General features: G+C 41.7%; 106 protein-coding genes, 1 pseudogene and 2 riboswitches (1 of these 109 cut by a window edge). Of the genes and pseudogenes, 72 read left to right on the top strand and 35 right to left on the bottom strand.

Annotation, left to right across the window (positions count from 1 at the left end; genetic code table 11):
* The 3 genes from MFF31_RS22140 to MFF31_RS22130 form a co-directional block, all read right to left on the bottom strand.
* Positions 1 to 356, bottom strand: partial view of a methyl-accepting chemotaxis protein gene (locus tag MFF31_RS22140; protein WP_238191102.1) — the start only. 1426 nt of this gene lie to the left of the window's left edge; only the first 356 of its 1782 coding nucleotides appear in the window; the start codon lies at positions 354 to 356; its stop codon lies beyond the left edge, outside the window.
* 243 nt (positions 357 to 599) lie between these two features.
* Positions 600 to 1121: an NAD(P)H-dependent oxidoreductase gene (locus MFF31_RS22135; RefSeq protein WP_238191100.1), complete on the bottom strand. Its 522-nt coding sequence runs from the start codon at positions 1119 to 1121 to the stop codon at positions 600 to 602.
* A 193-nt stretch (positions 1122 to 1314) separates the two neighbouring features.
* On the bottom strand, positions 1315 to 1659 hold the full coding sequence (locus tag MFF31_RS22130) for a winged helix-turn-helix transcriptional regulator (protein WP_375541370.1): 345 nt from the start codon (positions 1657 to 1659) through the stop codon (positions 1315 to 1317).
* A 521-nt stretch (positions 1660 to 2180) separates the two neighbouring features.
* Here MFF31_RS22130 and MFF31_RS22125 point away from each other — a divergent pair.
* The 3 genes from MFF31_RS22125 to abc-f all read left to right on the top strand — a co-directional run bounded on the left by MFF31_RS22125 (position 2181) and on the right by abc-f (position 5307).
* Complete coding sequence (locus MFF31_RS22125; protein ID WP_238191098.1) at positions 2181 to 2846, top strand: hypothetical protein; 666 nt, start codon at positions 2181 to 2183, stop codon at positions 2844 to 2846.
* A gap of 252 nt (positions 2847 to 3098) precedes the next feature.
* Entirely contained in the window at positions 3099 to 3242 is a 144-nt protein-coding gene (locus tag MFF31_RS22120) for a hypothetical protein (RefSeq protein WP_238191096.1), read from the top strand.
* Between the two features lie 100 nt (positions 3243 to 3342).
* Positions 3343 to 5307: a ribosomal protection-like ABC-F family protein gene (abc-f, locus tag MFF31_RS22115; RefSeq protein WP_238191094.1), complete on the top strand. Its 1965-nt coding sequence runs from the start codon at positions 3343 to 3345 to the stop codon at positions 5305 to 5307.
* Between the two features lie 96 nt (positions 5308 to 5403).
* Here abc-f and MFF31_RS22110 read toward each other — a convergent pair whose 3' ends face one another.
* The 6 genes from MFF31_RS22110 to MFF31_RS22085 all read right to left on the bottom strand — a co-directional run bounded on the left by MFF31_RS22110 (position 5404) and on the right by MFF31_RS22085 (position 10943).
* Positions 5404 to 6270, bottom strand: coding sequence for an IS3 family transposase (locus MFF31_RS22110; RefSeq protein WP_238192193.1), 867 nt, complete (start codon positions 6268 to 6270; stop codon positions 5404 to 5406).
* 35 nt (positions 6271 to 6305) lie between these two features.
* Positions 6306 to 6737 carry an HTH domain-containing protein gene (locus tag MFF31_RS22105; protein WP_238191093.1) on the bottom strand — a complete coding sequence of 144 codons (432 nt, stop codon included), beginning with the start codon at positions 6735 to 6737 and terminating at the stop codon, positions 6306 to 6308.
* 140 nt (positions 6738 to 6877) lie between these two features.
* Complete coding sequence (locus MFF31_RS22100; protein WP_238191091.1) at positions 6878 to 8641, bottom strand: methyl-accepting chemotaxis protein; 1764 nt, start codon at positions 8639 to 8641, stop codon at positions 6878 to 6880.
* A 222-nt stretch (positions 8642 to 8863) separates the two neighbouring features.
* Positions 8864 to 9076 carry a 4-oxalocrotonate tautomerase gene (locus MFF31_RS22095; RefSeq protein ID WP_375541345.1) on the bottom strand — a complete coding sequence of 71 codons (213 nt, stop codon included), beginning with the start codon at positions 9074 to 9076 and terminating at the stop codon, positions 8864 to 8866.
* Positions 9069 to 10205 (bottom strand): alanine dehydrogenase, encoded by a 1137-nt coding sequence (ald, locus tag MFF31_RS22090; RefSeq protein ID WP_238191088.1) that lies wholly within the window; start codon positions 10203 to 10205, stop codon positions 9069 to 9071. Before ald ends, MFF31_RS22095 begins: the two co-directional genes overlap by 8 nt.
* 120 nt (positions 10206 to 10325) lie before the next feature.
* Positions 10326 to 10943: a TetR/AcrR family transcriptional regulator gene (locus tag MFF31_RS22085; RefSeq protein ID WP_238191087.1), complete on the bottom strand. Its 618-nt coding sequence runs from the start codon at positions 10941 to 10943 to the stop codon at positions 10326 to 10328.
* 251 nt (positions 10944 to 11194) lie between these two features.
* Between MFF31_RS22085 and MFF31_RS22080 the strand changes: the two genes are divergently transcribed.
* From MFF31_RS22080 to MFF31_RS22000, 18 genes and pseudogenes are all read left to right on the top strand, one after another.
* Positions 11195 to 12217, top strand: a complete 1023-nt coding sequence (locus MFF31_RS22080) for an amidohydrolase family protein (protein WP_238191086.1) — start codon at positions 11195 to 11197, stop codon at positions 12215 to 12217.
* Positions 12156 to 12920, top strand: a complete 765-nt coding sequence (locus MFF31_RS22075) for an amino acid ABC transporter ATP-binding protein (RefSeq protein WP_375541344.1) — start codon at positions 12156 to 12158, stop codon at positions 12918 to 12920. Before MFF31_RS22080 ends, MFF31_RS22075 begins: the two co-directional genes overlap by 62 nt.
* Positions 12921 to 12946: 26 nt before the next feature.
* Positions 12947 to 13750: a transporter substrate-binding domain-containing protein gene (locus MFF31_RS22070; RefSeq protein ID WP_238191084.1), complete on the top strand. Its 804-nt coding sequence runs from the start codon at positions 12947 to 12949 to the stop codon at positions 13748 to 13750.
* A gap of 76 nt (positions 13751 to 13826) precedes the next feature.
* Positions 13827 to 14480 (top strand): amino acid ABC transporter permease, encoded by a 654-nt coding sequence (locus MFF31_RS22065; protein ID WP_238191083.1) that lies wholly within the window; start codon positions 13827 to 13829, stop codon positions 14478 to 14480.
* A gap of 14 nt (positions 14481 to 14494) precedes the next feature.
* On the top strand, positions 14495 to 15148 hold the full coding sequence (locus MFF31_RS22060) for an amino acid ABC transporter permease (RefSeq protein WP_238191082.1): 654 nt from the start codon (positions 14495 to 14497) through the stop codon (positions 15146 to 15148).
* A 626-nt stretch (positions 15149 to 15774) separates the two neighbouring features.
* Positions 15775 to 17871 (top strand): copper amine oxidase N-terminal domain-containing protein, encoded by a 2097-nt coding sequence (locus tag MFF31_RS22055; protein ID WP_238191080.1) that lies wholly within the window; start codon positions 15775 to 15777, stop codon positions 17869 to 17871.
* A 239-nt stretch (positions 17872 to 18110) separates the two neighbouring features.
* Positions 18111 to 18656 carry a 3-hydroxyanthranilate 3,4-dioxygenase gene (gene nbaC / locus MFF31_RS22050; protein ID WP_238191078.1) on the top strand — a complete coding sequence of 182 codons (546 nt, stop codon included), beginning with the start codon at positions 18111 to 18113 and terminating at the stop codon, positions 18654 to 18656.
* A 13-nt stretch (positions 18657 to 18669) separates the two neighbouring features.
* Positions 18670 to 19134, top strand: coding sequence for a RidA family protein (locus tag MFF31_RS22045; RefSeq protein WP_238191076.1), 465 nt, complete (start codon positions 18670 to 18672; stop codon positions 19132 to 19134).
* Positions 19135 to 19146: 12 nt separating this feature from the next.
* Positions 19147 to 20613, top strand: a complete 1467-nt coding sequence (locus MFF31_RS22040; RefSeq protein WP_238191074.1) for an aldehyde dehydrogenase — start codon at positions 19147 to 19149, stop codon at positions 20611 to 20613.
* 64 nt (positions 20614 to 20677) lie between these two features.
* Positions 20678 to 21457 carry a 2-keto-4-pentenoate hydratase gene (locus MFF31_RS22035; protein WP_238191073.1) on the top strand — a complete coding sequence of 260 codons (780 nt, stop codon included), beginning with the start codon at positions 20678 to 20680 and terminating at the stop codon, positions 21455 to 21457.
* A 13-nt stretch (positions 21458 to 21470) separates the two neighbouring features.
* On the top strand, positions 21471 to 22364 hold the full coding sequence (locus MFF31_RS22030; RefSeq protein ID WP_238191071.1) for an acetaldehyde dehydrogenase (acetylating): 894 nt from the start codon (positions 21471 to 21473) through the stop codon (positions 22362 to 22364).
* Positions 22365 to 22368: 4 nt separating this feature from the next.
* A complete protein-coding gene (dmpG, locus tag MFF31_RS22025; protein ID WP_238191069.1) occupies positions 22369 to 23400 on the top strand; it encodes a 4-hydroxy-2-oxovalerate aldolase in 1032 nt (343 codons plus the stop codon).
* Positions 23401 to 23403: 3 nt separating this feature from the next.
* A complete protein-coding gene (locus tag MFF31_RS22020) occupies positions 23404 to 24192 on the top strand; it encodes a 2-keto-4-pentenoate hydratase (protein WP_238192191.1) in 789 nt (262 codons plus the stop codon).
* Positions 24193 to 24394: 202 nt separating this feature from the next.
* Positions 24395 to 24540, top strand: a pseudogene (locus MFF31_RS25480) (IS1595 family transposase); the annotation flags it as partial.
* A gap of 21 nt (positions 24541 to 24561) precedes the next feature.
* Entirely contained in the window at positions 24562 to 24852 is a 291-nt protein-coding gene (locus MFF31_RS22015) for a hypothetical protein (RefSeq protein WP_238191068.1), read from the top strand.
* Between the two features lie 50 nt (positions 24853 to 24902).
* On the top strand, positions 24903 to 25238 hold the full coding sequence (locus MFF31_RS22010) for a hypothetical protein (protein ID WP_238191067.1): 336 nt from the start codon (positions 24903 to 24905) through the stop codon (positions 25236 to 25238).
* A 233-nt stretch (positions 25239 to 25471) separates the two neighbouring features.
* On the top strand, positions 25472 to 25837 hold the full coding sequence (locus MFF31_RS22005; RefSeq protein ID WP_238191066.1) for a hypothetical protein: 366 nt from the start codon (positions 25472 to 25474) through the stop codon (positions 25835 to 25837).
* Between the two features lie 129 nt (positions 25838 to 25966).
* Positions 25967 to 26881: a tetratricopeptide repeat protein gene (locus MFF31_RS22000; RefSeq protein ID WP_238191065.1), complete on the top strand. Its 915-nt coding sequence runs from the start codon at positions 25967 to 25969 to the stop codon at positions 26879 to 26881.
* Between the two features lie 118 nt (positions 26882 to 26999).
* On the opposite strand, the gene kynU is transcribed toward MFF31_RS22000, so the two are convergent.
* Positions 27000 to 28286 carry a kynureninase gene (gene kynU, locus MFF31_RS21995; RefSeq protein ID WP_238191064.1) on the bottom strand — a complete coding sequence of 429 codons (1287 nt, stop codon included), beginning with the start codon at positions 28284 to 28286 and terminating at the stop codon, positions 27000 to 27002.
* 280 nt (positions 28287 to 28566) lie between these two features.
* Here kynU and gap point away from each other — a divergent pair, with 280 nt between their 5' ends.
* The 6 genes from gap to MFF31_RS21965 all read left to right on the top strand — a co-directional run bounded on the left by gap (position 28567) and on the right by MFF31_RS21965 (position 34771).
* The gene (gene gap / locus MFF31_RS21990; protein WP_375541343.1) at positions 28567 to 29622 is read left to right on the top strand and encodes a type I glyceraldehyde-3-phosphate dehydrogenase; all 1056 of its coding nucleotides are present in this window, start codon (positions 28567 to 28569) and stop codon (positions 29620 to 29622) included.
* Positions 29598 to 29771 carry a GapA-binding peptide SR1P gene (locus MFF31_RS21985; RefSeq protein WP_238191062.1) on the top strand — a complete coding sequence of 58 codons (174 nt, stop codon included), beginning with the start codon at positions 29598 to 29600 and terminating at the stop codon, positions 29769 to 29771. The genes gap and MFF31_RS21985 overlap by 25 nt, the downstream gene beginning before the upstream one ends.
* On the top strand, positions 29758 to 32421 hold the full coding sequence (gene ppdK / locus MFF31_RS21980) for a pyruvate, phosphate dikinase (RefSeq protein ID WP_238191061.1): 2664 nt from the start codon (positions 29758 to 29760) through the stop codon (positions 32419 to 32421). The genes MFF31_RS21985 and ppdK overlap by 14 nt, the downstream gene beginning before the upstream one ends.
* Positions 32415 to 33215, top strand: a complete 801-nt coding sequence (locus MFF31_RS21975) for a pyruvate, water dikinase regulatory protein (protein WP_238191059.1) — start codon at positions 32415 to 32417, stop codon at positions 33213 to 33215. The genes ppdK and MFF31_RS21975 overlap by 7 nt, the downstream gene beginning before the upstream one ends.
* Positions 33216 to 33481: 266 nt before the next feature.
* Positions 33482 to 34321 carry a helix-turn-helix domain-containing protein gene (locus MFF31_RS21970; RefSeq protein WP_238191057.1) on the top strand — a complete coding sequence of 280 codons (840 nt, stop codon included), beginning with the start codon at positions 33482 to 33484 and terminating at the stop codon, positions 34319 to 34321.
* A 90-nt stretch (positions 34322 to 34411) separates the two neighbouring features.
* Positions 34412 to 34771: a VOC family protein gene (locus MFF31_RS21965; RefSeq protein ID WP_238191055.1), complete on the top strand. Its 360-nt coding sequence runs from the start codon at positions 34412 to 34414 to the stop codon at positions 34769 to 34771.
* A 63-nt stretch (positions 34772 to 34834) separates the two neighbouring features.
* On the opposite strand, the gene shc is transcribed toward MFF31_RS21965, so the two are convergent.
* Entirely contained in the window at positions 34835 to 36772 is a 1938-nt protein-coding gene (gene shc / locus MFF31_RS21960; RefSeq protein ID WP_238191054.1) for a squalene--hopene cyclase, read from the bottom strand.
* A gap of 183 nt (positions 36773 to 36955) precedes the next feature.
* Positions 36956 to 38311, bottom strand: coding sequence for a lytic polysaccharide monooxygenase (locus tag MFF31_RS21955; RefSeq protein WP_238191052.1), 1356 nt, complete (start codon positions 38309 to 38311; stop codon positions 36956 to 36958).
* Between the two features lie 339 nt (positions 38312 to 38650).
* Between MFF31_RS21955 and MFF31_RS21950 the strand changes: the two genes are divergently transcribed.
* The 3 genes from MFF31_RS21950 to MFF31_RS21940 all read left to right on the top strand — a co-directional run bounded on the left by MFF31_RS21950 (position 38651) and on the right by MFF31_RS21940 (position 48681).
* Positions 38651 to 40462, top strand: a complete 1812-nt coding sequence (locus MFF31_RS21950) for a glycoside hydrolase family 3 protein (RefSeq protein WP_238191050.1) — start codon at positions 38651 to 38653, stop codon at positions 40460 to 40462.
* A 335-nt stretch (positions 40463 to 40797) separates the two neighbouring features.
* Positions 40798 to 42141 (top strand): S-layer homology domain-containing protein, encoded by a 1344-nt coding sequence (locus tag MFF31_RS21945; protein WP_238191048.1) that lies wholly within the window; start codon positions 40798 to 40800, stop codon positions 42139 to 42141.
* Between the two features lie 18 nt (positions 42142 to 42159).
* The gene (locus MFF31_RS21940; protein WP_238191046.1) at positions 42160 to 48681 is read left to right on the top strand and encodes a PKD domain-containing protein; all 6522 of its coding nucleotides are present in this window, start codon (positions 42160 to 42162) and stop codon (positions 48679 to 48681) included.
* Positions 48682 to 48736: 55 nt separating this feature from the next.
* On the opposite strand, the gene MFF31_RS21935 is transcribed toward MFF31_RS21940, so the two are convergent.
* From MFF31_RS21935 to MFF31_RS21920, 4 genes are all read right to left on the bottom strand, one after another.
* Positions 48737 to 54307 carry a family 10 glycosylhydrolase gene (locus MFF31_RS21935; protein WP_248565551.1) on the bottom strand — a complete coding sequence of 1857 codons (5571 nt, stop codon included), beginning with the start codon at positions 54305 to 54307 and terminating at the stop codon, positions 48737 to 48739.
* A gap of 462 nt (positions 54308 to 54769) precedes the next feature.
* The gene (locus MFF31_RS21930; RefSeq protein WP_238191043.1) at positions 54770 to 55777 is read right to left on the bottom strand and encodes a FecCD family ABC transporter permease; all 1008 of its coding nucleotides are present in this window, start codon (positions 55775 to 55777) and stop codon (positions 54770 to 54772) included.
* Positions 55774 to 56778 (bottom strand): FecCD family ABC transporter permease, encoded by a 1005-nt coding sequence (locus tag MFF31_RS21925; RefSeq protein WP_238191041.1) that lies wholly within the window; start codon positions 56776 to 56778, stop codon positions 55774 to 55776. Before MFF31_RS21925 ends, MFF31_RS21930 begins: the two co-directional genes overlap by 4 nt.
* A gap of 19 nt (positions 56779 to 56797) precedes the next feature.
* Positions 56798 to 57742 (bottom strand): iron-hydroxamate ABC transporter substrate-binding protein, encoded by a 945-nt coding sequence (locus MFF31_RS21920; protein ID WP_238191040.1) that lies wholly within the window; start codon positions 57740 to 57742, stop codon positions 56798 to 56800.
* 221 nt (positions 57743 to 57963) lie between these two features.
* Here MFF31_RS21920 and bioB point away from each other — a divergent pair, with 221 nt between their 5' ends.
* The 6 genes from bioB to MFF31_RS21890 all read left to right on the top strand — a co-directional run bounded on the left by bioB (position 57964) and on the right by MFF31_RS21890 (position 63903).
* The gene (gene bioB, locus MFF31_RS21915) at positions 57964 to 59040 is read left to right on the top strand and encodes a biotin synthase BioB (protein WP_282570562.1); all 1077 of its coding nucleotides are present in this window, start codon (positions 57964 to 57966) and stop codon (positions 59038 to 59040) included.
* A gap of 196 nt (positions 59041 to 59236) precedes the next feature.
* Positions 59237 to 59407 (top strand): TetR family transcriptional regulator C-terminal domain-containing protein, encoded by a 171-nt coding sequence (locus MFF31_RS21910; protein ID WP_238191038.1) that lies wholly within the window; start codon positions 59237 to 59239, stop codon positions 59405 to 59407.
* Between the two features lie 250 nt (positions 59408 to 59657).
* The gene (gene uvrA, locus MFF31_RS21905; protein WP_238191036.1) at positions 59658 to 62162 is read left to right on the top strand and encodes an excinuclease ABC subunit UvrA; all 2505 of its coding nucleotides are present in this window, start codon (positions 59658 to 59660) and stop codon (positions 62160 to 62162) included.
* 196 nt (positions 62163 to 62358) lie between these two features.
* A complete protein-coding gene (locus MFF31_RS21900; RefSeq protein WP_238191034.1) occupies positions 62359 to 62784 on the top strand; it encodes a VOC family protein in 426 nt (141 codons plus the stop codon).
* 15 nt (positions 62785 to 62799) lie between these two features.
* Positions 62800 to 63381, top strand: coding sequence for a TetR/AcrR family transcriptional regulator (locus MFF31_RS21895; RefSeq protein WP_238191032.1), 582 nt, complete (start codon positions 62800 to 62802; stop codon positions 63379 to 63381).
* A gap of 108 nt (positions 63382 to 63489) precedes the next feature.
* The gene (locus MFF31_RS21890) at positions 63490 to 63903 is read left to right on the top strand and encodes a VOC family protein (RefSeq protein ID WP_238191030.1); all 414 of its coding nucleotides are present in this window, start codon (positions 63490 to 63492) and stop codon (positions 63901 to 63903) included.
* A 125-nt stretch (positions 63904 to 64028) separates the two neighbouring features.
* Here the strand turns inward: MFF31_RS21890 and MFF31_RS21885 are convergent, their stop codons facing one another.
* Entirely contained in the window at positions 64029 to 64760 is a 732-nt protein-coding gene (locus MFF31_RS21885; RefSeq protein ID WP_238191028.1) for a FadR/GntR family transcriptional regulator, read from the bottom strand.
* A gap of 185 nt (positions 64761 to 64945) precedes the next feature.
* Here MFF31_RS21885 and MFF31_RS21880 point away from each other — a divergent pair, with 185 nt between their 5' ends.
* Positions 64946 to 66361: an FAD-binding oxidoreductase gene (locus tag MFF31_RS21880; RefSeq protein WP_238191026.1), complete on the top strand. Its 1416-nt coding sequence runs from the start codon at positions 64946 to 64948 to the stop codon at positions 66359 to 66361.
* Complete coding sequence (locus MFF31_RS21875) at positions 66354 to 67730, top strand: (Fe-S)-binding protein (RefSeq protein ID WP_238191025.1); 1377 nt, start codon at positions 66354 to 66356, stop codon at positions 67728 to 67730. The genes MFF31_RS21880 and MFF31_RS21875 overlap by 8 nt, the downstream gene beginning before the upstream one ends.
* A 237-nt stretch (positions 67731 to 67967) precedes the next feature.
* On the opposite strand, the gene MFF31_RS21870 is transcribed toward MFF31_RS21875, so the two are convergent.
* The gene (locus MFF31_RS21870) at positions 67968 to 68435 is read right to left on the bottom strand and encodes a GNAT family N-acetyltransferase (RefSeq protein WP_238191023.1); all 468 of its coding nucleotides are present in this window, start codon (positions 68433 to 68435) and stop codon (positions 67968 to 67970) included.
* Positions 68436 to 68870: 435 nt separating this feature from the next.
* A riboswitch (cyclic di-AMP (ydaO/yuaA leader) is annotated at positions 68871 to 69017 on the top strand.
* A 103-nt stretch (positions 69018 to 69120) separates the two neighbouring features.
* Between MFF31_RS21870 and MFF31_RS21865 the strand changes: the two genes are divergently transcribed.
* Together MFF31_RS21865 and MFF31_RS21860 are read left to right on the top strand one after the other, a co-directional pair.
* On the top strand, positions 69121 to 69783 hold the full coding sequence (locus MFF31_RS21865; protein ID WP_238191021.1) for a potassium channel family protein: 663 nt from the start codon (positions 69121 to 69123) through the stop codon (positions 69781 to 69783).
* Positions 69784 to 69795: 12 nt separating this feature from the next.
* Positions 69796 to 71136, top strand: a complete 1341-nt coding sequence (locus MFF31_RS21860; protein ID WP_238191019.1) for a TrkH family potassium uptake protein — start codon at positions 69796 to 69798, stop codon at positions 71134 to 71136.
* A 272-nt stretch (positions 71137 to 71408) separates the two neighbouring features.
* Here MFF31_RS21860 and nagZ read toward each other — a convergent pair whose 3' ends face one another.
* Positions 71409 to 72695 (bottom strand): beta-N-acetylhexosaminidase, encoded by a 1287-nt coding sequence (gene nagZ / locus MFF31_RS21855; protein WP_238191017.1) that lies wholly within the window; start codon positions 72693 to 72695, stop codon positions 71409 to 71411.
* A 170-nt stretch (positions 72696 to 72865) separates the two neighbouring features.
* Positions 72866 to 73684 carry a UTP--glucose-1-phosphate uridylyltransferase gene (locus MFF31_RS21850; protein ID WP_375541342.1) on the bottom strand — a complete coding sequence of 273 codons (819 nt, stop codon included), beginning with the start codon at positions 73682 to 73684 and terminating at the stop codon, positions 72866 to 72868.
* Between the two features lie 205 nt (positions 73685 to 73889).
* On the opposite strand from MFF31_RS21850, the gene MFF31_RS21845 reads away from it, so the two are divergent.
* Together MFF31_RS21845 and MFF31_RS21840 are read left to right on the top strand one after the other, a co-directional pair.
* Positions 73890 to 75173 (top strand): UDP-glucose dehydrogenase family protein, encoded by a 1284-nt coding sequence (locus MFF31_RS21845; protein ID WP_238191015.1) that lies wholly within the window; start codon positions 73890 to 73892, stop codon positions 75171 to 75173.
* A complete protein-coding gene (locus tag MFF31_RS21840; RefSeq protein ID WP_238191013.1) occupies positions 75170 to 76111 on the top strand; it encodes an NAD-dependent epimerase/dehydratase family protein in 942 nt (313 codons plus the stop codon). Before MFF31_RS21845 ends, MFF31_RS21840 begins: the two co-directional genes overlap by 4 nt.
* A gap of 76 nt (positions 76112 to 76187) precedes the next feature.
* Here MFF31_RS21840 and MFF31_RS21835 read toward each other — a convergent pair whose 3' ends face one another.
* The 7 genes from MFF31_RS21835 to MFF31_RS21805 form a co-directional block, all read right to left on the bottom strand.
* Positions 76188 to 77126 (bottom strand): ribose-phosphate diphosphokinase, encoded by a 939-nt coding sequence (locus MFF31_RS21835; RefSeq protein WP_238191011.1) that lies wholly within the window; start codon positions 77124 to 77126, stop codon positions 76188 to 76190.
* 27 nt (positions 77127 to 77153) lie between these two features.
* Positions 77154 to 78344: an enoyl-ACP reductase FabV gene (gene fabV, locus MFF31_RS21830; RefSeq protein WP_238191009.1), complete on the bottom strand. Its 1191-nt coding sequence runs from the start codon at positions 78342 to 78344 to the stop codon at positions 77154 to 77156.
* A gap of 246 nt (positions 78345 to 78590) precedes the next feature.
* Positions 78591 to 78800: an alpha/beta-type small acid-soluble spore protein gene (locus tag MFF31_RS21825; protein WP_238191007.1), complete on the bottom strand. Its 210-nt coding sequence runs from the start codon at positions 78798 to 78800 to the stop codon at positions 78591 to 78593.
* Between the two features lie 156 nt (positions 78801 to 78956).
* A complete protein-coding gene (locus tag MFF31_RS21820) occupies positions 78957 to 79442 on the bottom strand; it encodes a C40 family peptidase (protein WP_238191005.1) in 486 nt (161 codons plus the stop codon).
* A gap of 179 nt (positions 79443 to 79621) precedes the next feature.
* The gene (locus tag MFF31_RS21815; protein WP_238191002.1) at positions 79622 to 81760 is read right to left on the bottom strand and encodes a hypothetical protein; all 2139 of its coding nucleotides are present in this window, start codon (positions 81758 to 81760) and stop codon (positions 79622 to 79624) included.
* Positions 81761 to 81880: 120 nt separating this feature from the next.
* Positions 81881 to 82708 (bottom strand): aldo/keto reductase, encoded by an 828-nt coding sequence (locus MFF31_RS21810; RefSeq protein ID WP_238191001.1) that lies wholly within the window; start codon positions 82706 to 82708, stop codon positions 81881 to 81883.
* A 30-nt stretch (positions 82709 to 82738) separates the two neighbouring features.
* On the bottom strand, positions 82739 to 83905 hold the full coding sequence (locus tag MFF31_RS21805) for an iron-containing alcohol dehydrogenase (RefSeq protein WP_238190998.1): 1167 nt from the start codon (positions 83903 to 83905) through the stop codon (positions 82739 to 82741).
* Positions 83906 to 84087: 182 nt separating this feature from the next.
* On the opposite strand from MFF31_RS21805, the gene MFF31_RS21800 reads away from it, so the two are divergent.
* Entirely contained in the window at positions 84088 to 84993 is a 906-nt protein-coding gene (locus MFF31_RS21800; RefSeq protein ID WP_282570559.1) for an ArsR/SmtB family transcription factor, read from the top strand.
* A 128-nt stretch (positions 84994 to 85121) separates the two neighbouring features.
* Here MFF31_RS21800 and MFF31_RS21795 read toward each other — a convergent pair whose 3' ends face one another.
* The gene (locus tag MFF31_RS21795; protein ID WP_238190994.1) at positions 85122 to 86036 is read right to left on the bottom strand and encodes a J domain-containing protein; all 915 of its coding nucleotides are present in this window, start codon (positions 86034 to 86036) and stop codon (positions 85122 to 85124) included.
* A gap of 210 nt (positions 86037 to 86246) precedes the next feature.
* Between MFF31_RS21795 and MFF31_RS21790 the strand changes: the two genes are divergently transcribed.
* The 10 genes from MFF31_RS21790 (at position 86247) to MFF31_RS21745 (ending at position 93350) form a co-directional block, all read left to right on the top strand.
* Positions 86247 to 86762, top strand: a complete 516-nt coding sequence (locus MFF31_RS21790; protein WP_238190992.1) for a hypothetical protein — start codon at positions 86247 to 86249, stop codon at positions 86760 to 86762.
* Between the two features lie 103 nt (positions 86763 to 86865).
* Positions 86866 to 86909, top strand: a riboswitch (PreQ1 riboswitch).
* A 145-nt stretch (positions 86910 to 87054) separates the two neighbouring features.
* A complete protein-coding gene (gene queC, locus MFF31_RS21785; protein WP_238192187.1) occupies positions 87055 to 87726 on the top strand; it encodes a 7-cyano-7-deazaguanine synthase QueC in 672 nt (223 codons plus the stop codon).
* Positions 87726 to 88172, top strand: coding sequence for a 6-carboxytetrahydropterin synthase QueD (queD, locus tag MFF31_RS21780; RefSeq protein ID WP_238190990.1), 447 nt, complete (start codon positions 87726 to 87728; stop codon positions 88170 to 88172). The genes queC and queD overlap by 1 nt, the downstream gene beginning before the upstream one ends.
* Entirely contained in the window at positions 88165 to 88896 is a 732-nt protein-coding gene (queE, locus tag MFF31_RS21775) for a 7-carboxy-7-deazaguanine synthase QueE (protein WP_238190988.1), read from the top strand. Before queD ends, queE begins: the two co-directional genes overlap by 8 nt.
* A gap of 53 nt (positions 88897 to 88949) precedes the next feature.
* Positions 88950 to 89447, top strand: a complete 498-nt coding sequence (gene queF, locus MFF31_RS21770; protein WP_238190986.1) for a preQ(1) synthase — start codon at positions 88950 to 88952, stop codon at positions 89445 to 89447.
* A 153-nt stretch (positions 89448 to 89600) separates the two neighbouring features.
* Positions 89601 to 90185 (top strand): SLOG family protein, encoded by a 585-nt coding sequence (locus tag MFF31_RS21765; RefSeq protein WP_238190984.1) that lies wholly within the window; start codon positions 89601 to 89603, stop codon positions 90183 to 90185.
* A 101-nt stretch (positions 90186 to 90286) separates the two neighbouring features.
* On the top strand, positions 90287 to 91642 hold the full coding sequence (locus MFF31_RS21760; RefSeq protein ID WP_238190983.1) for a hypothetical protein: 1356 nt from the start codon (positions 90287 to 90289) through the stop codon (positions 91640 to 91642).
* 231 nt (positions 91643 to 91873) lie between these two features.
* Entirely contained in the window at positions 91874 to 92263 is a 390-nt protein-coding gene (locus tag MFF31_RS21755) for a phage holin family protein (protein ID WP_238190982.1), read from the top strand.
* A 161-nt stretch (positions 92264 to 92424) separates the two neighbouring features.
* Positions 92425 to 92826, top strand: a complete 402-nt coding sequence (locus MFF31_RS21750) for a YhjD family protein (protein WP_238190981.1) — start codon at positions 92425 to 92427, stop codon at positions 92824 to 92826.
* A 134-nt stretch (positions 92827 to 92960) separates the two neighbouring features.
* Entirely contained in the window at positions 92961 to 93350 is a 390-nt protein-coding gene (locus tag MFF31_RS21745) for a cupredoxin domain-containing protein (protein ID WP_238190980.1), read from the top strand.
* Between the two features lie 71 nt (positions 93351 to 93421).
* On the opposite strand, the gene MFF31_RS21740 is transcribed toward MFF31_RS21745, so the two are convergent.
* Positions 93422 to 93679, bottom strand: a complete 258-nt coding sequence (locus MFF31_RS21740; protein ID WP_238190979.1) for a hypothetical protein — start codon at positions 93677 to 93679, stop codon at positions 93422 to 93424.
* A gap of 126 nt (positions 93680 to 93805) precedes the next feature.
* Between MFF31_RS21740 and MFF31_RS21735 the strand changes: the two genes are divergently transcribed.
* The 13 genes from MFF31_RS21735 to MFF31_RS21675 all read left to right on the top strand — a co-directional run bounded on the left by MFF31_RS21735 (position 93806) and on the right by MFF31_RS21675 (position 102084).
* Positions 93806 to 94093, top strand: coding sequence for a Dabb family protein (locus MFF31_RS21735; protein WP_238190978.1), 288 nt, complete (start codon positions 93806 to 93808; stop codon positions 94091 to 94093).
* A gap of 151 nt (positions 94094 to 94244) precedes the next feature.
* The gene (locus MFF31_RS21730) at positions 94245 to 94667 is read left to right on the top strand and encodes a DUF86 domain-containing protein (protein WP_238190977.1); all 423 of its coding nucleotides are present in this window, start codon (positions 94245 to 94247) and stop codon (positions 94665 to 94667) included.
* A 43-nt stretch (positions 94668 to 94710) separates the two neighbouring features.
* Positions 94711 to 95379: a helix-turn-helix transcriptional regulator gene (locus tag MFF31_RS21725; RefSeq protein ID WP_238190975.1), complete on the top strand. Its 669-nt coding sequence runs from the start codon at positions 94711 to 94713 to the stop codon at positions 95377 to 95379.
* Between the two features lie 177 nt (positions 95380 to 95556).
* Positions 95557 to 95997 (top strand): DUF948 domain-containing protein, encoded by a 441-nt coding sequence (locus MFF31_RS21720; protein WP_238190973.1) that lies wholly within the window; start codon positions 95557 to 95559, stop codon positions 95995 to 95997.
* A gap of 76 nt (positions 95998 to 96073) precedes the next feature.
* Positions 96074 to 96598: a YtxH domain-containing protein gene (locus tag MFF31_RS21715; protein WP_238190971.1), complete on the top strand. Its 525-nt coding sequence runs from the start codon at positions 96074 to 96076 to the stop codon at positions 96596 to 96598.
* 193 nt (positions 96599 to 96791) lie between these two features.
* Entirely contained in the window at positions 96792 to 97601 is an 810-nt protein-coding gene (gene racE / locus MFF31_RS21710) for a glutamate racemase (RefSeq protein ID WP_282570557.1), read from the top strand.
* 130 nt (positions 97602 to 97731) lie between these two features.
* Positions 97732 to 98610 (top strand): M14 family metallopeptidase, encoded by an 879-nt coding sequence (locus tag MFF31_RS21705; RefSeq protein WP_238190967.1) that lies wholly within the window; start codon positions 97732 to 97734, stop codon positions 98608 to 98610.
* A gap of 114 nt (positions 98611 to 98724) precedes the next feature.
* Positions 98725 to 98958, top strand: a complete 234-nt coding sequence (locus MFF31_RS21700; RefSeq protein WP_238190965.1) for a hypothetical protein — start codon at positions 98725 to 98727, stop codon at positions 98956 to 98958.
* A gap of 42 nt (positions 98959 to 99000) precedes the next feature.
* Positions 99001 to 99303, top strand: a complete 303-nt coding sequence (locus MFF31_RS21695) for an iron-sulfur cluster assembly accessory protein (protein WP_238190963.1) — start codon at positions 99001 to 99003, stop codon at positions 99301 to 99303.
* A 37-nt stretch (positions 99304 to 99340) separates the two neighbouring features.
* Positions 99341 to 99571: a YuzB family protein gene (locus MFF31_RS21690; RefSeq protein WP_282570555.1), complete on the top strand. Its 231-nt coding sequence runs from the start codon at positions 99341 to 99343 to the stop codon at positions 99569 to 99571.
* Between the two features lie 122 nt (positions 99572 to 99693).
* Complete coding sequence (locus MFF31_RS21685; RefSeq protein WP_238190962.1) at positions 99694 to 100308, top strand: DUF3990 domain-containing protein; 615 nt, start codon at positions 99694 to 99696, stop codon at positions 100306 to 100308.
* Positions 100268 to 100573 (top strand): hypothetical protein, encoded by a 306-nt coding sequence (locus tag MFF31_RS21680; RefSeq protein ID WP_238190960.1) that lies wholly within the window; start codon positions 100268 to 100270, stop codon positions 100571 to 100573. The genes MFF31_RS21685 and MFF31_RS21680 overlap by 41 nt, the downstream gene beginning before the upstream one ends.
* Positions 100574 to 100713: 140 nt before the next feature.
* Positions 100714 to 102084, top strand: a complete 1371-nt coding sequence (locus MFF31_RS21675) for a PDZ domain-containing protein (RefSeq protein ID WP_238190958.1) — start codon at positions 100714 to 100716, stop codon at positions 102082 to 102084.
* A gap of 69 nt (positions 102085 to 102153) precedes the next feature.
* Here MFF31_RS21675 and MFF31_RS21670 read toward each other — a convergent pair whose 3' ends face one another.
* On the bottom strand, positions 102154 to 104223 hold the full coding sequence (locus tag MFF31_RS21670) for an LTA synthase family protein (protein WP_238190957.1): 2070 nt from the start codon (positions 104221 to 104223) through the stop codon (positions 102154 to 102156).
* A complete protein-coding gene (locus MFF31_RS21665) occupies positions 104216 to 105364 on the bottom strand; it encodes a THUMP domain-containing class I SAM-dependent RNA methyltransferase (RefSeq protein WP_238190954.1) in 1149 nt (382 codons plus the stop codon). The genes MFF31_RS21670 and MFF31_RS21665 overlap by 8 nt, the downstream gene beginning before the upstream one ends.
* A gap of 148 nt (positions 105365 to 105512) precedes the next feature.
* On the opposite strand from MFF31_RS21665, the gene MFF31_RS21660 reads away from it, so the two are divergent.
* Entirely contained in the window at positions 105513 to 106145 is a 633-nt protein-coding gene (locus tag MFF31_RS21660; RefSeq protein WP_238190952.1) for an O-methyltransferase, read from the top strand.
* A 144-nt stretch (positions 106146 to 106289) separates the two neighbouring features.
* Here MFF31_RS21660 and MFF31_RS21655 read toward each other — a convergent pair whose 3' ends face one another.
* Both MFF31_RS21655 and MFF31_RS21650 read right to left on the bottom strand, forming a co-directional pair.
* Positions 106290 to 107003, bottom strand: a complete 714-nt coding sequence (locus MFF31_RS21655; protein WP_238190951.1) for a polysaccharide deacetylase family protein — start codon at positions 107001 to 107003, stop codon at positions 106290 to 106292.
* A gap of 352 nt (positions 107004 to 107355) precedes the next feature.
* Entirely contained in the window at positions 107356 to 108549 is a 1194-nt protein-coding gene (locus tag MFF31_RS21650; RefSeq protein ID WP_238190949.1) for an MFS transporter, read from the bottom strand.
* 466 nt (positions 108550 to 109015) lie between these two features.
* On the opposite strand from MFF31_RS21650, the gene MFF31_RS21645 reads away from it, so the two are divergent.
* Genes MFF31_RS21645 through MFF31_RS21625 form a run of 5 tightly spaced genes read left to right on the top strand, consistent with a single transcriptional unit; the run spans position 109016 to position 114253 of the window.
* Entirely contained in the window at positions 109016 to 110692 is a 1677-nt protein-coding gene (locus tag MFF31_RS21645) for a GspE/PulE family protein (protein WP_238190947.1), read from the top strand.
* A 26-nt stretch (positions 110693 to 110718) separates the two neighbouring features.
* On the top strand, positions 110719 to 111756 hold the full coding sequence (locus MFF31_RS21640) for a type IV pilus twitching motility protein PilT (protein WP_238192184.1): 1038 nt from the start codon (positions 110719 to 110721) through the stop codon (positions 111754 to 111756).
* A 41-nt stretch (positions 111757 to 111797) separates the two neighbouring features.
* Positions 111798 to 113009 (top strand): type II secretion system F family protein, encoded by a 1212-nt coding sequence (locus MFF31_RS21635; RefSeq protein WP_238190945.1) that lies wholly within the window; start codon positions 111798 to 111800, stop codon positions 113007 to 113009.
* A 55-nt stretch (positions 113010 to 113064) separates the two neighbouring features.
* Complete coding sequence (locus tag MFF31_RS21630; protein WP_238190943.1) at positions 113065 to 113442, top strand: prepilin-type N-terminal cleavage/methylation domain-containing protein; 378 nt, start codon at positions 113065 to 113067, stop codon at positions 113440 to 113442.
* A 46-nt stretch (positions 113443 to 113488) separates the two neighbouring features.
* Complete coding sequence (locus MFF31_RS21625; protein ID WP_238190941.1) at positions 113489 to 114253, top strand: prepilin peptidase; 765 nt, start codon at positions 113489 to 113491, stop codon at positions 114251 to 114253.
* Positions 114254 to 114382: 129 nt separating this feature from the next.
* On the opposite strand, the gene MFF31_RS21620 is transcribed toward MFF31_RS21625, so the two are convergent.
* Both MFF31_RS21620 and MFF31_RS21615 read right to left on the bottom strand, forming a co-directional pair.
* Positions 114383 to 114871 carry a hypothetical protein gene (locus tag MFF31_RS21620; protein WP_238190939.1) on the bottom strand — a complete coding sequence of 163 codons (489 nt, stop codon included), beginning with the start codon at positions 114869 to 114871 and terminating at the stop codon, positions 114383 to 114385.
* Positions 114872 to 114886: 15 nt separating this feature from the next.
* On the bottom strand, positions 114887 to 115339 hold the full coding sequence (locus MFF31_RS21615) for a type IV pilus modification PilV family protein (protein WP_238190937.1): 453 nt from the start codon (positions 115337 to 115339) through the stop codon (positions 114887 to 114889).
* Between the last annotated feature and the right edge of the window lie 4 nt (positions 115340 to 115343).

The following is a 115343-nucleotide window of genomic DNA, read 5'->3' as shown; positions in this document are numbered from 1 at the left end:
CCCTTTTGATCAATTATAAAAAAGTATCCATTTGGTCCGAGATCGATCGCTCTATTTATTGGACGGGTACCATCCCCATTTTTACTTCCTAATAATAAAGTTCGAATTTGTTCTTGTGCTTCTTCCTCTGAGAGTTGACCTGCTTGAACCGAAGTTTCCATATTTTCAATTAATTCAATTGCTAGATTAACACTGGAGCTAAGTTTGCTTTCAATTAATGCATCTGTTTCTTTAACAGAAATGTGATAGGCGACTGCCCCTAATACGAGTATTGGAAGTATTAGCAGAGATAAAGACATGATGAGTAATTTCTTGCGAATGGTTAGTCTAAATGCCTTTTTTGTGACTTTTAGCATATATTCTGCTCAACCTCCATGAATTGTGAATGAAAATATACTACTATAGTACTAGAAATGGCCTCATAAATCAAAGTAAGCCTATTTGTATTTATACATAAAATTTTGTTTATTAGATAAATTTTTTTATAATCGACGCACAGAATAATGAGACATAACCTAAGATTATATACAAAAAACCGCCATTGGTTCGCTCTACAGTTTCTAAACTGTGAGATCATCAACCAATAGCGGTTTTGTTGGTTATGCTAATTCGAAATGCTTTACATAATCTTGTTTGCTTTGCTCTAGCTGTTCATCAGAAATGTGGGATGAATTGTGTAATGAAAACGGAGGTAAGTAGGAGGCATTAACAAAATTAACGAGTACTTCTACGGGTTTTACAATGTCTTGAATTGTATATAAATTGGAGCCTCCAGGCTGATAGGACTCGGTAGTTCCGTGAGTAGAAATGGCAACCCCAATACTTTTCCCATGTAAATTATCACCGTCAGGACCGTAAGCCCATCCATAATGAAGCACGGTGTCATACCATTTTTTCAATAGTGAGGGAGAACTGTACCAGTAGAGCGGGTATTGGAAAATAATTCGATCATGCGCTACTAGTAACGATTGCTCCCTTGCTATATTGATATCCTCATTGGGATATTCTTCGTACAGCTGATGAACTGTAACTTGTTCATGCTTTTGTAATTCTTCAACCCATGCTTTATTGATACGTGACGAAGATATATTCGGGTGGGCAACAATAACTATTGTTTTCATATTTTTCACTCCAGAATAGTTTGTATTTACGGTTCTAAGCATAAACAATTAACTAGATAAATGTAAGTACGCACTATTTAGGATAATACTTACTAAATGGTAAGTAATCTACATATAGTTTTATCGTAATGAAATACAAATAGCGTCCGTTCAGATGTTTAGAACGGACGCTATTTTGGCGTAATCAATACGATTATTCCCTTTTTTCGAATTGTGTACCCCATTCTCGCAATAGATAAATAGCCGAACGCAATCCTTCACCAAGTTCTGTCAATTCATATTCCACTTTTGGAGGAACCACAGGGAAAACCTCCCTCTTAATAATGCCGACTTCCTCTAACTCTCGTAATTGTTCAGCAAGCATTTTGTGATTGACGCCATCAATCAATTTTTTAAGTTCCCCATATCGCTTTTTTCCATTAAGCAGTATACATAATATTGTTATTTTCCATTTACCGGAAAACGCTGCTACGGACAGCTCAATCGGACAGAGATAGGATTTTCCATTTAGCTCATACCTTGATGTAGAGATGCTCAGGTTGACACTTCCCTTCTGGTGAGTATTGAACGAAAAAGTGCGTACTTATATTTTGCAAGTATAGTCTTTATCATTAATTTAGTAAACAATTACTAATTTGGAGGACAAGTAGTATACTCCTCTACAAAAACGTACAGCTGGTGTATGAATCTAGTAGTCTTGCAAGCTGTCATGCAAAATGGCATGTAGTACCCTTTGTTCTACAACTTTTAGCCCAAGCCTGTTGACGGAGATGGAGGTTTAACCAAATCTGATTTAGTCAAAAAAATGCTACTTGTGCTACGAGGGTCGATCACTTGGATGCTTTGGGCAGCTATGTTACCGATTAATCTCTTAAATTTAATTAGATATGCATTAAATAGATATTACTTTATTTTACTTATTTACAATCTATCGATTAATAGTATATAGTTTTTACATAAAGAAAGTTTTACTATTTTTGAGGGTTGTTACTATTTACGTAAAAATATGAAACTATTCTTTGTCGTTTCATCAAATCATAATTAGGGAGTGATAATTTTATGAAAAAATTAACTTTTTTAGTAGTATCTATTATTATGCTGTTATCTGTCTCTACAAGTGCTTTCGCTGTTGCAACTGGGGAGGGCGCAGTAAGACTAGAAACATCTACTTCTAATTACTATGGTGTTGCCGGTTATATTACTATTCCTAGTAATCTCGTTGTCTCTAACGATGGAAGTTATGTTGCTTTCTATCTAGGGCTTGATAATAAGTGTGAAGGTGGGATCTCTTATAGACCCCACACAGGGTGGAATAAATTTCTGAAGTGTGGTCAAGCTGACACAGAGCCGGAATCTACTAAAACTACTCCTCTTGCAAATCAACCAGTAGCCGGTGATCAAATTAATATTAAAGTTGTTAATAATCTAAACAATACAGCATCATTGTATATTAATGGAGTAGAAGCCTACACGCTTCCAGTCGGAAAATCAAAAGGCACTTTGTACAGTTCCACAAAAGTAAAAATGGTTCACTCTACACATGACAATCAAGATAAAAATAGTTACAAGAATGCAAAATTCACTTCTGTTCAAGTGAAAAATGCGAACGGAACGTACACTAACTTTCCGACTAATGTAAATCCAACTTATCCTTGGGGAGTCGGAGATTATACGGTGCACAGTACAAACCCAATTGCTACATCATTAAAAGCAGGTAAGAGCTAAGATACTAGATTAATAATAAGGTCATTAAAAGGTCACTCACCCCTCATGAGTGACCTTAGCTATATTCATTAAAACCGCTCAAATAACCGTTATTAATGAAACAACCGTATATGCTTAACTCTGTTTTAATCCGATAAGACGAATCTTTAAAGTTGCCCCTTGTATCTGGAAGTAACGATGCATTTCCAAGTATTGCAAGGACAATCTCTTTTGTGATATAGTGAATTGATTAAATTGAAGGAGGTGAAGTAGGTGAATCACGAAATGGTCAACAACCGTATTAGTCAGCTTCCTATAGCGATGGCTGGCATCGTTCATACGTTTTTCTCGAACGGAACCAGTCTGTCTACTAATACCTATACGTTCCAACCATTCGCGAGAAGACGCCTACTTTAACCACAACGGATTTTTATTATCCTAAAGGGTCGCGGGCTTGTTGCTGCGGCTCTTTTTGTGTATTTTAGCTAGGGTCTTCATCACATAGGAGGCTCTTTAAATGATTATTGTTAACGGTCAGGAAATTAAAAAATATTACGGTGCAAGTCTAGTACTAAATGGTGTAACACTTCAAATACAAGAAAATGATCGGATAGGTCTAATTGGTTGTAACGGCAGCGGAAAGTCTACGCTACTTCGATTGATTTCAGGGCATGACCATATAGATGAGGGTATGTTGACGATCAAGAAGGATTTGAAAATCGGTTATTTGCCGCAAATACCTCATGAGTTTGAATCGATGACTGTTTATGAGGTGTTAGCATCTGGATTCCGAGAATTGATGAACTGCAAGAAGCAATTAAGGGAAATCGAACTGCTGATGGCGAGTAGTGATGCGATTAACAATCCTGAACATATGGATAAAATGCTTAAAAACTATGCGGTCATACAAGATCAATTCGAGCTCAGCGGCGGTTATGAAATAGACACTATGATCGAGCAAGTAGCTACTGGATTGCAAATAAACGAGGATTACAATGAAACGTTGTTTAACACATTATCTGGTGGAGAAAAAACAAAAGTTGTACTGGCATCGCAGCTCGTGTTGCGTCCAGCGTTGTTGCTTCTCGATGAGCCGACGAATCATTTGGATATGAAAGGTATTGAATGGCTCGAACAGTTTCTTAATCGATATGAAGGATCAGTTGTCATCGTTTCTCATGATCGATATTTCCTTGATTCGGTAGGAACGACAATGATTGAACTTGAAGATGGAGAAGCACAAATCTATCACACGAATTATAGTGGGTATGTAAAGGAAAAGGAAGAACGACTGCTCCAGCAGTTTGCTCAGTACAAAGAAGAGCAGAAGCGAATAAAGCAGATGAAAGAATCGATCCGCCGATTCGAGGAATGGGGCAGAATTGCTGGAAATGAGAAGTATTTCAAGAGAGCAGCTTCTATTCGGAAAGCTTTGGAAAGAATGGAGAAGACGAAACGTCCTATTTTGGAACGAAAGTCGGCGCAATTTGAACTATCTTCTAGTGATCGATCAGGTAAAAATGTGTTGTCGTTTGAAAGTATTGCGAAACGATTCGGGAATAGACAAATACTGAAAGACTGTTCAGAAAACCTATATTATGGGGAGAAAGTTGTATTAATTGGTGATAATGGTTCAGGGAAGTCGACGTTATTCAAAGTACTTCTAGGAGAGGTTGCCCCTGATGTTGGTAAGGTTGAGCTTGGAGCTCGAGTGGAAATCGGTTATTTGGCTCAACAAGAACCACAAAAAGGAACCAAGGGAACGTTGCTTCAATATTTCCAATTGGAATGTGAACTTGAAGAAGGAGAAGCGCGAAATGTGCTAGCCAGCTATTTGTTCTATGGAGCAGATGTGTTTAAGCCGCTATCTATGTTATCTGGAGGGGAATGGACTCGTCTACGACTGGCGCTCCTTGTAAGACAGAAGCCGAATGTATTGTTGCTCGATGAGCCAACGAATCATTTGGATGTAGCTTCTAGAGAAGCGTTGGAGGAGTCGCTTGCAGGGTACCAAGGAACAATACTCGTCATCTCCCATGATCGCTATTTTATAAATAAACTAGTAGGGCGTGTCTGGGCGCTAGCAGATGGTGGAATTACTTCTTATCCAGGTAACTTTGATTATTATAGGCAGAAGAGAGACGAACGGGTTCGCCAGCTAGAATTGAGACAGCAATCCAGCAGCAGTACAATAAAAAAAGAGACGAGTCGAGTAAAGTCGCCGGAGCGAATCGTTAAAAATGATGATAAAAACAATGTTAAAAACAACGATAAGACCGAATCAATAAAGAAGTGGAGTTGTGAGCAACTAGAGTTGCAAATTGCTGCTATCGAAGCAGAAATTGAAAAAGTTGAGCTGGAAATGCAGCAACTTGATGGCCTAAACGATGGGGCACAGCTTGAAGAGATATGGCTTCAGCAGGAAAAACGTAAATTGCAGCTGGAGAGTTATATGCAGGAATGGATGGAGCTATCCAGCTAATATGCTAACTGAATTAGGCGCAGAAAAAAGAAGCATCAAAACCAATCGGTGAACTGTGACCCTAATTGTAGACAGTTTATATAAACAACCTCAGTCTTAACTAGCAAGGAGATGACCTCTGAATTCGTCAGGGGTCATCTTTTTTAACGACCATTGATACCGCTCGGAGTTGTAGTAGGCAATGTAATCAGTTACACGTGCCCTTACCTCATTGATAGTCTGACAATCTTTAAAATCAACCTCATCTTTCATATGCCCAAAGAATGATTCCATCGAAGCATTATCCCAGCAGTTACCTTTACGGGACATGGATTGCTTAAATCCAGCTTTCTTGATTTGAAGCTGTATCTTAGGATGCGTGTAGTGCATGCCTTGATCAGAGTGAAAGATTGCTTCGGGATGAACATTTCCATCTAGCCGTTCCAACAAGCGATGAATCGTTTGTTCGACAAGTGGTAGCTCTAATGTAGTAGCGACGTAATCGGCAAGAATTTGTCTGGTTGCACCATCCTTTACACACGAAAAATATGCCCATTGGCCGCTTCCATACCGCAGATATGTGATATCGGTGAGGAATACTTTCTCTGGCTCTCCTTGGTCAAACTGACGCTTCAAAAGATTTGAGCATGTCAAATGCTCCTGTGTTGCCTTGGCCATTCTCCGATACGGATTCGCTTGTCTGATCTCCGCAACGAGATTGAACTTGCGCATAAGACGACGAATTTTCTTGTGGTTCATGATGACACCGCTGATTTGCTCCAGACGCATCTTGATTACGAGGGCTCCAGCCCTACCCCGCAATGCTTCAAAGTGTTGCTTGATGAGTTGTATGTCCTGTTCATCATCAACTGCTCGGAGCTGTCGATATGGTTCTGCTTTAACCCACCTGTAATACCCACTTGTGCTTACCATAGCAAGTTCACACAGAAAACGCGTCATACGCTGTAGCCCATGCGTTCGGATGGAATGGTTAATAATCTCATAGCGCTCGGAAGGTGTTAACGTTTCTTTTTCTGCCGTTCGAGCGCCTCTAGCTTTTTTAGAAAGTCTACCTCAGCTTCTAATAATTTAATTTTGGCTCTCGCTCTGTGTAATTCTTCTTCTGCAGACAAGTCAGTGGTGGGCCTTGGTCCACCACTACCTTTACCTCTCCGATCTTCTTGAATCCCTAATTCCCCAAACTTCGCGTATATGTCGCGCCAGCGTTTTAAACTATTCTTGGGTTTTTTGTGACCGATGAGACTCAGGTCAAAGCCAGCCTTAAGGAATATCTCGACAGGTGTTTCCCCTTCTTGGTAGGCCCTTAACGCAGAGAGTTTAAACTCAGGCGTGTATGCAATGTTTGTCTCCGATACATGCTGTACATTCGGATTCGCTTCTAATCTTCTTCTATTCTCTTCAGTGAATAACTTACGATTCAAATTCCTCATATTTTCATTCCGCCCCTCACCATTACTCTGATTAAAACACAAAAGACCCACAAGAAGGGCACTTTTTTTAAAGTGTCTTTCTTGTGGGTCACAGTTCACGGTTTTGTGCTTCTTTTTACGTGGAATAAACGTGTGCCAGCTTACAATCTGAACTTCCCAATCAAATCTTGAAGTTGCTTGGACATGTTGTTAAGTGTAGCAGCCGAAGCGCCAACATCCTGCGTCGTTACTAGTTGTTCTTCCGCAGCCGAAGCAACATCAGTTGCTGCTTTGGATGAACTTGCTGCGATCGTTGAAAGCTCCATAACAGAGGATGCAACTTCTTCTGACCCAGCGGACATCTCTTCGGCAATAGCGGAAACTTCCTGAATTAATTGGGTAACTTGCTGTGTAGATATGTAAATGCCTTGGAATTTTTCCCCGGTTTCTTCGGCTATTAACATCCCTTGTTTTACTTCTACAGAACCGTCATCCATCGATTTGACTGTAATTTTAATTTCTTCTTGAATGTCATGGATGACTGCTCCAATCTGGGAAGCTGCTTGCTGCGATTGATCCGCTAACTTTCTTACTTCACTAGCAACAACAGCAAATCCTTTTCCTTGTTCACCAGCACGTGCAGCTTCAATCGCAGCGTTTAACGCAAGCAAATTTGTTTGCGAAGCAATTCCTGCAATAATTTCTACGAACTGTGCGATTTCTTCTGAACGTTTATTTAATGAAGACATAGATTGTGACGTTTGCTGAGCGGTATTATTGATGCCATTCATTTGAGCGATAAATTTTTCAATATAAAGATTGCCTTGAGATGCTTCGCTTGACATCTCCTCAGATGCACTTGCCATGAGTGAAGCTGATTCAGCAACTCGTTGAATTCCGCCGGCCATTTCTTCCATGGAGCGGGAGCTCTCTAGAGCAACCTGCTCTTGTGTTCTTGCACCAGAAGCAACATCGCGTATCCGAAGGGATACTTCTCCAAGCGACTTCGAGTTGTTTTCTGCATTGTTTGCTAATTCGTTGGCATGTACTGTCGTTTGCAGCGCGTTTTGCTGGACACCACTTATCATTTCGCGGAGTCCTGTTATCATTTCGTTAAAGCGGTCGCTTAGCTGACCTAGCTCATCTGTTCTTTTTGTTTCTAGTCTTACATTCAATTGACCTTCACTTACTTTATGGAAGGCAGCATTCAAATCTTTAATAGGGGAGAGCAGCTTGCGAAGCAGCACAAATTGAATGAGCAATATTATGAGCAGCGCAATGACTAACACAGATATCGTTAAAGTGAGCAACTCTTTTTTGCCATCGGAGACGATAGCAGCATTCAAATCCAATGCAAATGCTGCAATAACCTCACCTTTTTCATCCAAAACAGGATGAACAACCGTTAGCCATTCTCCATAACTGTTTTTGTAAATGCCAGTCGTTTCAGCAGTTTTGGTTACTAAAATATCTTTTAGTACTTTCATCATGACAGGGGATTGTTCGTAATCTGAGCCGGGTCCATAACCAGCATCAATGTAGTCTTGGGGAACAGCAAGCAAAATCGGATTTTTGCCATCGGAGATGTCTGTAGTGTAGAGATAGGATTGTGATACGCTTTCGTTTTTTGCTGTAAAATGAGCGATTGTCTGAATGAATTTTTGTTGCAGCGGACTTTTTACATCGTGATTGCTGAAAGCTTCTTTTACGTCGGCAAGTTCAAATTGACTTGTTGCAAGCGCAGCATAACCAATTGCTTGCTGATTTAACGTTTTGACCAGAACCCTTTCTTGAATAAAGTAGCTTGCAGTAATGAGGATGAGTGCGATTAATACGATGTTCAATGTGGATAAAAACAGATTTTTCCCAAAAAATGATACTTTGAACATTTTAGGAACAGTGGTTTTAAAAAGTTCTTTCTTCATAATTGAACCCCTCTCTATGTTGGAATAAATATGATGCACATTTCCCTCTACATGATTCGACAATATATGCTAAATTCCTTTATTTGAGAGCCGATCCAATTGTGAATGTTATATGTAGGCTAAATAATTGAAAAAAACCACATTCATTAACAGGGATAATATCACCGTAAATGAAAATGGTTAGAAAAATCTGCTGGAAATTAATATAACGTAACTCTCCGCTCAACGACTCTCTGAAGCTGGTACGCCACCAATTCCCCAATGGGTTGGTGGAATTTCAGTGACAAGGACACGAATTCGTTCCCTCGGAGCATTTAATTGTTCCGCAATCGTATCTGTCACACTGGAAATGAGTGATCGCACTTGCTCCGGTGTCCTGCCTTCCATCATTTGAATCGTAACAATTGGCATAATGGATGGTCTCCCTTTATACACTGACGTGAGTAGATGAGGACAAGTAGTCGTTAATATCTACATAGTTATAGCCATGCGCATCAGCGACTGCTTTATAAGTAACCTCGCCTTCGATAACATTAATTCCTTTTGCAATTGCCTTACTGTCTAGCGCAGCTTGCTTGAAGCCTTTATTTGCAATTTGAATACCGTATGGAATCGTTACATTTGTTAAAGCAATCGTGGATGTGCGTGCAACTGCTCCGGGCATATTTGCAACTGAATAATGAATAACGCCATGTTTTTCATAGGTAGGATTGCTATGCGTCGTTATGCGGTCAACCGTTTCAATCGAGCCACCTTGATCGATCGCAACGTCGACAATAACAGAGCCGGGCTGCATCGTTTTTACCATTTCTTCTGTAACTAAACGAGGTGCGCGTGCGCCAGGGATAAGAACAGCGCCAATTAATAAATCAGCTTTCTTAACAGCGTCTGCAATGTTGTAACTATTGGATACTAATGTTTTGATGCGGCCGCCAAACAAATCATCCAGTTGACGAAGACGATCAGGGCTTACATCGAGTACAGTGACAGATGCGCCTAAACCTACAGCCATCTTAATCGCGTTTGTCCCTACAATTCCGCCGCCGATAATGACAACTTCACCTGGCGATACACCTGGAACTCCGCCAAGTAGAACTCCTTTGCCGCCATGCGGTTTCTCTAGAAATTGTGCGCCGATTTGAATGGACATCCGACCTGCAACTTCGCTCATTGGCATAAGAAGCGGCAACGCGCCATTATCGGATTGAATCGTTTCATAGGCAATAGCAATGACTTTACGATCAACTAATGCTTTTGTTAGCTCTGCTTCTGGCGCTAAATGAAGATAAGTATAAAGGATGAGTCCTTCACGGAAGAAACCAAACTCTTCTGCAAGCGGTTCCTTAACTTTGATGACCATATCCGCAGCCCAAGCTTCTTGGGGGGAGGATACGATTGTAGCTCCTGCCACTACATAATCAGAATCTGTAAAGCCGCTTCCTGCCCCGGCATTTGTTTCTATCCAAACTTCGTGGCCATTGTTTATGAATGCAGTGACTCCAGCAGGTGCAATTCCGACACGATTTTCATTATTTTTAATTTCTTTAGGAACTCCAATTATCATAGTTTAGTTCATCCCCTTAGTCATTTAAGTGCGATAAAGTTGACTCAGCATCAATATAAAATAAATATGACGACGTGTCAATATTATTGCAAAAAGAAAACCGGGGGTTGCCCGGAGCTCTTATAAATAGAGCGCGTCTGTATACATCGTGGTAATCGAATCTGCAATTTCTTCGAGCGAACTTGTATGACGATTGTGTACAATGTCCCACTGGAACATCTCATTGGAATAAAACCATTGACACGCGACAAGTTCAGCTTTTAAATCTTTTCTTGCTAATCCCTTAGTTTGTGAATACGTGATGTCGTTCGTAATGCTTTGTATTTGCTTGTGCCGAATTTCTTCCCATTTCAAATTAATAGCAGCAGATAGCCCCATTGCTTCAGCGAATACTTTCATCATATCGCGTTCTGACTCAGCAATTTGAAAAAAGTTAAGTACTTGGCTTTTAATGACCGTACGTGCTTCTTCCTTGGACGTAGGGTGGAAGGAATAATTAGCAATCTCGAAAAACTGCTGCATGACATCTTCCATCAATACGATAAGAAGATCATCTTTACCAGTAAAATGAGTATATGCCGTTCCATAACCTGTTTTTGCTAATTTAATAATTTGATTAATGGTGCTATTTTGAAATCCATCTGTGAGAAAAACGCTTCTAGCTGCTTTAAGCAGTTTTTGTCTAGTTAGTTTCGATCTAAGATGACGACCATCAGTATCCTTAATTTCCTTTTCCATTACACATCAACCTCCCCAACACCACATTTAAACAATTGTTATTGACATGGTGTCACAATCATCATAATATGATAGATATACAGGATAAAGTTAATACAGACGAACCATTTCGACAGATTCATTTGTCATTATACCTTATTTCTGGAATGACGGTATTCTTTTTTTGGAAATCTGACAATATGTCATTTTTCGAATCGGAGTATAACACTATCATAATGAAAGTTATCCCTTTAAATAAGGAGGTTCATCTTGTGAGAATCGATACACATACACATATTATTCCTGAGGGCTTGCCGGATTTCTCTTCTAAATATGGAGGAGAGCGTTGGCCGACACTAAATAGAACGTGTACATGTGGCGCTACGATTATGGTTGCTGGCAAGTCTTTCCGTGATGTAACAGACCAGGTATGGAGTCCGGATAAAAGAATAGAGGACATGGATCGAGAAGGCGTTGATATGCAAGTACTTTCTCCTATCCCAGTTACTTTCTGTTATTGGGCTACAAAAGAAGAAGCTTTAGAAATGGCACATATACAAAATAATTTTATTGCTGCTACAGTTGCGGCTAATCCTTCACGCTTTGCTGGAATTGGAAGCGTTCCCATGCAGGATAGCGATACAGCTATTCGGGAAATGGATCGGTGTATGCATGAACTAGGCTTAAATGGAATTGAAATCGGTTCCAATATCAATGGTAAAAATTTGGATGATCCTTCGTTCATTGCGTTTTTCAAAATGGCTGAGGAGTGGAATGTTCCGATTTTCATTCATCCTTGGGAAACGTTAGGGAAAGATCGGACGCCCCGCCACAACTTTATGTATACAGTTGGTATGCCAAGTGAAACAGCATTGGCAGCAGCTACTTTTGCATGGAGTGGACTTATGGAAAGATTCCCGAACTTAAAAGTGTGTTTCGCACATGGGGGAGGATCGTTTCCTTACATATTGCCGAGACTGGATAAAGGCTGGGAAGTGTGGCCGCATCTACGATTAACAACTCATCCACCAAGCTACTACGCAAAAAAGATGTATTACGATTCCCTAGTATTTGATCCGCTGAACTTGCAGTTTATGATCGATCGATTCGGTCACGAGCAAATTATGATGGGCTCCGATTATCCGTTCCTGCTTCGAGAAGTACCACCGGGAAATGTCATTGAATCAGCATTGAACCTAACAAATGAACAGAAAGCCGCTCTCTTTGGCGGGAATGCAGCGAAATTTTTCCGTATTGGGGGAACTACATGTGATTCAATTTCGAAAAATAAATAAACATTACGGTTCGAATCATGTTCTCAAAGATATCGATCTTACGATTGAAGCAGGTGAAGTAGTCGTTATTATTGGACCGTCAGGTTCAGGGAAAAGTACATTGCTCCGTTGCATTAACAAGCTTGAACAAGTTACTTCTGGCGAGCTGGTTGTGAATGGTCATACAGTTACGGACAAAAATACGGATATTAATGTGATGCGGCAAGAGATTGGAATGGTATTTCAACATTTTAACCTATATCCCCATAAGTCTGTTATGCAAAATATCACACTTGCCCCTATGAAGGTAAGAAAAGTGTCCAAGCCTGAAGCTGAGAAACTTGCAAATTATTATCTTGAAAAGGTAGGCATCCCAGAAAAAGCTAACGCTTATCCGTCAAACTTATCTGGTGGACAGCAACAACGTGTAGCGATAGCACGCGGGCTTGCTATGAAACCTAAAGTTATGTTGTTTGATGAGCCGACCTCTGCGTTAGACCCCGAAGTAGTAGGAGAAGTTTTGGATGTTATGAAAGCGCTGACAAGAGAAGGGATGACGATGGTTGTTGTTACTCATGAAATGGGCTTCGCTCGTGAAGTAGCCGATCGCGTTATCTTTATGGACCAAGGTCAAATCGTCGAAGAAGGAACGCCAGAGAAATTCTTTTCTAATCCGAGTGAAGACAGAGCAAGACTGTTCCTTAGTCGAATTCTGGTTCATTAATAGATGCTAATGAGGGGGATTTACGTATGAAGAATTGGCACAAAAAGTTGGGATTCACAGTAATTGCAGCAATGTTGGCTCTAAGCGTAACTGGTTGTGGTAAAGACAACGCACCTGCATCTGGCTCGGCAACAGCTCCAAAAGACATGAAAAAAATTGTAGTAGGTGTTGGTGCTGATGCATTCCCATTTGGTTACATCGACACTGCGGACAGTAAAACAAAAGGGTTTGACTTAGATATCGCAGCAGCTATCGTAAAAGACATCACAGGCGCTGACGATAAAATTGAATACAAAGAAGTCAACGGAAAAACAAGAATTCCGATGCTGCAAAATGGAGAAATCGATATTATCGTTAGAACGATGACGATTACCGAAGAGAGAAAACTTGAAGTTGATTTCTCTGATCCATATTTTAGCGCAGGTCAATCCCTTCTAGTTGCAGAAAACTCCACAATTACAGGTATAGCGGATCTTAAAGGTAAAAAAGTAATAGCGGTTAAAGGTACAAGAGACGGAGAAATCATCAAACAAAAAGCACCAGAAGCTGATGTATCCGAATACGAAAATCTGGGTGAAGCTTTCACTGCACTTAGCACAGGCAAAGGCGATGTTCTAACGACTGACAATGCTATTTTAATGGGACTTTCACTAGAAAACCCTGGCTACAAGCTAGTAGGCGGCGTTATTGAAGATCAGCCTTGGGGAATCGCAGTTAGAAAAGGCGACAAAGAAATGCTTGATGCTGTAAACGCTGCACTAAAGAAACTTAAAGATAGCGGCGAGTATGCAACCATTTATGAAAAATGGTTGAAGCAAAAACCTGAATGATGAATGTAGAGGAATGAATGCGTTCATTCATTCCTCTTTCTCCATAAGCATCTAGAAGCGGAGAGGACTGAGATCGATGTTGGATTTTTCTATTTTAATCAAACATAAGGAACAATTTTTGGCTGGACTTACAACAACCGTTCAAGTCAGTCTGCTTGCGCTGCTTCTTAGTATTGTTATTGGTATTATAGTTGCTGTTATGAAGATATCTCCAATCAAGATTGTGAAAGCTTTGGCAACCGTCTATACGGAGGTCATTCAAAATACCCCATTAATTATTCAAATCTTCTTTTTCTATTTTGGCTTAGGTGCGATGGGAATTCAGTTAGACGCTTTTGTTAGCGGAGTTTTTGGTTTAGCGGTGTATTCAGGTGCGTATATTGCAGAGGCGATTCGTGCAGGTATTCAATCGATAAGTCAGGGGCAAGTGGAGGCAGGTCGTGCATCCGGACTAACGTACATTCAAACGATGAGGTATATTATTTTGCCACAAGCCATTAAAGTTGTCATTCCGCCTTTGGGCAGCCAGTTTCTGAACCTGGTGATGGGTTCGGCCATTCTTGGATCAATATCCGGCAAAGATTTGATGTATTATGCTGACATTATTTCTTCTAAAACGGCAGTTGTGTTTGATGTTTATATTTTTGTAGCTCTATTCTATCTAATACTTACGCTTCCTCTCAGTTTCTTCATTAGCTATCTAGAGCGCAAATTTTCTGCAAGTAATTAGAAGGGAGAGTTGTCATGGATTTCATAGGTGCTTATTCCAGTAATAATCTTTTGTATCTACTTAAAGGATTTCTTGTCACTATTGAAGTATCTATCCTCTCCATCGTATTTGCTTTCCTAGTGGGTACGGTTATGGGAGTAACCAGGTATGCGAAGGTGCCCGTCCTCGATAAAATGTTCGCCATTTATGTGGGCTTAATTCGTAACATTCCGTTATTACTCGTGTTTTTCTTCATTTACTTTGCGCTCCCTGAAGTTGGCATTAAATTAAGTGTATTTGCATCATCTGTTGTTGGACTTACGATTTATGCCTCAGCTATGTTGTGCGAGATTGTAAGAAGCGGACTAATTTCAATCAACAAAGGGCAGATCGAAGCTGCAAGAGCATCGGGTTTAAATTATGTACAAACCCTTTGGCATATTGTACTCCCGCAAGGTTTAAAACGTATGATCCCAGCAATTGTGAGTGAATTTACATCCATCATGAAAGGTTCCTCGCTTGCGATCGTTATTATGCTTCCAGAGATGATGCGAGCTGCTCAAGTTATTTACAATAACGATGTTAAGTTTGTTGTACCGATGTTATTGCTAGTTACCTTCATGTACTTCATCGTTAATTTTACTCTCTCCATGTTCGCTCGTAGATTGGAAAGACGTTTGGCTGTATAAGTTCATGAGTTGCTCGTAGATTAGAAAGACGTTTGGCTGTGCAAGTTCGTGAGTTTGCTCGTAGATTGTAAAGTTGTTTGGCTGTGCAAGTTCATGAGTTGCACGTCATCTATCATCAGGCTGCCGTATGCATGAAGTGGCAGTCTTTTTTGCTATTGTCTGCATCGAAATTGCTCTAACGAATCGTATGTACCTTATCCTGCTGAAAAACATACTTTTTGTGCGCTAACGAACCTCAGCAACGCTATTGCTCCATTTGGAGCTGAAACTAACTAGTTTTTAACGGAATAAGGCTTCTGGAGTTCGTTACAAATTAAAAGTGATACTTTTTGCGCAAATAAGAACTCCTGGGTTCGTTAGCCAAATGCGAGAATATCGACATTGTGTCAAAATGTGGCGTGGATTTCTATCTTTCAAGTTACATTTGTTTGTTCAAGTGCTTAAAGACGCATATGAAACGTGTCTTTACAAGAAAAATATTATATTGACATCATGTCATAATAATTATATTGTTAGGTTGATTCTGGAATTATACCTTTGAAGATGAAGGAGGTTGCCGGGGCGGTCTACTTTTGTAAACGGTTGCAAAATTGATTTAATACTTACTACATGGAGGTTATGAATCGATGGAAAAAACTGTAGGACAACGCATTGTTTCTGGTGTTCTCGTCGGGGCAGTCGTATTAGGCTCGTTCCTAGCACCAATTTTACCTGTTACTGCTGCAGACAAAACAAGTTCCGGCACCTTTGAAGCTCCGCGCACTGGAGTTAATGTCAATGCTCCAAATGCAGGCGAACCGTACCCAGTTGATGAAGATCACAAGAGGCTTCCGGGCGAGCCTGCTGAACCAGATCCGAGTAGCTGGGGCTACAATAAAGAAACAGGTGTATTCACACATCCGTCTGTCATGCCAGAAAATGAAGGACCACAGCCATTCGATGGAAGCTTGCCGTATCTAGATATGAACCAATATATTAAAAATATGAAGGTAGAAGCTTTCTATCCGTTTGTAGCTGGCTACGGCCATAGCTGGCAAACCTCGTTTGATCTAGATGGTCGTCGTTATATGTACGATTATGAGACAAACCAGTACAACTTGTTCGACATTACAGATGTTAAAGATGTAAAACATATTTCGACGAAGTGGATCGACAAAAAAGCTGGTGAACATCAGTTTGGTCCATTTAATGTGAAATACAACGCTGAGCTAGACAAAAACATTGCCGTTCAATGTTACGAAGTACCACGCTACGGCAAAATTACGAATAAATATACTAATCCTGATGAAGTAACAGCAATCCGTGATTTCCAAATGCTACGTGGCTTCCGTATTTATGAAGTAAACGGCCCGAACTGGACGGACTGGAAAGTACTTTCCGAAACGCCGCTCGATTCCAGCGTATACTCCAAAGACAAGAAACAACAAGGTTCAGGATGCCAAGATATTCCAGTTTACGATGGCGGCAAGTACTTATTTGTAGCTGGTGCTCCAGATGACAGCTATGCAAACACAGAGTACAAAACATACTTATACTCCGGCGCACATATTGCATACGACATCTCCGACCCGACTAAACCTAAAAAACTTTCCGTATGGTCTGCACCAGGTCAGAAAGTTGGCGAAGAAGCCGAATACAATAAAAATCCGCGTTCGGGTAACAAAACGAGCTGGATGGGTTCCAGAATGCCGCTGTTTATTCCTAAACCAGTTGAAGAAGGCGGTAAATACGGATATGCAGCGATGGGCGGCTTCGGCTTCTACATCGTTGATATTACCGATCCGGCTAACATGAAGACTGTATCTCATCTGGAAATGCCGATGAGCTTTGCTGGTACGGAAGGCGATAACATCGACGTAAGTAAAGTTGAAACGACAGGTATGGTTTATTACAGTGGTTATCCATTAAGTGAAGATTGCCATGAGCCGTACAAAGAAATTTATGCGATTGATGTTAGAGATCCGCTTAAACCTAAGATTGCAACAGTAATGCCACGTCCGGAAGCGCCAAAAGATGCTCCGTTCACGGACTTCTGTCAACGTCGCGGCAGCTTCGGGCCAAAACGTACAGGCTATGCTGAAGTGCAACCGGGCGAGCCAAGTCAACAGTATATGCCGTATGCATTTTACAATGCTGGTGTCCAAATGTTTGATTTGAAAGATCCAATGAAACCAACAATTGCTGCATACTTCGTTCCGAAGATGGCTGGTGAACTTACTGGTGATGACGGTAAAACGTATATGTCCGATCAATCCGATCCTGTACATGGTACGTTCGTAGAGTGGGATCGCAATTTGATTTGGGTATTCTCAGGTCACGGCATGTATGCACTTTCCACACCGCTATTAGGCGAGCCAATTAGAACACTTCCTAATGCAAGTCTTCAGATCAATGATTTCGAGAAAGAGCTGGCAACTAATGCGCAGCCGTTTTTCAAAGATGGTGTTACGCATGTGCCGTTCCGTGCTATTTTTGAAAAGTTGGGCTATGAAATTAAATGGGATCAAGCCACTAGCTCTGTTGCAGCAGTAAAAGACGGAGCAATAATTCAGCTTCAAATTGGGAATAAGGAAGTTACCATTAACGGCACGAAGCAGACATTTGATCTTCCTCCTGTAAAACAGGGTGGAACAACCTTTATTCCTCTATCATTTGTTGAACAAGCAAGCGGGGCAAAAGCAGCATGGAATCAAGTAGAAAAAGCTGTTGTTGTGAGTAGCTAATAAGATGTTTTGAAATAAGTGAAAAAAATGATTCTTTTGACTAACAAATAAGCAGTCTGGATGGAGAAAAACCGTAGTAGCCCCTTAAGGGACGCTGCGGTTTTTTGCCCATTGCAGTGAACTTTAGATAAAACCGACTTATCGTCAATATTAATATTGACACTGTGTCAATATTATCATATAGTGAGTTTATGAAAGCGTTTGATTAACCAAAAAATAGGTGAGGGTGAGGGTTTATTATGGCAACTGCGAAATCATTAACTGCGTTTAATCTTTTGGGCTGGATCGAAGAAAACAAGGAACAGCTTAAGCCTCCGGTTAACAATAAAGTGATTTGGGAAGATTCCGAATTTATCGCAATGGTTCTTGGCGGACCGAACAGACGCAGAGATTTCCACATCGATCCTTCTGATGAGTTCTTCTATCAAGTAAAAGGTTCTTGTTATGTAGAATGTATTACTGAAACTGGCGAGCGCAAAGTAGTAACAGTTAATGAAGGCGAAGTATTTATGTTGCCAGCAATGGTACCTCATTCACCTCACCGCGTAGCAGATACATTCGGAATAGTTATTGAGCGTAAGCGCGATCTTGGCGAGTTAGAAGATTTCGTATGGTTCTGCGAAAGCTGCAATAGCGAGATGCACCGTGTAAGTGTTCAGCTAGTAGATATTGAAACGCAAGTAAAAGCAGCCATCCATAGCTTTAATTCCAATCCTGAAACTCGCACATGCAAATCTTGTGGACATCAAATGTCTGAAGAAGTTAACGAATGGAAACCTGAATAAGAAGGTGAGCAGCATGGAAGATCAAGTGATGACAACACCAGAGCAAAATTTAGAGAGATTAGGTATTACGCTTGGACCTGCACGTCCATTAGTAGGCAACTACGTTACTTGTGTAAGAGCAGGTAATCTACTTTTCACGGCGGGGCAAGGTGTAGATGAATATAACGGGAAATTAGGTCGCGACCTCACAGTTGAGGAAGGATATCTTGCTTCAAGGCAGTCGATGATCAATTTATTGAAGGTCGTGAAACAAGAGCTTGGTGAGTTAAGTAAGGTGAAGCGTGTCGTAAAAATTTTAGGATTCGTCAATAGCACCGAAGACTTTATACAACAGCCCAAAGTAATGAACGGAGCTTCTGATTTGTTAGTAGAAGTGTTCGGTGAAAAGGGCAAGCATGGCCGCTCAGCGGTTGGCATGGCTCAATTGCCTAATGGAACTGCGATTGAAATTGAAATGACTCTCGAAATTGAAGAGTAGGAGGTGCTGTACGTGAATCATGGAACTATAGCGAATCCTGCTGTAAAGGATGCGAAGTTATTTATCGGCGGTGAATTCGTCGATTCCATCTCTGGCAACACGTTCGATACGATTAATCCAGCAACAAACACGAAGCTTGCAACAGTAGCAATGGCAAATGAAGCGGATACGGTAAGAGCAATTGAGGTAGCGCAGCGTACGTTTGAAAGTGGCGTGTGGAGCACGATGACGGTTGAAAAAAGAGCCGAAATTTTATGCCGCATGTCCGATATGATTATGGAGCGTCGCCAAGAAATTGCTGTTCTCGAAACGCTTGATGTTGGCAAGCCGATCAAAGAAAGCCTTGGATTCGATATTCCAAGAGCGGCGTCGAATATGCGCTTTTTCGCTGAAATGGCTCTATATCATCATGCTGAGAGTTATGAGAAACAAGGTATGATGTCTTATACAAAATATGCTCCAGCTGGTGTGACGAGCATCATTATTCCTTGGAACTTGCCTTTTATGCAAATGACATGGAAAGTGTCAGCAGCACTTGCAGCGGGCAACACCGTTGTCGTTAAACCCGCATCTTATACGCCACTAAGCGCATTTGTATTAGGTGAAATTGCCAATGATGCCGGTCTTCCTCCCGGAGTGCTCAATATTATCGCTGGATCTGGCAGCACAGTCGGTACGATTATGGCATCCCATCCGCATGTTCGCCGCATTTCCTTTGTAGGCGAGTCGGGTACTGGCAAGACGGTTATGCGCAATGCAGCAGAATCACTTATTCCAGTTTCATTGGAGCTTGGTGGCAAGTCAGCTAACATCGTGTTTGAGGATGCTGATTTGGATGAAGTGGTGAAAGGCTCGATTGATGCAATCTATCGCAATCAAGGACAAATTTGTTTGGCAGGCTCTCGTATGTTGCTTCATGAAAGCGTATACGACAAGTTTTTAGAAAAGTTTATTGCAGTGGTGAATGAGATCAAAGTCGGCATGCCGATGGATGAAAACACAGATATGGGAGCTCTTGTATCGAAGTCGCATCTTGAATCTGTTCATGAGTATGTGGAGATCGGCCTTGCCGAAGGCGCTAAGTTAGGTTGTGGGGGTACTCGTGTTGAAGGACTTGGCGAAGGCAACTTCTACAAGCCAACTGTACTTTATGATGTTGATAACAAGATGCGTGTGGCACAAGAAGAAATTTTCGGACCAGTTCTAGTCGTTATTCCGTTCAAAACAGAAGAAGAAGCAATTCACATAGCTAACGATTCGATATACGGATTGGCAGGTGTCGTTTGGACTAATGATCTGCGCCGTGCACACCGAGTAGCCGCTGCGGTTAACTCTGGACTATTCTGGATTAATTGCTGGTATTTCCGCGATTTACGGACGCCGTTTGGCGGTTCGAAGGCAAGTGGAATTGGCCGCGAAGGCGGTCGTCACAGCTTTGATTTCTACACAGAAGCAAAATCGATCACGATGAAGTTATAAATGAAGATGGTGACGAATTCGTCACCATCCGCTTTACTTTTAGGAGAAAAGAGAGGTCGATACTATGAAGCCAAACATCGATATATTAGCAACGGAGCTAATTGAAGCGGAAACGACGAAAGTCGCTATCGCCCCTTTTACAGAACGTTATTCAGATATGACTGTTACAGATGCATACAATGTGCAATTGCAAGTTGTTAAAGTAAAGCAGGCAGCAGGGCGAACAATTATCGGCAAAAAGGTTGGTCTTACAAGTAAAGCGATGCAAACGATGCTGAATGTCAATGAGCCTGATTATGGACATTTGCTTGATGATATGGAAGTTGCTGATGGAAGCGCAGTAAACGTTAGTGAATTTGTTGCACCGCGCATCGAAGCAGAAATCGGGTTTATTCTTGAGCGTGATCTTTCGGGGCCTGATGTAACTTTCCTAGATGTATTAATGGCAACCAAATATATCGTTCCTACTTTAGAAATTATCGATAGTAGAATTGTAGATTGGAAGATTAAACTGATTGATACGGTAGCTGACAATGGTTCTTCTGCTAGAGTCGTCGTTGGGGGTAAAAAAACGCCAATTGACAACATTGATCTTCGAGATCTTGGCATGATCCTTTTCAAAAATGGCGAGCAGCTTGCAACGGGAGCAGGTGCAGCAGCACTTGGGCATCCAGCACATGCGATTGCATGGCTAGCTAATAAACTTAGCGAATTCGGAATATCGCTTAAAGCTGGGGAAATTATTTTGCCGGGGGCATTGTCAGGGGCAGTAGCTGTACAAGCGGGAGATTATATCGAAGCACGCTTCGGCTCAATCGGATCGGTATCCGTTTCATTTCAGTAGGAGGGTAATGACGATGGGGAAAATAAAAGCAGCTATAATCGGCTCCGGGAACATCGGAACAGACTTAATGTATAAGCTAGAAAGAAGTCAGTGGCTAGAGATGACTGCGCTTGTCGGGATTGATCCGAACTCTGAAGGTTTGGAGCGGGCGAAACAGCGTGGTTATGCGACATTTTCGAATGGGATTCAGGCATTTGCAGACAATCCAGATCTAGCGGATATCGTCTTTGATGCAACTTCTGCTAAGGCGCATGTGAAACATAATGAAGTATTGCAAGGGCTAGGCAAACTAGTTATTGATCTAACCCCAGCAGCAGTAGGACCGTTCCTCTCACCAGTCGTAAATATGGGTCAACATCTTGATGCAACCAATGTCAATATGATTACATGCGGCGGGCAAGCGACGATTCCAATTATCCATGCGATTAATGAAGCTGCTGATGTGGAATATGCAGAAATCGTAGCGACGATCTCTAGCAAAAGCGCTGGTCCAGGCACACGCGCGAACATCGATGAATTTACGATTACGACTCGTCGTGGCATCGAAGAGGTTGGTGGAGCGGATCGAGGCAAAGCGCTGATCGTTCTTAATCCGGCTGAACCTCCATTTATGATGCGCGATACCGTTTATTGTGAAGTGAGAAATATGGATCAAGCTGCGATTAGTAAAGCGATCTACGATATGGTTGATAGAGTAAAAGATTATGTACCGGGATATCGATTGAAGCAAGAGCCTATTTTTGACGACAATCGTGTATCCGTATTTCTAGAGGTAGAAGGTGCAGGAGATTACTTCGCTCCATACGCAGGCAACTTAGATATTATGACAGCGGCGGCTGTAAGAGTTGCGGAAGATTATGCAAAAAACCGTCTAGCAGACAACAACATTGCCAAGAGCGAGGTGTAAAGTGATGATTCGAAAAAGTAATAAGCCTGTCCAAATTACAGAAGTGTCCTTGCGAGATGGCAGTCATGCGGTCGCTCATCAATTTACAGAAGCTCAAGTACGCAATGTTGTTCGTGCGCTTGATGATGCGGGCGTTCATAACATTGAGGTTAGTCATGGTGATGGTCTTGGCGGCTCGACGCTGCAATATGGACGTTCGCTCGTTGATGAGATGAAGCTTATTGAAGCGGCTGTTGATGAGAGCAAAAAATCGAAAATTGCTGTATTGCTGCTGCCGGGAATCGGGACGGTTCATGAGCTCAAGCAAGCTCGTTCATTAGGTGCAAGCCTTGTCCGTGTTGCAACTCATGTAACGGAAGCAGATGTTTCTGCGCAGCATCTTTATATGGCGAGAGAGCTTGGTATGGAAGCGTTAGGTTTTCTAATGATGTCTCATACTGCTCCGGTCGAAAAGCTTGTTGAACAAGCGAAATTAATGGAGAGTTATGGTGCTGAAGCTGTGTATGTTACGGATTCTGCCGGCGCCATGTTGCCGCATCAAGTTCGGGAACGGATAGAAGCGTTGAGAGAATCGTTATCTATTGAAATTGGTTTCCATGCGCACAACAATCTATCACTTGCAGTTGCGAATACGCTGGTAGCTATCGAAGAAGGCGCAACTCGTATTGACGGAAGTGTTCGTTGCTTAGGTGCAGGAGCGGGCAATACGCAAACAGAGGTGCTTGTTGCTGTATTGGATCGTTTAGGTCTAAATATCGGAATCGATTTATATAAAATGATGGATTTGGCTGAGCATATTGTAGGTCCCTTGCTTCAGCGCCCACAAGAAATTGTTACTGGCAGTCTCGTAATGGGGTACGCTGGAGTGTATTCAAGTTTCCTTCTTCATGCATCGCGTGCGGGGAAAAAATTCGGTATCGACTCTCGCGATATTTTAATCGAACTTGGCCGCAGAGGCATTATTGGCGGACAAGAAGATATGATTATTGACGTAGCAGCTGAACTAGCAGATAGAAGAAAAAGCGAGGTGCAATAAATGATGGAGATGACTCGTGAAATAGAAAATGAAATCGTAACGTATTTGTTCGAAGCTGAACGAGATCGCCGAGAAGTTGTTAAAGTTACAGATAAATATCCAGATTTAACGATGGAACAAGCATATGAATTGCAAGAAGAGTTGCTCAAACGTAAAATTGCTACTGGAACACGCTCTATCGGTTATAAGCTTGGACTTACGAGCAAAGCTAAGCAGCAAATGATGGGTGTTTTTGAAGCGATTTATGGAGAGCTAACGAGCGACATGCTTGCGCTAGAGTGGGAGCAGCTAGACTTTAGCACTCTGATACATCCGAAAGCTGAGCCGGAAATTGCTTTTTTTATCGGTGAAGATTTGAAAGGTACTAACGTGACAGGTGAAGATGTGTTGCGTGCTACGCAATACGTAGCTGCTGCAATCGAAGTTATCGATAGTCGCTACTTGGATTTCAAATTTACACTACCAGACGTAGTAGCAGACAACTGCTCCTCAGCTAAATTTATGATCGGCAGTAAAATGGTGCCCGTTCAGGATGTAAACTTGCCAGAAGTCGGCATCGTATTTACGAAAAACAACGAAGTTGTTGCGACAGGGGCTGGTGCTGCTGTCCTTGGTGATCCGGCTGTATCTGTCGCTTGGGCTGTCAATAAGCTTGGCGAACGTGGACTTGGATTACGCAAAGGAGATGTAATTCTAAGTGGAGCAATTACAGAAGCATTCGCATTCGAACCGGGAGATACAATTGCAGCGCAATTTTCGGGACTTGGCAGCGTGTCATTTAGCTGTAAATAATGGTAGTGGGTGATGTCGCTCACGGAGCGACTATCATGCATGCTTTTAGATCAAAAGTGTTGCCTAAGAAGGTACAAACCTTCCGTGGTAGCACTTTTATTTATTTTCTTGTCTTCTCTTCTCAGAAAGGGGAAGAAATATCTCTGAACATAAAGCCTGTAAACGAGGCGGGAAAGCTAACTGTCAAACGTTCGATTGACCATTCAATGGTGTTGTAACAAAGTATTTGCAACAATATTTGGTGTGGTTTCGTTTCTAGATAACAGGCAGCATGAGAATACAACATCGAATAAGAAAAGTATACTTTTGATATCCATCATGAAAAACAACCGTGTGAATGATTTTTGATTTCAAAAAGGGTTGTGAAGTATGTTAAATAAGAAATTTATATTAAGTTTTGGCTTAACTTTTATTTATGTAATTGTGTTTTATTTTGGCGCGTATGGTTTGATGTTAATTGATATCATTGATGATGGTGTATTTACTTATAATCATGTATTTGTTGGTTTTTATCAATGGGTGTATTTGTTGCCATTTATCATGTATTTGAAAAAGAAAAATAGGTCTTATAAAGGTTATCTTATAGGTGGTATATGTGTAAGTTGTTTAAATATCGCATTATTTGTATGGATAATAGTAGACCCTTCAACCTTTTTCTGATTTACTTCGGACTTGCGGGAGTTCAATAAATTTAAAGGAGCATATTAAATATGGATTGTTTATGTGAACAAAAAACATTTGAATTAAAAGTTGAAGGAGATGTAAGTGCCGATCCTATATGGTGTAATCATTGTAGTTGTAACTTGTGGATAGAAGAGATCCCCCTCTCAACCGATCTGAAGTCGAATTTAATGGAATGGGTATATAAATATGGTGAATGGATTGATTGGAGTAATGATGAAATATTTCCAAATGGAATCGAACTTGAAGAAGAACATAATAAACAGGGATTGGCATTAACAGAAGAAGTAAGGAAAGAACTTGTAGGGAAATATATCGTTTCATTTTCGCCATCCACTCATGCTAGAAGTCATGCGAAAAAATAGTTTTGCAGCTTTTATATCGATGATAGTTGCCTCAAAAAGTTAAAGATGGTCGCTGTACGAATGATAAGATTTCGTAAGCGGCCATTTTCTTTTTAGTATTGTTTTATTGAAATTTATTGTAATGAACAATTGCTAAAGAATAGTTTTTATATTTTTGAAGGAACATCCCCTTATCTGACGTAAGAACACGCTTAATTGGATCTTCTACTTTTCTAGTTTCTGATTTTGTTTGGATGGAATTTATTTATTTTCCACAAGGATTTAAGCGAAAACAAGATTCTGACCCAAGCTTTTTGGGAAAGTGGCATTCAGATTTTAGAAAAATGAATACGAAATTATTGTGCCATTATAACTATAGTAACCTAAGAGAATGGCTCGGAATGGATACTGTTCCTAAAGAGATTGAAGGAATTACTTCTGAAGATTTACAAATGTTTATTGAAAGTATGTACAACGATTTTGATATTATCGAACAAAATAAAGACTGTGAGCTTGAGGTATATCATTTTGAACAAATTATCGAGTACATCAACTTATCAAAAGCTAAAGCTATATCTGTTATTCAAGGAATCTTTCCTAAAGATCAGGGGTTAATTTAATTATAATCATTTTTTTACTTGTAAACGATGTGCATAATGAATAGGCTTTTAATATAGAAACATTTCAAAAGAATTGGAATAAGAGTCGAGATGGAAGTAAATATCGATCAGATTAAGGGGATACGTTATTTGAGCATAAATTTAAGGGCTATCGAGTTTTTTGAAAAAAATGAATATCAGGAAGCGTTAAAGCTCTTCCAAAAAGCTGTGGAACAATCTCGAAATATTCAATCGCTAAATAACCTTGCTTGGATTTATTTTCATGAGGAGTGCAACAGGGAAGCAGCTTTAAAATTAATCAAAGAAGCTGTCGATTTAAATCCCAAATCACATTTTCCATTTAATCTATTAGGTGAAATCTATATCGAAATGGAAATGTGGCAATTAGCTTCTGACGCATTGCATCAATCCATATCAATACAATCTTCAAATGAAGCGTATAATAATTTAGCTATAGCAAACTATCATTTAGGACACTTAAAAGTGGCATCAGATTATTTTCTCATGTGTTCAAACAAATCGGATTATGCTTTGTATAGCCATGTTAAGTGCTTGATCGAGCTTGGTAGAAACGAGCAAGCATTAAATAGATTAGCTACATTCTCTGAAGAGGATGATGAATTTGTCGGTACAGTTGAAATAGCAGAATTGTACGTTGAATTAGGTTACTTTGAGGAAGCAATCCAATGGTTCGAAAAAGGCTGGGAAAATTATTGGAAGACACCAGATTGGGTAGGTGGTTACGCTTATGCTCTAATTAAAAGTGACAAACCAAATCTTGCTCGTGATCATATAAATGAAGTCATTCAACAAAAAGTAGAAGACATTCGCGAAGCTAAAGAAGACATTTGCGATGATGACTGGACTGAAGGAGATAAAGAAGAGCATATTCGGGAGTTAATTGAGGAAAAAAGAGAATATGAGAATATGTTCGAACACATATCATCTGGCTATATCCCACAAATGAAATATAATACATCGATGAGTACAAGTTGTTATTTGTTCGAATGTGAGCGTCATAATCACTCGAAGTACCAAGAATAGGATTCTTCCACGTTTAATCAAACAGCGACAGTGAGGACTTTATTTACTTGTCCATAGCTGCCGCTGGTTTAATTAGATAGTATTACTTGATGTATGCTTTTAAATTGTAAAAAAGTTATTAAGCAACTACACCCCGTTTAGCATCAAAACCTTCGTACTGCTTCTCTACGATAATACTCTTCAAAATTTGTACGGTTTTCCATACATCTTCGTAAGTTGTGTATAGAGCTACTGGTGCTAAACGAACGACATTGGGAGCGCGGTAATCTGGAATAATATGATTTTGTTTAAGCGCTTTGCATATCCGAATCGCCTCGTCATGCTCCAAGCTAACATGACCACAGCGACGCTCATCTTCGAGCGGATTGGCTACTGAGAATCCAAGCCCCTCAAGTTCATGCTCAATTAATTGGATCATATATTTTGTAATATGCAATGATTTTGTGCGAATTGCTTCAATAGAAGTCAGTTCGAATATTTCTAATGCTCCAATTAATGGTGCGATGCTGAAAATATGCGGAGTTCCGATTTGATAAGCCCCAGCAGTATGCTCAACCGTTAATGAATGATCCATGTCGAACTGTTTGCTTTTGTTCGAGCTGTACCAGCCTGTTAAGCCTGGTGTCCGGCCAAAATGTTTTTTGTTTACATACAGAGATGCAACACTGCCGGGTCCACCGTTCAAATATTTGTAATTGCACCATAGGGCAAAATCTACATCCCATTCGCTAAAATAATGAGGGATGGAGCCGACAGAGTGGCAACCATCGAATCCGATAATGATGCCGCGAGCATGAGCTTCAGCGGTTAATCGTTTAATATCCAGAAGTTGACCGCTGCGATAAAGAACAGTAGGGAGAAGAATTAATGCAATCTCATCTGTCATTGCTGCAATAATATCATCTTCTTCAATAATTCGACCATTGCGGCTAGCTACTCGTACAAGATTTGTATCCGGGTCGTAGCCTTTTAATCGTAGTTGGCTTTGAAGTGCATAAATATCGGTTGGGAAATCAAGTTCCGTAGCCATAATTTTGGTGCGTTTTCCTTCTGGCTGGTAGAAGGTTGCTACAAGCTGATGAATGTTAGTAGAGGTGGAGCCAGTAATGCTTACTTCACCTGGTTCAGCGCCGACAAGTGCTCTCATCTTATCGGATAGAGCTTCTGGAAGGAAGAACCAAGGGCGTTCACCTTGCGTCCAGCCTTCTATTGTTTGTGTTTTCCAAGACTCTACAAGCTCGAACATTGTACGTTCTGCACGTTTGGACATTAGTCCAAGGGAGTTGCCATCCATATAAATGATGCCTTCAGGTACGATAAACTCTTCACGCAAATGGGCTATTTCATCCGCATGATCTAATTGCTTGGCGTATTCCAACGAATAATCTGGCGTAATCGCTTTCAATTATGTCACCTCTTCTTAATGAAAAGTCTACTATTGTGTAATTAACTATATTATAATTATGACATGATGTCAATATTATTGGTATTTGCATATGATCACTATACAATTAGTTGTTTTATTTATTAGATGCAAGCTGATCATTCCATCTCCCTCCACATATATGACGTACATTAAAGTATTAATGCCATTTAAATTAATTTATATGTTGCATATATTTAAATAGTGTGTCATAAATAATATATGTTATGTATTAATTAAATCTGACAAACAACAGGGGGTTATGGTTACAATGGTTGGAGTAGGAATTAGCGGCACAGGAAGAATCGGAAGATTGGTTATTCGTAGAGCCTTTTCCACAAATTCAAAAGAGATTCAAATTAAAGTGGTGAATTCCACCTATCCCGTTGAAACGATTGCTCATTTATTGAAATATGACACTATACATGGTACATGGGACGCAGAAGTAACTACTCAGGATGGAAATCTCATTATTAACGGTAACAAGGTTCACTATGTAATGGAAAGAGATCCGACAAAGCTGCCATGGAAGGAATATGGCGTAGCGATAGCGATAGATGCAACTGGCAAATTTAATGATCGTGAAGGTGCATTAAAGCATATTGCAGCTGGAGCAGAACATGTCATTTTGACAGCTCCGGGCAAACAAGTTGACCTTACAGTCGTTATGGGCGTGAACGATAAAAATTATGATCCTGCGAAACATCGCATTTTATCAGCCGCTTCATGTACAACAAATTGTGTAGCACCTGTGTTAGATGTTCTGGACCAGGCATTTGGCGTCAAACAAGGTTGGATGACTACAGTTCATGCTTATACTAGCGATCAGAATCATATGGACAATCCTCATAAAGATCTTAGAAGAGCGCGCGGGTGTGCACAGTCCATTATCCCTACTTCTACAGGTGTTGGGAAAGCTCTAAGGGATGTATTGCCGCATCTAGCAGCGGTTGTTCAAGGAATCTCGTTACGTGTACCGACACCGGACGTATCGCTTGTTGATTTGACAGTACATTTATCGAAGAAAACAACAGTAGAAGATGTTAAACAAGCATTTGTTGAAGCGGCTTCTACTTATTTAAAGGCTTGCTTAGACGTTGTTGATGCACCTCTAGTTTCATCCGATTATATTGGAAATTCACATTCAGCTATTATAGATGCACCATCTCTTATGGTGAGCGGAGATCAATTAAAAGTACTTGCTTGGTACGACAATGAATGGGGTTATTCGTGCAGAGTAATGGATTTGGCACAATTAGTGAGCAGATCTATCACTGTTGGAGGTGTAAAGGAATGGGCAACTACAGCAGCAAGATGAATTTAGGCGCTATCCTATGCAGGCATTGCAACACGGTTATTGACACATTGGATACGGAGAAAGTCATGTTCTACTACTTAAATTGCGGTCATGAAAATTGCATAGACATTGCGAATAATCAGGGGGAACCGACGGATGACACAGAGTAGAGTTATGCACTTTGAAGAAGGAAACGCTGGGCTGAAGCTTTTACTTGGAGGTAAAGGAGCCAATCTTGCTGAAATGACAAATGCAGGTCTTCCTGTTCCACCTGGATTTACTCTTACAACGGAAGCTTGCAGAGAATATTATGGCGCTGGGAAAACGTTGCCGAATGGATTAATGGACGAAGTTCAGAGCGCTTTATCTCAAGTGGAAGAAAGAAAGGGTCAACAATTCGGCGGCAGTGATAACCCGCTGCTTGTATCTGTCCGCTCTGGTTCGGTCAGTTCTATGCCTGGCATGATGGATACAATACTAAATCTTGGACTTAATGATCGTACTGTGGAAGCGCTCGCTGAACAGACGGGAAATCCACGTTTTGCTTATGATTGTTACAGAAGACTAATTCAAATGTTTGGCAACGTTGTTTTTGACATTGAAGGCATTTATTTCGAGAAGCTGCTTCACAGCAAGAAAAATAGTCTCTCTATTGAGGAAGACAAAGATTTGCCAGTGGAAGCCTGGAAAGAATTGATTGAATCCTATAAAGAACTAATCGTAAGAAAAGCTAAGCAACAGTTCCCTCAAGATGTAAACAAACAACTAGAACTTGCGGTAGAAGCAGTGTTCCGTAGTTGGAACAACCACAGGGCAATCGTTTATCGGAAAGCTTATAACATTCCAGACCATCAAGGAACAGCAGTTAATATACAATCGATGGTATTTGGCAATATGGGCGATGACTGCGGTACGGGTGTGTTGTTTACACGTAATCCTTCTACGGGAGAGAAAGTGCTATACGGGGAATACCTGATTAATGCGCAGGGAGAAGACGTTGTTGCTGGAGTGCGGACGCCACTTCCGATTGCACAGTTGGAGCGGGAAATGCCGGACATTTATAAGCAGCTCGCAGAAACAGCGGCAAGGCTGGAAGTTCACTATCGGGACATGCAAGATATCGAATTTACAGTCGAAAATGGTACATTGTTCATTTTGCAAACACGTAATGGTAAAAGAACGGCGCAAGCGGCAGTTAAACTGGCAGTTAACTTGGCTAATGAAAGTATTTTGACTCGTGAAGAAGCACTTTCCAGAATTGAAGTGGAGCATTTGGACAAGCTTCTACATCGGGCAATTGATGAGGATGCGAAGTTAGATGTACTTGCTGTAGGTTTGCCCGCATCGCCAGGTGCAGCTACAGGTCAGATTGTATTCGACGCAGATAAGGCTGAAGAATGGGCACGTGAGGGCAAGAAAGTTGTCCTCGTCAGCATGGAAACGAGTCCAGAAGATATTCATGGCGTTATTGCAGCAGAAGGTGTGTTGACAAGTCGTGGCGGTATGACGAGCCATGCAGCTGTGGTTGCGCGTGGAATGGGTAAGCCTTGTGTTTGCGGCTGTGAGGAAGTGCGTATTGATAAGGAAGCAGGATTATTTGTAGCAGGATCTGTCACCGTTAATGAAGGCGACTGGATTACTCTCGATGGATCAACTGGTCGAGTTATTTTGGGCGGAGTAACATTGAAAGAGCCTGAAATTACAGTTGAGTTAGAAGAACTGCTTGAATGGGCGGATGACATTCGTGATTTGGCCGTTCGGACAAATGCAGATACGCCAGAAGATGCTTTGAAAGCAAGGGAGTTTGGTGCGGAAGGAATTGGACTATGCCGGACGGAGCATATGTTCATGTCTGCGGATCGCTTGCCGGTCGTTCAGGCAATGATTTTGGCTGATACGAAAGAGGAGCGTGAACTAGCGTTAGAACAATTACTGCCGATGCAGCAAAGCGACTTTGAAGGTATCTTTACAGCTATGAATGGATTTCCAGTTACGATAAGGCTGCTTGATCCACCGTTGCATGAGTTTTTGCCACATTTGGAAGAGTTGATTGTGAAACAGTTAACGATGACTCATGGGGGTATTAATGAAGGAAACAGTAGAGAGAAGCAACAACTGGATATCCTCATTCGTAAAGTACGCAACCTTCATGAGATGAATCCAATGTTGGGACAACGAGGTTGTCGTCTAGGTATTCTGTTCCCTGAAATTTATGAGATGCAAGCAATCGCTATATTCCGTGCTGTCTTAAACTGCCAGAATAACGGAGTAGTCGTTATCCCTGAAATTATGATTCCTCTAGTTGGGCATGTCAATGAGTTGAAGATAATGCGTGAGTTGGTTGAGCGTGCTGCAGATACTGTATTTGGCACGAATAAGGAGGAGCAATCTTACAAGATTGGGACGATGATTGAGGTGCCTAGAGCTGCTTTAACCGCCGACAAAATTGCCGAGCATGCTGATTTCTTTTCTTTTGGTACAAATGATTTGACTCAAATGACCTTTGGCTACAGTCGTGACGATGCAGAAGGAAAGTTTCTTAGCCATTATGTAGATCATGAATTGTTGCGGAACAATCCATTCCAAGTACTTGATACCGAAGGTGTTGGATTGCTCGTAGAGATGGCGGTCGAGAAGGGCAGATCGACAAAGCCGACGCTAAAAACAGGTATTTGCGGTGAGCATGGAGGTGACAAGGAGTCAATATTTTTCTGTCACGAAACGGGATTGGATTATGTTAGCTGCTCCCCTTACAGAGTTCCACTGGCAAGAATTGCAGCTGCGCAAGCAAAGGTAAAGCTCGGAGGGCAACGATGTTAACCAAGCAACAATATTTAGTTATTTGTTCAGATTCGATAGGTGAAACAGCGGAGGCTGTTGCACAAGCGACTATTCGTCAATTTAATTCACGGGATGTTATTGTAAAGAGATATAGTAACATTCGTACGGAAGAGGAAGTTCGAGCTATTGTAAAGGAAACAGCAGCGCTAGGCGGATTGGTTGCTTACACATTAGTTCAACCTGAGCTTCGGGAAGCGATGAAGTCGGATGCGATAAGAATGGGGATACGTGCAGTAGATATTATGGGCCCGATGCTTCAAGCTTTTGTGGATACGTACGGTTATGCACCTAAGCGGCAGCCTGGTCTACTGCATGAGATGAATGAAGATTATTTCCGTAGAATAGAAGCGATTGAGTTTGCGGTAAAATTTGATGATGGCCGAGATCCTCGCGGCATGTTGCAAGCTCAAGTCGTATTGATTGGAGTGTCACGTACTTCGAAGACGCCACTTAGTATTTATTTGGCACACAAAGGGATAAAAACCGCCAATCTCCCAATTATACCCGAGGTGAAAGTACCAAACGAGCTTTACAAAATTAAGAGCGGACGTATATTCGGACTGACAATGGATGCTGAGCATATTCTCAATATTCGTGCGGAGAGATTGAAAGTGCTAGGGCTGCCAGATGGCTCGCAATATGCGACGTTTCAACGAATTATTGATGAGCTGGAATATGGTCAATCCTTAATGAAGGAGCTTGGCTGCACGGTTATTAATGTAACGAATAAGGCGATTGAAGAGACTGCTGGCATTATAATGGAGCATTTATAAGGTTAGAAATAGTTGGCGGCAAAGTGAAAGGGATCAAATATCTGTTGCTCAAGCGTTAAAATTGAAAGTTAAGTCTGATAGAACAATTGACTTTGCGGATGATACCAACATTCAAGCATGGCGGAGGTGCTCGCTGATTTTTAGCGGGTGCCTTTTTGGCATGTAAAAACAAATGAAGCAGATCACATTCCCTTATATGCTATAATCTGTATAAACATTATGTTAGTCACTGTAATTGAAGAATATGCTGTGGAAGGAGAAGTGCTGTGAATAGACCCGCGTATCAGGTTGAGCAGGAAGCAAAGGAAAATGATTGTGAAGTTAAATCTGTAGAAACTTCTCATGAATATGCAGTTAGAGAAGCTATTCGGCAGATGCTCAATCGACTGGATGACGCCTCTCTTTCTTCAGAGGAATTGGCTAGCGCTGCTTCATATAGCCCATTCCATTTTGACCGAATCTTCCGCTCAGTTACAGGTATTCCACCTCGTCTTTTCTTATCAGCCCTTCGATTTCAATGGAGTAAAAAGCTTCTATTAAAATCTAAATCGACAGCGACAGAAGTTGGCCAAACGGTCGGATATAGCAGCTTTGGAACGTTTTCTTCTAACTTTTCTCGTTTTATCGGCTTATCTCCACAACAATTTAGAGCTTTTATAGAGGATAGAATGTTGGGACTTCAAGAACTTCAACAGATACAATTAAAAACGAAAATAAATACTCGTACGAGTGTAGAGGGTCGTGTGGAAGTTCCGGGAAATTTAGAGGGAATGATATGTGTAGGTCTTTTTCCAAAACCAATACCTATGGGGAAGCCAATAGGATGCACGATAGTATTTAGTTCAGGCGATTATGCCATACCAAATGTTCCCGATGGAATCTATTACGTGTTGGCGATCGCTTTTTCATGGGATGATCCAATTGATGAGTACTTACATCCACAAAATTCGTTGCGAGGGAAAGCAAGCGGAAAAATTGTTGTGGAAAATGGAAAAATGATAGGCAATAGCAATGTGTCCCTTCGATCGCCTAGATTTTATGATCCTCCTATCCTTATTTCATTCCCCATACTGATACAAAACTTTATCGAGGATAAAATAGATTAAAGAGCAAACTAGAAGAAGTCAGCCTCCCATAATTGAGTTATTGTTAACTCAGGATCACAATAAACTACTGGATGAAGAGGAGCTGACTATATGTCACGAGTTGTTCATTTTGAAATCGAAGCAAAAGATCCAGAGAAAAAAATGGCTTTTTATCAAGAAGTTTTTGGTTGGAAGTTTCAAGAGATGATGGAGGGATATTGGTCGATTATAACTGGTTCTGCTGAGGATGAAGGAATTGATGGCGGTCTAATGAAAGCAGCTTCAGAGGATGCAGTACGGACTATAAATACGATACATGTTGCAAATCTTGATGAATATTTAAGTAAAATCGAGCAAGCAGGCGGTAAAACGACTAGTTCAAAAATGGATATTCCTGAAGTTGGAGTATTTGCTTATTGTGAAGATATAGATGGTCTAGAGTTTGGTGTAATCGAGTTTTTCGCAAAATAATTTACCAGCAAAAAAGAAGCCACTTGGCGCATTTGCCAAATGGCTTCTTTTGCATGAGTGTTGTCAGTGGGAATTCCCCTCAGTCATCTCGCTATCATTACGATACTTCTTACGGTAATTCCCTAGTGCAAGCAATGGCCAAATATATCGATAGCTGTGATAATGTATATAAAAATTGCCAGGAAGGCCTGCTCCCGTAGGGTAAGTAGTTGTCCAGTCATCCTTATGCAGCGATGCAAGTAATGCTTCAACACCTCTTTTTATTTCAACTGTTGGTCTTGGGTAAATAGCAATTAATGCATCCAAGCACCAAGCTGTTTGAGAAGGTGTACTTACCCCTAATGGCACGTAGTGTTGAAGTCGATCACTTCTACAGGATTCCCCCCAGCCGCCATCATCATTTTGTATATTTAAGATCCATTTAGCTGCGCGCTCCACGGATGCGTGGTTTGAATGAATACCAACGGCTTTTAGTCCTGTTATTGCAGCCCATGTACCATAGATGTATGAGATGCCCCACCTGCCATACCATGAGCCGTTTTTTTCTTGATTATGAAAGAGCCAATCTACACTACGCTTTATAAAGTTATGGCGTATATCAAGTCCAGCAAATTGGCCTAAATATTCTAAAGTACGCCCTGTAAGGTCGGCTTCTGAAGGGTCAATGGCAGCAGACTTAGCACCGTCGATCGAAAGCCAAGTTAACATGCGATTGTTTGTGTTTTTTTCAAAAGCTGGCCAGCCGCCATCCTTATTTTGCATAGAGATAATCCAGTTTAGACCACGGTTCCACGCTTCTTGATAAGAAGCATCGATTTGAGACATACCTTTTATAGCTCGAAGTGCAGCAGTTGTGTCATCAATGTCTGGATTAATCGTATTTGTTGCAGAAAATCCCCAGCCTCCGGGTCTAGCATGTGGGTTATGCTTGCTCCAATCACCATATTTGGTCTGTTGTCTCGAGAGCAGGTAGGCAGTTGCTTTTTGTATTGCTGTATGTTCATATGAAACACCGCTAATTTGCAAGGAATTAGCTAATAGCGCTGTATCCCAAACCGTGGATGGAGAGTTTTGTATCGTTGTTTTGTCGCTTGTTCGCCACTGCATATCGGTTAAACCCTGTACTGCATGGGTGATATGAGGATGTCCCTTTTCATAACCAAGAGCAAGCAGGGCGAATACCATTAGGATTGTACTGCTGGCATAACTGTACAAGGTTCCGTCCGCTTCGATTCGATCCAACATAAATTGTTCGGCCTTTTTTGTTGCTACTTCATGAATATATCCGGTAGCCCCGATTAGTCGGTTTAATCCTGACCGCATGTTGCCCATCATTTCTTGATATTCGTTGCTTTTCACTTCTGAGTCATTCTGTAATTCATCTTCTGTCCTCTGATTTAAAGTTAGACCACTTAGATCAGGGGTATTGTTTATTTGAATAGAAAAGTTCCGATCTGCCATAATCAACATAGGGATGAGATGTACTCTTGCATAACCGGAAAATTGAAAGATGTTAATTGGAAAAGAAGGGGGGAATAGTAGTATTTCTAGTGGAATAGATGAGATGGATAGCGGCCATTTTTTATTACCAGTAGTAGCTAATATTGTTTTAGTTAGAATGCTGGTAGCGGCTCGGATACCACCTTTAGATCGGATGAAGCGTTCGGCGCGTTGAATAGAATCATCCGTTGCCCCGCTATAACCAGAATAGAGTATTCCGTAATAAGCATCGATTGTAGTAGAAAGATTGCCTTCCTTTTCATCGTAATACAGCTTCCAACATCCATCTGCTTGCTGCTCCGCAAGTATGCGATCATGAAGTCTGCGAATCAGGTCGTCGTTTTGAACGCCTAATGTACGAAAGAGAACGATGATGTAGGCGTCTATAGATGTACCATTTTCAAAGCAAAAATGCCATGATCCATCTTGTCGTTGTTGCTCTAGCAAATTGTTCGTAATACGATTAATTTCTGTATCTATATCGCGGAGCAATTGACTCATTATGAACGTACCTCCAGCGCTGTTTCTTACTACTATATGATCAGTGTTGCACTGTAATGAGGAGAGAGTAGAAAGTTAAATACGATGGAATTAAAATTGAGCACACAGCAAAGCCACAGCGAGTTAGGACTCGTTGTGGCTTTTAATGTTAGAAAGTAATTGAGTTATGAATCATATTCCTTCTTATTTAAGAAGCCACAGAGATGCGACATTAGGTGGTTCCCATCCAACTACGGAAGTGTGCGATTGGCGGCATTCATAAACTAATCCATTATAGGAAACAAGTGTACCAGGTGCATACGACACATTGGCCGCCCATGGAATTGCAGACGTTGTTCCAGCAGTAGTAGCGCTTACAGTGCTTGCCGCTGATTGATTGCCGGCCCCATCGATTGCATGTACGTTAAAAGTATAACTAGTGCTTGCAGTAAGCCCCGTCACAGTGTAAGAAGTAGCATTAGCTGCAACGGTAGCTACTAATGTTGTGCCACGGTAGACACGATATCCTGTAACGGCAACATTATCGGTTGAAGCGTTCCACATTAGCTGTAAGCTTGTTGATGTAGGTGTCCCCATAACATGTAGTGCCCCTGGAGCAGTTGGAGCTTGAGTATCATTGCCTGTGAACGGGGAAGTTGTAACTGAAATGGAGTTGCTTGAACCCGATTCATTTCCTGCTGAATCGATAGCTTTAATCGAATACGTATAGGTTGTATTTGAGGTTAACGCCACATTATTGTAGCTGAGCGTTGTACCTGTCACAGTTGCAACTAATGTAGACCCTCTGTAAATGCGGTAGCCTGTGACGCCAACATTATCGGTAGATGCTCCCCAAGATAAGGAAACGCTTGTTGCTGTTTTGGAAGGAGAAGTAAGGGACGAAGGTGCTGTTGGTGCTTGTGTGTCAGATGGATTAGATCCACTGAAATTGACATCGATTACATTATAAAATGCGTTCGGAGTATCTGCGACTTCCCATACTGCCAAGATGACATGATAACCGGTACGAGCAGGTACATTGCAACTATTTGAATAGGAGAATGGAGGTTGTGCACCGCCATAATTAACCGAGCAAAATGGAGTTAAATCGAAGGAATTTCGAGTAAGTGCCGCATTAGAATTCCAATTTGTTTTCGTAATATAGTATTTCCAACTCGCAGTAGCATGTGCTGCAGTTAGCTTCCATGTAAAAGTTCTCTGTCCAGCAGTGATATTCACTTTAGACCAACGTGTTGCTGATTGTTCATCAAGTGTAGGGAATGCTCCATTTGCACTAGCGATTTGGCCATCTGCCGGGCCTGCGTTAGGAAATCCTTTTGCTGCTTCTAGGCTTTGCGGCTCGTATATAATAGGTCCACAATTCGTATTTTGACCAGATTTACATAGTGCAGCACGACTTGCAGGTCCTTCAACATAACCATGAGCAGAGATTTGTTGTGCAAAAAGTGTACAGGCTACTGCGGCTACTAGCAAAATACCCATGTACATTACAAATTGTTTGACGGTCGAACGTGATGAACGAATAGCTTTCGTTGTCATTAACTAACCTCCTCATAGTGGGGGAGAGCGAATGCTTCATGGAATAAAGCGTTCTCATAAAGCGTGCGACTCCAGATGAAAACTTACAAGCTTAAAAAAATTCCTCCTTCCATCTGAATTCAGTGTATTGCGCTATTGCAATTATTATGAAGACATTTTGAAGAAAAAAATCAAAAGCTTGAACCCAATGATCATTTTGAAGAAGTTATTATTCAAAATATTCTGACTATTAATTGAATACACATTCAAAATAAATGATTACATTTCTTTTTAATTACATTTACTATAAAATGTCAAATAAAAGGATTAGCTGTCACTACATATTAAAAGGAGGTAACAATGAAGAAAAGAGGCATGTTTGGGCTCGCATTTATAGTCATCATCGTTGCAGCAGTTATTTTTTATGTAAGTGATATAGGGGAATCAAACAAACCTATCGGCAATTTAAGTGCCGCCCAGCCGAGTGCTACTCCGGTCGAAAGTTCCAGTAGTGATGTAACTTCTATTGAGGATAAGGTGAAGAGTCTTATTGCAAAGATGAATGATAAAGAAAAAATAGGTCAACTCGTTATGTATACTCCAGCTTATGGGGTCAATACATTTTCTAGCGAAATGGTTAAGGAATATGGTGTTGGGAGTGTTCTATTAAACCGTAGGACGGAGTCAGCCTTGGAAACAACCCAGTTTATCAATCAATTGCAGCAGTGGTCGAGTGAGTCACGATTAGGTATTCCACTCTTTATATCTGGTGATATGGAGTACGGTGCAGCACAACGTATACCAGGAGAAGCAACCGTTCTACCGAGACAGATGGCGATAGGCGCCACACAAAATACGACGTATGCACAGCAGGTTGCAGAAATGACTGCTATCGAAGCAAAAGCAATGGGTTTTCACTGGAGTTTCTCCCCCGTTGCCGATGTTAATTCCAATAGACTGAACCCCGTAATTGGTGTACGTTCATTTGGTGAAGATCCAGAGGCAGTAAGTAGGATGGCTGTTGCCCAAGTTAAGGGGTATCAAAAGAATGGTATGCTCTCCAGCGCAAAACATTTTCCCGGCCATGGAGATACTGGCTTTGATTCGCATTCGACGTTATCAAAAGTTTCTTATAGCAAAGATGTGTTGAGGGACGTACATCTTGCACCATTTCGTGCGGTTATTGATGCAGGCATTGAATCTATAATGACAGCTCATATTATTTTGGAAGCGATCGACCCTGATTTGCCTGCGACATTGTCAAAAAAAGTATTAACCGGATTATTGCGTGAAGAGCTAGGGTTTAAAGGCATTATCGTCACGGATGCGATGGTAATGGAAGCTATTACGAACAATTGGGGAGCGGGAGAGGCGGCTGTAATGGCGATTAATGCTGGAGCGGATATCGTTATGGCTAACGGCTCTCAGTTCGACCAGACCGAAACATTGCATGCACTAAATAAGGCACTGGACAATGGAAAGTTAGCAAGAAGCCGATTAGATGAGTCAGTTACTCGAATATTAACCTATAAATTTCAGATGAAACTGTTTGAAAATAGATTAGTGGATGAAGCAAATGCGAGCGAAGTCGTTGGTAGCTCAGATCACTCGGAACTTGCGAGAAAGATCGCATTAGATTCAATAACACTTGTCAAAAATGATGGCATTCTTCCGCTTGATGCTGCAACCGATGAAACGACACTTGTTGTCAGTGCTGCCTATGCGGATGAAATTGCGGAATCAGTCAAGGCCATTAGTAAAGGGAAAGTAATTTCTTATCAAATAGCTGAAGCTCAAGGAGAGAAGCTAGATGCATCTGGGGCTGCAATAGCGGAAGCGATCAAGCAAGCAGCCAAGGCAGATCGAATTATTGTGTGCACTTATTCTGATCGTGAATTATTAGCTGGGCAAGTTCAATTAGTTAATGAGTTGCTGGCTACAGGGAAACCGGTTGTTGCAGTTTCGCTTGGAAATCCAAGTGATATTTTAGGTTATCCAGAAGTAGGGGCTTATGTTGCAACTTATGCGTTGGATAATTGGTATTGGATCACGGCAATTCCAGTATCGTGGGAAGCTGCGATTCAAGTTGTTTTCGGTGCGAAGCCTAAAGGGAAATTACCGATTACGCTTAGTGCTGAGTTCCCTCTTGGATTTGGATTGAGTTATCCTTAAGATGGTTGTTAGTTTCTCGAGTACGTGGGTTACGGAAGAAGCTTATTATTAAAGTTAAAAGAGGATAATATTGACACTGATCTAGTTGTGTAGTATTTTTTATGTTAGATCAACAAAAGCGAAGCACGCTTTTCCCATCGTTTGCTGGGAGGAAGTGTGCTTTTTTGCTATTTCTGTCGATAAAGTAATTGGCAGGATGTATAAAATCATGATACAACAAGATCACGTTATATGGGTTGAAGGGTATGTATTGAAATTGATAGGAATGATTGTTTTATTTATGAAAACGTTTACTAGATTACGCTAATTACTAATAAATTAGGGAGGGTTTTTATATGGTGTCAAAATGGAAAGGGTACTTTTTAGCTATTGTATTGTTGCTAGGATTATTGTCACTACAAACTGCTACTGGTATACAGGCGGCAAATGCAAAAATAGTAGGCTTTAAGGACATTTCTAAACATTGGGCTAAAGGGCAAATTGAAATTGCTGTAAAGAAGGGTTATGTGAATGGTTTTCCGGATGGAACATTTAGGCCCGATGCCAAAGTAACGAGAGCACAGTTTATAAAAATGATTGTAAAGGCGTTAGGTTTAGAACATGATTCGGAAGGAAGTTTGTGGTACACAACATATGTAAAAGCGGTAAAAGAAGCTGGTGTGTATAAAGGGGATGCGGATTTTGCAGAGTGGCATATGACTGCCGATATAAGTCGCCGTCACATGGCTTGGCTTGCGGTAAGAGGTGCTGATGAAACGCTTAAAACTGTGGAGTCTTCGGGAATAACAAAGGAAGTAGAGATTAATCGATGGCCACTTACTGCTACTAATAACATGGTGACTCGCACCGATGAGTTTATGAGAGAGTACTACGAGGGGTTTCTAGTATTCGAGGCTTTCAATCGAGGTGTTTTAAATGGATTTGGTGGTAATGAAATCGGATTAGAGCGTTCAACAACACGTGCACAAGCTGTAACTGTAATTGAGCGGATATTAAGCTTAAAAGAAGGTAAGAAGCTTGCTTTGGATAAATATGCAACTTCTGAGGCGGAATTGCAATGGCTAAAGACGAATGCATTTACAGTTGCACCGCACATCTTTAATGATCCAAAAGGTAGCGGTATGAAGAAAAACTATAAGCTGGAGAATCTGGTATTTAAAAATTCTCTTATTCATTCGGAAGTAAAACGAATTATTCTTATTGATCTTGACGATCCAAAAGATCCTTATCGCAAGTTGCTTCCTGCCACTTCAAAAATGACTTTTGGATATGATGGGAAACTTCCTAACGATGCATACGCAATGTACATCGAATATGAGACGTATACCAATAATGGAGGTAAGCAATACCCAGGAATCATTGATGTTACAACCCAAAGCTACAAAGCACCAAATCCGTATCCGCATCACAAACTGATAGAACCGTTCCCTATTGAAACGAAAGAAAAAGCTTTTAGACATATTAGCTCACGTAGACCATCAAATGCTGAAAAAAGAATAGGTACAGGCGTTATGGTATGGGCTATTCCTAATACTGGATATCAATTGTACGAGAACATCGGAGGAAGTAAAAACAACCCAGATCGAAATATTTCTATCAGCTTTTATTTAAGTCCATCATTCGGAGAGAACATAAGCAATACGATTTTTTTCGGTACAACAACACATTTCGGTAAGTAAATGAATGGAGGTGAGGAAATGAAGAAGTTGTTTGTCACATTGGCTATTATAGTCTTGATATATGGATGGAAAATAGGGTACGTAGAAGCCGCAACAACAACTCCTGAAACGGTCTACTCTGAAAAAGGGGAAAAGTATATTGCAACAGATAAGTACAGTTACAGAGATCAAACAAGCATGACTGTTAATTTCACAGCAGGAAAAATACAAGGACAAGTAATTACTAATATTCGTTGGGAAAATTCAGATGGAAAAAAACTCCGAGATGTACCGGGTGACTGGCTAGGAAAAGAAAGTTTTGCTGGACTGGATACGATTCAAGGAACATCTATTTTAGTAAGAACAACAAGAAGTCACACCCATGGTGGTGTGTATTATTGGGATCGTTCAAGTGGCAGTGATCTATGGAGAGCAAATACTCCTAGAAAAATAAGACATAATGATAGTGGAAAATGCCCCTCCGCTCCTGAAGATGAGTGGAAATATAAAGCATACCCAAACTGTACAGATGATCTACTTACCTTAGTTCTTAAAAAGGATAGTCCCTATTACATTGACGGAGAAGATGTAAAGCCTTCGATAGATGAAAAAGTTGTGGTTCAGAATACCGTTAAGCCTGTAAACATCGGGGTTGATCCGGCTAAAACAGTGGAAAATGATATACATAAGGAATGTGGTTTCAATAATACAACCTCGCCTTGTTCTGGAAAATATGATCGGTCAACGAAATATGATGGCAAGTTTGAAGTAATATCTAAAAACAGCATTATGGTTTATTTTGAGCAAACTTTCGGAGGAGACTCTGAAAAAAAAGGATTTTATAAAGACTGGGCAAGTCCCGGGGCGAGACAAATGTGGTGGTATTCAGCTTTTAAGTTCCAATTGGAAGCAACGACTTATCGCTACGGAGATAAAAAGATTGTAGTTGAGTGGGGACCAAAAGAAAATGAACCAACTCAGATCAATGTGCGTCACATGGTACGAACAGGACCAACTGGAAGCTTTGTAAAAGTAACAGAGTCTATGACGCCATTTGCAGATCCATTGCCACTATCTCGCATTCTAAATGCAGAGCCAACCCACGGAAAGGTACTCGGCAGAAATGTGTCTTACAGCAATTACAGCGATACAGTACAATCTGGAAATACGGTCACAGTGAGCCTGAGTAGAACTCAGACAAAGGCTTATGTGACCTTTTTTTATGAAAAGGAAGCACCACGATTTTCAGGAGACTTCGATATCATTCCAGATACGATAAACTTCCGGCAGCCATTCCGCTTTGTACCAAAAAACTTTGTAATGGCTGGTTGTACGTATCAATCACACAGGTACAAGATTGAAAGAGGTGGAACATATACCACTTCACCAATATTCGGCCAAAGCACCGATACAAGTTACACGTTTAGCAGTTATCCTTGGGTAATAGGGATAGGTTCTCACACCGTTAGCATTAACATTAAGACCAGCTGCGGAGAATCTGGCTGGACAGGGCACAAAACATTAACTGTCAATGATATGGCAGGCAACAATCCTCCTCAATTCAAAATTGGATTTGTTCATCCTCACTATAAGATACAACCCATTAGAGAGGTAGTAGAAGGTACGGTATTAGATCTGGTTTATATTGATGATCCCTCAGTACCAACGCCGACTGATCCAGATGGCGACTCCTTACACTTTATGGGCTTTGATACAGCGAATGGCTCACCTTTTATTCAATCATTACCGAGCAAATACGACGAATATACAGATGGCTACCATAATGTAACGATGGATGTGTTAGGTTATCATCATGTCACTGCCCAAATGCGAGACGAATGGGGATTAACGACGAGCGCTTCTACGTCCATTAAGGTAATACCGAAAAATCCAGTCCCGATTGCAAAGTGCCCCGTCAGTGTAAAATCAATGCGATCAATTGCAACCAATTTATTTGATTCTAGCGAAAGCTTTAGCCCTATGGGACGGAAAATCAATCACGCTAGGGATGAATGGATCGGACGTCTACCACATTATGTGAATGAGACGAACACAAATCAATTCGCTACGGTTTCGCTGCATGTATACGATTCAGAAGGGCTGAAATCACTTAGCCCTAGTAATTGCTCCATCATCGTGAAACCTGATCTTCCGCCCGTTGCAAAACTAGAAGTACCTTCTATTGGCATAAGAAAGCAGACGATCGAAGTCATTAATCGCTCCGTCAGTCCTGATGATGATAAAATTACAGGCTTTGAATACAAGTTTAAATATGATAGTAAAAATAATGGATTCGGAGATGATCAGTGGAATTCGATTATTGGTGGAACGTTGCTAAGTTTTCCATTCACTCCAGACCGGGTAGGCAAATACTTATTCTATACGAAAGTAAGGGAAGATTATGGGCGTACGGATGATACGTTAGATGTTACAGAATCAGAAATGACGCTAGATGTCATTAATGATGCTCCGGAAGTTGCCTTTAACTTAGAAGGGAAAAACGAGCAACCAGACCTTGATCCTTATTCGATTATCACACCAGGACAAATGATGAAATGGAACGTCTACGATATCAATAGCACCACAAAAGTAAGAAACAAATCGTCGTTGTGGAGCATCGATCAAAAAAATCTTGTTGCTGGAGAAGGAAGAAACTTCGGTCCGCAGCAGCAGGTGTTTTATGATTTTAGCCAATCGAGACTTGCAATGAATCGGGATTCTTTCGAAATGACTGGGATGGTCAATAATGGATTCGGTAATAATCGATTGTCACCCTATCGTTCAAGCGAATCACTGAATCCAACGTATTCATTACCGATCATAGATCCAAAATCGAACAAACATTTTCAAACGTTCAACAAGTATCGTGATGCAGCAAAATTTAAAATTAGATCAAACAAAAAGAATATTTTTTTCAATAAAAATTATGACGTAGATGGTTGGGACGGTTCCAGAAAAGAATGGGAACTCTACGCATTAAATCCGAGTAAATTACAACTAGTTGAACAATACCTTGAACCGAATGAATTCTTTTACAGTTATCGATATTCGGGTAATAAGCAGCCTTATGATTTCAAAATTACGAGATATACAACATTGAAATCGTGGGAGTTAGCGGATAAATATATTTATATTCATGAAACACCTAACGACGATAAGGACGTTATATCTGTTTATGATGCACTGACAGGTGCGTTATTGAAAAAATCAACGGATGTCCCGGGTACGGATGTCAATGTGACGTTTAGTCATGCAAAAGGAAAAAACATTGTTACCTATCGTATAAATCAGAAGGATGGTGTTCAAACCTTACAGTGGATCGAATATGATCCTAACCTAAAGGTAGTTGCGAATGTGACACTTCCTTCACCAAATAAAATACAAACGGAAGACATTAATGATAGTAAGGGTTACTATTCGTTTAATGTTAGTCCTTTCATGGTAGATGCAGAGGGTTCGATATACAGTTATCAAACGTGGACATATCCTGATGCATATACGTATTCGAAATATCGTGATTTGAATGTAACGAAGTATAATTCAGACTACAGCATAGCTTGGAGGAAATATCTCACTCCATACCAAATATCGGGTCCAACTTTAATGCATTCGTATGTGAACTTTTACAATATTACTGATACAATGCCTAGCTTAGTATTTGATTATAGCAACAATGAGGTATTAGCAAAGGTTTACTATGACAAGATTGTAAACCGTGAAGGAGGATATGAAGAAGTTTTCGTACTTAACGCTTCCACTGGTCAACTTAAAACAAGTAAATCATCCCAATATGGCGATGATCTTTCCATGTACCATTACGGGAATTACCGCTATGATGCGCCAACCAGTTATTCATTAAATTGGAATGGTGCACGGATTTCTGGGCCGAATAGTACAGTCACCATTGACGGCAACCGAACATCGTTTCTTGATGGAGCTACATGTACCATTGGAAGTTATACATCTGGCTTTAATAATGTCAAAGATAGTGCAGGTAATAACGTAGGACGAGTAGGCGTGCCTTGCAATCACGGGCAACAGTTAATGGGTGAGTATTTCATGGACGGGGTATACGTATCACTGAATAAAGCCGAGCAAGCACCCAATGGTTCAAGCGATACGAGCTTATTACGATTAAATGTTTCCATAGGAGCGCCTTCAACCAGACCAGCTGTAATCTCCAATCCTTTTACAAGCGGACAATTTATGTCTACGCAAAAGATGGTACATGCCGAAGTCAAATTCAGCTATCGTATGGACAAAATCGATTATGACAAAGAATGGTTTGGGTATTCATTCCGAATGAAAGATACCAAAAATCGATATGCAATAGAAGCGGATGGAAAAAATATTGTCCTTGCTAAATATATAAATGGACAGCGTACTGAATTAGATACAGGAACGTATCCAATGCAAGATAAAACGGACTACAACATTCGATTGAAGTTTTTAGGTGAAAAGATTGAAGTTTGGCTAAATAATATCCCGATATTAACGGCAACAGACAATGAGTATCAAGATGGATTTTTTGGTTATTGGGCTAACAAATCACATATTACATTCAGCCAACTTCAATATAAAGCACTGGAAGATCTTAACCTTTGGTCCAATCAATACGCCATATTAGAGGAAGACTCCACGGCAGAAATCAAAACGGACAATATAGAATTCAAAGATCCCGAAAATGATCCTGCGGCTGAATTAGGTTGGAAATTGTACCACAAAGAACGATTTATCAATAATCAAGGTAAGTCGGCTCTCGATGGAAAAACAATTACTTCTGGTAACCTAAAGTTGGATAAGGTAGGGGATTACCTTATTGCACTTAAAGGACGAGATGATCCTCATCCAAGTTATCTAATGCCAAGTAAGGACTTTGACGAATATCGTAAATACTCCAATGAATTCAAACGGAATATTACGGTTCATCGTAGACCGATTGCTAACTTTACCGTTGTTCAAAGGTCATATGATGGACGAGTACTTTGGACAGACAGTAGCCTTGATCCAGATCGTTATGAATCAGCTGCCGTTTATTCAACTGAGGATACGGGAATTGACTATAAAGTGACCAAAGGGATAATGGAAAAACGATTTTATTACATTACACCTAGTGGGGAATATGTTCCAGAGAAGCTTGTCACACCACAGGAAACAGGTACGTACGAGGTAGCACTTGCGGTGAAAGATGAATACGGCGCATGGAGTGGGTGGGCTATTCGATCACTAGTTGTGGGAAAAAAGGCTGCACTTAACACACCACCCATATCTGGATTTACAAAGTCCCACATTACTACATATCGCGGTGTGACGGTGACCATTGATTCAACTGCAAGTGATAAAGAGGACGGGGCTAGAGAGAATCTTGCTCATACCTATTATGTTCGGAACAAGTCGGAGAACGGTCCAGAATCGATCAAAAGTACTTCTCGAACCAATTGGACCACAAGCTTCAACAAGATTGGTACTTACTCGATTCGTCAATTAATAGTAGATTCTCATGGAGCTACTGCACAGAAAGAACAGGAAATTATGATTGTCAACCGCAAACCAACAGCGACAATTACAACTCCTGAGAGTACAAATCAGAGCAATCCAACGAAGATGACCGTATTACGTCCTGATTTCATGTGGGCGTATGGAGATGGGGATCAGGATGTTCAGAAACGTTATCAGGTGCAGATCTATCGTTATGGTGGACATTTAGTTTTAGATTCGAAAGTGGTTAATCTTGCAAATATATTGTGGAGCCCTAGCATCGATCTGCCTGAGAAGACGAATATGTATGTTCAAGTCAGAGTACATGACGGATTTGAGTGGGGAGATTGGAGCACGGTCCGATACTTCTATATTGAGACGAATCAAGCGCCTACTGCTGATTTCACGTGGTCACCGCAGCCGGTTTACGAAGGCGACATAGTGACATTTAGTTCATTAGTAAATGATCCGGATAAGGATAACTTATCTTTGCGCTATGAGCTGAAAAGCCCAACAGGAGTGAAATCGATAACAGATTACTCCTTTAATGATCCGTATCCGAATACTGGCCCATCACAAAAATTACAACAAGTCGGGATATGGACGATGAAGCTAACGGTTAGTGATGGGAAAGCAGAGCCGGTGGAAGTTTCTAAGTCGATACAAGTATTGCCGCTGAGTGTAGCAGGCTTTGTTAAACATACTGACATTTGGAACGAACATCGGAAAAAATATAATACGAAGAAGAGTGGAAATGAGGAATCACCTCGAGGATATAACACGTATTGGGCTGGAGAAAAGTTTCTTCTCTTTGCGGATACGACCGCAACTATAAGCTCAACAGTTGCTAATCGAGTTGAAGCATCCTTTGGTGAATTTACTGTAAACTTGTCGTTAGTAGGAGGGAGTAAAACGACTTGGGGCGGGGAGCTATGGTATGAGACATTTGAAAAGCTGGAGGATGGTCCGATTACATTCGTCTATTCTGCTTATTATAGCAATGGAACTATCAAAACAACTTCTGTGGAAGTGATAATAAGCGGCGAGGTAGGACAAGTTGTAGGTGTCCATAGAGTAAAATAAATGGACTGCCATCTAGTAGATTGCTCTACTTAGAGTGGCAGCCCATCTTTACTTCCTATTTTTCTTTATAGTCGAGCACGGCTAAAAGGAGTACGACAGCTTCAGCACGAGTCGACATAGCGGCAGGAGCAAATTTGTTTCCTGAACGCCCTTGCATAAAGCCTGCTTTTACTGCTGCAGCGATGTAACCGCGTGCCCAGCTTGGCATTTTATCCTTATCAATAAAGGTAAGAGAAGAATCACTGATTGGTTGAAGCCCAGCAACACGCACGATTAATGCTGTCATTTCTGCCCGTGTAATCGGTTTATTGGGCTTAAACGAGTTGTCGTCATAGCCGGTAATCAATTCTGCAGAAACGGCATTTTTTATCGATGCCAACGCCCATGTTGGTATATCCTTTGTGTCGGTAAATCCAAGCGTAGACGTTGAGCTCTCTGAGCTTGGAAATGCGCGCATAAGAAGTGTAATAAATTCAGCGCGGGATACTTCTCTTTGAGGACGGAATGTATTGTCGTCAAATCCTTTAACAATGCCAATTTTTACAGCTCGTTTTATTGCTTCTTTAGCCCAATGTTCTTTAATGTCCACCAGTTGTATGTCTGCCTCTGGTTTAGGGTCTGGTTTTTCAGGTTTGGTTTCAGTACCTGGATTTACAGGCCAAGTCCCTGGACCGGGATCAGTCGGAGCGGGACGAATCGTTATTGTATGCTGGGTAGAAAAGCTTCCCACAGTTGCAGTAATGATCGCGACACCTGCCGCATTAGCACTTATTTTTCCATCAGCATGAACGGTTGCTATCGTGTCGTTGCTGCTAGCGTAACTAACACCAGTGGTAACAGCTATACTTTCACCATTCGAGAATGAACCACGAACATTGATACTGGCTGTATTGCCCGCAACAAGAGTGTCGGGTCCAGTTGCCGCTATGCTCGTGATGATAGGTGCATTTAACTTGGTGATCGTCATATTGGCATAATAAGCATTCAGTACTTGAGAGTATGTCCAGCCCTTTTTGACGAGCATTTGAGCACCATATTGACTCATGCCGACTCCATGACCGTTGCCACCGCCGAAAAATGTAATACGTTCAATGACACCTTCTTTATTTCGTTCGGTATCGAATGTAAAGAAAGCTGAATAAAGAATGCTGGCGTTTTTTAATGTAGCGGCAGGGTCATAGTCGGTAGAGGCGCCTTTTGCCCGATATGCTAATATATCTGTTGTACTTGCCGCATCCGTTTTATTAGGACGGATAGTAAAGCGGATGTTGAATTCTTTTACTATTTTATAAGTGCCGGTGGAGCCTTCAATAATTAGCTCAGTGACGTTGCCGCCCGCTCCGCGTTTATGAACAATAAGGTTCTTCAACTCACCGATTCCGCTTGCTGGAATTGGTTTGCTCGCATAACTGCCATCAGTCTGTTTCGTTAAGATGGAGTGGGGATCAGCGTTGAAACGGAGCTTTATATTTTTACTAATCGTTGCTTCAAGCTCAGAACGGGTAAGCCCAACCTTCCATCGGAAATAAAGAGAATCTGAATCATAGCCCGTATGAGATAAGTCTTTATAAAACCTATTTACAGCCGTTTCGTTTGCGGTATCAATCTTTAGCATCGTTTGGTCATTTCCCGGAGTGTTCGTATAACTTCTTGCCATCAAATAAGGGATCGGTGTACCTGGAAATTTGTTCGTAATGGTATCCGCCCATACTTCATGCTTAGATGCACCATACCCACCTGATGTTGAATAGAACCTAGCATCAACTAACATGCCGTTACTTAACATAATTTGACCAGCAGTAGAATCAACCGCCTGATTCGTAATCTCATTTTCAACGCTATTATTATAAACTTGGCTTAATGTACTGTCATCAATATGGAAGCCACGATCGGCGAAACGACTTACTAAATAATCGGTGAGCGCATAGGTTCTTGCTGCAATAGCTTGAGCCTTTAATGCTTCTAGTCCAAATGATGCAGGCATCTCACTTGGTACAACTTGATACAAGTATTGCTCGATATCTAGCTCATTGATCAATCTTAGCTTGTTTGCAACAGGTGACAGGGAGACTTCGAAATGACCACGATATTTCGGAATGCCATTCGCTCGCTTCAGGGAAGCAACTGTTATCAGTGACGAATCAACAGTAGGAGAGATGTATATCCGATTGCTTGTTTCGTACAATTTGACTCCATTTTGCTCGATTCGGATGCTTCCACTGGAAACGATCATGCTGATACGTGTATTTGCATCAATTTCGAACTGTTTAGCCCCGATCTTATCAACGAAACGGATTGGCTTCTCAGATGTGAACTCGATTGTTTCATGATCAAGTTGAGTTAAGTCAGTAATATCATTAATGGTATACCTAATGCCAACACGCATAGTGTTACGCGGTGTTTCACCGATTAGTTCAATTTTGGTGATTTCATTTCGTTCATTTAGATGAAAAGTAATATTGCTAGCACCTACCATTACTTCGTTAAGCTTTCGTGTTACGACTGTATCTCCCAACTTTTGCTGAACGATATAGTCCTTTGCAAGTTTAAGTTTCCCTGAAATCTCTAACTCAACAATTCCTTCAGCAGCGCTGATTGCCATAACCTTTTCTTGTCTTGGATTACCCGGTACGCTTACAAGTGTTTTTGAATCACTTGCCGAGCTTTCATTGTGCAATCGGTCCAGTGCAGTAATGGCATACGTGTAGTTGTTCCATTCGGACACTGTCTTATCGATGTAACTTGTAACTGCTTCTCCTGCACCATTAACTTTACGAACTGTTGTTAACAAGTGTTCAGCATTCGATATATCTGGGGGCGCCGATCCTTCCTGACGATAGATAGCGTAATATGTTGCGTCACTTTCTTTATCCACATCCTCCCACATCAAATGTGCAGTTCCAATCTGAGATTTAATCGCCGATGTTAATATAGGTGCTTTCGGAGCGACATTATCTAGCCATGGCATCGTAGGAGGGAGTGCTGGGAAACGATAGTGCTCACTGACGATTGTGTCCCTTATTCCATCGGGAACGTTAACGACGTTTTTGGCGCTAAAAAACATACTGCCGTCTATTTCAGCTGGGAAGCTGCGATTATAAAGTAACTGATTAGCCATTTCTTCGGGATTTTCCCAAGTGTTTACCCGGTACATCGCTTGACCGATATAAAGGTGAACGTTGTGGTCTTTTGTAATCGATCTCCACCAGTCAAGTACTTTCTCGTAAGCGGCAGGCCCGTTACCGAAATGCCAATAGTTTTGTGGTGCGATATAGTCGAGCCATCCTTTTTCAAGCCAACCCTTCGTATCGGCAAATAAGGCATCATAGCTTTGAAGTCCGTTCGTATCAGAGCCAGTAGGGTCTGTATTTTTATTACGCCATATTCCAAATGGACTAATGCCAAACTTTACATATGGTTTACTTGCTTTAATTTCATCAGCTAACCCTTTAATTAACGTGTCGACATTGTTTCTGCGCCATGCTGCTTTGTCGGTAAAGCCTACACCGTATTTTGCAAACTCCTCACTATCTGGGAAGTCTGCGCCTGAAACGGGATAAGGATAGAAGTAGTCGTCAAAGTGGACTGCATCAATATCATAATTGTTCACTACTTCCATTACACTATCGATGACAAACTCTGTTGCTTCAGGTACTCCAGGATTGAAAATTAATTTGCCGCCATAGTTTTCTACCCAATCCGGATTTAGCTTAGCTGGATGATTATCGACTAGTTTATTGGGATCGGTATGCATGCTGATCCGATATGGATTAAACCATGCGTGGAATTCCATATTTCGTTTATGAACCTCTTCTAACATAAAGGCAAGAGGATCATATCCAGGGTCCTTTCCTTGAGTGCCGGTCAACCATTCCGACCACGGAGCATATTTTGAAGGATAGAACGCATCTGCTGTTGGTTTGATCTGAACGATAACAGCATTAATGCCGCTATCTGCAAGATCGTCCAGTAGTTCGATAAACCCGCTTTTTTGTTCTTCTACTGTTGTGGCCTCTTTTTTGGGCCAGTCTATGTTCTCAACAGAGGCAATCCACGCAGCACGAAGCTCGCGTTTAGGCAATTGCTTGGGGGAAGTTACGATGAGTAAATATTCCGTTACCTTTCCTTCAAAAATTGCCTTGATTTTTGTTGTTCCGGCCGCGATTGCACTTACAATTCCTTCTGTGCTTACAGTTGCCGTAGATGGATTGCTGCTTTGAAACTGAGCTTTATTGGTTACATCAATCTCTTCGCCAAGCATTGAGTAGGTAGCAAATACACTCAAGGTTTTCGTATTTCCCTCAGTGAGTGGTGTTAAGTCAGCTATCCGGATGGTTTGGAGTATAGGAATGGGTTGCTTTACCGTTAACAAATAAGTAAACGACCTGCCCTCGTAAGAAGCTGAAATAGTAGTTGTTCCAATTCCGCTTGCGGTTACAATTCCATCGTTTGTAATTGAAGCTACCTCTGGCAAACTGCTTGTGTAAGTAATACCAGACTTCAATGCAACCGCTTCCATTTGACCGGAATAAAAAGCATACGCTTTGATGTTTTCTGAAGCTCCGGTTTCTAAATGAATACTGCCTTCTAATTCAATGCTTTCTGCCAATACTGGTGTGTCACTAACGGTTAATGGGTAATTGGCATGTAAATCACCATAAGTTGCTGTAATGACTGTAGTTCCAAGGCCTGTTGCTTCGACTTCACCGTCTTCATTAATGATAGCGACAGCATCAGAACTGCTCTTAAATGTTGCACTTGTGGTCACATCTTCGAGAGTAACGGCTCCGTTAGTTGTAGCAAGTACTTGAGCTTGCAATTTTTCTCCAACTTCTAGTCCATGCAAACCAGTTAAATCGATGGATGATATAGAAGAATTCGAATAAATTGCAGACAATTGATCGAAAAAAAGAGTTCCGCTATTTTTGTTGTTATTGTTTAATTCAGCAATATAAATTTGTCTTAGTTTAATAGGGGCTTCTAAGTTAGCTGGTACATTAGCGGTTACGTACTTCCAGCCGTTCCAATCTAATCCGCCTGTTACCGTAAAATCCAGATAGGGTTTTACACCCTTTTTGTCCTCAAGCATGCCGCGCAGCCAATGTTTTGCTCCATCTCCATACACCCACATGCCAAGCTTTTTTGGGTAGCCGTCTAATATGCGACCAGAGGCACCATTAAAATTCATATAGGATGCCGATGTTCCTTCGGTTCCAGTAAAATTGTAGTTGAATTGTCCAGAAGCTCTCCCATATTGAACTGGTCCGGGACGAGTGCTATGATTTAGCTTCGTAGAACCGGGAACGGTACGGACTTCTGAAATAGTGATATCGCTTACATCTTCAAAATCTTCAATGAGCTGAAATTGGCTTGCAGCTATAGCGAAGCTTGCCTCAGGATCAATTGGCAGGGGCGCTTCAATAATATTGTCAGTAATGGTGTCGATTTGTTCTTCGACTGGCAGAACTTGATCGGGTAAAGCTTCACCTTCATTTGCATCTGCAAAACCTGTAAACAATGTCCCCCATATAACTGTAAATGCTAATAGGAGAATTAAGCCCTTTGTCTTCTTCCTTGTATGTACATACATACCAGCACTTCCTTTCAGATAGGTTGGATCGTTCAATACGAGCAGTAGAGAGAAGCGTGCCGATTACCACATCCATTCTGAAATAAAATTTCGAAATATAACTCCCATATAGTATAAAATTTTCGAAATAATTTGTATATACTGAAAATAGACCCGACCTGTCTATTTTTTATGACGAATAACAACAAAATTCGACACAAAATGATCGAGCTCTAATCCATATAGATAGTCTAATTTACCTACTTGTGCCTGAGGGCGTGTAGTACTTTGATTAGTGAACAATTATTTAAATGATTTAATTAATGACATTGTCACTATCACTATTTTAATATTTCAATGAATAGCCATAATCCACCATCTATTGATTGAAGAGAGGAGATATCGTTTGAAGAAAGTAGATAGTGTTTGAAGAAAATAGATAGTGTTTGAAGAGCGTAGAAAAAAGTGACCTTCAAACTAAGATCAGTTTGAAGGTCACTTTATCAATAATTGTTCCATTTATTTCTTCAATATCAAGTAAGCGAAGTAAGGAACACCAATTAAGGAAGCGACGATACCTGCTGGAATTCCATCAGGATCAAGTACATTACGTCCAATTGTATCAGCAAGCAGCAGCAGGAATCCACCTACCAGAATAGCGATTGGAATAAATAGCTGGTTGCGAGGACCGACCATCGCTTTGGCAATATGAGGCGCCATTAGGCCAATGAAAGCAATTCCTCCTGTAACGGAGACGGCCGAAGCAGCAAGTGCAACTGCGGCTAGCAGAAGCTTGATACGTTCTCGTTCTACAGGAAGGCCAACTCCTATTGATACTGGCTCGCTAAGACCTAATATATTTAATTGGTTAGCTTTATACAGGGTGAAGGGGATTAGAATGGCTAGCCATGGCAAGATAGCCCATATAAAGGGCCAATCGGCACCCCACACATTACCTGCAATCCATTTCGCTATAAAATCTACCTTCGCTCTTTCAGCTGAAGAGATGATCACGATCATAACTCCAGATAGAGCAGTCGAGAAGCCAACTCCAGTGAGTATAAGTCGGGTAGGGTTTAAACCTTCTGATTTGTTAAATGAAAACAAATAAATTAAGCCAGCTGTTAGCAATGCTCCAACAAAAGCAGCAGCAGGAAGTAAATAGACAAAGTTTCCTGCTTCTAAAGGGAGGAACAGAAAAAACAAAGCCACAGCGACACCAGCACCTGAGTTAATACCGATAATTCCTGGGTCGGCTAAGTCATTACGAGTAATGGACTGCAAAATAGAACCTGATAATGCTAAAGCCATACCAGCGAGTAAAGTGACAATGATTCGTGGCAAGCGAATGGAGAACAAAATAAATTCTTCTTTAAAACTTCCTTCACCAAGTAAGGTCGGTAGTATACGATCGTATGAAACAGTAGAATAACCGAGCCCTAGACTAATGATGACGGTAGCTACAATTAATGCTAAGCAGGCAAAAACAAGTAGACGTTGTTTGCGAATAATTGCTTTTTGAATCATGAGAAGGATTTGCCTCCTTTATGTACGACGAATAAGAAGAATGGCAAGCCCAACACGGAGACGATAGCAACGACAGGTGTCTCATAGGGTGCATTGATTAAACGTCCCATAGTATCAGCTAACAGCATAAAAGCCGCTCCAATTATTGCAGACATCGGCACAATGTATCGGTAGTCTGTACCTGTAATGGATCTAACGATATGAGGAATCATTAGTCCGATGAAAGCTAAGTTACCAACCAATGCTACTGATGCACCTGTAAGAAGGATAACGACAATAAATAATAGTACTCTAATTCGCGTAAGCCTTTGACCAAGACCAATAGCTACTTCTTCATTGAGACTTAAAATCGTCAGTTGCTTTGAAAAGATGATGGAAACAATGATACCAACAATAACAATGGGTGCGACTAGAGCTAATTGCCCCCAAGTTGTACCGATGAGCCCGCCCGCTGTCCACATAGATATAAATTTAGATAATTTAAAATAAAGTCCAATACCTTCAGTAACAGCGATTAGAAAGGTGGAAATGGCAGCGCCAGCAAGGACAATACGAAATGGTGACACCTTGCCTCTCTTTGCTGTACTCAACACAATAACAAAGATTGCACCGATTGCTGCACCAATAAAACATGCAATCATGATGCCATAATAATTAAGATTAGGTGCGAAGGCTAGTGTGATAGCGAGCATAGCGCTCGCACCAGAAGTAAGGCCGAGAAGACCAGGATCAGCAAGAGGGTTACGTGTTACTCCCTGCATAATCGCACCTGATACTCCGAATGCTGCTCCTACTAAAGCTGCTCCTACTTCTCTTGGCAGTCGAATTTCTTGAATAATAAGGATGTCCTTGTTAACCGTTGTTGAAGTTAACGCCAGCCAAATATCCTTTATAGAAATGTCTGCTGCTCCTAGTGTGATCGATACAACAAACATGCCGGCAAGAAAAACAATGCCGGCAATAAGTTTGTATACATAAGGTAATTTTCGTTTTGTTGTCATAGGTAGTTGTCCCACAAAATTATTTACCCAACAGCTTTTCAATAAAGAAATTCAGTTGGATTTCCAATGTAAGCGGATCATTGAAATAGAATTGATTGCCATTTACATCAAAAACTTGTTTGTTTTTTACTGCAGGAATGTTTTTGTATGACTCTGTTTCTTGGAACGACATATCGCTCTCAGTATATTTACTCATTATAACGTAATCACCCATGTAGTCTGGAAGAACTTCTGGAGATATCGCATAATATCCGTCTTTCAAAGCATTTGCTTTTACTTTTTCAGGCATAGCCAATTTCATTTCTTGATAAAGAATTTCCGTGCCACGACCCCAGTTATCGCCGAATACGTATAGTTGTTTGTTAAAGCTTTCGACTACAGAAATAGTTTTGTCTGCACCGATTTTCGCTTTAATTTCTACTCCAGCTTTCTGAGCACGTTGTTTGAAGTCGTCAACCCAAGCTTGAGCTTCTTTTTCTTTGTTTAGTAGTTTTCCAATTTCAACATGCTGTGACAAATAGTCAAGTTTACCGTAAGTGAATACTACAGTTGGGGCGATTTCTTTAATTTTCTCAATGTTTTTGATCGTGTCTAGGCCAATGATTAGATCAGGATTAAGTTCGATGATCTTCTCAAGGTTTTCATCCGTAACTTCCGCAGCGTCTTTAATATATTTGTCATAGTTAGTGTTAAGCTTGGACCAAGAATCAACACCTACAAGATTTACACCCAGTGCCATTACGTTACCGGCAAAAGAAGAAAGAACGACCACACGTTGTGGATTCGCAGGAACGACTACAGGTCCTTTTTGAGATTCGTATGTAAATGTTCCAGTCTTGTTATCGGATGGAGAAGGCTTGGCTGTACTAGTTGTGTTTTTTGCAGGGTCATTGCTGTTTGCTCCACCACAAGCGCTGACTAGCAGCATCAATATTAGAGCAAATGGTAATAATATTTTTTTCATTTTGAAACTCCCCTTTTTCTCTTGGTGATAATGATTATCAACTTCACTCAGCCTAGTCTATAGAGATAGAAGATCTTTGTCAAAGTACAATTTCTTCCAATTGAAGCATCTTTACAGCTATCCACTCATTTGGTAAAATTACTTAGCTATATTGTTAACCAAATTATATTAAAATTAGTTTACAATATGGGTGAATGAATCGAATAGAGGAGGATATTCTTATGAATATAAGCCAATCAACATTAAATTGGGAATCCTTAGCAGAGAAAGCGCTTCTTGGTGAACTTCTTACAGTAGATGAAGGATTAGCTATTTTGGAAGCTCCAGATGATGAATTATTACCAATTATGCAAGCTTCTTTCTATGTGAGAAAGTATTATTTCGGAAAAAAAGTAAAACTCAATATGATCATTAATGCTAAAAGCGGTCTTTGTCCGGAAGACTGCGGCTATTGCTCACAATCGATTGTTTCGACAGCGCCGGTAAAAAAATATTCGTTGCTAGATAAAGAAACACTACTTGCAGGAGCGAGGGAAGCACTAGCTCGCAAAGCGGGTACCTATTGTATAGTAGCTGCAGGTAAAGGACCTACAGATCGAGAGCTTCGTCAAGTTATTGAAGCAGTGAGGGAAATAAGGGAAACGATGCCATTGAAAATTTGTGCATGTCTTGGTATTTTGAAAGAAAATCAAGCAGAACTGTTAGCAGACGCTGGCGTACACCGTTATAATCATAATTTGAACACAAGTAGAGAAAATTATCCCTCCATTACAACAACTCATACATATGATCAGCGTGTTGAGACGGTTCAGCGGGCAAAATATAGCGGCATGTCACCTTGTTCTGGCGTCATTATAGGGATGGGTGAAAGTAATCGAGAGATTGTAGAAATGGCTTATGCACTTCGAGAATTGGATGCCGATTCGATTCCGATTAATTTCCTGAATGCCATTCCTGGTACACCAATGGAGAATGCGGGAACTACAGCACCTATTAAATCATTAAAAGTTTTGGCCTTATTCCGCTTTATTTGTCCTACGAAAGAAATTCGGGTTGCTGGTGGGCGTGAAGTGAACTTGAGAGGTCTACAGCCATTATCGTTATATGCCGCGAACTCGCTATTCGCTGGTGATTATTTGACGACGGCAGGGCAAGAGATTAAAGATGACCATCAATTAATCGAAGATATGGGCTTTGAAATTGAGCTAAATGCGCTGAATACTAGCCATCTAGACATTGAAACAGGTTGCGGGCATACGCTAGATACAAGTGGTTGTCAGGGTCAGAGTTGCTCATAATCGTATAAATGTTTATTGTTCGTCTCTATGTGAGAAAGATCGGGTAATAGCGGTTGCTTCATGTATAGAAATCAAGCTATAGGTGTATTTGTTAATAGATAAGGAGCGGAGTTCATTTATCTTTTCACCTTATTTTTTCTCGGACTTGGGCCAAATAAAGTAACTGATTGAGGGCTTGCTTTCTTTAATGGAGTCAATGGATCAGTTTGAGTTATTAAAAAAAGGTTTAGTTCTATCACTCGAAATTGAGCGATTATATGCGCTTATTGATGGTATTGCACTACACGCACTATTAGATCCAGAGCGCATTAGCAGGGATAAAATCATTGACGTCATTAAACTGAATCTGGATTCCATTTGTAACTAGTCAAACAAGGAGGGACTTTGTTGTTGCACGTTGACAACGGGGTCCGTTTTTTTGCATAAATGTGTGACAAGCGCTGTGACAAGTTAAATGAGCTTCTAACATTGAATTTAAAGATTAAAGTAATGTGGCAAACTTTTAAAAAGAAAGTCTTATTATTTAACCTTTTATTGTCCTAACCTTTGCATTTGCATGAATGTTGTAAAATGAAATTGATCGTCAAATGATTGGTGAAAGTCAAGGAGGCTATAAGGTGTTCGGAACAATTAAAATTCGTGGTGCAAGAGAAAACAATTTAAAAAATATTTCGCTCGAAATACCTAAGCATAAGTTGGTCGTTGTAACGGGGCCTTCGGGTTCAGGAAAATCTACTTTAGCAATGGATACGTTACAAAGGGAATGTCAAAGACAGTACATGGAATCAATGGGGATGGTATCCGAAGATGTTAGCAAGCCAAAAGTGGATGCCATCGAAGGCTTGTCCCCTTCAATTAGTGTCGGGCAGCATGTTACTAATCGTAACCCGCGCTCAACGATCGGGACTGTCACTGATATATATACGTTGATGCGTATTCTTTATGCAAAGCTTGGGGAACGTCCATGTCCTGCCTGTGGCGAAAGCGTCAAGCCTATTATTGGTGGGCAGCCAAGTGCCAAGCTTGTCTCAGATGATGAGGACGATACTGACTATAATCAGAAGGTGCATTGTGGGGCTTGCGGTCATTCGCTAGACAAACTGACAATGTCTCACTTTTCGTTCAACAAACCAGAGGGTGCTTGTCAAGAGTGCAGTGGGCTTGGTCATGTAGCAAGCTTGGATATAGATGCCCTATTTGATAAAGAAAAAAGTATTCGTGATGGGGGGATTAGATTATGGCAAGGGATGTATGTCGACTATAATGTGTCTATTTTAAAAGCGGCTGCTCTTTACTACGGCTTGTCCTTTGACGAACATACTCCACTACAAAACTACGACACTGCCATGCTTGATTTGCTTTACTACGGTGCGGAGAGCGAGACGTTTGTCGCACATTTTCCAAATAAGAAACCACCTAAAGCGGTAACGCAAGGAAAGTTTGAAGGTGTAGTAACTAGCATCTGGAGAAGATATAGCGAAAAAGGTGGAGACTCAACAGAATCTTCACTGTTCAAGCAGAGAGTTTGTACGAGTTGCCACGGTGCGAAATTACGTAAGGAAAGCCTACTTGTCAAAGTAAATGGACTTGCTATACATGAGGCTTCTTCACGTGCTTTAGGTGTCACTTTAGAATGGCTGGAGCAGTTGAAGGTTGAATTATCGACTGAGGAAGAGATACTTGTTGGACCGATTCTATACGATATGATCGTACGTTTGAAACGTATTATTGATGCCGGGTTATCGTATATGTCACTTGAACGTCCGATTATTACGTTATCTGGGGGAGAGGCTCAAAGACTGAGACTAGCTTCGATATTGGGTTCAGGCCTGACGGGCGTCTTATATATTTTGGATGAGCCAACAGCTGGTCTTCATCCGCGCGATACGAGTGGTCTCATTCAGGTGCTAAAGCAGCTTCGTGATCTCGGTAATACTGTTCTTGTTATTGAACATGATGAGGAAGTGATGCGTGCTGCCGATCATATTATTGATATTGGCCCTGGAGCAGGCAAATTTGGAGGGGAAGTGGTTGGTCAAGGAAGTCTTGAGGAGCTAATGAACCAACCGAAATCCGTCACAGGAAACATATTTAGAGAGAAACAAGCTTCCTCCAATTCGTCAACACGTAGAAAAGGCAACGGTAAGCAATTAACAGTCCATCATGCACATCTTCGCAATTTAAAAGGCATTACGGCTGCTTTCCCACTTGGTTGCCTAGTATCGGTAACAGGAGTATCTGGCTCTGGTAAGTCCACCTTGTTATTCGATCTTCTTGCTGAGTCAGGACCAGAAAAGGATAAACCGGATGGTTGTGAACGTATTACAGGCTGGGAGGACGCGGGACCAGTTATTATGGTAGATCAATCACCACTGTCTCGCATGCAGCGTTCTAACATTGCAACTTATACGGATGTGTATACACATTTAAGAAATTGGTTTGCTGGATTTCCGGAAGCGAAGGGAGCTGGCTTAACAGCTAAACATTTTTCATTCAACACACAAGGTGGTCGATGTGAGGAATGCCAAGGATTAGGTGTTGTATCCGTGCATATGCACTTTCTGCAAGATATTGAAGTGCGTTGTCCCGCTTGTCGCGGCAGACGTTTTAAGGAAGAAGTACTTGCTGTTACTTATAAAGGTCATAGCATAACAGATCTGCTTGATATGTCCATTGAAGAAAGCATGACTTTACTTGAGGGGCAGAAAAAGATTCATGATACGTTAAAACTGTTGTCAGAGGTTGGACTTGGGTATTTAAAATGGGGTCAATCACTTAACACGTTATCGGGTGGCGAGGGACAAAGGATCAAACTAGCGAAACAATTAAGCAAAAAGACTTCCCAGCACACGTTGTATTTGCTCGATGAGCCGTCCACTGGTCTGCATCCTGGAGATGTTCGTAAATTAGAGATATTGCTTAACAAGCTTGTTGATGCTGGCAATACGGTCATACTTGTTGAACATAATATCAATATGATCGCGAATTCGGATTGGGTTATTGATATTGGTCCCGAAGGGGGAGCAGCTGGGGGCTTCATCGTAGCAGAAGGTACGCCTGAGACAGTGGCAGAAGTTGAAGCTTCTTATACGGGACAGTTTTTGAAGCAGCTTCTACAATAAGGGGACGATTTAACTCGTAAAATATTTCAATAACGATTGTAGCAAAAAACCTCTTCGGAGGTTTTTTTGCCCATAAATAACTGTGAGATCATAAAAAATGGAATAAATGCTCTTGAGATATTTACATACATTCTGAATGTATGTTAAATTACATATATCCGAAGATCGAATTATAAAATTGGGGAGCGTGCAAACAATGAAAACAAACAGCTTTTATCCTGTCATTATGACTGAGAAATTATCGGAAAGTTCATCCTTTTATAAGGAGCATTTTGGATTTGTTCCTGTATTTGAATCTAATTGGTATGTTAGCTTAAAGCTTATACAAGGTGAGCAGTCTTATGAGCTGGCGCTGCTTGATCCGGCACATGAGACTATTCCTGAAGGATACCGTGAACGTACGCAAGGATTACTGCTGAATTTTGAAGTTGAAAATGTGGACGAAGCATACGAGAGAATGATTGTGAAAGGTAAACTTCCTTTATTGCTTAATATTCGAGATGAAGATTTTGGTCAGAGGCATTTTATTACTTGTGATCCTAATGGTATTCTTATCGATATGATTACAATTATCCCGCCATCAGAGGAACTAAGTGAGCTATTTAATGAAAAGGTATGGTAGACAGGAGCTAGTTTCATGAGAAGGACGAAGGACGATGCGAACGAAACAAACCGCAGACTGATCGATGTTGCAAGAAAACAATTTGCGGAGCAAGGGTATGAGAAAGTTGCATTGGAGCAGATTGCGACGGAAGCCGATGTAACTAGAGGAGCGCTGTACCATCATTTTCGCAACAAAAGAGGTTTATTTCACGCTGTACTCGAAGCCGTTCAGCAAGAGGTTGGGGAGCGGGTAGAGGAAGAAGCTTCTAAAAGCGACGATTTAATGGACCAGCTATTGCAAGGCTGTCGTGCGTTTCTGAGTGCAGCTATTGAACCAAGGAATAAACGAATATTGCTCGTTGAAGGACCTGCAGTATTAGGTTGGGACGTATGGCGTGAGTTAGATGAACAGAATTCGCTACGTCACTTGAAGGAGCAACTTGTTTTTATGAAGGAACAGGGAGTGTTAGGTGATGTGTCGGTAGATGCGATGGCCCACTTTATATCAGGTGCCTTGAACGAATCTGCGCTATGGATGGCTCATTTGGAAGATACTAGAGATTCAATGGAAGAAACGATGAAGATGCTTACGTTGTTATTGGGGAGAGGACGTTAAGTTTGGTTTGTCTTGAATTGAATTTTTTAATTAATCTAATGGTATTATAAGTTTATGGTAAATTAGGACGAGGGGATAACTTCCTACTAAACGATGAGGTGATTAGAGATGGCCCTTTTGGCAAAAAATATTTTTGTTAACTTGCCCGTGCAAAATGTGAAAGCTTCCATTGATTTTTTTAACGCAGTTGGGTTTGAGTTCAACAAGCAGTTTACAGATGATAATGCAGCTTGTTTAATTATTGGAGAAAATATATTTGCAATGTTAATACAAGAAGAATATTTCAAAACATTTATTAACAAACCGATTGCAAACGCTGCTACTTCTACAGAAGTTATACTTGCTATCGGAGTGGACAGCAGAGAAGAGGTAGACGGAATTGTGAGCCGTGCTTTGAACGCAGGGGGTTCACACTCCAAAGACCCGATTGATCACGGTTTTATGTACTCAGCGAGCTTTCAGGACGTAGACGGCCATCTGTGGGAAGCAGTGTATATGGATTCGAGTCATGTAGCGGAATAAGCAATCTAGAAGGAGCCCTATTCAAAGATCCAATTGGATCTTTGAATAGGGCTCTTTAACATATCTTTCAGCGTAGTTGCTTCTCCTAGTATTGTAAGCGGACCTCTTTAGTTAACTTTATCCGGTTATGATTGTTTTTGCTCACTGATTATCGTGTTAAGCTCAGCTTCAACCTTTGTAAGGTGGATACTGATTAGTCTTGTGGATTCCGCAACATTAGACTGCTCGATCGCATGGAATATCATTCTATGCTCTTCAAGTAGTCGCAAGGCATTTGCTTTTTCTTGATAGAACCGCAGTTCCCGTGTTTTCCCAATTGTTTCAGCGAGTCGTTGAGACAATGAGTCCATAAGTCCAATGAGCAGCGAGTTTTTGGATGCGGCTGCAATTGCAGCATGAAATTCTACATCAGCTTGTTCACCTTGAGCGGTATCATTTGAGAGCAAAGCTTGCTCCATTTTACCCAATATGATTAACAACTTCTCAAGATCCTCTTCGCTGCGTCGTTCTGCTGCAAGTGAAACCGTACCTGCTTCAAGCACTTTCCTAACTTCCAATATTTCGAGTATGGAATCCGCTTCTTGAAATATCGACCCACCACCGTGCGATGAATGTGCTGTCGGCAATACTTTCTTTACAAATGTACCGCCGCCATGCCGAATATCGAGCCAGCCCATAGCTTTCAGTGCACTAAGCGCTTCACGTACAGTGGAACGACCAACGCCGAATGCTGTTGATAAATCTACAACTGAAGGGAGTTTGCTACCAGGTTCCCAATATCCATTGTCGATCCGTTCAAGGATTAATCGGCTTACAATTTCATGTCCTCTTTCCGTTTCGATCCGCATATTTTGCATAAATGACCGTCTCCTATTCCTTTATGTGCTTCAATTTAATGAATGATTGATAATATTGGCTAGAAGACTCTGTATTTTAGTATAAGCATAAGCTATAATATTTGAAAAGTCATCTGATGACCTGATCAATTATCTGCAACTTTGTTAGTGTATATTCATCCTTATTCTATTTGTTGGAGGTACTTATGCTAAATTCTGAAATAACTGCTAAACTGCGTGCTATCGTTGGGGGAACTCGTTTTCGCGATGACAAAGAGGCGTTAGTTGCTCATTCTTACGATGGCACTCCAATGTTACAGTCATTGCCCGATGGTGTCATTTATCCAGCTTCAACCGAAGAAGTATCCGCTATTATGAAGGTGCTTCATGAATATAAAATTCCGCTTGTTAGTAGAGGCTCAGGTTCCAATTTATGTGGAGGAACTGTTCCTGCACATGGTGGAGTTGTTATGGTTATGCATCGTATGAACCGCATTTTGGAAGTTGATTTAGAAAATTTGACGGCCACTGTACAACCTGGACTTATTACTGCAGAACTGATCGCACATATAGAAGGATTAGGTCTGTTTTATCCACCAGATCCGAGCAGTATGAAAATTAGTACGATCGGCGGGAATATAGCAGAATGTTCAGGTGGTCTACGTGGCCTCAAATACGGAACTACAAAAGATTATGTTATTGGTCTTGAGGCAGTTTTAGCAAATGGCAGTATCATCCGGACCGGCGGCAAGCTTATGAAAGATGTGGCAGGCTATGATTTGACTAAGTTACTTGTTGGTTCGGAAGGAACACTCGCAATTATTACAGAGGCGACACTTAAGCTTATTCCTCCGCCAAGAGCTAAGAAGACGATGCTTGCGATGTACCGTGATTTGTACGGTGCTGCGAGGACGGTATCACGTATTATTGAAGCTAGAATTATTCCTGCTACGCTTGAGTTTATGGATAATCCAACGATTCGTGTCGTTGATGATTTTGCCAAGCTCGGACTGCCGCTTGATATGGAAGCCATTCTTCTAATTGAGCAGGATGGAGATCCTGAGACAGTTGAAAGAGATATCGAGCTGATTAGAGAAATTTGTGCGATGGAATCGGCTGATCGTATTGATGTGGCAGAGAGCCGAGAGGAAGCTGAGAAGCTGCTTACTGCTCGTAGAAGTGCCTTTACTGCGCTTGCTCGTCTTCGTCCAACCACGATATTGGAGGATGCAACCGTGCCGAGGTCACGAATAGCTGATATGGTACTGCGTATTAATGAAATCGCCAAAAAATATAATGTCACCATCGCTACTTTCGGTCACGCAGGTGACGGTAATCTTCACCCTACTGCGACAACCGACGCTAGAGATGCGGAAGAGATTCACCGAGTAGAGCTAGCTTTTGCCGAAATTTTCGAAGCTTCGATAGAACTTGGCGGTACGATAACTGGGGAACACGGTGTTGGCATTGTCAAAGCGCCATATTTGGAATGGAAGGTAGGCGCACCAGGGATGGAGGTTATGCGCGGAATTAAAGCGGCGTTTGACCCGCATAACTTGCTCAACCCAGGCAAGATCTTCGCCAAAGAAACGAAAAAAAGGGTGGTTTTGCAGCATGGCTAATACAAATGTGATCAATAAGCCGAATATCCAGCATAAAAATCCGTTGGCTCAAACGTTATTGAACAAGCTGGATTATGATCAGCTCACGAATTGTATGCGTTGCGGCTTTTGTTTGCCAGCTTGCCCGACTTTCCGCGAAACAGGCGTTGAACCAGAATCGCCGCGTGGTCGCATCGCCTTAATGAAGGCGGTAGCTGATGGACTGATGGACCCTGATCAGGCATTTCAGGATCAGATGAATCATTGCCTCGGCTGTAGAGCGTGTGAACCAGTGTGTCCAGCCGATGTGAAATACGGCCAATTGATTGAACAAGCAAGAGATGCGATCGAAGATCATGCCGAGCATAGTGCTCCGGTTAAAGGACTTCGGAAGTTGCTCTTTAAAGGTGTGTTTCCTAAGCGTGGTAACTTAAAGCTGCTTGGTGGATCTCTAGGCTTCTATCAGAAGTCAGGATTGCAGAAGTTAGCAAGAGGAACAGGAATCATGCGATTATTTCCTCAACATCTAAGGGAAATGGAAAGTATTTTGCCGCAGTCAACTTCAAAAGGAGTCGTAGAGCAGCTTGGTACATTTTATCCAGCTAAGGGTGAGGCTATTGCGCGGGTTGCCTTATTCAGAGGTTGTATTATGGATGTTATGTTTGCGGGAACGAATGTTAATACAGTAAAGCTGCTTTCAGAAGCAGGTTTTGACGTTGTTATTCCTGAGGCGCAAGTATGTTGTGGCGCACTTCATGCACATAGTGGCGAGATGGACCAAGCGAAGGGGCTAGCAAAAGTTAATATTGATGTCTTCAAAGGCGCAGGCATAGACTATATTGCCTCGAATGCGGGTGGTTGTGGTGCATTGCTGGTTGAATATGATCATTTGATGCATGAAGAAGGAGATCCTCAGCTTCGCAAGGATGCATCTTGGTTTGCAGAGAGGGTCATTGATGTCAGCAAACTAATCGTTGAAAAGGGGCGAATTCCTGCTTTTTCGGAACATAAGGATGCTGGTAAATTAGTATCGATTACTTATCAAGATTCTTGTCATTTGCGCAACGTGATGAAGAGCTCAAATTCTCCAAGACAATTAATGCGCAGCGTTGAAGGGGCGACCTATGTAGAGATGAAGGAATCAGATCGGTGCTGCGGTTCAGCTGGCACTTATAATGTGCTTCAGCCAGAGATGGCTGGACAGTTGCTAGAGCATAAGATGGAACATGCTGCGAATACGAATGCTGCTTATATGCTGACAAGTAATCCTGGATGCCTGCTCCAGATGAAGCTTGGAATCGAGAAGCATCAGCCACCGTTCCGAATGGAAGCGAAACATATCGTTGATTATTTGTATGAGCGTGTCTTTACAGATGATCAAGTGAAATAAAGTGCTAGACTGAAGAGGATGATCCGACGAGGTTTTCTAATTATAAAATCGTCAGACTTCGTAAAATAAGTATTAGACTGGTCCCAATAATAGAGACAGTGGCAGCCATGGGCTAGAAAATAAAGTCCTAGACTGCCGCTGTTTTATTAAACTAACATTACCCGTTTGGGAGCTCAACATGCAATATTTTTATTTGAGATTCGAATTAACAAATATATCACTTTAGGAAGAAGAGTATTACATTCCTTCGACTGTTCTAATATTTCCCTCTACATTCACAGACATGTAAACGTCTATGAGATCTTCACTTTCAACTTTAAAACCAAACCGCTCATAAAGACGTCTAGCAGAGCTTCCTTGTAAGACATTTAATGTTACACGTTTTCCTTTTACATCATTTTGTTCCAGTAATCTTTTTAATACATGACTACCGACCCCTTCACCTTGGTAATTGGGATGAATGTAAAAATGTTCCAATAAATAACCATCTAACGTTGGTTTTAGAGCTACGCAGCCAACAAAAGAAGAATCTGACTCAATAATCCAAGTGTAAACTGAGTCAAATGAATTACGGAAGCGTTGACGAACTTTCTCTTCATCAAACCTTCCTAACCTAGTTAAATCATTTCGTAGTACAATTGTTCGTAAATTAGCAATTGTCTCAACATCGGAATTTTGGGATTGGCGAAGAGTAATCTGTTTCATCTAACGTAACAGCTCCTTGGATTGTTAATAGTAAACTGAACAAATATTATTAGGGGTTAAGCTCCCCTTAAAAATCATTGAAATTTTTTATTCTAAAGCTATTAGGTTCTTCGCATATTATAGCTGTTTAATAAGTGTGTATCTATATGTAGTCATTTGTAACATAAGATATTAACATCGGATAATTGCTAATTAGATTAATGCTGCTTCTTCAGTCTAATCCTTTATTTTCTTCTGACAACAGATGGAGATCAATAAAGTCTTTATTTGTAAATTTAACGATAATCGTCAAAAAACATGGATAATCAGCGATTGGATGATAAAACGGTGCATGTAAGCGTTCTATTATAGTTTTTTCAACGAATACAGCCCAAACATGACGGGAATGCTCTTTTACAATTGAATTAGAAAGGAGTAGCATAAGCCTATAGCTGAATAACAGAAACGCTGAGTCATCCGTAAGATGAGCGGGGGAACCAAAGCGACGATTGAACGTCGCAGGGGTGAATCCATAAGTATGGTAGGGAATTCTCGAATCCCGAATCCGACAGCTAACCTCGCAAGCGTTGATCGAGAGATGAAGTGTGACCACTCGTGTTCAATTCGACCACAGAGATCCTTTTCTCTGTGGTTTTTTGCTGTTCATTTTTCCACATTTATTTAGAAGAAGAGAGGCTGCATCAAGATGAAAAAGCAATTTGTAGTCATTGGATTAGGAAGATTCGGAGGAAGCGTGACAAAGACGCTGATGTCGCTTGGCTACGAGGTTATGGGAATAGACAAGGACGAACGGATCGTTCAAGAATATGCGTCAGTATTAACACATGTATATCAAGGTGATTCTACGGATGATCAAGTGATGCGAGAGCTTGGTGTACGTAATATGGATCATGCGATTGTGGCTATTGGCGAAGATCTTCAATCCAGCATTTTGACAACTCTCATCTTAAAAGATATGGGTGTGAAATTCGTTACAGCAAAAGCGACTAGCGATTATCATCAGCGGGTGCTTGAAGGAGTAGGAGCGGACCATATCGTCCATCCTGAACGCGATACGGGTGTACGGGTTGCACATCAAGTTACTTCAAAAAACATGATTGATTATTTGGAGTTATCTCCTGACTATAGTTTAGTAGAAATTATTGCGCCTAATACATTTGGAAGAAAAACGCTTAAGACGTTAGATTTCCGAGCTAAATACGGCTGTAGTGTTATGGCAATTCGCAGAACGAACAATGAACTTGTTGTATCTCCTCACGCGGATGAAATAATTTTTGAAGGGGATATGTTGGTCATAATTGGAAAAAACACTGATATTGCACGATTCGAGAGGACATTTGAGGATTAGGAGGAAGGAGCTATGCCGTTTACCAATTTAAATAAACCAAAGCTCAATCCTCATCAATTGATCGCTCTTGGCTTTGCCATTATTATTTTACTCGGAGGTTTGTTATTGGCTCTTCCTGTAGCCTCCACAACGGGTGTCACAATTGGATTGCTTGATGCCATGTTTACTTCTACTTCTGCCGTATGCGTTACGGGCTTGGTTGTGCTTGATACTGGTCAAGACTTTACCGTGTTTGGTCAAGTTGTTATTATGCTGTTGATTCAAATAGGTGGAATGGGCTTTATGACTTATGGTGTTATCATTGCTCTAATTCTTGGCAAACGAATCGGTTTAAAGCAAAGAGTATTTCTTCAGGAGTCAACAAAGTCGTCTTCTATACAGGGACTTATTAAACTTGTCATGAGCATCGTCGTTATTACACTTTCTTTTCAAGCGGTAGGTGCGCTTATTTTATGGCTAAGATGGATACCTGATCTTGGTCTTGGTCAAGCAGCTTATTATGCATTGTTCCATTCGGTTTCTTCTTTTAACAATGCAGGATTTGGGTTATGGCAAGATAGTTTAGTTCAATATGTTGGAGATCCGATTGTTAATATTGTTATCTCCATGTTATTCATTGCTGGTGGTATCGGATTTATCGTTATTGTAGATATCTACAAAAAGCGTAGATGGAACAAGTTTGCACTCCATACGAAGATTGTACTTATTATTTCTGCTTTGCTGTCATTTGGAGGTTTCCTTGTTATCTTTATTCTGGAATTGTTTAATCCCGCTGTATTTGGGGGGTTAAGTTGGAGCGAGAAGTTATGGGCAGCTTATTTCCAAAGTGTGACGACAAGAACGGCGGGCTTTAATTCCGTCGACCTTACAGGATTATTAACTGCAACTCAATTTTTGATGGTGTTTCTCATGTTCATCGGGGCTTCATCCGGGTCGACGGGCGGCGGTATTAAAACGAATACATTTATGGTGCTTTTAGTTGCCATGTACAGTAATATTCGTGGACGCAATCAGGTGCATATATTTAAGCGTAAAATTGGTACCAGCATTGTATTAAACGCCTTGTCGGTCGTATTAATTTCACTTGGACTTGTGCTAGTTGTATCATTTGTACTTAGCATTACGGAAGGTGGTCAAGATTTTATTGATCTGTTGTTTGAAGCCACTTCAGCGTTCGGCACGGTAGGGATGTCACTTGGAGTGACACCGGAATTGTCTCCCGTTGGTAAGGTTATCATTATGTTTACGATGTTCGCTGGACGATTAGGACCTCTTACTCTAGCCTTTGCTTTATCGCGGAGACAACGTGACAGTAAGATCGGTTATCCAGAGGAGAAAGTACTCATCGGTTAACTTAAGCTCGCATTCGGTAAGCTTCGAAGTAGAAAATGTCTGAGTTCTAGATTGGGCGAGAACAGCCAATCTCCCATGGCTAACGAACCCAGTTACTCTTATTTGATCAACATAGGCCTATTTCGCGCTCTAACGAACTCTAGAATCGCTATTTCGATAAAAGTAGCTCAGTTTCTATTATAAAATATTATATAACGCTACCTGGATTCGTTAGAATTAAAAAAGAGCGGTTTGATTGATGACTTTGACCCAACATATCGAAGGCAATAATTTTATTTATTTGTATCCAACACTGACTTAATAAACGTGTTAATTGGTTTGAGCTGTATAGCTTCATTTAAGTTATTGCTAATTTTATATTTTCCCTTGAGCTTCAGCAGTCGATATACGCTTTCATTAAGGCGCTCCTCTGAAATTTCACCACTTCGAACACTCGTCTGCAGGGCAACTAAAGCTTCTTGCTGTAGTTCGTCCTTGTGACCGACCAATATGAGATCGCTGCCTGCCAAAATGGATTTAACGGATGCTTCTCCAATACTATTCGTTTTCATTAGACCAGCCATCGTCATATCATCGGTAATAATTACACCTTCATAGTTAAGCTTCTCTCTGAGCAATCCTGTAATTACTTCTTTAGATATAGTGGCTGGGTTACGATCATCTAATTTAAGCATCAATAAATGTGCGATCATAATAGCATCGGTTTTCTCCTCAATCGCTTTGACGAATGGTAACAACTCGAATTGCTCGAGCTCCTTGAGCGATTTACTAACTATAGGCAAGTCGAAATGGGAGTCTACCACAGTATCGCCGTGTCCAGGGAAATGTTTCACGACCGCAGCAATATTTTGTGATGATATGCCTTTCATCATCTCAATGCCATGAGTAGTTACAGATTGTGGATCGGTACCGAATGCACGATCACCGATGACCGGATTTTTTGGATTGCTGTTAATATCGAGTACAGGCGCAAAGTTCATATTGAAGCCAAGAGCATGAAGCTTCATACCAAGAGCTTGTCCAATGCTATACGTATAAGTAGAGTCATTAACATCTCCAATTGCACCGGCAGATGGAGTTTTTACAAACTCATTTGGCAATCTGCGTACTCTGCCTCCTTCTTGATCAACACTCAACCATAATGGAGAAACGTTTGATTTGTTCGTTTTTTTGAGTTCGTTAAGGAGCTTGATTGTTTGATCGGAGTTCTTAATATTATCTTTGAACAATATAAAACCGCCGACCTTATATTTGTTAATCATGGCTTTAGTAGCGGGCTGCATGGTGGTGCCATTCAATCCTACTATAACAAGTTGACCAACCTTTTCTTCTAGAGTCATCGAATCTAGTTGGAGCTGAATATTGTCATTGTTGGGTGCCTCTGGAGCGGGAGTAGTCTTTGTAAAAGGAGCTTCAGAAGTAGGGGGAGTTGTTATGTGATTTGTGTTAGTGACAAATTGATCTTCTTGTGAGTCTAATTGTTCGCTCGCTTTGCTGCAACTAGTTACAACAAACAAAGTTAGTAGAATAACGATGATGAGGGAGACTTCTCGACGCATTAACAATTCCTCCATTGCATCTAAAGTAACTCTTATTGTAAATGGAGAAACTTCATTGGTCAAACGGTGGTGTAGTTGCTGCTGTTCTTGTACAAGTAGCAGGAATTAACTTCACATGCGAATCAATCCCTGCCCAGCGCCAACGATAATATAGACATGCACAACCACTCTTAATGTTTATTATGCAATTTCATAAGGTATGCTTGCTTTTGGATTTTCAAATAGTCCTGCTCAATGCTTGTATCGTACCATCTTTCCTTATATGCATATCCAAGCATACCGCTAGTGGAGCAAAGTTCACTTAGGGCGTCTGTTAGTTGAATTTCTCCACCTTGTCCAGGAGCTATATCTTTTAAAACTTCAAACACTTCAGGCCTTAGTACATATCTACCCATGATTGCTAGATTCGAAGGTGGATCTTTTTTAGGTTTTTCTACAATCGATTCTATATCAAAGACCCGGTTTTTGAGCCTTTGTGCAGCGACGACACCGTAGTTTTTGAGCAGTGCAGGTTCAACATGCTGCAATCCTATTACATTAGTTGAGTACGTATCATAGGTTTTGATTAAAGGAATAAGCATCGACTTGCGTTGAAGGCTTACTTGATCTGGGAGAAGCACTGCAAAAGGCTCATTTCCGGCAAATGATTTCCCCATTAATACGGCATGTCCGAGACCTAACGCTTCATGTTGGCGAGTATATTGGATGCTGACTTTAGGCGGAGTGATAGTTGGGATTAGATGCTCTTTGCCTCTTGCGGTAAGGAAACATTCTAGTTCAATGGAACGATCAAAATAATTCATAATTTCATTTTTATTACGTGACAAAATAATTAGGATTTCTGTTATTCCCGCTAGTATAGCTTCTTCCACAATATATTCAATAGTAGGCCTTCCACCAATGGGAAACATTTCCTTCGGAATCGATTTGGTGACAGGCAAATTGCGGATGCCATATCCAGCGGCTGGAATGATGGCTCTATAAATCAATAACATCACCTCTCATAGTGATTCCTTTAGGATCAGTATATTGCTGAAACGGGGAATGAAGCATGTCTACCTGGAAAAAGGGGCAAATGTACTGCCCTATTTTCAAAAGTTTTGTAAAGGTAACTATGTTAAACGCCGTTTCCTTTTTGCCCGCTGGCGCACAAGATAGTGTAGTGCTAGAGGTTGCGAAGAGAGGATGCAGCTAATGAATATTTGTATAGTGGGCGCAGGGTATGTGGGTCTGACCACAGCCGCTGTGTTATCCCAGCTTGGTCATAAGGTTTATTGCGTAGATCGAGACGAAAGCAAAATCGAGATGTTGAATAAAGGGAAAATCCCGATATTCGAACCTGGTTTAGACGAGATGGTGGAGATGAATCGGCGGGAGAAGCGGCTGTTTTTTCATTCAGATGTAGAAGACGGTTTGTCGGCAAATGATGTGATTATGATTGCAGTTGGCACACCTTCTGCTTCGGATGGAACGGCAGACCTTGTTTATGTAAAAAGTGTTCTACTTATGATTAGCAATGCCATTCAAACTCATAAAACGATTATTATGAAAAGCACAGTTCCACCAGGGACGGGAAATTGGGCAGTTTCATTTCTGCAAGAACAAGGAGTCTCCGCGGAACTTTTCGACGTGGTGTCTAATCCTGAATTTTTGAGAGAAGGTACAGCAATTTTTGATACGTTACACCCGGATCGATTCGTTATCGGGGCTGATAGTGTTATCGCAATAGAAACGGTACGAGAGTTATATGCGGGCATTGAGACGGAGACGCTTATTACCGGGAGAACGGAAGCAGAGATGATAAAATATGGTTCCAATGCATTCCTTGCAACGAAGCTGTCATTTATTAATGAGTTAGCAAGAGTATGTGATATTTATGGAGCTGATATAACAAAGGTGTCATTGGGTATAGGGATGGACAGCAGAGTTGGAGGCAAATTTTTTCAAGCGGGTATCGGTTACGGAGGTTCTTGCTTACCGAAAGATGTTAACGCACTTATCGGTGCTGCAGCTTCCAAGGGAGTGCCTCTTACACTCTTAAACACGGTCGCGTCGATTAATGAGTCACAACTCGATGTGTATATTGAAAAGCTTGAGAGTATGATTGGATCATTAAACGAGGAAACACAAATCGCTGTGTGGGGAGCTACATTCAAAGAAAATACAGATGATATTCGTTATTCACAAGCGGTCGCATTGATAGAACGATTAGTATTGAAGGGTTGCAAGCTGACAGCATACGATCCATTGGTTGCTCCGCCAATCAACGGTGTTACTTGGTCCAGCACAGCGATGGGAGCGGTACATGGAGCAGATGCGCTAATCGTGGCGACAGGCTGGCAAGAACTAGTCCAAGGTGACTGGAAGGAAGTGAGGAGGGTTATGAGAGGCGAACTTGTGATGGATGGACGAAATGTACTTGATAGGGATGCTATTGAGCAAGGAGGTCTTCGTTATGTAGGGGTGGGGCGTCCGTGAAAATTGTTGTGACAGGTGCAGCAGGATTTATTGGTTCTCATCTTTGTGAAGCATTGCTGAGCAATCCAAATTATGAGGTTATCGGAATAGATGCTTTAGTCCGAGATGAGCTGGTATTGATTGGTACGCGGCATTTGGAAAAAATCATCGATCATTCACGGTTTACATTTCATCAGGAAAATCTAATGAATGTAAAGTGGGAGGAAATACTTGCTGATGTCGATATCGTCTATCATCTAGGAGGTATACCTGGTGTGAGGAATAGCTGGGGTTCCGACTTTGCAAATTATGTTCGCAACAATATTAGCGCAACTCAACATTTGCTCGAAGCCTGCGTAGGGAAAAACATGAAGAAGTTTGTTTTTATATCCACTTCATCGGTATATGGAGACACAACAGGAATGGTATCTGAAGATGCGTTGCCAACTCCATTGTCACCATATGGCGTAACGAAATTAACAGGTGAGCAGCTTTGCCGTGTGTATTGGCGTAATGAAGGTGTTCCTATCGTCATATTAAGATATTTTACTGTGTATGGTCCTAGGCAACGTTCAGATATGGCCTTTCATCGTTTTATTCGCCAGCTGTTGGAGAAAAAGCCCATTACGTTGTATGGGGATGGATTCCAGTCCAGAGATTTTACTTTTGTCAGTGATTGCGCTTCAGCAACAGCTTCTGTAGTAAAAGCGCCAAATGTGATTGGTGAAACGATTAATATTGGGGGGAAGCAGCGGTCAACGATTATTGATGTGATCCGAATGCTTGAGAGGTTAACGGGAGAAGAAGCACATATTATGAGAATCGGGAGTTTGAAAGGGGAGCCCGTTCATACATGGGCTAATATTGGGAAGGCGGAAACTTTACTCGGATATAAGCCGCTTATCGGTTTGGAAGAGGGGCTCCAGCAAGAAGTCGATTATATTAGACGATATTTGTAATGCAAGCAGCATAGGAAAAGGGGCGTCGCATCGTCATTGACTATGACTTTGAGACGTCCCTTGGTTTGTACATATGTTATTCAACTTTAAACAACGTTGCGATGGAACCGCCTTCGGTAATGATTTTGATAGCGGCACCTAGCAATGGAGCCATCGGAAGCACAATAAACTTGTCAGGACGATCTTGGTCAAGCAGGATCGTATCTGTGATGACAACTTCTTGGATGTTAGGATGGTTTAGCTTTTCAACTGCATTTTCGGAAAATAGTCCGTGAGTTGCACAGATGAAAGCATCTTCTGCTCCACGTTTCTTAAGTGCTTCTACTACGTTCACAATTGTGCTGCCAGTATCAATTAGATCTTCGATAATAATCGGCGTCATACCTTCAACCTCACCGATAATATGAGTAATCTCGGATTTATTGTGTGCAGGACGATTTTTGATCATAATTGCAAACGGACAATCGAGCAGACCTGCTAACTTCTCAGCAGTAGTTGCGCGTCCAGCATCAGGCGATACGACAACTGGGTTTTTGATATCCTTTTGTCTGAGATAATCAATGATTAAATCAAGAGCAGTCAAATGATCCACCGTAATATTGAAGAAGCCTTGGATTGGATCGGCATGCAAATCGACAGATATAATACGATTTGCTCCAACAGTTGTCAATATATCAGCGACCATCTTAGCGGAGATAGGTTCCCTTGGCGCTGACTTACGTTCTTGACGAGCATATCCGTAGTACGGCATAACGATATTGATCGATTTGGCGGAAGCACGCTTCGCTGCATCAATCATGACGAGCAATTCTACCAAATGCTCATTAACCGGATTTGATAATGACTGTACTAAAAATACATGGGAGTTTCGCAGCGATTCCTCATAAGATACATGGATTTCCCCGCTTTGAAGACGAGAAATAGCTATTTTGCCTAGTGGCATATTTAGTTGTTCACAAACTTTTATCGCTAATGGCTCATTGGATGAACCTGAAAATACTTTAATCTTCGGCATATTGCCCTCCATTCTTGCATGTGTGGCTTATCGTAAATTTGGAATTGCAACGTCTGGGTTTGTGTCTGCTTCATAATTAATTCCGTCTGTTTGGAAGCCGAACAACTGGAAGAACTCGCGGCGATAACCTTCGAGATCAGAAAGTTCATATACGTTTTCTGTCGTCAATTCAGCCCATAGCTTCGCTACTTCTGCTTGAATTTCAGGACGCATTTCCCAATCATCCACACGAATAAGTCCCTTTTCATCAACAAGCGTTTCACTTTGACCGTAAAGTCTCTCAGCGAATAAGCGATACATTTGTTCGATGCAGCCCTCATGAATGCCTTGTTCTTTCATTACTTTGTAAAGAGCAGAAATATAAAGAGGTACAACCGGAATAGCAGAGCTGGATTGCGTAACGAGCGCTTTGTTTACGGAAACAAATGCACGTCCACCATTCGTGCCTAGTTGAGCATTCAGGCGATGAGCTGTAGCTTCTAGATCGTTTTTGGCTGCGCCAATTGTTCCTTCGCGATAGACAGCATGAGTAATTTCTGGACCGATATAAGAATAAGCAACAGTTGTTGCACCTTCTGCTAGAGCGCCTGCACGTCCAAGCTCATCAATCCACATCTGCCAGTCCTCTCCGCCCATGACTGCAATCGTCTGACGCAGTTCGTCTTCCGTTGCTGGCTCAATTGTAGCAGTTGTAACTTCGCCATTATGGAAGTTAACTGTTTTGTTCGTATATGTTCCGCCAAGCGGCTTAATGACAGAGGAGAATACTTCCCCAGTCTTTGGATGAGTACGTCTTGGTGATGCAACGCTGTAAATGACTAAGTCGATTTGACCAAGCTCAGTACGAATAAGGTCAATCGTTTTTGCTTTGATTTCATCTGAGAAAGCATCGCCAACGATGCTGTAGGATTTGCGTCCAGCTTTCGCTGCTGCTTCTTCGAATGCAGCGGAATTATACCAGCCTGCAGAAGCAGTACGAGCGCCTTCAGCAGCTTTGTCGAAATAAACGCCAACGGTGTTCGCTCCAGCAGCAAAAGAAGAGACGATGCGGGAAGCAAGGCCGTAGCCAGTTGAAGCACCTACAACTAGAACGTTGCGAGGTCCTTCGATAGCAGGCTGGCTAGTTACATAATCAATTTGTCGTTGTACTTGGCTTGCACAGCCCTCTGGATGTGCTGTCGTACAAATAAAACCGCGTGTTTTGGGTTGAATAATCATATTTGGGATATTCCTTTCTCTAATAAAGTGACAAGGATCTATGTATCTTAAATAACTCTATCCCATTTTACCGATATTTACGCACAAAAGAAAGGATAAAAGCAAAAAGAGAACGCGGAAGCGCTCTCTTTTTGCTTGTTTCAAAATATAAGCCTCGTATAAGTTTTTCTTCTTATAAGAGGCTTATATTTCTCCGCAAAATGAAAGCTAAGCCTCCAAGGGAAGGCATTAGCCGTTTACACTTGATTAGCGATTCCCTGTTAACTGTTGTTCTGCAATTTGGACGAGTCTGCGTGTAATATTGCCGCCAATAGAGCCGATATCTCGAGTGGTCATATTTCCGTAATAACCATCTTGCGGAAGTTGAATACCCAGTTCCGCTGCGATTTCATATTTCAGTTGCTCAAGCGCTGCACGTGCTTGTGGTACAAGAAGTTGATTTGATCCCTTTGCCATCTATTCTCAGCCTCCTTCTTGAGGCTATTATGCTGCAACTGCAAGGGAATTATTCGTAAATGAAACCGTTATTTACCTACGAGATATGAAATAGCTTTCCCTACATAGAAAAGACAGTCTCCACTAAGAGCCTGTCTTCGTCTATTATATTACCAATTATTTAATTACTCGTCTTGCAGTTACATATTTGCTTTTCCAGTAGGTTGAATTCATATTTGCAATGGAAACGCCCTTGCTGCTGGCGCTGTGGATGATTTGGTTGTTGCCGGCATAGATTGCCACATGGCTAATCGATTTCCCATTCGTTTTGTAGAAAACGAGATCTCCTGTACTTAAAGAAGCTTTATCGACTTTTGTTCCCATGCTAGCTTGAGCCGCAGATGTACGCGGAAGCCAAATGTTTAAGCGCTTAAACATATATTGTGTAAAAGATGAGCAATCGAATGCGCTCGTATTTCCTGGTTTTGCTCCGAATTGATATGGCGTTCCTATGTAATCTTTACTCGTTTCAATCAGTTCAAGTGATGCAGGATTTGCAGCAGAAACGTCTTGATTAGCAGCCCCAAAAGTAAATGCAGTCCATACAATAGCACTACAAGTGCTAATTTTTACAATGCGTTTAAACAAGCTTATGTTTTTCATGATGTTAGGTTATCCTCTACTGTTTCGTTTGATGTTATCACTATAACACACGGAAAAAGGGCCTATTTTACTCTATGAGAACGATAATCCAGCGGTAATCATGCTAAATGAGCGATTATGAGAAATTAATGAAAAAATATTAATAATTAATGACGTGTCATTGTATAGACTGAAAATGCTTAACGATTGGCACTCTGAATCAATTCACGATTGTCCCATAGAAGCATACGCAGATTAGATTTGGACCCTTGAATGACAAAGTGAGGGATGCCGTGTGCTTTTGCAATATCAATGCCTTCCCATGTCGCACGATGAGATGTGGATGAAATGAGAAGGAAAAGGGCTTGTGACCGCCTTAAATCGGATTGAACACGTTCGGGATGTTCACCATTTTCATGTACGAGCTCAGCTCCGCACTCTAACACAACCTCCTCAAACCACTTCCGGAGTCCTCCTATAATTGTAATGGTACTGCCTCGCAGGAATGGCTGAACCTTTTGCCTAGGTAAAGCTGAGTTTCGTTTATCTCTGCTTTGCTTGTACCTTGTTGGATCAAGTTCTGCTGGGTGAGTACCTTTGTTTTGCCCTGTTGCAAGCCGGTACAGCTTCGTTATACGGGCGATATGACCACCATCCATGACGTTGAAGGTGCAAGGATCTCCATTGGACGGCTTTTGAATTTCGATATCCTTATAGTGGATATGGAATCGATTTTCGGCATGATTCATATCGACACAATACCAAATTTGATCGTCACCTAGCGAAATATATCCGTCAAATTGTTGAATAGGGGAGTAGGTGTCATCACCCTGAAAGAGCAGTTGTATATCATAATGAATGGATGCTCCATGATGTTTACTAGGTGTGCAAAGCAATTCTGCTTCGTGCTGAAGACCATGTTGATAAACGATCGATTCTGTAATGTTAAAGGTTACATTGTTCTCAAGTTTAATATAGCCTCCATGATCACGTCGATAAAATGTTCCATTTAATGATGAGGCTTCTTCATTAGATCGAATAGAGGGTGGTGCTGTAGTGTTGCCCTTATGTACGTGTGCAGTAGGTATATGTGGATGGGACGGTTCAGCATCGTTACTTTTTTCGGTGAAAGCATGTCTATGTTGATTGTCGGTAGATTCTTGTTGCGATGTTGGGTTTACTTGAAGGTCTTGAGCTTGATAAGCCTCTAAAGCATCAGCTAAATCCAATGCTTTCCGAATACGGGCGCGAGCTATGCTGAAGCGGCTGTCATTTGTACTTATTTGAGCTGAGGCAACCTCTTCAATTTCTTGATAAAGGCAAAGTGTCAATCGATTAATCAATTCGTGCTGATCGTTTAGCTTGTCTTTAATTGTTGATATGGCCTGCTTCAAAACAGCTTTGTCTTTATTTTGGAAGTACATCTCTTTCGAGTGAGACTCGATCGTGCTCTCAAGCTGATTTTGTTTGCTGTTTAGAGAACGAATCGTGTTCAGGAACATTTGTCGCTCAGACACCCAAGCATCTTGTTCCTGCTTCCAACGATGTTCGCGCTCTTGCTGTATTTGAGTCATCTTTTCGTGTTTGGTTTCGGATAGCTCAACTTCATGTCTTTGTCGGTCTAAAGCGATGCTGAGCCGCTCAAGTTCTTCTGATTTCATGCGCAGATGTTTGTTTCTAATTGCGATGTTCTGCTCCAATTGTTGTCGATGGGCCGTTTCCTTTGCATATAAGCTTTCAAGAAGGGCAATTTTTTTCTCATACTTGTTTTCCTCGGCGTCTGCGGTGGCAGTGGCTGTGTTTGTTGCATTTGTAGGCGTTGTTCTTTCATGATGGGGTGACAGCTTCCATTCTGAGAGCCTTTTTGTTTCTTTGGCCCATAGCTCCTTATTATCATCCTTCCCAGTGTGGAAATAAATGGTCCAATAATAGGCCCAAAAACCATCCTTATCAATTTGTTGTTCCTCTTCTTCCAGTATTGTTGTGAGATCCGTTTCATTGTCTTCGGATAAGTTTGGGATGGTATGTAGGACAGAAAGCAGCAGTCTGCGTTTGGCTACTATATCTTTGTTGGCTTGCAAAATACTCATCCGGAGCATTTTGACGAACAGCATTTCCGGCCACTTCCGTAATTCCCGCTTTGCAAAAGGGAATTCTAAAGTTAACGCCATCGTCAACTTTTCCTTATCATCCAAATCCTTCACATACAAAAGTAACATTTTATCCGGCAAGGGAAGTTTTGTTACACGTTCAAGTATCGATCGGTAAGCTTCCATTTCCTTTGTCCATTGAGCTGAGTCAACTAAACCCGCAATCCGGGCTCTCATTTTCATATTCAAAAACACTCCCCCTTTACGAATGAATAGTATAAATACTTTTCGACAAAGGGGAGTGTGAATCCTGCGCACATATTGTATTATTCGTATAAAATTACAAAGTTTACTAGATCGAGTTGAAAACTAGAAGTCAAAGTTGTCTGGATCAGGTCCAAATCGTTCATTACGATTTAGTGAAGAAATGCGAGCAACCTCTTCGGCTGTTAGCTCGAAATCAAAAATGGCCCCATTTTCCTTCAAACGCTCCGGATTAATTGTTTTCGGGATAGTTACTACTTCATTTTGCAAATCCCAACGAAGAACGACTTGAGCAGGTGATTTGCCATACTTTGCACCAATCTCTGCTAACACACTTTGATCAAGATTACCTTGCATAAGCGGGCTCCAAGCCATCAATTGAATGTGATTTTCTTTGCTAAAGTTATGAAGCTCCTGTTGAGTAAGCAGGGGATGGTATTCTACTTGATTCACCATCGGAACGATTGTGCTCGAAGCCATCAAGTCTTGCAAATGATGAATCTGGAAATTGCTAACGCCGATTGCACGTGCTTTTCCGTCCTTGTAAATTTGTTCGAGCGCACGCCAAGTGTCCTTATACTTGTCCTTTACCGGCCAGTGAATGAGCAGAAGATCGACATAATCCATCTCAAGCTTAGACAGGCTTTCCTCAAACGCTGCAAAGGTGGATTCATACCCTTGGTTTGCGTTCCATATTTTCGTAGTTACGAAAATATCCTCTCTACGGACGCCGCTGCTGCGTATTCCAGCGCCCACACCAACTTCATTCCCGTATACTGCTGCTGTATCGATGCTCCGGTAACCTGCATCGATTGCAGATTTAACTGTATTTTCTGCTTCGCCATCGTCCTTTACTTTCCATACGCCTAGACCGAACCATGGCATTTTAACTCCGTTGCTAAGTTGTGTGCTTTCTGTTAACGCGATTGTCATAATTAAATCCCCTTCCTAAGTGGGTAATGATTATAGTGATAAGCGTAATATTTCGCGGACGTCGTTCTTTTCAAGCACTTTAAAGGAACCAATAGCCCTGTAACGAACTGCTTCTTCAGCCATACGATCTAATTGTTCTTCGCCTATGCCGAAGTCTGCTAGTCTCGATTCTGCTCCAATGCGAGTGAAGAAGTCACGTGTAGCTTGAATACCGGCTAGAGCAAGTTCATCTTCTGTTTTGCCTGTAGCGTCAATTCCCCAAACACGTGTCGCATATTGTGCAAATCGATCCGGGCGCTCCTTGTAAACATAACGCATCCAGTTGGGGAAAATAATAGCTAGCCCAGCACCATGCGGAATATCGTAAATGGCACTAACCTCATGCTCAATTCCATGGGAAGCCCAATCATTGACCATGCCAAGACTAATTTGACCGCCGTTAAGCGCCATCGTTCCGCACCACATTAGGTTGGCGCGAGCAGCCTTGTCGTTTGGATCAGCAAGAGCAGGCTCGACATTTTCAATTACAGTTTGCAGGATGGATTCACAAAACCGTTCTTGAAGAGGTGTATTTTCGGTCAAGCTGAAATATTGCTCGAATACATGCGACATAATGTCTACAGAGCCATATACCGTGTGATTGCGAGGTACAGTATACGTTAGTGATGGATCAAGGATAGAAAACGCAGGATTCAAAAGCGGGCTGCCAGCTCCGCGCTTAAGCTTCGCATCCCAATGGGAAATTACAGTGTTGCCGTTCATTTCTGAACCAGTCGCAGCCAGTGTCAAAACGGTGCCGAGGGGCAACGCTTTCTTAATAGTGGCTTTACCTGTGAAGAAATCCCAAACGTCGCCTTCGTACAGTGCACCTGCTGCAATCGCTTTGGCAGCATCGATAACACTTCCGCCACCTACAGCAATGACAAACTCGATGCCATGTGTACGGCAAAGCTCAATTCCCTTATTAACAGTCGTTAGTCTTGGGTTAGGCTCGATACCTGCTAATTCGTGTACGGTTGCGCCTATTTCCGATAACTGACTGATGACAAGATCGTATAAGCCTGTCGCTTTAATGCTGCCACCGCCGTAAACAAGAAGAATGGACTTTCCGTAAGCTGCAGTTAGCTCTCCGAGACGGCTTGTTGTGCCTTCACCAAATACGATGCGAGTTGGATTATGAAATTGAAAGTTGTTCATTGTGCGCCTCCTTAAGCATTCGTTAACTTTTGAGTGATGTAATAATGATTATGTTATGCTTTCGCGATTAATTTTATTGAATATTATTAGCACTGTCAAGCTGACGAAGGAGGATTGAAACGATACCTTTAAAGTTATATAATAGCCATACAGAGAAACTATCGAATAGAGGGAAAGCAAGGATGGAAATAGAGGTAAGCACTCGCAATATGAAGTTTTTGGAATGTTTTTCTTCTCAAACACGCGTGAGGATCATAGAACTTTTGGATGAAAAGCCTATGAATATTAAAAGCTTGTCCGAGGCGCTAGACATAAAGTCTCCTATCGTAACGAGACATATACATATGCTTGAGGAAGCGGGGATTGTACGCAGTGAATTGATGGCAGGCAAACGCGGTATGCAAAAGATGTGTTTCCTTCATCTAACGCATGCTACCCTCTTATTCAGAGGGAATCCTGCCAAGGAAGAGCATAGTCGCTATGTCGTGTCAGTTCCCGTCGGTGCTTATTCTGCTTATGAGGTAAAGCCTACATGCGGTCTTGCTTCATCTACAGGCATGATCGGCATGTGCGACGACCCTAGATATTTTGCAGATCCACAGCATGTCGAAGCTAAAGTCATTTGGTATGGGTCGGGTTATGTTGAGTATCGAATTCCTAACTATATGGTTAATAATGAACGGCCAGCATCGCTTGAGATTTCACTTGAACTTTGTTCGGAGACACCATGTACAGTGAACCATCTGCCGTCAGACATCGTGTTTTCGATTAATGGCAGAGAAGTTGGAACTTGGACATATCCGGGAGATTTCGGGGGCACTCGTGGTCTGTATACACCGGAATGGTGGTACAAAAATGTGAAGCATGGCTTAATGAAGACGATTAGAATTACACATCAGGGTTCCTTTATAGATGGAATTAAAGTATCTGGCATTACAATTGAGGAATTGGCATTATCCTATGACAAAGAGATACTATTTCGAATAAGCTGCAGTGCAACGGCAAAAAACTGCGGAGGAGTTACCTTGTTTGGTAAAGGGTTCGGAAATTATAATCAAGATATAGAGGTAACACTTCGGTGTCAGTAACTCATTTTCATCACAAGTGGTTTTCAACTTAAAAGCTAGACAGAACCTTTAACAAAAAGGCAAGCTCGCTAGCCGTATTGACCTCGATTAAGAGTCTAGGTCAATACCTGCTAGGAGCTTGCCTTTTTTTATTTTTGCGGCGAAGCCGCCAAGTATGTCTTAATAAATTGCACTGCTTTTTCTGGATTTTTGGCATTGACATGAATGCCGACGATCAAATCCCGATTATGCAGAGGAAGGTCTTTATCGAGCGCTGTATTTGCAAGATCGAAACCGTAAATGCGTTCCTGCGTATCGCCTTCAACTGTTAACTTCTTAGCTAGATCTCCAGTAAGCCAAGGGGCAAGTTCAGACTGCTTCTCCAAATCCATCAATATGCCTTGGGCTCCGACCCATCCGAACATTTTTCGATCCATAATATAAATATCGTGAACCTCTGTTGCCAATGTTACCATTGCTTTTTGTAAATGACCTAACTGGTTTAAGTCGTCTCCCGGTACCAAAATGATCGATGATTCTATACGCTTCCACTCTGGGAATGATTTCAACATAGAATCCGTAATTTTTGTCATTTCGTATTCCCCTACCGGTTGAGTGAAATCTCCGAAGAAGGTTGTGCTTACGTCAATTGGAGGGAGGCTAGCCAAATATTTCTGCTCCTCACGATGATCAATGTAGCTCGTAATGCTATAAATGATTATTCCGATAAGTGCGATGACAGCTAAAGTATGTACTTTGTAATATCGCCAGAAATGATCTAATTTCTGGGCTTTTCCAGCCATGTTTTTGTATTTTCCGTATTCCTTTTCATTGTAAGCTTGCACAACTTTCCGATCGTCATTGGCGAGAATGAATCGATATGCTGCTGAAATGTGCTTGAAATCCTCTTCGCTCTGCTCGCTGGAAGTAAGGTTGTTAGCTTCTAAGTGCTTCGTTCTTGCCCGTTCACGTCTCAACAGTGTCAAGAATCGCTTTTCTACTTCTTCCTTTGTTGCAAACTCATCAAGTCCCATTGTTTGATAGGCTTGTTTCAACTCTTCCACGGGGTCACCTCGATCTTCAATATGGTAAGAAGTTCTAGTAATCTGATCTATATATAAGTATACGGAAATCTACAGCTAACGCAAACGGTAGCCCAGCTTTGTCACTGTTTATTCGATTTGATGAAAAGTGGTTATTCATATAAACTAAAACAGATTCTGCAAGCGGCCTACACCGCTCAGCTATCTAGTTCTATAGAGTGAGGTGAGTCGATGTTTGACCCTATCGTATTTGATAATTTAAAAGTAGCGTTTGAAAATCAGCTCTATGATCTGGACACGTTAGATCGCACCGTCGATATTATTGGACGTAAAGACTTGCTTGACATGGCGGTCATGTCACGGGAGTCCGTTCTTTCCTTTCGCCTAGCGGGAGAAGAGAGGGTGATTGCAGAAATTGTGCTGAGCGCTTCCTTGAAGGATATCGCTGCTGAAATTTTGGAGCAACAAGGTATGTCTCCAGCCTGTGGATTAACACTTCGTTTCTATATGAAAATAACGGATGAAGTGAAGCAGTGCGAAGCCATTGAACGGAGCCTGATGACGATATGGCAGCCGGAGCAGAAACCTGTTCAGACACTTAGTCGTATTTTTGGCAGTAGTGAAGCTGTTTATAATAACGTTATCGAGCTACATTTTGACAGGCGGATTAACGAGGAGCAGATGGAGGATATTCCAGAGCTGATCGAGCATATGCTAGAGACGCTAGCTGCATTACGTGAGGTGTAATTGTACAGTAATCCCTATTTCCAACGCGACTCAGCTGTGATATAGTACCGTAGAACAATTGAAAATAAATCCGGTTATTGCAATGTCTTATGGACAGATGCTGCCGGGAGAGGTTCGCGAACTCCCTCTATAAAAAACTAAAACGAAACGGTAGCCTGTGTACATAGGCATCGTCGTTTTTGTGTTCGGCGCGCGAGAGCTCTAATGAGCTACGCGTGCCGTTTCCTGTTTTATATGGACTTGACAGCTTGAGCGGAGCTCCGTCTTCTCATTATCGAGAGGAGGATACATGATGGTAAAACAAGAAAAAGCAGTAGTCGTGTTCAGTGGTGGACAGGACAGTACAACATGCCTATTTTGGGCAAAAGAACGATTCTCTGAGGTTGAGGCAATTACGTTCAATTACGGACAGAGGCACAAGCAAGAACTGGATTGTGCAGCGGAAATAGCAAAAGATCTTAATATTAAACATCATGTACTAGATATGTCCTTATTAAATCAATTAGCTCCGAATGCGCTCACGCGAGATGATATTGCGATTGAGGAAAAAGAAGGCGAACTTCCTACCACATTTGTAGATGGACGGAATTTGCTGTTCCTTACTTTCGCTGCTGTGCTAGCAAAAGGTATTGGAGCTAAACATATAGTAACTGGTGTGTGTGAGACCGACTTCAGCGGTTATCCCGATTGCCGTGATGTATTCGTTAAGTCGCTTAATGTGACATTGAATTTATCGATGGACTACCCCTTTGTGATTGATACACCGCTTATGTGGTTGAACAAAGCAGAGACTTGGGCGCTAGCCGACGAACTGGATGCTTTCGACTTCGTTCGTGAACGGACATTAACTTGCTATAATGGCGTGAAGTCTGATGGCTGCGGCGATTGTCCGGCATGTCATTTGCGTCGCAAGGGTCTTCAAGACTACTTGGCGGTTCGAGCTTCGAGGGGAGCGGAAGTATAATGCTACAACAGATTTACCCTTCGGTGCATCATGATTATCAATATGAATTGAACAAAGATTTTCAATTTGCAGCCGCCCATTATGTTCCTTCCGAGATAGCGGGCAAATGCCAGCAGGTGCATGGACATACGTATTATGCGAATGTAACTGTCGCTGGTGATGAGCTGGATGAAGCGGGTTTTCTTATTAACTTTGCGATTATCAAACGTCTCATTCACGATCGCTTCGACCACACCTTGTTAAATGATGACAAAGAAAACTTTGATGATACAGTATCTGAGCGTTTTCCTACAACGGAAGTAGTCGCAAGAACGATTTATGAAATTGTTCAGCAGTACCTAGATGGTTTAGTTAATCGTCCGCACTGCCTGCAAGTGTTTCTTCGAGAAACACCAACAAGTTATTGTATCTACCGTCCGAAGCAGAAGGCGGCTTCTAATGTCTAGCGTAAGAAAAATTCCAGTGATGGAAGTGTTCGGACCGACAGTTCAAGGTGAAGGGAAAGTCATTGGGCGCAAAACGATGTTTGTCCGTACAGCAGGCTGTGACTATCACTGCGCATGGTGCGATTCAGCATTTACTTGGGATGGCACCGGCAAGGATGACATTCGTTTGTTATCCGCACTTGAGGTGTTGGAACAGCTTGAGCTCGTCGGGGGTCGCTTATTCGATCACGTGACGATCTCCGGGGGTAATCCTGCTCTTCTGCCGCAGCTTGGTGAGCTTGTTGCTTTGCTTCATGAGCGTGGCATGGAAGTGGCGTTGGAGACACAGGGAAGCCGCTGGCAGCCTTGGTTTACAGATATCGACGACTTGACATTGTCTCCTAAGCCGCCGAGCTCAGGCATGACAACAAATTGGGAAGTGCTTGACGATATTGTTGCACGACTGCGCGAGGGTGGACGAAGCTTCTGCCTGAAAACGGTCGTATTTGATGAGAAGGATCTTGATTATGCTCGTCTGGCACATGAACGTTATCCCGATATTCCATTTTATTTGCAAGCGGGTAACGGTAATTTGACGGAGATGGAGCCTCGTCTCATGTTGCCATATCTCGTTGAACGGTATGAGTGGCTAATCGAGCAGACGATGGGTGATGAGTCTCTGAACCGTGTACATGTGTTGCCGCAGCTTCATACTTGGGTATGGGGAAACAAAAAAGGCGTATAGCGAAAAGTGATATACCATCATTATTTTGAATAGAGAAAGGCGTGTGCTTGACAATGGAAGGAAGAAGCAAGGATGAATTGAGCGGCGTTACGCTTCTTGGCAATCAAGGAACACAATATCTGTTTAACTATGCACCAGAAATACTCGAATCTTTCGACAACAAACATCCGGGCCGTGATTATTTTGTTAAATTCAACTGTCCGGAATTTACAAGTCTATGTCCGATCACCGGACAGCCAGACTTTGCGACAATCTATATTTCATACATTCCTGATGTGCGTATGGTAGAGAGCAAGTCACTTAAACTGTACCTGTTCAGCTTCCGCAATCATGGCGATTTCCATGAGGACTGCATGAATATTATTATGAATGATTTGATTGCTCTTATGGACCCGCGCTATATCGAAGTATGGGGCAAGTTTACGCCGCGCGGCGGCATCTCGATTGATCCTTATTGCAACTGGGGTCGTCCAGGTACCAAATATGAAGCAATTGCGGAGCATCGTTTAATGAATCACGACATGTATCCAGAGAAAATAGATAATCGTTAATGAATGGAACAATAGGTGGGAAGATCATGCGGACAATACTGCATGGTCTTTTTTTTGAAAATATAAGGTTTGATCTGTATGTTTGAATATAAGAATTTATAAGTATGTTATCTTATAAAGGGCTTCTATTTCTCCGTAAAGGCGATGTTGCAAATGAAAAATGTATTGATTACAGGTTATCGCGCTCATGAGCTGAATATATTCAGTCAAAAACATAAAGGAATTGCCTTTATCCAAAAGGCGATTACAAATAAGCTTATCCCTCTGCTGGAGGAAGGGTTGGAATGGGTTATTACACCAGGGCAGTACGGTGTAGACTTGTGGGCATGTGAAGCAGTTATTACGCTGAAACGTCAATATCCTAACTTAAAGCTGTCTATATTAACCGCATATAGTAATCCTGAGGAGAGTTGGAAGGAGGATAAGAAAACGTACTTTCAGCAGTTGCTGGGCGGTGTAGATTATTATGCTTCTGTGACAAAAGGGGAGTATGAAGGTGTTTGGCAGTTTACAGCTAGAGACGAGCTTATGCTTCGCAAAACAGACGGTATTATTTTAGTTTACGATGAGGATGGCGGCGTCGGAAGTCCAAGGTTTATGAAGGAGAAAGCGATGAGGAAGGCACAAGCTGATGGCTACCGCTACATCTCAATTGCTTCTGACGACATTCAAAGCATAGCCGATGAGGAGAACTTTCGCGAGATGGAAGACATAGCTATACATGAAGAATTGTCATAATTAGGGTTGACAGTTTTCTTGAGAGGTTGCTATAATTCACCAATACCATTAATTCCGATTGGATAATAGGGATTAATTTTACTCTCAAGGAGGTCTTCATAATGACATTGGTCAAATCAAAGGGCAGCAAGTGGGTAGTAACTACTCTTGCAGCGTTTACACTTCTGTTTTCACAAGCGAACGTTTATGCGGCACTAGCGTCTACTGGTACAGAAACGATCGGAGCTGTGGAATACAAACTATTTTTAGAAGATAAGTTTGATCTTCAATTGAGCGATAAGGTAACGAAAGGTGATTTTATAGCAGCGGTAGCTTCCGTACTAGATTATGAGGCTGTAGACAATAAGGCGACATTCTCGGATGTAGCAGCGGGAGACCCATTGTACATATCAGCAGCTGCCCTGTACGAGAAGGGGATTTTAAAGGGACCCGCAATTGGAGGAGATCAGCTACTAACGAATGCAGCTGCTATTTCTATTGCAGTTAGAGCAGCAGATCTTGAAGAGCTTGCTTATACATACCCTTCGAACAAAGTAGAAGATGTGCTGAAAGAATTGAAACTTACAAGTGCTGGGCTCGGTAAGCAGGTCGCTCAGGAATTGGCGGCGGCTGTGGATACAGGGGTGCTGCCAGAGGCTTATTACAAAGAAGGACTGAATCCGAAGGCTGCTGTTAGCGAAGAGTTGGCGAACGTGCTGCTTGGAAAAGTGCTGGAAGCTAAAGGGCTATACAAAAACTATATCGGGTATGTCTCGGACGGAGATATCATTACAAAGCTAAACCAAGCGTATGCGACTTCTGATATTATCGACGCACCGAAACTTCAAAAGCTAGTAAATACGGCGCTGGAGCAGGAACTAATTACAGGATACAACCTGAAGGATTCCAGATTTGAATCTAATTTTGTAGATACATTGTCGCTGACCTATGGTCATTCTGATCTGACCCATGCCATTCAGCTTATCGGCTTGCTGCGCAGTGAGGGACTTGACGCAAAGGTGCAATTTGAACCAAAGACATCTGCTTATGTTCATTTGGTAGAGTGGGGAAATCCAGGTCCTAACGTCGTTCAAATTAAAAACGGCAATTTTATCGTCTATGCCAAAGAATATGATTTGGAGTTTGAGTTTTCCAATGCTAAGGACAAAGCAAAGTTCCAAGATGTCATTTTCTCCTATGCGAAAAAAGATGAAGAAAATCAGCCTGGACTAATTGCTGGCTCATGGTGGCAGCCGCTGTATTTCTCTGCTACAAAACTAGCGGATTATGAAGTGATTACAAATAATTTTATTACAGACCCGAATAGTCCGTACACGGTTCACGCATTCTCATTGAATGAAAACTCCGAAAATGTAGTGAAGGGTTTTAAAGCAATTGATTCAGAGGCTACCATAACTCCATACCAATTCTGGGTGGATGTGCCTTTCTTTAACTATCTTCATGGTGAGTCTACCTAAAATAGTTGCTTGTATTTGCTAATCGAATATTTGAAATGGAAGCTGACCGTCGTATATGACGGTCAGTTTTTTTATTTATTTATGTCCACGTTGGGAGTAAGGTCAACGATGGAACGGGGGCAAACGCCTTTTTTGAAGGAAATGATAATGTAAGGGACAAGTCGACAATCATTCTATCATTTAGATGCATATAGTATCTCGAATCGCTTGAGAGAAAAGAGGTGGCGAGCAATGTCAATGGTATGGATTTGCTCTGTATTTGGTGTGTTAGGCTCGATCATCACGTTTGCATTCGGCAGTTGGACGGAGTCGTTAACTTTTTTATTAGTAGCTATCGCAGTAGATTATATAACTGGCGTGTCTGCATCGTTAACGGAAGGCAAAGGTTTAAGTAGTGCACTAGGTTCATGGGGGCTTGCCCGAAAAGGCTTGATGCTGCTCGTCATATTACTTGCACATCGAATAGATGTTTTGATGGATACAAGCGGTGTAACGATGGGAGCAGCCATTTACTTCTATATTGCGAATGAACTTATTTCCATTACTGAAAATTATGGCAGGTTGGGACTTCCGCTGCCGGATCGCATTCGGAGGATCATTGAAGTGCTAAGGAATAAGTAATAACAACTCCCATCATGCCGCAGCAGTTGCTGCGGTTATTTCTGCTTGCATAAGTAAGCTTCTATTGCATATAATAAGAACAGATGTTCGGTTTCATGTTTGAGGTGATGGAGATGCATCATTGCGAATGAAACCAGTTGTATATGCATGGAGGGGTGGCAATGGCCGCTGACAAGGTAGAAGGACTGGGCGAGGTTCGTATCACTTCATCTCCGCCCATTCAGAGGGAAGAAGAGCTTGAATTAGTTAAACGTTACGTGCTATTAGGCATTGTTATGCGCATATTGGATCATGATATTCGGGTAATTGGAACATCGGGCATTAAGCTCCCTCGTTTCTACGAATCGTTTCTGCGCGGCATTCAAGATCGGGTTCTGCTTGATTTAGCTGATACACGCAGACAGTTCCGAGTACAGGGCATTAAGGTGTACGAAGAGAAGCAGGAAGCGGATGGCATGCATACGAAGTATGTTTGCCGAGGTTACCATCATCAATTTTTTATGCTCTGGGCATTCGTAAAAGCAGAGTCGGAACGGGAATTGAAGCAATATTTGTCTCGATAGGTCAAAATTGTTCATTGATTTGTCAAAAAAGAAAAAAAATATTTCCTCTTTCCGCAGTTTAAGGTTGAGAACTTCGGACGATCTTATGTAATATAAGAGGTGGACATTAAGATCGTAAAGGGGAGCACGTGGCAATGCACAAATGGATTATGTTCATAGTTTTTACAGCGGCGTCGTTACTGGGCGTGTTTTTGCTCACATTCAATATGCCGGATAAGCCGGTAGACGAGTCGGCTAGCCTTCCTGAGGGTGTTTCACTCATGAAAATTGTGGCATCAAATGATTTTACTTTTAATCAAGAAGTATTTACAGCAAAAGTAGGCGACAAGGTTCTCATGAAGCTGCAAAATAAAAGCGGCGTACACGGTATTAAGATTGATGAGCTGAAAGTTTCACTAGATAATGACACACCTGAAACGCAACTAGAATTTACAGAGCCAGGTGAATATGTTATTTATTGCTCAATCGCATGCGGAGTAGGTCACAAAACGATGAAAGCTAAGCTAATCATCGAAGCTGCATAATCCAGATATAAATGAACAAAGGAGCCGAAAGGCTCCTTTTTCAATATAATCTAGTTATTTAGGAGGAAGAATTAGGCGGTTCTGCCGCTTTTTCTCCGATCACGAGCAATTAGCGCATCTGCAATGAACCCAAGCAACCCCCAAGTGAGTATAGTTAATGCGTACATAAGCAGTACACTTACCTCATGTATATCAACAAAAAAACTGGATATCCATACGGGAATGCTGAGCATGAAGAAAATCATATTATGCGGATCATACCCCGTATAATTAAACGCGCAGATAGCAATTCCGATAAGGGTTGCGATGATTGTGAATCTATAGCGCATAAGCGGTGAACTCCTTTAACTAAAGATTGCCGTAATGCAATGCCATAGGTTATTATGTGACAAAAGGACAAAACTCATGCTGTTAGCGCCAATGGCGAAACTATACATACCCAGGAGGCATCATTCATGATTACACATATCGTTAGCTTTAAGCTTAAGGATAATAGCGAAGAAAGCGTAGCTCGTACCGTTTCCGTATTGCGCAATATGGAAGGCAAGATCGAACAACTGAAGCATATTGAAGTTGGCATTGATTTTCTTCATTCCGAACGGTCTTATGATATTGTACTTATAACAAAGTTTGAATCGAGGGCTGATCTGGAAGCGTATCAAGTTCATCCCGAGCACAAAATTGTCATTGAACATATGCTGCAAGCGCGCGAAGCATCTGTCAGCGTAGATTTCGAGAGCTGAGGGGCAGGTTAAGCAATTATGGCTGAGATGAGAGATGTATATGAGATGTTGACTTATTTGCTAGTTGTTATAATAAGCAGCATCATAATGGTGGCATGGCTGAAACAAAAAGCGAAACGCAAGAAGTAAAGCTGAAAGCAGGGAATAGACTATGTATTATGTGAATCAGGAACAAATTGCGGTCCGCCTAAATGCAATTCCAGAACTTTCAGACGTACTGAAGGAGTTAGCTTCAGATTGGCGTGGAGATAAAATTCAAGGACTCGCGCAGGAGCGTGCGCTTCATTTAGCAATAGAAATCGTTACGGATGTCGGTAGTTATCTGATCGACGGCTTTTTGATGAGAGATGCAAGCAGTTATGAAGATATTATCGAAATAACAGGAGCGGAAGGTGCGTTTCCAGCCCACATTCAAGAAACTTTAATCCAACTTGTAAAGCTTCGTAAGCCGATTGTACAGGAGTATTATAGTTGGAAAAGGACTGAGCTACACCCGTTAACGAGTGTTCTAATGGAGCTGCTTCCGACATTTAAAAGTTCCGTGGAAAGTTATTTGGAGCGGGAGCTAAAGTAATAGAAAGTGCGAAGCAGATTAGCCTGCGAGTGGAGGTGGCAGCATGAAACGAAGCGAAAGAGACATAACGAATGGCCAAGATCCAAAGGCTGGCGGTACGACGCGTGAACGAATATTGCTGCTTCTGAAGACGAGCGGGCGTATGAGTGCAAACGAGTTATCGATTAAGCTGGAATTAACTGAGATGGCGATAAGACGGCATATGTATGAGCTGGAGCGAGAAGGCAGTGTTCATATTATGTCTATCCGTCAGTCAATGGGTAGACCGCTTCATATGTTTGAGCTTACAGCAGCGGCAGATGATCTTTTCCCAAAAAACTACCATACACTTACGATCGATTTACTTGCAGAGCTTGAGGAAGATCCCGAGTACGCTCCACTTATCGACCGGATGTTCGAGGGGAGAAAACGTAAGTTGCACGAACGTTACTCGCCGAGAATGAAAGGAAAAAGTTTGGAGCAACGTGTACATGAGCTGGCAGTTATTCAAAATGCAGGCGGGTATATGGCTCAGGTTGAACGACAAAACGATAACGAATATATGTTGTATGAATACAACTGCCCCATTACTGGAGTTGCAGGAAAGTATGGGCAAGCTTGCAACTGTGAGCTTGCATTGTTCCGCTCACTGCTTGAAGTAACAGTCGAACGTACCGAATGTCTCGCCAAAGGGGACAGCAGATGCAGCTACTCTATTGGAAGCAAAAGTTAAGAAATAGAAGTGAATATTGTGATTGAAGTCCGCTATAGCAGCGGGCTTCTTTTTTATCCAAATGTATTGTGTCAAGTCAAGCCCATGCTGCTTATAATGTCATTACGTTAATGGGCATTCGTCTAGTTTGCGGTTGCAGGAGCGATGCAGATGCTCGGAGAGGAGGGGTTTGTTATAGTGGCGCAATGGAGTGCGGCAGTGGCAGCAGGAGCATTTGTTTTACTGGTTACGGGGGGTTTATTAGCTATCCGATCCTTATTACTTCGTCTGGCCGAAGTGCAGAAGTCGGCAGTGGCAATCCAGAGGGATATGCATCAGCTATCAGCGGAGATTGGAGCTGTTTTGCAGACAACACACGAAGCTGTTCGAACAGTACAGCGTGGGCTCGACAGTACTGATGGTCTCGTCCAAGCTGTACGTCAAGTCGGCGGTACAATTGAGCATACGACGTCAGCTGTAGAGCGTGTTACATCGACGTTGTCAGGAGCGGCAGTGAAACATGCAGAAAGAATTGCTCAGAATCGTCAAGTTGACGAAGCTGTGCAATGGGCAGAGCTGGGGTTAACGGCATGGCAACTATGGCAAACTCGCCGGAAGGATAATTCTAACACGGATTAAAACGAACGTGCCGGCAAATTCTGAATCAATGAGCTAAGACGAAGGGTACTCTAAGGACAAGAGGAGCGATAATAATATGACAACACGAAAAGGAACAAAAGGATTTCTACTTGGTGCGCTAGCTGGAGGTGTGCTTGGTTCTATAACAGCATTGCTATTGGCTCCAAAACCGGGCAAGGAACTGCGTCAAGATATTTCTTCTCAAGCTCGGAAGGTTGGAGAGGGTACAATTAAAGCAGCAGGTAAAGTAGGCGAGCAGACGGGCCGCTTCGCTAGAGGGATAGGCGACCAGGCTATCCATATTGTTGACTTAACAAAGCAAGCTGCAGGAAATGTAGTAAGCAGCGTTAAAGGGTTCAATAAGTCGGAAACGAACGACAATACGACGGCAGCAATTGCAACGATTTCCGGTTCGGCCGCAGTAGTGAATGAGGAAAAGACAGCGGACGTTAACACAACGACAGAAACAATAACGAATATTGAATCAGACAATGAACTTGCGTTAAGTACATTCGAAACAACTAACGATGACATAACTTTGGAAACGTCCGATGCGACTGATAATGCGGTGACAGAAGTTGACACGAAGGAACAGCTATAGCGGTATGTGGAATGAACGGCGAAGAGCCAGCGCTATTCTCCCAGCGCTCGGCTCTTTGTCTTGTTCTTTTCACTATTCTTGATCCTTGTCCGATTTTGCGATAAGATGTAGGTACGTTTTCTAAGCAATCTTCATATGCTATTTTGTCTCTGACTAGGAATCATTTCATCTTGTTGAAGAAAGCGGTGTGTTTGTGCAGCAACCGATTGCAATATTTGATTCCGGCGTAGGCGGTCTTACGGTAGTTAAAGAAGTAATGCGTCAACTGCCGCGTGAAAAGATTATTTATTTCGGAGATACGGCGCGTACCCCGTATGGCCCGAGAACAGCCCAGGAAGTCGTACAATTTACGAGAGAGATCGTCGATTATTTAATTCAGTTTCAACCCAAAATGATAGTAATTGCATGCAATACCGCAACAGCTGTTGCGCTTGCTGACATACGCTCTAGAGTGGCGATACCTGTCGTGGGTGTAATTAACCCAGGTGCCCGTGCAGCCATTGGCAAGACGATGACAGGTTGCGTAGGAGTAATTGGTACAGATGGTACGATCAAAAGCGGCGCATACGAGCAAGCGCTTCGTGAGTTGTCTCCTAACATACAAGTTGTAAGTGAATCTTGCCCGCAATTTGTTCCGTTAGTGGAACGAGGTAATTTTCGTTCGATAGAAACTTATGATATTGTAAGGGATTCAATTGCACATATGCGGAGTTACCCTATCGATTGTTTAATTCTTGGTTGTACGCATTATCCGTTCCTTTCGGAAACGATCTCCGAGGTAATGGGAAGTGAAGTCAATCTAATTAGCTCAGCTGATGAAACAGCACGCGAGATTAGTACGATTTTGCAAGATAAACGAAAGTTAGCAAGGAACGATCAAGTACCGGTACATCAATTTTTCTGCAGTGGCGATCCGCTTATGTTTAAGATGATTGCTCAGCAGTGGTTAGGTGAACAAATTGATTTGACTCCTGTCGTCTGGCAGGTTCCTAATATAAGCTAGCAATGGGTTGGCATGGCCGTCTTCTACGTGGAGACGGCTTTTTGCTGCCTGCAATTCATTATAGGACATGATGCAACCCGCATATGATAAGGAAGACTACATTCCATCGTAACGGGGGTGTCACTTTTCATTGAGCGAAGGGTATAGCTATGAGACGATGATGAAGCAGTGCGAGCAGCTCGCAACTAATAATCCATTTATTGAAGCTTACCGGATTGGTTGCAGTGTGATGGGGAAACCAATTATAGCACTACGATGCGGCTGTGGACCTAGAAATGTTCATGTTAATGCATCATTCCATGCTAATGAATGGATAACTTCCGCGTTACTTATGAGATTTGTTACGGAACTGGCAGAGGCCTATAGGAGTGGATATTTATTAGACGGAAGAATCGTTGCGGAGCTTTGTAGGGAGACGACATTATGGGCAGTCCCAATGGTGAACCCAGATGGCGTCGAGCTTGCCCAGCGAGGCGCAGATAAGTCGCATCCATTATACGAGAGGTTAATCGAGTGGAATGGTGGACTAACGGATTTCAGCGGCTGGAAGGCAAATATTCGTGGAGTCGATTTAAATGATCAATTTCCTGCCTATTGGGAGGAAGAGTGTAAGAGAAGAGGTGTTGAGGGACCTGCTCCGCGGGATTATCCTGGACCATACCCGCTAAGTGAACCAGAAGCAGCCGCACTTGCGGAAATGACGGAAAGGGTCCAGTTCGATACGGTTATCGCTCTGCATACGCAAGGACGTGAAATATATTGGAATTACAGAGATTGTGAACCAGCGAATGCGGAAGTGTTGGCACGAAAGCTGGGCACAGCAAGCGGATATACACCAGTTAAGCTCAGTGGAAGTGATGCAGGCTACAAGGATTGGTTTATATACCGTTATCGTCGCCCTGGATTTACAGTTGAAGCTGGTTACGGCGAAAATCCATTGCCACTAAGCAACTTTGAGTCAATCTATCCAGAAATACGTTCATTACTTCTGGAATCGCTTCGGCTGTAAAGCCGAAGCGATTGTTTGTTTTGGAAGCCGTTCCAGACTTTCGCCCAGTAGGAGAGGAGCTGAAGGCTATGTTATACTGAGCATAACGTAAGTTCAGCAAAGGTGGTGTGCGACATGCGTAAGTTGCTTTCACTTCGACATTGGCAGAAGACATTTTCTCTCATATTCCGGCTATTGAAATCGAGGGATGTATCGTTAAAGGACAAGCTGTTGTTCGTCATTCCTGTTGTATTATATTGGGTTATGCCGGATGCTCTTCCCTTCTTACCAATCGATGATATTGCTGTAACAATGATTATTGCAGAATGGTTTGCCCAGAGGACCGGGAAGAAGTATAATATAAAATAATGACGTTTGTCGAAGGGCGAACATTGAAGGGGCTGGAATGAAATGAACTGTAAAATTTCCCGCAATGCGGCGAAGATGATAAAGCTTGAACTAGACAAGCCTGAGAACGAAGGTAAGCTGCTTCGTGTTTATGTGACACATTCACACGGAGACCACGCTCATTATGGCATGGGAATTGATGAGCCGACGGATAAGGATGTAGTTGTGTCGACGGACAAAGAGATCGATGTCATTTTGGAAAAAGACAACGCATATCTTGATGGTGTAAGAGTTGATTACTTCTATGTGCCGGAAGAGGGTTTCGCGATTTCGAATCCATCCAAAGGCAACCATGGAGATCATTAAGCTTCGCATCATGCGAAGCGGAATGGGACGATGAACAGTGGCAACGAACGATATTAAAGTTTGTGATAAGTGCAAGTTTATGCAAATGAAATCAACGATGGCCAAGCTTAAGAAGCTAGCTCCGGACGCGGACATTCAACAAGTAAGCTGTAAATCCTATTGCGGGCCATGTGCCCGTTATGCGTTCGTTTTTATTAATGGGCGTTATATAAAAGGTGCTACAGAAGATGAGGCAATCGAAAAGGCGCTAGTCCACCTGAAGAAATAATTCACATCCATTTTAAATGAATAATGAGCCTGCGATGAAACCCAACAACGAGAGTATGTGTTGGGTTTTTTGTCTGTTTAGGCCCTAATATAATATTTTGCTCGAATAGGAAGGAGCAACGGATGGATATTACGACACCGCAATTGCTTTATCATGGAACAACGAGTAACAATATAGACTCATTTAGCAGGAAGCTTCTTCATTCAAGTTACTGGCGGCCAGGGAAAGATTTTGGTGAAGGATTCTACACAACGATATCAATCGCTCAAGCGAGAAGATGGGCACACAAAACGGCTAAGGAATCATGGGATGGAGGAAAGCCATGTGTTCTTGTCGTAGAGCTCGCAAGTCTTCCGCCTAATGTGGAGCCGCTGTTGTTTCTTTCAGATTCCCCAGCTTGGGCTTCCTTCGTATATAGTCATCGTAAAGCATCGACAAAGGGATTTGATCCTTGCCCTGCTCATCCAGATATAATTATTGGCCCTATGGCCGACAATGACACTGGAAAAATCGTGCATAAAGGGTTACAATTAAACAAAAACGACGACTGGTTTTATGATCAAATCGTAAGATCACAGAAAGGCCGCAAGCTGGATGCGCTTAAGCTTGGTAACCAAGTTGTATTCGCTTCGGAACGATGGGAATCACATCTTGCGCTAGTTGGGTATCATATTTATGCGGGAGGAAGGTGGATATATGGGGACGCCTCAGACGCAAGTGAGACTAAGTCTGTATGAGCGCGGTATTGCAGAAGCGTTAGCTGAAGGATATGGCTATACGCCAAGCGCCGCCAGAGAGCTAGTTGTAACTTATATTGCAGTCATTCGCAGATTAGGTGGTTATGAGCAAAGCAGCCATTATGCGGAATTACTTGACCGTGCCAACCATTTGGGGCAGTCGCCTTCTCAGTGGTTACAACGCATTGTGGAGATCGAGCAAGGTGAAGCAAGAGACAGAGGGATTGGCGAAGAGCAACGACAATATTTACAGAGTAGATATTGATTTGTAGTTCGCTCGAGTTGAATCGTTTGCAATAAAATAAAAACTTGTCTATAGACAAGGGAACGTGAGACGTTATTGTGCACGACTCTTGTCTTTTTTGCATATACATTGATTGTTGACTGAGCTTAGGAGGCTTCTATTTGAATAAACGTACTAATCGCGGCACGCTTCTTTATTATGTCGGACTAGTTGGAGCAATCTGCTGTCTAATTGGAGCAGAATTGATATGGTTGCCAGCACCACTTACGACAAAAGAAGGTGTGCAGTGGATTGAAATTATAAATTGGCTATATTACGGTTTATGTCTAATTCCTTTAAGCTGGGCAATAGGTGCATTTTGGTTACTGTCTAAAATAAATGTACCGCTAATGCTTCGAATGATAAGAGTGGCAATAATCGCACTCTGTTGCATCATAATCGGATTGATCACGTTCGCTCCCAAATCGATGTTAGTGTTGCTTGTTTTTGTCGCGACGACAGTTGTTTTGATCTTCATTGACTTATTGAGTTCAGAGGTTAAGGAGCGTACCCGCTTTCCGTGGAGAAACGGCAGTGCGTTTATTAGTATTGCAGTTCTGCTTGTTTTGTTGCTTTATCCAATTGGTTATAAGGTGACCTATCCTGGGATGACGCTTAATTTGAATCGTTATGGACATGTGGCAGGTGGTAATTCAGTAGGTACAATCAATGGTGTACTCGTGTTTGATCGTCCTGCTGTGTTTGCAGATCGATTATTCGGGCGAATGTTCCCACTCTACCAGTTTGAGCCGGTTCAAGCGGACGAGCCTTCCATATCGGAAACTTATGCACAGGTTGCAGCGATGAAAACGGATGCTAATCGTATAGCTGCTGCAATTGCTATGGAGAAGGTTGGACTCGGTAAAGGTGCTGTAAGCAATGGGATACGAATCATTGCAATTGTTAAAGATAGTCCGGCAGATGGCAAGTTGCAAGCTGGCGATATCATCGATAAGTTGGATGGCAAATCGGTTAAGAACGCCGGGGATATGATCGCCTATATGGGTGACAGTGTTAAGTCAGGGCAAAATGTTGCGGTAACGGCACGAAGAGGCAATGAGACATTGACCGTCAATGTAGGGACGAAGCCCTCGGAACAAGACGCTAATCGAGCAGTAATTGGTTTATCTGTTCAGACTGAAGTATTGCTCGATACGCCTCGAGAAGTTACATATAACGACTACATCGCTCATGTAGGTGGCCCGTCTCATGGTGCGATGCTAACATTAGCATTTATCGACCAACTAACTATAGGTGGCGTAACTAAAGGATTAAACGTCGCAGGGACAGGAACGATTGAGGCGGATGGTTCGATCGGCATGGTAGGTGGAATTCCGCAGAAGGCGTACGCAGTTAGTCGAACCGATGCAGATGTGTTTTTTGTTCCCAAAGAGGGTGCTTCGGATGCTATTGATGCGGCTCCAGGTTTAAATGTTGTTCCGGTCGATAAATTGGACGATGTTTTGAAATGGCTGGATGAATACGATAAGTAGATTGCTGGGGGAAATAGTAAGGCCTTTGTTAACCGGCTAACTGTGCGGCTAACGAAAGCCTTATTTCGATTATTTTCTCGGCGAATCGCTGATGGCCTCAACTGCACCATGTTGCTTGAAATCGCGAAGAAGATCATTTGTAATAACTCTGTCGGATATGAGAAGCTCATAGTTGGCACTTTCGTTAACAGGAAGACAAGTGGTTGTATCAAGTAGCTGTCCCGATTCAACCGAATAACATCGTCCATTAGACGGAATTCCGTTTGTGGATGGGAGAAAGTAACGATGGCCATCTGTCCATGTGCCATCTCTTTGTACAAGCAACCTCGTCTCACTCTGCTTGTTCGTCAGCAATGGAAGACCAAGCATATTCGGCTCCTTTGTCGACATGCCGAGCAAATGCAACAAAGTTGGCGCTATATCAAGTTGACCGCTTACGGAATGAAAACTGCCAGCTCTTGCACCATCAGGAAGATGGATGAGCAGCGGAACTTGCTTTGTCACTTGCTCTCTCTGCAGTTCACTTGAAGTATCCTCCATAAATCGATCGTATTGATCCCACTCTTGTATCGCACTATCATGATCTCCGTACACGACAAATATAGTGTTCTCCCAAAGCCCCTCAGCTTTCAATCGTTTAATGAGTTCACCAAGTGCTGCGTCTGCGTAATGAATGACCTGCAAATATTTGCCCATCATCGTCCCATCCAGCTCTTCTACATTCAGTTCCTGCTGGGCAAGAGGCAATTTGTACGGGTGGTGGCTTGCCAATGTAATCATTAGAGAATAGAAAGGAGTCTGTTGTTCAGAGATGACATCCATTGATTGCCGATAAAAGGATTTGTCGCCAACAGACCAACCAATTGGCTCATCTTTTTTGAAATGGTTAAGGCTGTAGAAATGGTCATAGTCCATGTTGTTGTACATGACATTGCGGTTCCAGAATCCGCCCTGATAAGGGTGGAACACAGTTGTCGCATAGCCGTTGTTCTTTAATTGCTCAGGCATACACTCAAAATCATTAGAAGCGTATTGAATAAACACAGATCCGCTCTTCAACGGCAGAAGGGAGCAATTGGCTGCAAAATCAGCGTCAGAAGTTCTCCCTTGCGCAGTCTGGTGATAGAAGCGAGTGAAATATGCGCTTTCTTTCATAAGTTCGTTGATGACAGGGGTAATTTCCTGGCCGCCAATCGACTTGCCAATCATAAAGTTCTGTAGCGATTCTACTTGTACCATCACAATGTTGCTACCAGCGTATGCGCCGAATAAAGGATCGTTCTCAAGCTCAGCTCTTGCTTGACCCCGCTCGATCATCCATAACTCTGTTTCTGATTTTTGATCGGCTGTAACTGTTCCTGCTCCAAGCCAATTCAGCTTAGCATAACGATAAACATCATAGCCGTGAAAGCCAAGACCGCCTGCAACATTGTAAATGGCTAAGTTCCACCAGTTTTTCTCAAACAAGCCTTTGGCCCATGTTTCAGTTGCGTGATTAACATTAGTAAAAAAAAGTGAGAACCCAAGCATCATGATTGCACTACTGGTGCCAAAACGAATCATTAGCTTGCGAGAGAGACGACGTGTTGGGTTAGTTACTCGTGTTGTTTGTTTGTCTCGAGGAATTCGGAGATGGGAACGACCTCTCCAAATGACATAAACGGCAAATGGAAGGATGATAAGCGCGTCAACAAACAGCCAGAAATCACCAGGCTTAAGCAAGTTTGTAATGCTTCCACCAAGCGATTCCACTTGATTAAGCTGCAATAGAACAGGTACTGTAATTAAATCTTGAAAGTAGCGATAGTAGATCACATCAGCAAACAATAAAAAGGAAAGAACGATGTTTAAGCCGATCAGTGACAGGATTCTCCCACGAGTTGGAAGGAGTAGCGTCCAAAAGGATACTAAAAGTACGGCTCCCACCTCAATGATGGCATCCGTCTTGTTCATATCCATATAAAGCACTGATAACAGCTTGGAAAACAAATAAAGTTTCCAAACCATTGCCGCAGCAAATAGCAGAAGATCGACGACTACAAGCCGGTCAAGCCATATAAGAATATGGCTTAATCCGTTCTGTAGTATTCCACGCTTGTTAAGCACACGACCGCTAATCGTTTGGTGCTCGTTAGTCATTCCGTTTCTCCCTTGGAGGAAGTGGACCGAAGAACTGATAGTACTCACACTGAATACGACCGTTGAATAGCTTGCGCTTTTTGTCAGCTGGACGACCCATATAATGTTCAACCTTTAAAGAAGGAGTAATTGCGAATACGGACCATGTTGGGTAATGGAGTGTAGTTAGTCCGAATTGTCGAATAGCCGCTTCAGCCTCTGCTTCATCGCCAAGCCGTTCGCCATAAGGAGGATTCGTAATAATTACGCCGTAATCTCCTTGAGGTTTAACTTTAGAAACAGGAAGGACGTTTAGTTTAATTTCTTTTGCAAACCCGGCACGTCTAATCGCTGCTTCCGCAATATCAATAGAGTGTGGATCAATATCAGATCCTGCAATTTGCAGCGGAATATCGTCTTTAACTGAATCATAAGCTTCTTCGCGAGCTTCGCTCCAAAGTGATTCAGGTATGATGCTCCATGTTTCACTGTTAAAGCTTCTACGAATTCCTGGTGCGATGTTCCATCCGATCATTGCAGCTTCAACAAGGAACGTTCCTGAGCCGCAGAAAGGGTCATAGAAGGGACGTTCAGGACGCCAGCGGCTAAGCTGGATGAGAGCTGCTGCCATAGATTCACGAATCGGTGCTTCTGTGGAAGCAGGGCGGTAGCCGCGTTTATGCAGACCGGCACCAGAAGTATCTAATGTAAGTAGAGCCTCATCGTTTAGAATAGAAACTTCTATAACGTACTTGCCGCCATTCTCATCGAACCATTCTGTGCCGTAGCGATCCTTCATTTTTTCTACAACCGCTTTTTTGACGATGCTCTGACATGCTGGAACGCTGGATAATTGAGATTTATGCGAACGTCCGTTAACGGGGAATTCACCATCCTCCGGTATCCAATCCGGCCAATCGAGTGCTTTCGTACCTTCGAATAATTCTTCAAAGGTTGTAGCTTTAAATTTTCCCATATTGATTAATATACGGCCTGCTGTACGCATCCAAAGGTTGGTGCGGCAAATGTCCGCTAGTCCGCCAGTGAAGTTAACTCGTCCATTCTCCACTTGCAAATCGTTGTAGCCCAGCTCCTTTAGTTCACGTGCGACTACAGCCTCAAGCCCCATTGGGGAAGTAGCAATTAATTGCAGTTGTTTCATCTTGCACACTCATTTCCATTAGTAATAAAAGACGCCAAGGCTGTTTCAGCCCCTTACACTTGTAACGTACCTTATAAAAAACATACAATTAAGTATAGGCGATACGGCTATACATTTACAAATAGGTACTTAAGGAGAGAAATTAGAAATGTCGATTGAAGAGCAATATGTAGATTCCTTGTATGAGAGGGATCATATGCTTGAGCTAGTAAAAGAAGGAATTGAAAGCCATGGAATGCCCAGCATCTCCATCGCAGACGGCTACGGAAGACTTCTAACGATGCTTGTACGATTAGCTGGCGCAAGTAATCTGCTAGAGATAGGCGCGCTTGGAGGATATAGCGGTATATGTCTCGCAAGGGGATTGAATGAAGGAGGATCGCTCATTTCTTTGGAGCTGCTGCCTGCTTATGCTGAAGTTGCCAAGAAACATATGATTGAAGCAGGGCTTGGTGACAAAGTGAATTATTTAATCGGCGATGCTAAGGAAAGTTTGGCGAAGCTTAAAGAGGAAGGACGTACCTTCGACTTTTTCTTTATTGATGCGGACAAAGAAGGTTACCCCGTATATCTAGATTATGCGATTCAGCTTGCTAAACCAGGAGCACTAATTGTAGGCGATAACATATTATTGCGCGGACGAACGATAGATGAGGCGAAGCAAGGACCTGCAGTGAAAGCTGTGCGCTCCTTTAATGAAACGATAGCTAAGGATGAGCGGCTTGAGAGCACTATTTTGCCAGGCTATGATGGGCTCGCAATTGCAAGAGTAAAGGGATAGAAGAAAGTGAGGAGGCACTGAATGATAAGTAGATTAATCTACCTATAACTCAGTGCCCTCTTTCGGTTTTGGTTATTAAGTCGCACCAGAACAATATAGGCCATTCCTATAATTGACAGGTGTGTTAATGTACAGTTTCGGAGTTTATTGGTACGCCTTTATTCCGAGCAGTGTTTCTAGATTTACAAATTCAAAAGACTGTCTTTTTAGTTCATCTATGATTAGTGATAAGGCACTTACATTGGAAGTAAAGTCCTCAAGTGAATGCATTAATATAATATCGCCATTTCTAACATTACTAATTACGTTTTGTGCAATCATATTAACATCATGCTTTTGTGTCCAGTCTAATGTGTCTAAAGACCATAACACTACTTTATATCCCGCTTGTGTGGCTATTGAAAGTACTTTTGAATCGGTTTCACCGTAAGGAGTCCGAAGAATAGCAGGTTTTAGACCAATTACCTTTTCAATGGCTGCCTCTGTTTTTTTTATATCCATGTAGATTTCGTCATTATCCAATGATGTCATATCATCGTGCTTGTAGCTATGTGATAGTATGAGGTTGCCGTTTTGATAGGTGTTTAATACTACTTGTGGATGTTTTTCTACATTGATACCAGTAAAAAAGAAATTGCCCGGCACATTCCTTTCTTTTAATAGTTTAACAATTCCGGGTGTCACCGTTAAATCAGGTCCGTCATCAAAGGATAATGCTATCATTTTTTTATCTGGTCCATTTAGGAAGACACTTTCATTTCGGTTCCTTACAAACTCAAACATTTTCTTTCGCCACATCACCATGCATTCCCATTTCTCATCGGTCAACGTCTGTGAAAGACCCTTTATTTCTAACAAATAGTCGGGACCTCGAGTCAAATACGATCACCTCAACTTCATTTTCTCGTCTATCCGACCGACAGTTTAATTTTTACAGTCAATGTAAAAATTTCGACTGAATCTACGTATGTTGGGTTCTATAAAATGTCTAGTAATAAATTGCCCCTTAAATGGATCAAGAGAACTATCATATACAATGATGCTCATATCAATAATATATGATAGTTGTAAAAAGTGTCTATAAAATCCATAAATTAAGCTATCTTCATTATTTTTTGAGGAGTACTTAAATTAATTCGTTACACAAGGTAGCTTTTCAAGGACTAGCTTTTTAACATCGAGTTCTGTGTTGCAGCTGAATTTAGACAGTTTATTTCCGTTTCAGTAGTGATAGCCACACCCAAGCTCCATTGAGCAGCATTAGTACACAAGAAACTAAGAATAAGCCTTGAATACCAATATATCCAGATAATGCTCCGCCTGTTATTGGCCCGACCATATTGCCTAGACTGAGCGTACTTGTGTTGAAGCTGTAAGCTCGGCTCTCCATTCCGTCAGGGGTATATGTACGTATCAAAGCGTTAACAGCAGGGATGAGTCCACCCAAAAATAGGCCTAATCCGAAGCGGGCAAGCACAAGTTGCCATACCGTTTCAGCAAAAGCTTGTGGAATGAAGGCTAGCGCAGCACCAACAAGCGACACGGCGAGCACTCGCTCTGCACCAATTTTATCGCTTAATTTCCCTAGTATCGGCGATGCAATCATATTAGACAGACCAGTTGCAGCTCCAACAAACCCAGCAAGAAATGCGATGTTTTGCGTGCTGCCATGAAGATCTTGTACAAAAAGCGGTATTAATGTCATTGGGCTCATATTTGCGAACTGGATAAGGAATGTTACTCCAAAGAGAGCCATTAACTGAGGAATGCGACTAATTTGTTTAAATCCTTCAATGACGGAAGTTTGTACACGAGCCGCAGCCTTAGCTAAGTCAAAGGATTCTTTCACGACGAACAAAGCTAACAATGAAGCAATAAATAATAATGCTCCTGTAATGTAGAAGATAGGTCTAAAGCCAACCGCATCTGCAAGCAATCCTCCAATAAAAGGCCCAAGAATTGTTCCGGCCATTGCCCCTGATTGGATAGAACCCATCGCAAACCCCATGCGTTCCTTAGGAGTCGTTGCCGAAATAAGTGCAATGGAAGCAGGATTAAAGCCCGAAATAGTTCCATTCAACATACGAAGCAAAAGAAGATGCCAAGGACTAGTAGCGAAGCCCATCAGCACCATGACGATAGCCATACCGAATCCTGAACGAAGAAGCATCATCTTACGGCCGTATCGGTCAGCAAGCTTGCCCCATATCGGTTGAAAAATAAACGCAGTTACGAAGTTTCCAGCAAAAATAACGCCAGCCCATACGCCGATCTCATGGGGATCGGATAGCCCAAGTTCAAATTGTAAATAAAGCGTCAAAAAAGGGATGATCATTGTCATTCCGGCCATTACCAGAAACTGCCCAAACCATAAGACGATTAGATTCTTTTTCCACTGTTCCATAACGATAGTATACCATAATTTCTTTTTATTAACGCAAATATTGGTGCATATTTATAGGTCTAAATGCCTAAAAAAAGTGTGTAAAGTGTTTGTTCAGCGAGAAGTGATATCGTAATAATCAGTCGAATTATGTCTTAAGTAAAGCGAAAGTGTCGATGTAACGGCATTTTTGTCGGATCTATATTAACAATTTTCAATATGCACTAAAGGCGTCGGTTAAGTAAAAAAATCAGCATTAAATAGATAAGACCATGGGGACTAATTCCTATGACTTTATTTGTTTTATTGCTATTTTTTTTAATATCCGAGAAAGTTTGTCGATTTAATTAATTTAAATAGACAATTCAGCCCATTAATAGGACTATAGTCATTGACAGAACCCCGAAATACTGTTTAAAATTAGTAGTAAACTTATTGGTTTTCAAAATAATGATTAGGTTAAAATACCTATTGGTTGGTGATGGAGATGTCGGCTGCCCGCAAAAGAATCGGAGATTTGTTGCTAGAGTCCGGCTTAATAACGGAAGAGCAACTGAAATTAGCACTTGAAAGGCAGCGTAATACGAAGATGAGGCTGGGCGATACTCTTATTTCTATGGAGTTTATAACGCAGCAGCAGTTTATCGAAGCTTTGGAATTTCAGCTTGGCATACCCCACGTACAACTATTTCGATATAAAATTGATCCGAAGATCGTGGGCCTCATTTCCCAGAAGCTTGCAGACCAGCACTGTGTTATTCCATTACGAATAGAGGGTAATAAGCTTGTGCTTGCTATGGCTGACCCACTGGACTACTTCGCCATTGATGAAATACGCATTGCTACAGGTTTGCGAATAGAACCTGTGATTGCCTCCAAACATGAGCTTGTCAACGCTATTAATCGGTACTATGGCTTACAAGACACAATAGAACAAATCACACAAAATCTTCAGCTTAGGGATTTGGATGAAGATACTGCCATTAAGGATGAGGATTCGCCAGTTGTTAAGACGGTGAATGGCATTATTGCTCAGGCTGTACAGCTCGGAGCTAGTGATATACATCTCGATCCTCAGGACAGCAACTTCCGTGTTCGTTATCGGGTTGACGGAGTTATACGTACAGAACGGACATTACCTGCTGGAATGCATGCGATTATTGCAGCGCGGATCAAAATTATGGCGAATTTAAATGTTGCTGAGAGAAGGCTGCCGCAAGATGGCAGGGTTGAGCTCGAAATTGATTACCGTAAGGTGGATATTCGTGTAGCGACATTGCCAACCATTCATGGTGAGAAGGTCGTTATTCGTATATTGGATTTGGGACACTCTCTAGCAGATATAACGAAGTTGTCCTTCTCAACCCGGAATGAAAAGTTGTTCCGCAGCAGCATAGAGGGCGCTCATGGCGTTATTCTTATAACTGGCCCAACGGGAAGTGGTAAGTCTACTACATTGTATTCTGCTTTAGCACATTTGAATCGTGATGATGTCAACATCATTACAGTAGAGGACCCTGTTGAGTTTCAACTAGAAGGAATTAATCAGGTTCAAGTAAATGCAACTTCTGGACTCACGTTTGCTAGAGGGCTTCGATCTATTCTTAGACAAGATCCTAACATCATTATGATCGGAGAAATTCGAGACTCAGAGACAGCAGAAATTGCTGTTCGAGCAGCGATGACAGGCCATCTTGTATTAAGTACATTACATACGAATAGTGCAGTTAGCTCTATTAGTCGACTTATCGACATGGGAGTAGAGCCATTCCTTATTTCTTCATCTGTTAATTGTATCGTCGCACAACGTCTCTTGAGGCGGATATGTACGGAATGTTCTATTTCGTATACACCGAATGACGAAGAAGCATCAATACTAGAGTCGAGTGGATTACCCAAGGAAAAGTTGTTCCGAGGCGGAGGCTGCGCCAATTGCGGTCGGACAGGTTATAAGGGAAGAATAGCAGTTCACGAGGTTTTGAGTCTGGATTCTACACTCAGATCAATGGTCATGGCCAAAGCGTCAGATCATGAATACGATGCACATGCTTTGAGGCAAGGGATGATCCCAATAATGATAGATGCATTAAGCAAAGCTATCGCAGGATTTACGACCCTCTCCGAAGTGTTCCGTGTTCTTGGGCAAGGAGATGAACAACATTGACAGCGTTAGAAATGGATAATTGGACGATGAGTGCAGCGCAGATGCTTCAAGCAGCATATGATGTGGGTGCATCAGACATACATATTACAGTTAATTCTCCCGTTTTACTTCGAATACATGGTAGTTTGAAGCCGATGAATGCTATTTTGCTAAATCAACATCAAACACATAGCCTAGCTAGAGAACTAATGACGGATTTGCAATATGAATGTTTGATGGAGCAAGGGGAAGTCGATTTTTCATATGGTATTCCAAAATTATCTCGTTTTCGGGTTAACGCTTATAAGCAACGCGGTAGTGTTGGACTAGCAATTCGTATCGTGCCGAGCTCTATACCTACAATGGAGCAATTGCAATTGCCCACCATTGCTAAGGAATGGATTAGTAAACCTCAAGGATTGCTTCTTGTTACTGGACCAACTGGCAGCGGGAAGTCGACTACACTTGCATCTATGATCGATCACCTGAATCGAACAGAAAATGCACATGTCATTACACTGGAAGACCCGATCGAGTTTATACACGATCATAAGAAATCACTTGTTAATCAGCGTGAGGTTGGTCTAGATACATCTTCATTTGCATCAGGCTTAAGGGCTGCACTTAGACAAGATCCAGATGTCATTCTGGTGGGAGAACTTCGTGATCTCGATACGATAAGTACAGCTATTACAGCAGCCGAGACAGGGCATCTAGTGTTAGGTACACTTCATACGACAGATGCACCTCAGACGATTGATCGGATCATTGATGTGTTCCCATCTAACATGCAAGCACAAATTAGAATACAACTAGCGTCAGTATTACTCGGAATTATTTCTCAAAGACTTGTTCCTCGAATGGATCGCAGCGGTCGTGTAGCCGCATTTGAGATATTAATTAATAGTCCAGCCGTGTCGAACTTGATTCGATCCGAGAAGGTATATCAAGTACGTTCCGTGATGCAAACCAATCGATCACTTGGCATGCTGACGATGGAAAATTCACTTCGGGATCTCATCCAGAAGCGATTAATTTCACTTGAGGCAGCGCGTGAAACGTTACCTGGTTTAGCAGAGATATAATTTTGAACCATTAAGCAATGCGATGTGGAGGTGGAGTAGGAATGCCAAAGTATCGGTATAAGGCCGTCACAGCCGGTGGCAAAAAATCAGTTGGCATGCTTGAAGCAGTCTCCATACAACGAGCTAGAGAGGTAATCAGCGAAAAAGGACTTTGGGTCACAGACATAGTAGATGCCAGTGATACGACGTTGTATAAGGAAATATCGCTTGGTGGTCCTCGGGTGAAGACAGACCAATTCACTGTATTTTGCAGACAATTGGCAACGATGTATCGCGCTGGTGTCAGCATTGTAGAAGCTGTTCAAATTCTCCGAGATCAAACTGCGAGCAAGACACTATCGAAGATTTTGGATGAAGTAGCAGAGAAGATGCGAGGCGGACAACAGCTCTCTGATGCAGTTTCGGCGTATCCAACTGTGTTCAGTCCTGTATTTGTTTCGATGGTCCATGCTGGCGAGATAGCAGGTAATTTGGACATTATGCTTGAACGACTAGCCGTTTTCTTCGAAAAAGAAAGAAACACTCGGGAGAAGGTTAAGTCAGCGATGATCTATCCCGTCATTATGCTTATTATGATGGTGTTAGTCGTTATATTCATGATGTTGTTTGTTATTCCGCAATATGCAACCAGCTTCGAAGGAATGGGAATGGAGTTACCCCTTCCGACAAGAATTGTAATGGCGACAAGTGAATTTATTCAAAGTTATTGGTACATCGTCATTGCATCGATGTTTGTGCCGAGTCTAATTTGGAAGCTGCTAAGGCGCACCGAAGAGGGGCGACAACGGACAGATTATTTCCTGCTCAAGATTCCTGTATTCGGGACACTTTGGCATAAACAAGCTATTGCAAGGTTTTCCCGTACATTCAGCTCATTGCTTGCGGCTGCGATTCCATTGATGCAAGGCTTATCAATTGTATCCAATGTTGTCAACAATGCAGCTATCGGTAAAGTCATTAACGATGTAAAGGATCAAGTGGTAAGCGGAAACTCGATGGCTGATACGTTCAAAGAGTCCAAGCTGTTCCCGCCAATGGTCGTCCAAATGATGGCAATCGGCGAGCGCTCAGGAGCAATCGAAGAGATGCTGGAGAAAGTTGCTGACTTCTACGAAGCAGATGTTGACCAGATGGCAGACAGGCTGAAAGTGTTGATAGAACCGCTTATGATTTTACTCCTTACGGGAGTGGTTGGCGTTATCGTCATGGCTGTCATGATGCCAACGTTTAAGATGATGGAAGGTTATCTCTAAGGGCTTTACTGCATTACCAAATAGATTGTTTTTTCAAATTGAGAGGAGAATGTTTATGTTGGCAGTTCTAAAAAGAAATGAAAAAGGTTTGACGCTAATCGAATTATTGGCGGTATTGGTTATTGTGGGGATTATTGCGGCTATTGCTATTCCAGCGATAGGTAATACAATTGCAAATTCAAAAGAAAATGCGGATAAAGCTACAGCTAAGCTTATAGTTGAATCTGCTCAACGTTATATCTTGGATTTAGAGACGAATAATACAACAACAGCTACAACTACAATAGCTGGAGACCATGTAATTGCGACTACCCTTGTAGCGAAGGGCTATTTGGTTGCGGATCCAAGTTGGAATAATACTGCGAATAAGAGAACAATCTTTAATGTAGCTGCCGATCCAACAGGCAACTGGAAAGTTACTCTTAAACCATAGGGAAATATATTTATCTATTTAATTCTATTAATAAAGGATTTGGAACATGACACCTTCGCTCATAATAATAGTTACTTTCTTAGGGCTACTGCTTGGCGGGGTGCTTAATAGAATTGCAATCAAGTGGGATAGCAGACTGCTATCCCACTTCCCTCCAATTTATTGTGTGTCTGGCAAAAGCGTCAATAAGAAGCATAGAGCAGGCTGGCTACCTATTATTGCAGTCTTTTCAAAAAAGCGTTGTTCTTCTTGTGGGAACTTGACATGGTGGCGATACGCTGCTGCGGAGCCAATCACAGCGCTATTGTTTGCCTACTCAGCCTATCATTATGGAATGCAGCTTGAGCTAATAGCTTCATTATTCCTTATTTCTATTCTAGTAATTATTGTGCAAACAGATATAACAGATATGATCATCCCGAATGTTGTAGTTGCTTGGGGTGTGGTGGGAGCCGTTATTATACGGCTCTTCATTCATCCATTGCCGATTTGGGATTATTTGATTGGTGCAGTTGCGGGAAGTGGGGCGCTGCTTGCGATTGGTTTGTTAGCGGGTTACCTATTGAAGAAAGAAGCAATGGGTGGGGGAGATATTAAGTTATACGTTTTTATCGGGTTGATTCTAGGGACGAAGCTAACATTGCTAAGCCTCTTTTTATCTAGTGTGATTGGTCTGATTGGCGGAATATTGTTAATGGCTTTAGGTCGTCATGCCAAAGGGACTACGATACCATTTGGCCCTTACATAGCGGTAGGAGCGTTGTGTGCTTATTGGTGGGGGGATCGATTAATCGGATGGTATATCAGTTGATTGACTTAGTTTAAACGCTTATGTTCATTATAAACCTGCCAAAAGCAACTCTCTATAGACTAACTATATATGTACTAACATATGTGAATGTATCAGTGTAATGTTTACTGCTGACTTACGACTATGAATTTAACTACTAGGTTTTCGAATAATAGAATTAACAATCGTTGAAGTTGTGTACGTAGCATTGTTAGGCAAAATCATCGTCAGAGTGATTTCCATTTCACCATCTAATACTTTAAAGCCAATGGAATATACTTGATCTGATAATACTAGTTTCTTTGAATCTGTTGGGGTGATTCCTGTATCACTAGACTCAACTTCTAATGTGTTAGTGCTGTTATCGAACTTGTATTTTATAGTTTGGGTTCCACTAGTTAATTTAAGGTCTGTAGAAATGTCGTTTTCCATAATAAAACCATCGCGTACCGTAGCTACGATATGCTCTGTTATCATTCGTGATTGTTGCATAATTTGTTCCCTCGACTTCACATTTTTGACCCCTGCATTCGTATGGTTCAGGAGATAGATGAGGGAGCTTAAAATGATCAACGTTAAGACAAGTACCGCAGTTACTTCAACAAGAGTTAATCCTTTTTCATTTTGTATGGTCCGCATAAGGACACCCCTCAATTAGCTGAATTCTACATATGCTTTCAGTGTAAACTGCTTGCCAGTTTCCTTGTTTGCACTAGTTACATTTACTAGTTTAAATATGTTTTTCAACGGAATAATTAGATCTCCACCCGTTTTAGCTATCGTTAGATCGTTAAAAGTAGAATTTGATATTGAAATAGAAATAGTATATTTCGGATTTACTTTTGGATATTGAATAGACTGAACAGTTGAGCTCGATGGCGATAAGTTAACATTCTGATCAAAAATAGTAGCAGTTCCTAGTCGTGAATTGTTTTTAATCTCTTCTAATACTGATCTTGTAATTTGTACGGATCGATCTTGCTGCTCATTGTCTTTGGAATGTATCGTAGATTGCTGTAAAACAAAAGTAATTGCAAGAATAGCTATACCTAATAAAACGACTGTACCTAGCACCTCAACTAATGTTAATCCTTTTTGGTTGTTCATCGAG

Source organism: Paenibacillus sp. L3-i20, assembly GCF_022180385.2.
GTDB lineage: Bacteria > Bacillota > Bacilli > Paenibacillales > Paenibacillaceae > Pristimantibacillus.
The sequence above is the reverse complement of the archived record's forward strand: the minus strand, read 5'-3'. Positions and strand labels throughout refer to the sequence as shown.

Coding starts and splice junctions, on each gene's coding strand:
- MFF31_RS22135 (WP_238191100.1), bottom strand. CDS start 1,121: ATGAAAACAATAGTTATTGTTGCCCACCCGAATATATCTTCGTCACGT.
- MFF31_RS22125 (WP_238191098.1), top strand. CDS start 2,181: ATGAAAAAATTAACTTTTTTAGTAGTATCTATTATTATGCTGTTATCT.
- abc-f (WP_238191094.1), top strand. CDS start 3,343: ATGATTATTGTTAACGGTCAGGAAATTAAAAAATATTACGGTGCAAGT.
- MFF31_RS22105 (WP_238191093.1), bottom strand. CDS start 6,737: ATGAGGAATTTGAATCGTAAGTTATTCACTGAAGAGAATAGAAGAAGA.
- MFF31_RS22100 (WP_238191091.1), bottom strand. CDS start 8,641: ATGAAGAAAGAACTTTTTAAAACCACTGTTCCTAAAATGTTCAAAGTA.
- ald (WP_238191088.1), bottom strand. CDS start 10,205: ATGATAATTGGAGTTCCTAAAGAAATTAAAAATAATGAAAATCGTGTC.
- MFF31_RS22085 (WP_238191087.1), bottom strand. CDS start 10,943: ATGGAAAAGGAAATTAAGGATACTGATGGTCGTCATCTTAGATCGAAA.
- MFF31_RS22075 (WP_375541344.1), top strand. CDS start 12,156: ATGCAGCGAAATTTTTCCGTATTGGGGGAACTACATGTGATTCAATTT.
- MFF31_RS22070 (WP_238191084.1), top strand. CDS start 12,947: ATGAAGAATTGGCACAAAAAGTTGGGATTCACAGTAATTGCAGCAATG.
- MFF31_RS22065 (WP_238191083.1), top strand. CDS start 13,827: ATGTTGGATTTTTCTATTTTAATCAAACATAAGGAACAATTTTTGGCT.
- MFF31_RS22060 (WP_238191082.1), top strand. CDS start 14,495: ATGGATTTCATAGGTGCTTATTCCAGTAATAATCTTTTGTATCTACTT.
- MFF31_RS22055 (WP_238191080.1), top strand. CDS start 15,775: ATGGAAAAAACTGTAGGACAACGCATTGTTTCTGGTGTTCTCGTCGGG.
- nbaC (WP_238191078.1), top strand. CDS start 18,111: ATGGCAACTGCGAAATCATTAACTGCGTTTAATCTTTTGGGCTGGATC.
- MFF31_RS22045 (WP_238191076.1), top strand. CDS start 18,670: ATGGAAGATCAAGTGATGACAACACCAGAGCAAAATTTAGAGAGATTA.
- MFF31_RS22035 (WP_238191073.1), top strand. CDS start 20,678: ATGAAGCCAAACATCGATATATTAGCAACGGAGCTAATTGAAGCGGAA.
- MFF31_RS22030 (WP_238191071.1), top strand. CDS start 21,471: ATGGGGAAAATAAAAGCAGCTATAATCGGCTCCGGGAACATCGGAACA.
- dmpG (WP_238191069.1), top strand. CDS start 22,369: ATGATTCGAAAAAGTAATAAGCCTGTCCAAATTACAGAAGTGTCCTTG.
- MFF31_RS22020 (WP_238192191.1), top strand. CDS start 23,404: ATGGAGATGACTCGTGAAATAGAAAATGAAATCGTAACGTATTTGTTC.
- MFF31_RS22015 (WP_238191068.1), top strand. CDS start 24,562: ATGTTAAATAAGAAATTTATATTAAGTTTTGGCTTAACTTTTATTTAT.
- MFF31_RS22010 (WP_238191067.1), top strand. CDS start 24,903: ATGGATTGTTTATGTGAACAAAAAACATTTGAATTAAAAGTTGAAGGA.
- MFF31_RS22005 (WP_238191066.1), top strand. CDS start 25,472: ATGGAATTTATTTATTTTCCACAAGGATTTAAGCGAAAACAAGATTCT.
- gap (WP_375541343.1), top strand. CDS start 28,567: ATGGTTACAATGGTTGGAGTAGGAATTAGCGGCACAGGAAGAATCGGA.
- MFF31_RS21985 (WP_238191062.1), top strand. CDS start 29,598: ATGGGCAACTACAGCAGCAAGATGAATTTAGGCGCTATCCTATGCAGG.
- ppdK (WP_238191061.1), top strand. CDS start 29,758: ATGACACAGAGTAGAGTTATGCACTTTGAAGAAGGAAACGCTGGGCTG.
- MFF31_RS21975 (WP_238191059.1), top strand. CDS start 32,415: ATGTTAACCAAGCAACAATATTTAGTTATTTGTTCAGATTCGATAGGT.
- MFF31_RS21965 (WP_238191055.1), top strand. CDS start 34,412: ATGTCACGAGTTGTTCATTTTGAAATCGAAGCAAAAGATCCAGAGAAA.
- shc (WP_238191054.1), bottom strand. CDS start 36,772: ATGAGTCAATTGCTCCGCGATATAGATACAGAAATTAATCGTATTACG.
- MFF31_RS21955 (WP_238191052.1), bottom strand. CDS start 38,311: ATGACAACGAAAGCTATTCGTTCATCACGTTCGACCGTCAAACAATTT.
- MFF31_RS21950 (WP_238191050.1), top strand. CDS start 38,651: ATGAAGAAAAGAGGCATGTTTGGGCTCGCATTTATAGTCATCATCGTT.
- MFF31_RS21945 (WP_238191048.1), top strand. CDS start 40,798: ATGGTGTCAAAATGGAAAGGGTACTTTTTAGCTATTGTATTGTTGCTA.
- MFF31_RS21940 (WP_238191046.1), top strand. CDS start 42,160: ATGAAGAAGTTGTTTGTCACATTGGCTATTATAGTCTTGATATATGGA.
- MFF31_RS21930 (WP_238191043.1), bottom strand. CDS start 55,777: ATGATTCAAAAAGCAATTATTCGCAAACAACGTCTACTTGTTTTTGCC.
- MFF31_RS21925 (WP_238191041.1), bottom strand. CDS start 56,778: ATGACAACAAAACGAAAATTACCTTATGTATACAAACTTATTGCCGGC.
- MFF31_RS21920 (WP_238191040.1), bottom strand. CDS start 57,742: ATGAAAAAAATATTATTACCATTTGCTCTAATATTGATGCTGCTAGTC.
- bioB (WP_282570562.1), top strand. CDS start 57,964: ATGAATATAAGCCAATCAACATTAAATTGGGAATCCTTAGCAGAGAAA.
- MFF31_RS21910 (WP_238191038.1), top strand. CDS start 59,237: ATGGATCAGTTTGAGTTATTAAAAAAAGGTTTAGTTCTATCACTCGAA.
- MFF31_RS21900 (WP_238191034.1), top strand. CDS start 62,359: ATGAAAACAAACAGCTTTTATCCTGTCATTATGACTGAGAAATTATCG.
- MFF31_RS21895 (WP_238191032.1), top strand. CDS start 62,800: ATGAGAAGGACGAAGGACGATGCGAACGAAACAAACCGCAGACTGATC.
- MFF31_RS21890 (WP_238191030.1), top strand. CDS start 63,490: ATGGCCCTTTTGGCAAAAAATATTTTTGTTAACTTGCCCGTGCAAAAT.
- MFF31_RS21885 (WP_238191028.1), bottom strand. CDS start 64,760: ATGCAAAATATGCGGATCGAAACGGAAAGAGGACATGAAATTGTAAGC.
- MFF31_RS21880 (WP_238191026.1), top strand. CDS start 64,946: ATGCTAAATTCTGAAATAACTGCTAAACTGCGTGCTATCGTTGGGGGA.
- MFF31_RS21875 (WP_238191025.1), top strand. CDS start 66,354: ATGGCTAATACAAATGTGATCAATAAGCCGAATATCCAGCATAAAAAT.
- MFF31_RS21870 (WP_238191023.1), bottom strand. CDS start 68,435: ATGAAACAGATTACTCTTCGCCAATCCCAAAATTCCGATGTTGAGACA.
- MFF31_RS21865 (WP_238191021.1), top strand. CDS start 69,121: ATGAAAAAGCAATTTGTAGTCATTGGATTAGGAAGATTCGGAGGAAGC.
- MFF31_RS21860 (WP_238191019.1), top strand. CDS start 69,796: ATGCCGTTTACCAATTTAAATAAACCAAAGCTCAATCCTCATCAATTG.
- nagZ (WP_238191017.1), bottom strand. CDS start 72,695: ATGCGTCGAGAAGTCTCCCTCATCATCGTTATTCTACTAACTTTGTTT.
- MFF31_RS21845 (WP_238191015.1), top strand. CDS start 73,890: ATGAATATTTGTATAGTGGGCGCAGGGTATGTGGGTCTGACCACAGCC.
- MFF31_RS21835 (WP_238191011.1), bottom strand. CDS start 77,126: ATGCCGAAGATTAAAGTATTTTCAGGTTCATCCAATGAGCCATTAGCG.
- fabV (WP_238191009.1), bottom strand. CDS start 78,344: ATGATTATTCAACCCAAAACACGCGGTTTTATTTGTACGACAGCACAT.
- MFF31_RS21825 (WP_238191007.1), bottom strand. CDS start 78,800: ATGGCAAAGGGATCAAATCAACTTCTTGTACCACAAGCACGTGCAGCG.
- MFF31_RS21820 (WP_238191005.1), bottom strand. CDS start 79,442: ATGAAAAACATAAGCTTGTTTAAACGCATTGTAAAAATTAGCACTTGT.
- MFF31_RS21810 (WP_238191001.1), bottom strand. CDS start 82,708: ATGACAATCGCGTTAACAGAAAGCACACAACTTAGCAACGGAGTTAAA.
- MFF31_RS21805 (WP_238190998.1), bottom strand. CDS start 83,905: ATGAACAACTTTCAATTTCATAATCCAACTCGCATCGTATTTGGTGAA.
- MFF31_RS21800 (WP_282570559.1), top strand. CDS start 84,088: ATGGAAATAGAGGTAAGCACTCGCAATATGAAGTTTTTGGAATGTTTT.
- MFF31_RS21790 (WP_238190992.1), top strand. CDS start 86,247: ATGTTTGACCCTATCGTATTTGATAATTTAAAAGTAGCGTTTGAAAAT.
- queC (WP_238192187.1), top strand. CDS start 87,055: ATGGTAAAACAAGAAAAAGCAGTAGTCGTGTTCAGTGGTGGACAGGAC.
- queD (WP_238190990.1), top strand. CDS start 87,726: ATGCTACAACAGATTTACCCTTCGGTGCATCATGATTATCAATATGAA.
- queE (WP_238190988.1), top strand. CDS start 88,165: ATGTCTAGCGTAAGAAAAATTCCAGTGATGGAAGTGTTCGGACCGACA.
- queF (WP_238190986.1), top strand. CDS start 88,950: ATGGAAGGAAGAAGCAAGGATGAATTGAGCGGCGTTACGCTTCTTGGC.
- MFF31_RS21765 (WP_238190984.1), top strand. CDS start 89,601: ATGAAAAATGTATTGATTACAGGTTATCGCGCTCATGAGCTGAATATA.
- MFF31_RS21760 (WP_238190983.1), top strand. CDS start 90,287: ATGACATTGGTCAAATCAAAGGGCAGCAAGTGGGTAGTAACTACTCTT.
- MFF31_RS21755 (WP_238190982.1), top strand. CDS start 91,874: ATGTCAATGGTATGGATTTGCTCTGTATTTGGTGTGTTAGGCTCGATC.
- MFF31_RS21750 (WP_238190981.1), top strand. CDS start 92,425: ATGGCCGCTGACAAGGTAGAAGGACTGGGCGAGGTTCGTATCACTTCA.
- MFF31_RS21745 (WP_238190980.1), top strand. CDS start 92,961: ATGCACAAATGGATTATGTTCATAGTTTTTACAGCGGCGTCGTTACTG.
- MFF31_RS21740 (WP_238190979.1), bottom strand. CDS start 93,679: ATGCGCTATAGATTCACAATCATCGCAACCCTTATCGGAATTGCTATC.
- MFF31_RS21735 (WP_238190978.1), top strand. CDS start 93,806: ATGATTACACATATCGTTAGCTTTAAGCTTAAGGATAATAGCGAAGAA.
- MFF31_RS21730 (WP_238190977.1), top strand. CDS start 94,245: ATGTATTATGTGAATCAGGAACAAATTGCGGTCCGCCTAAATGCAATT.
- MFF31_RS21725 (WP_238190975.1), top strand. CDS start 94,711: ATGAAACGAAGCGAAAGAGACATAACGAATGGCCAAGATCCAAAGGCT.
- MFF31_RS21715 (WP_238190971.1), top strand. CDS start 96,074: ATGACAACACGAAAAGGAACAAAAGGATTTCTACTTGGTGCGCTAGCT.
- MFF31_RS21700 (WP_238190965.1), top strand. CDS start 98,725: ATGCGTAAGTTGCTTTCACTTCGACATTGGCAGAAGACATTTTCTCTC.
- MFF31_RS21695 (WP_238190963.1), top strand. CDS start 99,001: ATGAACTGTAAAATTTCCCGCAATGCGGCGAAGATGATAAAGCTTGAA.
- MFF31_RS21685 (WP_238190962.1), top strand. CDS start 99,694: ATGGATATTACGACACCGCAATTGCTTTATCATGGAACAACGAGTAAC.
- MFF31_RS21680 (WP_238190960.1), top strand. CDS start 100,268: ATGGGGACGCCTCAGACGCAAGTGAGACTAAGTCTGTATGAGCGCGGT.
- MFF31_RS21670 (WP_238190957.1), bottom strand. CDS start 104,223: ATGACTAACGAGCACCAAACGATTAGCGGTCGTGTGCTTAACAAGCGT.
- MFF31_RS21665 (WP_238190954.1), bottom strand. CDS start 105,364: ATGAAACAACTGCAATTAATTGCTACTTCCCCAATGGGGCTTGAGGCT.
- MFF31_RS21660 (WP_238190952.1), top strand. CDS start 105,513: ATGTCGATTGAAGAGCAATATGTAGATTCCTTGTATGAGAGGGATCAT.
- MFF31_RS21650 (WP_238190949.1), bottom strand. CDS start 108,549: ATGGAACAGTGGAAAAAGAATCTAATCGTCTTATGGTTTGGGCAGTTT.
- MFF31_RS21645 (WP_238190947.1), top strand. CDS start 109,016: ATGTCGGCTGCCCGCAAAAGAATCGGAGATTTGTTGCTAGAGTCCGGC.
- MFF31_RS21640 (WP_238192184.1), top strand. CDS start 110,719: ATGAGTGCAGCGCAGATGCTTCAAGCAGCATATGATGTGGGTGCATCA.
- MFF31_RS21635 (WP_238190945.1), top strand. CDS start 111,798: ATGCCAAAGTATCGGTATAAGGCCGTCACAGCCGGTGGCAAAAAATCA.
- MFF31_RS21630 (WP_238190943.1), top strand. CDS start 113,065: ATGTTGGCAGTTCTAAAAAGAAATGAAAAAGGTTTGACGCTAATCGAA.
- MFF31_RS21625 (WP_238190941.1), top strand. CDS start 113,489: ATGACACCTTCGCTCATAATAATAGTTACTTTCTTAGGGCTACTGCTT.
- MFF31_RS21620 (WP_238190939.1), bottom strand. CDS start 114,871: ATGCGGACCATACAAAATGAAAAAGGATTAACTCTTGTTGAAGTAACT.
- MFF31_RS21615 (WP_238190937.1), bottom strand. CDS start 115,339: ATGAACAACCAAAAAGGATTAACATTAGTTGAGGTGCTAGGTACAGTC.